Source organism: Proteus sp. fly-1013 (assembly GCF_040140245.1).
Taxonomy (GTDB): domain Bacteria; phylum Pseudomonadota; class Gammaproteobacteria; order Enterobacterales; family Enterobacteriaceae; genus Proteus; species Proteus mirabilis_B.
Genome location: NZ_JBEEWD010000001.1, coordinates 578,333 through 678,182, shown reverse-complemented (window position 1 = coordinate 678,182; position 99,850 = coordinate 578,333). Strand labels below are relative to the sequence as shown.

Sequence of the window (99,850 nt, the reverse complement as noted above, 5' to 3'; positions counted from 1 at the left end):
TCCATAGCTCAGTTGGTTAGAGCACCACCTTGACATGGTGGGGGTCGGTGGTTCGAGTCCACTTGGACGCACCATTTATTTTTCGATAACATCTCAATACAGTGCGTCCATAGCTCAGTTGGTTAGAGCACCACCTTGACATGGTGGGGGTCGGTGGTTCGAGTCCACTTGGACGCACCATTTCTCTTTCTCTATTTTCTTATTTTTATTCTTCTTACCTACCCTACAAAATAATTAATCTAGCTTGCAATATTTTATTGCGCAACAAAGTGTTTAAAAAACAAGCAGTCAGCTCCGTATTTTGATCACATCACTTAAATTTACCTTTTTTCGATTTTCTTCATAGAAATTAACCTCTATAATACGAAACATAATTTTGTTGAAAGGTTTCAGCGTATTGATTTACGGGCATCTTTAGAAAACAGAACAAATGAATCGTGATAGACTATAATGTAAGATGTCTGCCAACCTTTGATACAAAATAGTGACAAGATTTTTATGATGTTGCTGAACCATTAACATGTTGCGCAACTTATCTATGAGAGATGAGTTTGTACACCCTGTTTTGCACCGTTGATACTGTTAATAGAAAACGGCGACATTAATCCTTATTCATCCATTACAATACAACCATTAAATAGACTGCCATGAAAAAGACAAAAATTGTTTGCACCATCGGACCAAAAACCGAATCTGAAGAAAAACTGAATCAATTACTGGACGCAGGCATGAACGTTATGCGTCTAAACTTCTCTCACGGTGACTATGAAGAGCATGGCAACCGTATCAAAAATCTGCGTAATGTTTGCGCTAAAACAGGCAAAAAAGCCGCTATCTTATTAGATACTAAAGGCCCAGAAATCCGTACCATCAAATTAGAAGGTGGTAATGATGTCGCTTTAGTTGCTGGTCAAACATTCACTTTCACTACAGACAAAACTGTTGTGGGTAACAAAGACCGCGTTGCTGTAACTTACGAAGGTTTCGCTAAAGACTTAACTGTTGGTAACACCGTTTTAGTTGATGATGGTCTTATCGGCATGAAAGTCACTGCTGTAACTGATAAAGAAGTTGTTTGTGAAGTTTTAAACAACGGTGACTTAGGTGAAAACAAAGGTGTTAACTTACCTGGCGTTTCTATCGGTTTACCTGCATTAGCTGAAAAAGATAAACAAGATCTTATCTTTGGTTGTGAGCAAGGCGTTGATTTCGTTGCTGCATCATTTATTCGTAAACGTTCTGACGTTGAGGAAATGCGTGCTCACTTAAATGCGCACGGCGGCGAAAACATCATGATCATCTCAAAAATTGAAAACCAAGAAGGTTTAAACAATTTTGATGAGATCTTAGAAGCATCTGACGGTATCATGGTTGCTCGTGGCGACTTAGGTGTTGAGATCCCAGTTGAAGAAGTTATCTTCGCACAAAAAATGATGATCGAAAAATGTAACGCTGCGCGTAAAGTGGTTATCACTGCAACGCAAATGTTAGATTCAATGATCAAAAACCCACGCCCTACTCGTGCTGAAGCGGGTGACGTTGCGAATGCTATCTTAGATGGTACTGATGCTGTTATGTTGTCAGGCGAAAGTGCAAAAGGTAAATACCCAGTAGAAGCTGTGACTATCATGGCAACTATCTGTGATCGTACAGACCGTATCATGCAATCTCGTCTTGATTACAAACAAACAGCTGCAAAATTACGCGTAACTGAAGCAGTTTGTCGCGGTGCGGTTGAAATGGCTGAAAACTTAGATGCACCTCTGATTGTTGTTGCAACTTTCGGTGGTAAATCAGCTCGTTCTATCCGTAAATATTTCCCAACAGCACCAATCTTAGCATTAACAAACAACGAAGAAACAGCTCGTCAGTTACTGTTAGTTAAAGGTGTAACCACTCAATTAGTTAAAGAAATCTCTTCTACTGATGACTTCTACCGTATCGGTAAAGAAGCAGCATTAGCAAGTGGTTTAGCGCATGCTGGTGAACGTGTTGTTATGGTTACCGGTGCACTGGTTGATAGCGGTACAACAAATACTTCATCTGTTCACGTTCTGTAATTTTATACAACGCGAATACGTCAAACGCCACTCATTGAGTGGCGTTTTCTTTATGTGTTTCCAAAAAATTTTCTCTTTCCCATTTTTCACTATTCCTTTTTAGATTAATTTCTTTTCCTGTTTCTATCTCTTTTTTTATCTATTTATGTCTATTTATCAATCAGGTTGCGAGTAAATCACCAATGTCAATTTGTGTGATTTTTAGTCATTAAATCACTTTTTAATGATTAGGATTTTTACTAATAATGAACTTTTGTGAGAAAACACGCATTTATTGTGCTGAAAATTTACAATATAAGTGTTATTTTTCCTATTGTTATAGGAAACGCAAGATACACTTATTACGAATAAATCCAGCATTTTCCTATATGTGTGCCATACTTATTAATGGTTTCATATAAATGCTACTTGTTCCTTTACACAAACTAATAATAGAGGTTGTAACTATGAAAGCGAAACTTGTACTAGGTGCGGTAATTCTGGCTTCAGGCTTATTAGCAGGTTGTTCTTCTAGTAATAATGCACAATTAGATCAAATCTCTTCTGATGTAAGCCGCCTGAATACTCAAGTTCAGCAACTAAGTGGTGATGTACAATCTGCTCGCGCTGAAGCTAAATCAGCTTACGACGAAGCAGCTCGTGCAAATCAGCGTTTAGATAACCAAGTCACTACTTATAAAAAGTAATTTGACTCACCAATAAGCTGAAAACAGCTTTAGGTAAGCATTAATCACAAAGCCCTAACATTGTTAGGGCTTTGTTTTTTTAGCTCATTATATTTTATAAAGATTAATATGCTGTCACATCAACAGGTATACCCGAACGTCGAATCAGCTCTGCATCTGCTTTATCTTTATTAACCTTGCCACTTTCATACCAAGCATTAAATTGCTTTGTAAATGTAAGAGGCATCGTTTGCGGATCGTCATCTTCGTTACGTGATAGTGGTTGATGAACTTCAATAAACTGTCTGCCGTCTGCAGTTTCAGTAAATTTAATCGGTTTATTGATAACCTGAACTCGGCTACCTTTAGGCACCACGTTGAATAAGGTCTCAATATCATTTGGGCGTAAACGAATACAACCTGAACTCACTCTTAAGCCAATACCAAAATCAGCATTAGTACCATGAATAAGGTATTCACCTCGACTATGTGCCAATCTTAAGGCATATGCCCCCATTGGGTTTTCAGGACCAGCAGGAACGACAGCTGGTAGCGTGATCCCTTTAGCCGCATAATTTTTGCGAATATTCGCCGTTGGTGTCCAAGTGGGATCTTTAATTAATTGAGAAATCGATGTCACCATCTCTGGTGTTTCTCGCCCTAATTGACCAATACCAATCGGGTAAACATCAACAGTTCCTCCCTCTTTTGGATAATAATAAAGGCGTAATTCAGCAAGGTTGATAACAATACCTTTATGTAGAGTATCAGGCAAAATCATCTGCAATGGGATTGTTAAAGTTTTACCTGCATCAGGCAAAAGAGGATCAATACCAGGATTCGCTTCCATCATATTGAGCAATCCCACTTGGTATTCGGACGCAATAGCCTCTAATGAGCGTTTATCATCGGGAACTATATATGAAAAATTTTCACCAATAATACGCTGGCCATCAGCAGGTAGTAGATATTCTGTCGCGTAAGATAAGTGACTACTCATCCCTAACAGCGATACCCCTAAGAGAGTTAACCATTTTTTCATCGTTTATCCCGTGTGTTAGAAATAAAATAAACTGACTATTATGATGATAACATTATCATTGTTATGCTTTCATATAATAAGTCAGTTTAGAACATTAATGCGGGATCAGGTAACATTTATGCTACAGCGTATTCTGAAAAACGCTTAATAAGTGTCGTAACCATCGCATGCAAACCTTGCGTGCGAGAAGGTGTTAAGTGGCTTTCTAGTGCTAATGATAAAAAGTAATGTTTGATATCTGTCTCTAATGCTTGTTCGATAGTTTTACCTTGAAATAAGATAATCACTAAGGCAACGAGGCCTTTTACAATACCTGCATCACTATCTCCAGCCAGCACTAACTGTTTATTCTCATTAAGAGAAACAGCTATCCAAACTTGGCTTTGGCAACCTTCAATAAAGTTAGCTGAAATACGTTGTTCATCTGTTAAAGGAGGAAGACGCTCACCTAACTCCATCATGTAAAGGTAACGTTGCTCCCAATCCTGACAACGAGAAAAATTGCGTAATAATTTTGCTTCATCTGGCAAATTAGCAACTGCCATGAATAACCTCTTTATTTTAATCTTTAACCTAATAGCATTTCGACACGCAATAGCGCATTAACCAGTGCATCTATATCGTTTTTATTGGTATACAACCCAAGAGATGCGCGACACATCGCAGGAACTTGATAATAATCCATAATTGGCATCGCACAATGATGCCCTGTACGAATAGCAATACCATAATTATCAAGAAATGCCCCAACATCATAAGCATGGTGTTTGCCTAAATTAAACGCTATCACTCCTTGGCGAGAATCATTGCCATACAGCCTTAATGATTTTACTTTTTGTAGCTGCTCTTGTGCGTACTTCATTATACTATTTTCATATTCCGCAATATTATTCATGCCTAAATTTGAAAGATAATCTAATGCCGCGCCTAAGCCAATCATCCCCATAATATTGGGTGTCCCTGCTTCAAAACGCCAAGGCGCATCAGCGTAAGTAATATCACCATTTATATGAACATGCTTTATCATTGCACCACCGCCTTCCCACGGCGGTAATTCATCTAATATTGCTTTCTTGCCATACAACACGCCAATACCAGTAGGTCCATAAAGTTTATGCCCACTACAAACAAAAAAATCGCAATCAAGTTGTGAAACATTAATTGTTTGATGCATTGCACTTTGAGCACCATCAACCAATATATGTAATTCACCACCTTGTTCAATAGCATATTGACGAGCATCACCAATAATTTGAGCGACTGGATTCACTGTGCCCAATACATTTGATTGATGAGTGAGACTGAGTAATTTAGTTCGTTCATCGATTAAATGGGGTAATTGAGACAAATCGAGTGTACCGTCTTGTAATAGCGGTAACACACGAACATTAAAGCCATACTGTTTTGCCAACATATACCATGGAACAATATTTGCGTGATGCTCCATTTCAGTGATGATGATATTGTCACCATCATTTAAAAATCGTTGGCTATAAACGTTCGCTATAAGGTTGATCCCTTCGGTTGTTCCTTTAACAAAAATTATCTCTTCTTCGCTATTGGCACCTAAAAAATCACAGGCTTTTTTACGGACATTTTCAACTAACGTTGTCGCATTTGCACTTAATGTATGAATGCCGCGATGAACCGCGGCATATTGTGTTAAGGCAAATTGTTTTTCATGTTCAATGACGCAAGCCGGTTTCTGAGCACTTGCGGCACTGTCGAGATAAACCAGTGGTTTTCCTTTCACTTGCTGTGAAAGAATTGGAAAATCATCTCGCGCTTTTTCAATGGAATGCGTCATAATGCCTTATTTTATACCTCTAATAAGCGCTGATTAATTCTTTCTAATACCTGCGCTTTGATCACACTATTTTCTAGCGATTCAGTTAATTCAGCCGCAAATGCATGGATGATCATTTTACGTGCGTCACTTAAGGAAATACCTCGTGAACGCAGATAAAATAGCTGCTCATCATCAATTCGTCCCACAGTAGCACCATGACTACATTTCACATCATCGGCATAGATTTCAAGTTGTGGTTTGGTATCGATTTGCGCTTTTTCACCCAGCAACAGATTGTTATTAGTCATTTGACCATCTGTTTTTAATGCTTGAGGTGTCACCGTGATCATACCGTTAAATACGGCTTTCCCTGCATCCATCGCAATACTTTTATGCAGTTGACGACTCTGGCAATTTTTCTCACCATGAACTAGCCATGTACGAGTATCTGCAATCTCTCCAGCTTTAGGTAATACAACGCTATTCATTGAAAGCTCTGTATTTTCACCCTTTAGTGCAGAACTCGTGTGATGACGACTAAGTTTAGCGCCTAATAAGAAAGCGTAACTGTTGACACGAGCATCGCGGCCTATCGTCAGATCGTTATGGGCAAAATGCTGGCTTACTCCATTTTCAAAACTTAATTTGATATGGTTAAAAGAGGCATTATCGCCAATCGTTGCGGTTAATCTTGCACCTGTAAAATGACGGTTTTCACTATCACTGCTGATATAGTGTTCTACCACTTGCATCTGAGTATTCGCACCGACATCAAGGTGAAAACGATAATTTGCACTATTTACCTCTGTGCTTTGATCACCTTGAGTAATATTGAGGATATAGAGTGGCTTATCCGCAATAACACCGTTTTTCAGGGTAATAAGCAATGGATGTGGCGCTAAACTTTCAACTAAATGCAGGAAGATTTCACCATTTACCGCTTTAGGTAATTCACTTTGATTATCAAGTAAAGTGACTTGATAAGGACCAAAATCTTTACTACTTTCTATCGGTGAAAATGTGCCATTCACCATAACAATACGGTAGCAATCAAAAGATAATGCATGTTTAGCCATTAAACTTTGTACATCAAAAGGTGGCAACTGTTGATAGCACTGGCTTAGCGTTTCTTCTAAAGGCGTATAATGCCAATCTTCATGGCGGTAAGCAGGGAAACCTACTTTCTCAACTTGCAACCAATGATTGCGAGCGTTGAGATTATCGTCACCTTTACGTTGATGATATAACGCTGAAAACATTTTTAATGCTTGTTGATTACGCAGTTCAACTTGGCGCTGTTTTTCACGCTTTTCATTGAGGGTCAATAAGCCAGCCATAACCTTGTTCCTCCAATTTTTGCGCCAATGAAAAATCACCTGATTTAATGATTTTCCCCTGATAAAGCACATGCACAAAATCAGGTTTAATATAATCAAGAATACGTTGGTAGTGTGTTACAACGATGAAGGCACGTTTACCATCACGTAAACTATTAACACCATTAGAAACGATTTTTAATGCGTCGATATCAAGACCCGAGTCTGTTTCATCTAAAATACATAATTCAGGCTCTAACGCAGCCATTTGCAAAATGTCGTTACGTTTTTTCTCACCACCAGAAAATCCCACGTTGACAGAGCGTGTTAACAAATCTTGTGGCATATCCAGTAATTTGATTTTATCTTCAATAAAATCTTCAAAATCAAAGCGATCTAACGGCTCTTGACCACGATATTCTCTCACTGCATTTACAGAAGATTGTAAGAAAAACTGATTGCTGACACCGGGTATTTCAACAGGATATTGAAATGCCATAAAGATGCCTTCACCTGCGCGATCTTCCGGTTCTAATTCCAATAAATCTTTATTTTTAAAGGTAATCGAACCTTCATCAACTTCATATTCATCACGACCAGCAAGCGTTGCAGATAGCGTACTTTTACCTGAGCCATTTGGTCCCATAATTGCGTGAACTTCACCTGCACGAACCTGCAAATCTAATCCTTTGAGGATCTCGTTGCCTTCAACACTGACATGTAAATTTTTAATATCTAACATAATATATGCCTTCGGTATCTTTATACTCAGAATTTGGTTAATCGTTAACCGACGCTATGCTCTAAGCTGATTGCTAATAATTTTTGTGCTTCCACAGCAAATTCCAGCGGTAATTCTGAGAACACATCTTTACAAAATCCGTTTACAATCATTGAGATTGCATCATCTTCACTTAATCCACGCTGGCGACAATAGAACAACTGATCTTCACCAATACGTGACGTTGTCGCTTCGTGCTCAAGCTGTGCTGAGTTATTCATTACCTCAACATAAGGGAAAGTATGCGCACCGCACTGTGTACCAATTAACATGGAGTCACACTGGGTAAAGTTACGAGCATTTTGTGCACCAGGAAGTACTTTTACGAGCCCACGGTAACTGTTTTGACTTTTACCCGCAGAAATACCTTTAGAGATAATGGTTGATTTGGTATTTTTGCCGATATGGATCATCTTAGTCCCCGTATCTGCTTGTTGGTTGCCATTCGTTAAAGCAACCGAGAAGAATTCAGCGGTGGAATTATCCCCTTTTAAAATCACACTTGGGTATTTCCATGTGATTGCAGATCCTGTCTCTGATTGCGTCCATGACATTTTTGCGTTTTCGCCTTCACAAATAGCGCGCTTAGTCACAAAGTTAAGGATACCGCCTTCACTGTCACCACCAGAGAACCAGTTTTGCACAGTAGAATATTTTACTTCAGCATCTTTATGGATAATGACTTCAACCACAGCAGCATGAAGCTGATAGCTATCACGAACAGGTGCTGAACAACCTTCGATATAACTGACATAACTGCCTTCATCAGCAACCAGAATTGTTCGTTCGAATTGACCTGTTTGAGCCGCATTAATACGGAAATAAGTCGATAACTCCATTGGGCAACGAACCCCTTTGGGAATATAGACAAAGGTACCATCAGATGCGACCGCAGCATTCAGCGCAGCAAAGTAATTATCATGGCTTGAGACAACGGTGCCTAAATATTGGCGCACTAAATCAGGGTATTCTTGAATAGCCTCGCTAAATGAACAGAAAATAATGCCATGTTCAGCAAGCTCTTCACGATATGTTGTTGAAACAGAAACAGAGTCAAAAATGGCATCAACAGCAACAGCTTGCCCTTCTCTTACAGGCACTCCGAGTTGGTTAAAAGCATCTTCAACTTCTTTGGTTAAATAATCCTGCGCAGCTTGTTTATCGCTCGTAACAGCTTCATTTGTGCCACCAGCACAACTACCGTTAGCACAACATGAACTACAAGATGGTGCTGAGTAATAGCTATAATCTTGATAATTAAGCGATGGATAATCTGCTTTTAGCCAATGTGGCTCTTCCATTTCTAACCAATGGCGATAAGCATCTAAACGAAATTCCAGCATCCACTCTGGTTCGTTTCTTTTTGCCGATATTGCACGTACAACCGCTTCATTTAATCCTTTTTCTAAGGTGTCGGTTGAGATATCGGTATAAAAACCTTCTTTATAGTGGTGATCGCTTAGCCATCCCTGAACTTCATCACCAATTTCAACATTGCTCTGAGACATAATCTGACTTCACTATGTTATACCCCGAAGCTCTCACCACATCCGCAGACGTTTTGAGCTTTAGGATTATTAAATTTAAACATTTGATTAAGTCCTTCACGAACATAATCAACAACCAACCCATCGATAAATGGCATTGCTTTTAATGAAACAAAGAGTTTTGCGCCATTATGTTCATAAACAAGATCATCATCATTTGGGGCAGTAGCGAGTTCAATAACATAACCATACCCTGTACAACCGGAGGGTTTGATACTTAAGGAAAGCCCTTGTTTTTCAGGGTTTTTCTCAACCAAATGACAGATATGCTTTGCCGCATTATCCGTTAATACAATGCCTTGCCAAGCTGTGTCATTAAGAGAAAAAGTTTCAACGTTGTTTGTCATTTCTGACCTCATTTCGAAAGGAGATTGATATCTTTCCTGACACTAATGGTAATGATAACCCTTATCACTTCAACCATGTCTTTTGAAAGGATATTCCGTAAATGTGTATTTTTTGTTCTTTTTTTTGCACTCATTTTGTTAACAACACATGTTAACGCAATGTAATATAACACTTTTATATTTTTTAATTCTAAAAAATAAAACTTTTAATTTTTCTTATATTTCGCACAATACGCACATAAGTTGCAAAATAAATACACTTTATATGTTATCACTGAAATTTAGAGAAAAAAGCATAAAAATGTGCTTTTACATCTCGCTTATTGAGCCTATTCACATTCATTTTTATGCTTTGATGAGGAATAAGATAGCACCACTGATATGATGACCTCTTATTGGTTTGTGTGCTCTTTGATGTTATTTATTAATAGTGATGGTTTGAATATATTTGTTTGTACATTCAAGAATTTGACTGTTTTTTTGTTTGTCCGATTGGCTATTGAAGTTGCTAATCAGTTGCAATTGCCATACTCGATTCGTTTTAAGATCAGCCGCTAAAATACCTTCATAACTCACGTTCTCTTTTGCATATTTCCCTTCAAAAAAGACATGTCGACTTTCCACATTTGGAATAGTTAATGGTTTTATCGATGTAGATATTTCATTCATACCATCTATGATGGCGATATTATCTACAATACCTTGCGCTCCTGCATCTACATCGTAACTCATTGCATCGATCATTTTAAAATAAACCAGACGAACTTCTGTCAAATCACAAATGGGTTCTGATTTATAAACCATCATTTCCGTTGTGACATCCTGAATATTATCTGGTAATGATTTAAAATAATTTTCAGTATCTTCTCTGCTCATGGAAAACGAAGTGGGATAAGCCATATTAAAACCAGAAACAGTTTGTACCGAAATATTACTTATATCATTACTCGTTTCAGAGGTAGAATTATTATCGCACCCACTGATTAATAAACCTGCAATTAATAATACTGTGGTGTTAAATTTAGAAATAGTAAACATTATTGATCGTCTTATCTTTTATTATGAAGATAATGATTATCATTAAAAATAAAATCTAAATAAAGAAGTAATTCTATTTTCTCTCTCTATTTTTATTTTTTGACATTATCTATAAACACAAAAAACGCACAAAGCGAGTATTTCACTCTGTGCGTTTGTCTATTTTATTCTTTAAGAAATAACAGATGTCGTTAATCTAGAAATACACACTTGACGATCTTCATCATCAAAGATTTCTATTGACCAGACTTGGTGTGAACGTCCTAAATGAATCGGTTTGCATACACCTCTTACCTTGCCTTCTCTCGCTGAACGAATATGATTCGCATTGATTTCTAGCCCGACAATTTTTTGTTCACCTTCAGTACAAAGATAACCCGCAACAGAGCCCAATGTTTCAGCTAAAACAACAGAAGCACCACCATGTAAAAGCCCTAAAGGTTGCTTAGTGCGGTGATCAACTGGCATTGTTCCTTCAAGATAATCATCCCCGAGGCACGTTAATTCAATACCTAAATGGCTCATCATATTGTTTTGGCCAATATGATTAAGATGCTCGATTGTCGTTTCACGTTTCCATATCATGGCATAATCTCCAAAAGTGCCTGTAGTGGGTGTTTTAGCTCAATATTATCAATACGTTTTACTTGACTACGACACGAATATCCTGTGCTTAAGCAACGCATTGTTGGTAATGTTTTTAGTGCATTACCCCATGAGAGTTGGTAAATGCCCAACGAGTTTTCATAATTGTTCAGTTCATGTCCATAAGTACCTGCCATTCCACAACATCCAGTGCTCACAAATTCGAGTTGCTGCCCATAACGTTGGAAAATAGACTGCCACTGTTTCATACTTTGTGGTAGCGCCGTCACTTCTGTACAGTGCCCGAAAAGATACCATTTTTCAGCATCATCGCGAACTGCTATTGGCTCAGATACTAATTTACTTAGCCATTCATGAACAAGTTGAACATTAAAATCCCCACGCTTATCACCCAGTATTTCACGATATTCATCGCGATAACAAAGCACTAATGCAGGATCAACTCCAACCATTGGAATATCTAATTTTGCAACACGATTAAGCATGGTTGACGTTTTTTGTGCCGTTTTACTAAATTGCTGTAAAAAACCTTTAATATGCTGCGCTTTCCCATTAGGCGAAAATGGCAGCAAAACAGGTTTAAATCCAATTTTTTCAATTAGTTTGATAAAATCGGCAACCACTTTTGCATCGTAATAACTGGTAAACGGATCTTGCACCACCAGCACATGATGACTTCGTTGCTTTTCAGATAAACGCTCTAAGTCTTCTAGCGTCATATCTAACGCTTTGTGCCCAGCCAATTGCTGTCTTAATGTAGGTGATGACAACAAAGGTAAATCAACCATTCCTATCGTGTGTTTACTTAATGATTGCACCAACGGTTGCTTCATAAAAAAGTTAAAGAATCCCGGTGCTTTCGCCATAATCGGCGTTGTTAATTCAACATTCGCGACAATATGATCTTTTAACGGGCGCAAATAACGCTGGTGATAAAGTTCAGTAAACTTAGAACGAAACGATGGCACATCAATTTTAATCGGGCATTGCGTTGAACAGGCTTTACAAGCCAAGCAACCATTCATAGCCGCTTTCACTTCATGAGAAAAGTCATATTCGCCACGTTTGGCTTTCCATGTATTACGTGTTTTCTCAATTAAACCTCTTAAACTAGGTTTATTATTTTCAAGGCTAGATTGAAGCTGTTTTGGGCTAACGCCTTGCTCTGTTAATAAGCGTAACCACTCTCTTACAAGTGCGGCTCGTCCTTTAGGTGAATGAATGCGTTGCCCGCTGATTTTCATTGAAGGACACATTGGACTTTTGGCATCAAAGTTAAAGCAAAGCCCATTACCATTACAATCCAGTGCGCCTTTGAAATCTTGACGCACAGACAAAGGGATTGTGCGATCAAAAGTGCCTCGTTTGATGGTATCAACTTGCTTCATGGGTTCATCGACCTCTAATGGAGGACATATTTTCCCAGGATTCAATCTATTTCGAGGATCGAACACCGTTTTGATTTGACGCAGTTCATGATAGAGCGTTTCACCGAAAAATTCAGGGCTGTATTGCGCTCTAAAGCCTTTTCCATGTTCACCCCAGAGTAACCCACCATATTTGGCTGTTAACGTGACAATGTCGTCTGAGATAGATTTCATCAATAATTCTTGTTGTGGATCGCACATATCAAGAGCAGGTCTTACGTGCAACACACCGGCATCAACATGTCCAAACATGCCATAATTGAGCTGATGACTATCAAGTAATGCTCTAAATTCGGTAATATAATCAGCAAGATGTTCTGGTGGCACACAGGTATCTTCTACAAAAGGAATTGGCTTTGCTTGTCCTTTGGCGTTTCCTAATAAACCAACCGCTTTTTTACGCATGGCATAAATACGGTTAATGTCCGCCAAATCTTCACAGACTTGATAACCGATAACACCGCCCTGACCCTCTTTCATTAATAAATCTAAGCGCTGGCATAATGATGCAACTTGTGAAGCAATAAGGTTTTCATCATCACCCGCAAATTCAACAATATTAAGTCCTTGCATATCTTTATCGGGTATATCTGTAATCAGCTCTTTCACGGAGTGCCACACGATATCTTCACGGGCGAGATTTAATACTTTTGAATCAACCGTTTCAACAGAAAGTGCATTCGCTTTAACTAAAAAAGGCGCATTGCGTAATGCTGAGTCAAACGAATCGTATTTTACATTGACTAAACTGCGCTGTTTGGGAATTGGCGTGATATCCAGTGTCGCTTCAGTAATAAAAGCGAGTGTTCCTTCAGAGCCAGTTAAAATTCTCGTTAAATCAAATCGTTTCATGTCATCACTAAAGACATGACGCAAATCATACCCTGTTAAAAAGCGATTTAACTTAGGGAATTTTTCAAGAATAAGCTTTCGTTGTTCTTTGCAACGAGATAAAACGGTACGATAAACTTTGCCCATTGTAGAGCTTTCTTGGGCAATGTTTTCGGCTAGTGCTGTATCCATAGCGCGCGTTTCAAGTAGTTCACCACCTAGCAAAACTGCTCTAACACCAAGAACGTGATCAGAGGTTTTACCATAAACCATTGAACCTTGCCCTGAGGCATCAGTGTTAATCATTCCACCTAATGTAGCGCGATTACTGGTAGATAGCTCTGGTGCGAAAAAAAAGCCATAAGGTTTTAAAAAGAGGTTTAACTCATCTTTTATTACCCCTGCTTCCACTTTTACCCAACGCTCCTGCGGGTTTATCTCGATAATACGCTTCATATAACGAGATAAATCAACCACAATACCATCCGTTAACGCTTGACCATTAGTGCCTGTACCGCCCCCTCTTGGAGTCAGAGAGAGTGAATGAAATCGAGGTTCATCAACTAAGCGAGCAATAATAGTTACATCAGCTGTTGAGCGAGGAAAAACAACAGCCTGTGGCAATAACTGGTAAATACTATTATCTGTTGCCATAGTGAGTCTGTCAGCGTAACTGCTGGAGATATCACCGGTGAAACCGTTTTTTAGAAGAGTATCAAGAAATTCTGTTGTGAGTTCACTGACTTGCGGTGCTTGCGATATACGTGGGATCATTTGTTATAGCTCTTTAATCTAATAGTCCACATTGCTTAATTTTAGATGTTGAAATGTATGCTAAGAGGTACTTTGCCTCATTTTGTACTTTCAGACCGATACCTGTTCACCTTATCATACAATTCTGGCAAATTGCGTAGTGATATAAACAACGTGATATTTGCAATGTTTATTCATCTGCTTCTAGCATTTTTATTCGTGTAGGGATTTAAAACCATGGAAAAACCGCAGATCCATACAGATATACCCAAAGTTTTATTCACAGTTCTTTTTATTTCTTTTTTTATTATCGCCAGTTTTTGGATCCTAAATCCCTTTATTGTGGGTTTCATTTGGGCTGGAATGATTGTTGTTGCAACGTGGCCTTTACTTCTTATTATTGAAAAGCGGGTAAAATATCGTTGGCTATCAACCATGATAATGATGATTTTGATATTACTGATCTTCGTTATCCCTATTATCTTATTAATTAGTAGTGTTATTGATAATAGTGCGCCTTTAATAGAATTAGCAAAATCACCTTCGAATATTCAGCCACCTCAACTATTATGGCTTAACGATATCCCAATGATAGGGAGCAAGCTTTATGATACATGGCACTCTATCCTTGTCTCTGGCGGTAACGCGTTAATCTCAAAAATCCAACCTTATGTCGGACAAGCTGCAAACTGGTTTTTTGCTCAAGCATTAAATATTGGTCGATTTGCCTTACATTTGGGTGTGATGTTGTTATTTTCTGGCTTACTGTTTTTACAAGGCGAAAATGTCGTATCTTGGTTACGCCATTTTGCCATTCGTTTAGCTGGTCAGCGTGGTGATGCCGCAATCTTACTTGCATCCATGTCTATTCGCGCTGTCGCATTAGGCGTGGTTTTAACCGCCTTAATTCAAGCGATTGTTGGTGGTATCGGTCTCGCAGTATCTGGCGTACCTTATGCTACGGTATTAACCGTTATTATGTTTATTTGCTGCCTTGCTCAAATAGGTCCTTTATTAGTATTGATCCCTTCCATTTTATGGCTATTTTGGACAGGTGATACCACTTGGGGCATTGTTATGGTGATTTGGGGTGGCGCGGTTGCGACAATGGATGGTGTATTACGACCTTATTTAATCAAGATGGGCGCTGATTTGCCTATGGTATTAATTCTTACCGGTGTTATTGGTGGGATTTTAACATTAGGTATGATTGGGTTATTTATTGGTCCGGTTGTTCTTGCTGTTGCACATAGCTTATTAAATGCATGGATTAATGAAGTACCAAAACCTAATCCTGATTTAACTAAAACAGTAGAATTTATGAATAAAAACTTTATCGAAAAAGAATAAATAATAATGGAGCATGTAAGTGTAGCTACTTACATGCTCTAAAAATAACAGAGTAAGGTTTAATAAAGATTATCAATTTAGGAATAAACCATTATATTTTTATATTAAAACTTACAATTTGAAACAAATTACATTTTTTTAAACCTGTTTGTTACCAGCAAGTTATATTCACTTTCAAATAAGCCTATATTCTTTTTATTGAGATAATTCTTAGAGCATAATTAACGCATTTCTCTTAATATAAATATCAACGAAACAAATGTTTCATCGAATTAATAATTTCGCCTTTCATATTAATAGATTAATTGGCGAGATTAAAGAATATAAAATATTGCTGTGTGTAGTCTTTGCCTGTCAGCCCATGATAGGCTTTTTTTTTGCCTATTATTTAATAATTGTATAAAAAAAGCTCACATTATATTGTGAGCTTTTATTTATAGCGATGGTATTAATTCTATTGTGCTAATTTTACCCAAGTTTTAATTACAGTATCTGGGTTTAAAGATAAACTATCAATTCCCTCTTCCATTAGCCATTGTGCGAAATCTTCATGATCAGAAGGTCCCTGACCACAAATACCCACATATTTTCCATTACGTTTAGCGGCTTGGATCGCCATTGATAACAATGCTTTCACTGCATCATTGCGTTCATCAAACAGTGCAGAAACCACACCTGAATCTCGGTCAAGACCTAATGTTAATTGGGTCATATCGTTAGAGCCGATAGAGAAACCATCAAAGTGTTCTAAGAATTTATCTGCTAATAAGGCATTTGATGGAATTTCACACATCATAATGACTTTTAAGCCATTCTCACCACGTTTCAAACCATTTGCCGCTAATTCGTCAATAACTTCTTCAGCTTGGCGTACAGTACGAACAAATGGGATCATAACTTCAACGTTTTCTAAGCCCATATCATTACGAACACGTTTTACCGCCTCACACTCAAGCGAGAAACAGCGACGAAAATCGTCAGAAACATAACGGCCCGCACCACGGAATCCTAACATTGGGTTTTCTTCATCAGGCTCATAACGATCGCCACCTACTAAATTGGCATATTCGTTAGATTTAAAGTCAGATAAACGAACAATAACGCGTTTAGGCCAGAATGCCGCTGCTAATGTTGCAATCCCTTCCGTTAATTTACTAATGTAATACTCAACTGGAGATTCATAGCCTGCCATCATTTCATTGATTTCAGCTTTCAGTGCTTCAGTTTGGTCGTCATACTCTAGTAATGCGCGAGGATGCACACCAATCATGCGGTTAATAATAAATTCCAAACGCGCAAGACCGACACCATCATTTGGTAAGCCTGCAAAATCAAATGCACGATCAGGATTGCCGACGTTCATCATGATTTTGAGCCCTAATTCAGGCATATTATCGATTGCGGAGCTCTGAATAGAGAAATCCAGTTTTCCATCGTAAACAAATCCTGTATCACCTTCAGCACAAGAAACAGTTACAACTTGCCCTTCAGCAATACATTCTGTTGCATCACCACAACCTACAACAGCTGGAATACCTAATTCACGAGCAATAATAGCTGCGTGACAAGTTCTACCACCACGATTAGTTACAATCGCAGAAGCTTTCTTCATGATAGGTTCCCAATCTGGGTCTGTCATGTCAGTGACCAACACATCACCCGCTTCAATTCTATCCATTTCACTTAAGTTATGGATAACTTTGACGGCACCCGTACCAATACGATGACCAATAGCACGGCCTTCAATAATAACAGAGCCACTTTCATTTAATTGATAGCGCTCCATAACTTGTTGGTTAGAACGAACTGTTTCTGGGCGAGCCTGAACGATGTATAAACGACCATTATGTCCATCTTTAGCCCATTCGATATCCATTGGACGACCATAGTGACGTTCAATCAATACAGCTTGTTTAGCCAACTCTTGAACTTCATGATCAGTCAAAGAGAAACGATTGCGCAGTGACTCTGGCGTATCTTCGATACGGACTTGTTTACCATGTTCAACGCTGTCTGCGTAAACCATTTGGATCTTTTTAGAGCCAAGATTACGACGAACAATAGAAGGTAGACCTTTTGCTAAAGTTGGCTTGTGTACATAAAACTCATCTGGGTTAACAGCACCCTGTACAACCATTTCACCTAAACCATAAGCTGATGTAATAAAGACAACTTGATCAAAGCCAGATTCAGTATCGATGGTAAACATCACACCTGAAGAAGCAAGATCAGAACGTACCATACGTTGAACACCCGCAGATAATGCAACACCACGGTGATCATAACCTTGGTGAACACGATAAGAGATTGCGCGATCGTTAAATAACGAGGCAAATACGTGTTTGATTGCAACGAGTATGGCATCAATACCTTGAACGTTTAAAAACGTCTCTTGTTGACCGGCAAAAGAAGCATCAGGCATATCTTCTGCAGTTGCAGATGAACGAACGGCAAATGAAGCTTCAGATTCACCTTCACTTAATGTGAGATAAGCATCGCGAATATCTTTTTCAAACTGAGGCGTAAAAGGTGTATCAATTACCCACTGGCGAATTTGATTACCTGCTTGAGCCAGTTGATTAACATCATCAACATCAACGCTATCAAGTAATTCATAAATACGCTGATTGATACCGCTCTGTTCCAGAAAATCATTAAACGCTTGCGCTGTGGTAGCAAACCCATTAGGAACAGAAACACCCAGTTCCGCTAGGTTTGTGATCATTTCACCGAGGGAAGCATTTTTCCCACCAACACGATCAACGTCATTCATACCTAATTGGTTATACCAAAGCACATTGCACGGGGTGAGGCTATTGCTGGACATTGAGAACAATCCTTTTTTAAACAATTATGAGAGAGAGAAAAAAAGAAAAACCCGCTGTCAAAACGACAACGTAAATAAGCGTATCACAATGTGATGCTGAATATAGAAAGGTGAATCGATCAACCAGAAAACTTTATTTTTTTATCCTTTATAATCACTAAAAATGCTTTAGATAATATTGTTTGATTTGCTAATTCAGCTAAAAAAAGGTGAGCGTTATGATATTAAGCTTGAATTCTATTAATTGTGATAATAATGAACCCATTGATAGAACAGTCTTTTTTATCTCTGATGGTACAGCGATTACAGCAGAAGTATTAGGCCATGCGGTACTTTCTCAATTTCCATTAAAAATGAAAAGTTATACATTACCTTTTGTTTCTACTGTGGAAAGAGCTGAAGAAATAAAACAGAAAATCTCCGAAATTTATAAAAAGAGTGGTGCTAAGCCTCTTGTCTTTTATTCTATTATCAGCCCTGAAGTTAAACAGATAATAAATAGCAGTGAAGGTTTTTGTCAGGATATTGTGCAATCCCTCGTAATACCACTTGAAAAAGAAGTGGGCATTCAAGCATCGCCAAAATTAAACAAAACGCATGGATTAACCGAAAAAAACCTTAGTAAATACGATGCTCGTATTGCTGCAATCGAATACACCCTTTCCCATGATGATGGCATATCATTACGGAATCTCGACCAAGCTCAAGTGATCTTAATTGGTGTTTCTCGTTGTGGAAAAACGCCCACCAGCCTCTATTTGGCAATGCAATTTGGTATTCAAGCCGCCAACTATCCTTTTACTGCGGATGATATGGATTTCTTAAAACTTCCCGCTGAATTAAAAGAGTATCAACATAAATTATTTGGCTTAACCATTGCGCCAGAACGTCTTGCTGCTATTCGAGGTGAACGTCGCGAAAATAGCCGTTATGCCTCGATTCGCCAATGCAGAATTGAATTAGCTGAAGTGGAAGCCCTTTTTAGAAAAAACAATATTCCTTATCTCAACACCACGAATTATTCTGTTGAAGAAATTTCAACCAAGGTAATTGATTCTATGGGATTAGCGAGAAGAATGTTTTAACTCTTTCTGGCGACTTTTTTATTCGTTTTTCTCTGTGAACGCTGTTGAAATTAGCTGAATTTCGTTTATTGTGATCTTAATCACTGGGTAGATTTACCCTGTATATTTATTGAGATGAATTATGTTAAAGACAGACGAACTACGGACTAAGGTGCTAGACAGTCTGGTAACACCAGAAACCTTAGCAAAAGAGTTCCCCATTTCTGATGAGATAATCCAAAATATCACATCAGCACGTAAACGAATTGAAGCGATCCTTACTGGCGAAGACAAACGACTATTAGTGATTGTAGGGCCTTGCTCTATTCATGATCCTAAAGCCGCCAAAGAGTACGCGACTAAGCTTAATCAGCTAAAAGAACGTTATCATGAGCGCTTAGAAATTGTCATGAGAACCTACTTTGAAAAGCCACGTACAGTCATTGGCTGGAAAGGCTTAATCTCTGATCCTTTCCTTGATAACTCATGCAATGTCAACGAAGGTATTCGCCTTGCGAGAAAGCTACTAATTGAAATAAATGCGTTAGGTTTGCCCACTGCAACTGAATTTCTCGATATGGTCACAGGCCAATATATTGCTGATTTAATTAGTTGGGGGGCTATTGGTGCAAGAACAACTGAAAGCCAAGTTCATCGTGAAATGGCTTCAGCACTCTCTTGCCCTGTGGGTTTTAAAAATGGCACTGATGGTAATACTCGTATTGCCATTGATGCTATTCGCGCTTCTCGTGTAGGTCATACTTTCTTATCACCTGATAAAAATGGCCGTATGACGATTTACCAAACCAGTGGTAATCCTTATGGTCATATTATTATGCGTGGAGGTAAAAAGCCGAATTATCACGCAAGCGATATCGCTGATGCGGTTGATGCACTAAAGCAAGTGGATTTACCAGAGTATCTTATTATCGATTTTAGTCATGGTAACTGTGAAAAAATTCATCGTCGCCAATTAGAAGTAGCCAGAAATGTTGGTCAGCAAATTAAAGATGGCTCACAAGCGATTGTAGGTGTGATGGCTGAGAGCTTTTTACAAGAAGGCTCACAAAAAGTCGTACAAAATAAACCGCTTAATTATGGACAATCGATCACTGATCCTTGTTTAAGTTGGAATGATACAGAACAACTTCTTGAATTATTAGCACAAGCCGTTGAAAGTCGATTTCAATAAGCTTATTTATTAAGGGGTAATTTTTACCCCTTTTATTCTTTCTTCTACTTTCATCTAAACTCCCCCCTATTGGCGTTATATTTTGAGAAAAATATAAGTCTCTTTTATTCCATTGTTTTAATTTTCATCGTATAGCGTTTAGTTATTCACAATATGACTTAAATTTATCTGTTTACGTTAAAAAAAGCTTGTCTAAACACTTTTGTTAACGATAATGATTATCATAATGATAACGCTTATTACTCTTAGTATATTATGAATAAAAAAGCTAATAATTTGGATAGTTCTTTAACTAAACAGAATTCTCATTCTTCAATAATTCAATCAATCAATAGCATTGAGTTATTGGGTAAAGATGGCGTGGTTTACATTCAACATAACGGAGAGTTGTATCAACTGCGCCAAACAAAGGCGGGAAAATTAATCCTGACTAAATAATTATTTTTGACAATAACTTGCAAGCCACCTACCTCCTCAGCTAGGCAGCCAGCTAAATAACTCCATATACAAGGATTTTTTATGGACATTTATGGTATGTGTATGCTGAAAAAACATTTCAAATATTCAGGTATAGCGACAGCTCTTTGTTTGCTGTACACCCCTATTGCCTCTGCACAATCAGACAATACAGAGATGGACTCTCTTACGGTTGTCGGTCATTCCATTGATAAAACAAATCACGATTTTCATTCCATTCTTGATAGTTCGACACCTCAAGCACAAACCGCATCAACTACTGGTGAAATGCTAAATAAAGTGGCTGGTGCAACCCTATCAGGAACAGGTGTTACGAATGGCGCGAACATCCTTATGCGTGGCTACGACCAAAAAGGCGTTAAGATCTTAGTCGATGGTATCGAGCAACCTTTAGAAAATACTATCAACAACTTAGGTGGTATTTTTCTTGATCCTTCATTAGTGAAACGCATTGATATAAAACATGGTTCATCCCCTGTATTACACGGTAATGGGGCAATGGGCGGTGTTGTTTCGTTTCAAACGCTTGATCCTCGCAGCTTATTGAAAATAGATGAAAAACTCAGTGCTAAATTATTTACCTCGCTTTCATCCGCAGATAAGCACTTCACTTATGGGGGGATTATTGCAGGGCGACACGATATTGCCGAAGGTTTATTTGCTTACAGTCAGCGCCAACGAGGTCCTATTCGCTTAGCGAATGGTGATAAACTCGAAAACCACGAACATATTAACAACTTTTTTGCTAAAGCTTATCTCTACCCAACTGAAAACCAAACTTTCATTTTTTCAGCACGACATTATGAGAATAAAGGTACTCAGCGAGAAGTTTTACATCGCATGGGTGGATTTGGTAAGAATGAAAGTAACCAAGTTGAACGCAAATCTGAACAGAAAAATTATTCTGTCACTTATCATTACGAGCCTGAAACACAAAGTTGGGTTAATTTAACCAGTCACTTGTATTATTCACAATTCAATATTAATCAAATATTTCTAACCGATACTTCCCTTTCTGATTATCAACGTAGAAAAAACCAACAAGGGAAAATAGGTAGAAATGAAGATCGGACACAATTAACTTATGGGCTAAAATTTGAGAATAGCTCTCAATTTTCCTATTCAGATAAATTAAATCAAAAAATCATTTTAGGTTCAGAAGCTTATCAACAAAAAATGGTTTCTAATCAAGCGGCAAAAAACTTTCCTCTCGCAAAAATGGTTTATGTTGCTGGTTGGATAGAAAGCCAGCTATCAACACCACATTTACCTTTAGCATTAACAACAGGTTTACGTTATCACTATTATAAAAATAAACCTCAAAGTGATCTAAATTCGCTTTTAGAGGATTTTAAACAACATAAACCCGATTTTCATCAAACAAGTGAAAGCGATATTAGTAAAAATATTGCACTAACCTTTACACCAACACAATGGTTACAGCTCTATACCTCATATTCAACCAATATGAGAGTACCAACGCTAAATGAAATGTTTAACGACTCTCTTCATTTTGAAATACCCGCTATTTTTGGTCGTACTGCAAAAGGATTTTGGATCCCTAATCCTAATCTTAGCCCTGAAAAAAATCGTACTTGGGAATATGGTGGAAAACTGACTTTTTCACATCTATTAGCATCTGATGATGAATTTTCTCTGAATGCAGCTTATTTTGATACGAAAGCGATAGACTATATTACGTATGATATTTGGGATGCTCGTGTATTAACGAAAAAACTTCATCTGCAAGCCATTAATATTCCTCAAGCACTTATCGACGGTGTTGATCTCGGCTTACGCTATTCACATCCATTAATTTCTATTGGGTTCGGTTATAACCGCACTCAAACCCTTGAATTAACTACGAATGAAACTATTTCGCCTGTTCGCCCTGAAGTATTCACAACCTTCATTCAACTTCCTATTGCTAAAACGCCTCTCTCCTTAGGATGGTCAGGAAAATTTGCCAGTGCAACAGAAAATAAAGGCACACATAAAGGAAGAGCACCTCACGTAAAAGGTAAAACAACAAATCGAATGCAAGAGCTTATTGCTCAATATCCGGGCTATGGCATTCACGATTTCTCAATCAGTTATCAATCTCAAAAAAATAAAGATATTCAAGCTGCATTGGTACTCACTAATGCCTTTAATCGAGAATATTTCTCGGCATTAGGTGTGCCACAAGAAGGTAGAAATATCAAAATGTCCGTCAGTTATCGCTGGTAGATGAGGAGCAATGATTTACATAACAAAGGGCTGTTTAACAGCCCATTAAATAACGGAGATCCATCTGCATGTCTCAGTCATCTTTATTGATTAAATTTAGTTTGCTAGCTGTTGCTGTCTCTTCTGCTTGTGTGTCTGCACAAGAGAAAACACAAACTAATGAGGGAAGAAAATCAGAGGTACTTACTGTTTATGCGACAGGTAATGAACGCGATAGCTTTACATTACCCATGATGTCAACGGTTATAAAAAATAACAATGCGTTGTCAGAAACCGCAGGAAGTGCTTCTGAATTACTTCGTCATGTACCCGGAATTTCTATTTCGGGTGCAGGTCGTACTAATGGTGAAACCATCAGTATGCGTGGATACAGTAAAAATGGAATACTGACACTTGTAGATGGCGTGCGCCAAGGAACAGATACCGGTCATATCGACAGTATTTTTGTCGATCCTTTACTTATAAAACAAGTTGAAGTTATCCGTGGGCCTTCAGCTCTTTTATATGGTAGTGGAGCTCTTGGCGGTGTTATCGCTTACGATACTGTTGATGCAAGCGATCTGCTTTCAAAAAACGAACAAGGTGGCGTACGTGTTACTGGCCTTGGTAATACCGCTCAACATAGCCAAGGTTTAGGTGTTACTGCTTTTGGTAGACACGATAACCTTGATGGACTTGTTGCATTATCAGCTCGCGACAAAGGCGATACCCGCTATGGTGGCGGATATCGTGCTCAAAATGACGAAACCATTATTAATCTTCTTTCTAAAGGCCGCTGGTTAATTGATGATAGCAACACGTTAAGTGGACAATTCCGCTATTATCATAACAATACAAATCAACCCAAAAATCCCCAAGTTCCCTCAAATCCTACACTTGCAAATGTAGAAACTGATCGCACCACAACACAAAAAGATGTTGAGTTAACCTATCAATTTGATCCTTCAGATTCACAATGGATTAATTTGAAAACACAGGCTTATTACAGTGAAGTTGATATCAATGCCAAAACGATACAAAAAGGATTTGAAGGTCGAGAACAAAAAACCTATGGCGTAAAACTCGAAAACCGCTCACAAGTAGGAACATACAGCTTTGCATCACATGGATTAACTTATGGTGGCGAGGTTTATAAACAAAAACAGTCACCAAGCCAAAATGCAGAAAGCTTCCCACAAGCTGATATCCGCTTTATGTCAGGTTGGGTACAAGATGAAGTCACTTTACGTGATTTACCTGTCTCCTTAATTTTAGGAACGCGTTTTGACAAATATAAAAGCCAAAACGATCGTTATGATGATATTACTGCGGATAAATGGTCATCAAAAGGAGCAATCAGTATCACACCAACTGATTGGTCAATGCTTTATACCTCTTACTCACAAGCGTTTAGAGCACCAACTTTAGGTGAGATGTATAACGATGCAAAACATTTTGATGCGCCTTTCCCCGGCGCGCCAACAAACTATTGGCGCCCAAATCCTAATTTAAAGCCCGAAACCAATTCAACAACTGAATACGGATTCGGTTTTCAATTCGACGACTTATTATCTAATAATGATAATCTGAAAATTAAAGCTGCCCATTTCAATACTCGCGCAAAAGATTATATTGATGCAGATGTCGCTATTTTTCAGGGATATACACAATCAACAAATATTTCAAGAGCAACTATTTGGGGATGGGATGTATCTATGAGTTACCAATCAAAATTCTTTAATTGGGATTTAGCCTACAACCATACCAAAGGAAAAGATAATGCGACTAATGCCTCAATTACCTCAATTGAGCCAGATACATTAACCAGCCGCTTTGATGTTCCTGTACCAAGTACTGATTTTTCTGTGGGTTGGGTTGGCCAATTCACCAAAAAAACGGACTTCACCAACCATGACCGTTTTAATCGCCCAACTAATCGCCAACAAGCGGGTTATGGCGTTAATGATTTTTACCTTCGTTATGAAGGTGATGCCTCACTTAAGGGGCTAACAACCTCATTTGTACTGAGTAACGCATTTGATAAAACTTATTATTCTTCTGCAGGTATTCCTCAAGAAGGCCGAAATGCAAAAGTACTTGTGAGCTATCAATGGTAATTAACAATAAAATCAACGATATAATAGGAGTTTCTGTGAATAAACCTCTTTATGAGAGCTACCTGCAAGCTAAAGCGGACAAAAAAGCGTCATATGCGCGTGATCTCGCTTCTTACTTAAATGTCAGTGAAGCTGAACTCACTCACGCTCGTGTAGGGCATGATGCAAAACGCCTACGCAATGATGTACAAGAATTATTAAAAGCATTAAGTAAAGTAGGTGAAGTCAAAGCAATTACTCGTAATGATATTGCTGTTCATGAACATCTTGGTGAATATACAAATGCCCGTTTTAGCGATCACGCTGGTTTAATTTTAAATCCACGTGCAATGGATTTACGTTTTTTCTTTGCTTATTGGTCAAGCATTTTTGCACTTACCGAAGAGACATCAAAAGGGACTCGTTATAGCATTCAATTCTTTGATATGCATGGTGATGCATTACATAAAGTCTATGCGACAGATAACACGAATATGGATGAGTGGGATGCACTTATTCAATCATTCTTATTGGAAGAAAACCCAATTCTCAATATCACACCTGTTGAACCCTACTCAAGCACGCCTGTTAGTAATGAATTAGCGGAACAACTTGAACAACAATGGCGTTCAATGACTGATGTTCACCAATTCTTCAAATTACTAAAAGAAAATAACTTAAGTCGTCAACAAGCATTCAAAGCTGTTCCTGACGATCTTGCTTATCAAGTCGATAATAACGCACTGAAAACCTTGTTAGAACTCGCAAAAGAAGCACAAAACGAGATCATGATATTTGTCGGTAGCCGTGGCTGTGTACAAATTTTCACAGGCAAAATTGACCGCCTAGTTCCTCATCAATTTGAAAATAGCGAGCAAGTTTGGATCAACGTTTTCAATCCTGCTTTTACACTTCATTTAATTGAAAGTGAAATTACAGAAAGTTGGGTAACACGCAAACCAACTCAAGATGGGTTTGTTACTAGCCTTGAGATCTTTGATAGCAAGGGGCAGCAAATTGCTCAACTCTATGGACAACGTACTGAAGGTACTGCCGAGCAACTACAATGGCGTGAACAAGTGAATACTCTCACTAAAATCGCCTAATCGGAGAATGATTTAATGAAAAAATGGCTTCTTTTGATCCTGTGTAGCGTAATGTCTTTCATCACTTCAGCCAATGAACGCATCGTTACTATTGGTGGTGATATTACAGAAATTGTTTTCGCATTAGGTGCAGGTGAGCAGATTATTGCAAGAGACAGTACCAGCTTAGTTCCTGAACAAGTGAAAACACTTCCTGATGTAGGTTATATGCGCATGCTAAATCCTGAAGGGATCTTATCTGTCAAACCAACATTGATCATTACCAGCGAATTAGCTCGCCCTTCTTTGGCATTACGCCGTATTAAAGAAGCCGGAGTCGCTGTGAAAACAATTACAGGTACACATTCATTAGAAGCCATTAATGAAAAAATAGACACCATTGCGACTGTGTTAAATAAAGAACAAGAAGGCAATCAACTAAAAGAGAAACTCGCTCTCTCTATCAAGCAAATTTCAACCACTCCTATCGATAAGAAAATCATTTATATCATGAGTCATGGCGGTGTTATTCCAATGGCCGCTGGTCAAGATACTGCCGCAGATACCATTATTTCACTGGTTGGTGGTAAAAATGCCATGCAAGGATTTACAAGCTATCGCCCACTTTCTCAAGAAGGTGTTATTGCAAGCCAACCTGATATTTTGCTTGTAACCAAAGAAGGTATTAAAGGCATTGGTGGAATTGAAAAGCTATGGGAATTACCCGGTATAAAATACACACCTGCGGGTAAAAATAAGCATTATGTTGTTGTTGATGATATGGGTTTATTAGGCTTTACCCTTTCAACACCAGAAGTCATGCATCAAATTCGTCAAGCGTTGGAGCAATAATGTCTCGTTTTCGTTCACCGTGGGTGAGTATTCTAGTCTTACTCTTTTTGCTCACTACTGTTACATTAATTTCTGTGAATAGCGGTGCATTGGCCCTTTCGTTTCATACATTATGGAATAGCTCTTTTGATGATATGGAATGGCAAATTTGGCTAGATATCCGTTTACCTCGCGTATTATTAGCCATTCTTGTTGGAGGCGCTTTAGCAATATCCGGCGCAATAATGCAGGGGTTATTTAGAAATTCATTAGCTGATCCCGGTTTACTGGGTATTAGTAGCGGTGCAGCACTAATGGTTGCTATCGTTATTATTCTACCGTTCTCTTTTTCGCCAGCCTTTGCATTCTACAGCCACATTGTCGCCGCCTTTGTTGGTGGTTTAATTGTGGCTATGATTATTTTCTCATTACATCAATTGAGTGATGGTAATTTAGCGCGGTTATTGCTTGCTGGTATCGCTATCAATGCACTTTGTATGTCCTTTATTGGTGTATTAAGTTACATCAGCACTGACCAACAATTACGTCAATTTTCTCTTTGGATGATGGGTTCATTAAGCCAGATTGACTGGAAAACCTTATCTATTGCTACCCTTGTGATCATTCCTGTCAGCATTTTGGCATGTTGGCAAAGCCATAAATTAAATCTATTACAACTTGGTGATGAAGAAGCGCATTACTTAGGACTAAATGTAAGAAGAACTAAGTTTATTTTGTTACTTCTTAGCGCCATCTTAATTGGTTGTGCTGTTGCACTGAGTGGTGTTATTGGATTTATTGGGCTTGTCGTTCCACACCTTATTCGTATGCGTATTGGTAGTAATCATGTATGGCTATTACCTGCCACCATTTTAGGTGGTGCAACACTGTTACTCGCTGCTGACACATTATCACGAACGCTGGTATCTCCAGCTGAAATCCCTGTGGGGCTCATTACTGGATTAATTGGTGGCCCTTATTTCCTTTGGCTGATCTTACGACAACCCGCAGGAAGAATGTCATGATTGAAAAACAAAATACGCCATTGCTCTATGGAAATAATTTAACATACCAAATTGGCAACAAAACCATTATTGATGATGTGTCACTTTCACTTAATGCTGGGGAATTGGTAACCATTATTGGTCCTAATGGTGCAGGTAAATCATCACTATTGCGCTTATTAACAGGCTATACAACACCAACGCAAGGTCAGTGTTATTTTAAACAAAAATCGTATTCACAATGGAATAGCCAACAATTAGCACAAAACCGCGCTGTTATGCGACAAAACAGTCAGCTTTCATTTTCATTTTCAGTAGAAGAAGTGGTCGCTATGGGAAGAACTCCCCATGGACAGCAACATAAGAAAATTGCGATTGAGACTGCACTGCTTCAAACGGACTGTTTAAAATTTAAGGATAGAGACTATCGCCAATTATCGGGCGGTGAGCAACAGCGAGTACAGCTTGCTAGAGTTCTAGCGCAATTATGGCACCCTATGCCACAAGAAGCTGTCTTATTCCTTGATGAGCCGACCTCCGCACTTGATCTTTACCACCAGCAACATAGCTTACGTTTATTAAAGCAATTAGCAAAAACACAAAATCTTATGGTGTGTTGTGTTTTGCATGATCTTAATTTGGCGTCTCTTTATGCTGATAGAATTTTATTACTGCATCAAGGAAAGTTAGTTTGTGAAGGTACACCACACAATGTACTAACAACGGAGAATATTCAAAAATGGTATGGCGCGGATGTGAGTGTTAATGCTCATCCAGAACATTTATATCCTCAAGTTTTTCTACGTCCTTAAAAAATGTTCACCATGGTTATTTTTACTAAATCACCTCTTAGCTTTATTTTTAAGGGGTGAATTAGTAAATTTATTCTCAATAAACTGATCAATTGAAAATAAAATAATGAAGATAACCCCACACTAATTGATTAATAAATCTTATTTTACTTTTTCAACACTTAGTCAAATAAATTGACTTTAAAATACATCTTAATCAATGATTAGCTTTTATTTCGCACAAAAAAACATAACAAAGCTAAAAATAAAAGGTATAACAGAGCTATTAAGTTGAAAAAATAAATCAATAAATTCAACAAAGTAAAAGTCATACAAAATAACATTTTTAATCATAAAGATTCAATAAACTGAAGCTTACTTGAGCTATATAAGCTTCACCTATCGTTGTGATAATGATTATCAATCACGAAAAGCACTTTTTGCCTACCTGTTATTCTCCCCATGCTTAAAATAGATTATAAATAACATACGTTACTATTCTATTTACTTGGGCACTGTGTCCCCACCATTTTTGTGGGAGGTTTTATGGCTGAAAATGTCGTTAATGATATTCTGAAATGGTTAGAAACCCAGTTACAACGTAACGAAGGTATAAAAATCGATACGATTGCAAACAAAAGCGGCTACTCGAAGTGGCACTTGCAACGCATTTTTAAAGATTTTAAAGGTTGTACATTAGGCGAATATGTTCGTAAACGTCGCTTATTAGAAGCGGCTAAATCATTACAAGAAAAAGATATGTCTATTTTAGATATCGCTTTAATGTATGGCTTTAGCTCTCAAGCAACATTTACACGTATCTTTAAAAAGCATTTCAATACTACACCCGCTAAATTTAGAGAAAATGGCAAAATGCCAGACACTCATTGCTTTATGTCATGTGAAAATCACTAATCAATTTCACATCACATTATTCTTCATGAAAAAAACCAGCTCTTTTAGCTGGTTTTTGTTTTTTATTATTCTCTAGTATTGATAAAAATTACGCTATCGCTGCAACAAGCCATTCTTGAAGCTCATTAAGCTCTATTTTATTATTAGGATAAAGCACAATAAGTTGCTCAATAAGCCCTTTTAGAGACTCAGGTGTATAACGCTGCCCTACCAACATCTCGGATAATGCTTCTAATGGTGCGGGATCTAAACTGTCTGTATATATTTGGCTTCTAATAACATTGCCACGCTCAATATCAAAATGCAGCTCAACACCACCCCATTTAAAACGGTTATCTAAAAGATGTGAAAATGCAGGAGCTTGCCCAAAATTCCATTCCCAACTACTTTGCTTAGCGAATGTTTCCTCAAAACCAGGTAAATCAGGTAGTTTTTGTGGTGATATAATCTCCGCTTCTACTCGCTCACCATAGTATTCAAAAAAGCTTTCAGTGATAGTTTCACAGAGTTTTTCGTGGGTAATATCCGGTTTGAGCTCGACTAAATTAGCTACTCGGGAGCGTACAGAAGTGATCCCTTTAGCTTGAAGTTTTTTCGGATCTGGATTGAGATAATTAGCTAATCTAGATAAGTTAGCATTTATTAATAATGTACCATGATGGAAACCACGATCTTTAGTCTCTTTATAGGCTGAACCTGAAACCTTTCTTTCACCATCATCTTGGGGAACCACTAAATCATTACGCCCTGACGCCGTAGCGTTAATGCCTGCCTTTAATAATCCATCAAGAATAATTTGTGTTGATATCGTTTTATTATACTCTGGCTTTCCCGCCATAAAGGTAAAACAGGTATTACCAAGATCATGAAAAACTGCACCACCACCACTTGAGCGACGGGCTAATTTCACACCATCTTCATCCATTTTACGAGTATTACACTCTTTCCACGGATTTTGTGCTCGACCAATAACCACCGTATTATCGTTACGCCAAAGGAAAAGCACACGTTGATCAGCGGGCATTTGTCTAAAAATACACTCTTCAACAGCAAGGTTAAACCAAGGATCATAAGACTCGGAAATTAACAGACGCAATTTGCCTGACATAAGGAATACCTATATGAAGAAAATAAGGTATAAGATAGCATAACTCTCAATATATTAGGCTGTTAAATGGCACGAAACTACAATCGGCGAGCTTGCCAGAATGTTTTTTTCCAATAGACATTATCAAGGGATGAACGAGTTACCCCTTTGCTAGTTGATGCGTGGATAAATGTATTATCAGTATCATAAATACCGACATGAAGCCCATTCTCACCACCGCCAGTTTTGAAGAAAACCAAATCACCCGGCATTAAATCACTTTTACTAATTTGTGTACCATATTTGGTTTGATCAATGGTCATTCGTGGAAGTTTTATATCAAAACGATCACTGTAGGTTTTATACACAAAACCTGAGCAATCAATGCCAGAAGGTGTCATTCCACCATAGCTATATGGCGTGCCATACCATTGCTCAAGTTGCGACTTCAATTGCACTATCACCATGATAGGATCGGAAAGTTGTGTCTTTAAGGGAGGTGCTGGTGGAATACGCTTCGACGGGCTAGATGAACACCCAGCCAGCAGAATAATACAGAGTAAGAAAGGATAGAAAACAGACTTTCTCATTATATCCACCATTATTGTTACCATAGATTTTAAAATCTATCTGCTTTTTTAAGCAAAAACAAGTTATTGAAGATGAATGAGTGATGATTAGTAGAATAAATCGCACAATTAACAACAAGGATCAGAAAATAAATTTTATAATCATTAAGTTAGTGTGATTGTGTCTCTTTCGTTTTTTGGCTTATTAACCAAACACCGACCATGATAAACGCCACACCTGCTGTTTTTGTCCATGATGGTGTTTCTTGAAACCAAGGTAACATCACCGCAAGAATATAAACAAACACATAGCTCAAACTGATCAGGGGATAGGCTTTATTTAGAGGAATGGTGCGCAAAGTGAATAGCCAGCAAACCATAGAAAGGACATAGCCTACAAGACCAGCAAACACGATAGCAAGTGGCGTTATATTCGCCCATAACCATGTGAAATCAAACCATTGTTTTTCTAGCTGTAGCTCTGGTAGTTCAGACATGCCAAACTTTAACAACAATTGAGCGACTGTCACTAATAGCGCGCTTCCAATTGCCCATAAATAGCCTTTCATGCTTGCATACTCATTAATACAATGCCGACCATAATTGACGCGATACCAATCCAATGTTTCACATTAACAGGCTCTTTATAAACAAACTGACCAATTAATGTCACCACAATAAAATTGATGCTTAACATAGGATAAGCAATACTTAGCGGAAGAATTTGTAATAACCGTAACCAAAAAAGCATCCCCAAACCAAGCATTGCAATGGCAACAAAAAGCCAGAAAATTGTTTTTCTGGCTTTTGTTAATGAGTCACTTTGCCAACTAACCACCGCTTGTTTTTGACACACCTGTCCTATGCAGGTCAAAAAACTCACGATTAGCAATAAAACAAATGACATTAATTACGCTTCTCATAAGTTAAAATAGCAACTCGATGGTTTGTCACCAGCTCTTCAGGTCTTGGCAATTGTGCTAATTTCTTAGGATCTTTAAACGTAATAATAACTGAAACACGACCTTCTTTTCTTGCTTCTTCTAACCACTGAGCAAAATTATCAGGTTTAATTAATTTATGCTGAGAATCTGGATACTCTTCAACACCATAAGTTAATTCGCCAGTTCTTTCATAAAGATAGATATCGCTACGTTGTAATTCCCACGCTAATCCCGCGCCAATACCTACACTATTACTCACAATGTATTTGCTTGTGTTTAACGTCTCTATATTTTGGCGAATAAACTCTTGAGGTAATTTGCTATCTACGCTGCTATTCGGTATTGCTTGGCCGATACATAAGCTTACGCCTAATGAACAAGATGCCGCCCATAACCAGTGTTTTCCATTAAGTGTAGAGCAAAGATAACCAATAATGCCCCATAATGAGAATGCCACTATAGCTAATACCCATTTAGACCATTCATATGGCATATAAATAGGTTTTGAAGAAGCGAGTTGGATAACTAAAATAGCGATAACAACAGCAACACCAATAAAGATATTAATATAACCGTTAATACGTAGCGCTTTCATTCTAAATTTACGGGCGCAATCTACGCCATATTTCGCCATTAACATTGCTAGTGGTGCCATAAATGGCAACATATAAGTCGGTAACTTACCTTTCGCAATACTAAAAAATAAGAACGGAACGACAAACCAGCATAATAAGAAGAATAATTCCGGACGTTTACGTCTTTTCTTCCAAGCTCCCATTAATGCGCCTGGGAGTAGTCCAAGCCAAGGGATCACACCTAATAAAACAACGGGGATATAGTACCAAAATGGAGAACTATGCTGAGCATCTTCACCCGAAAAACGCTGAATATGTTCAACCCAGAAGAAGTAATGCCAATAATCAGGTTCTGCTTTTGCCACAGCTAATGCCCATGGCAAACTGATTAATGCTGCACTAAATACGGCAAGTAAGCCATAGAGCAACATTTGCGTAAATTGTTTTTGATACAGTGTGATAGGTATCATGACAATGACCGGAATAGCTAATGCTAAAAATCCTTTGGTCATAAATGCCATACCACAGGCAAGCCCTAATGTTATCCACGCCAATATTCGTGTTTTGACTGTGGTGGCTTTAAGTGCCCAAAAACAGCAAACCATACTGGCGGTAACCCAAAGTGCCAACATAGGATCTAATACACTGTAAGTGCCTACGCTAAACACTAAGAACATGGACAAATAGATTAAACTAGAAACAAAAGCGACTTGGCGGTTACGCCACATCATTCTTGCCAATAAATAGACAAGTAATGTGCTTAAGAGAATAGAAATAACAGAGCCAAAACGCACAGCAAAGTTGGTATGACCAAAAATTAATTGGCTAACATTATTGATCCAATAACCTGCTACGGGTTTCTCAAAATAGCGAATATCGAGCATATGAGGAACAATCCAGTTCCCGCTCACCACCATTTCACGGCTAATTTCCGCATAACGGGTTTCATCTGGTTGCCATAATAACCGGCTGTTCAATGGAAATAAGTAGGTAAGAACAAAAAAAAGAGCCAAGAGGATGGCCCCGATTTTACTCGCCCGGTTATTCAACATAGTTTCGTTAGACCTCTTGTTGGCACCCTAACCAGCCTTCTCGACCTGGAAAGTCAGATCGAACAACTTTACCCATCGGAAGCGTTTCTTTATCTTGTGGTAATAAATCGCTTAACGGACAGAATTCGATGCCTTCATTTGCAATCATTGCCAGTAACTGCTCAAATTGAGCGGCTTTTGACATTCCTTCAACTTCGGTGTGGATAGTATAAACAGGTATTCCACTGTCTTTTTTGATTTCATCAATAATAAATTGATTAAAATCTTCATCCTTTACCTTTGTACCAACCACTTCATCATAAGTTGGTAATGTTACTGGAATTTGCACCGTACCGATAGAACCATTTTCTAAAATAGGTCTAAAAGGATGCGTTCCTCGACAATCGCTATTGTAATCGAATTGAAAAGTTTCTTTAACTGTTAATACGCGTTCATCTGCTCGCCATCCAGCAACTGCCGAACATTTTACAGGGTTTTCAAGTGCTTTTTCCAGTGCTTCAACACCTAAACGAACTTGTTGCATTAATTCTTCTGTTGACCAACGCCCGACTTTTGCCTGCCAACCTTGATGATCCCATGAATGCAAGCCAACTTCATGTCCCGCATCTTGGGCTTCTTTCATCAAATAACCTAAATTTTTAGCAATTTTTTTGCCCGGCCATGCTGTTCCTGCTAATAAAATATCTAAGCCATAAAGTGATGCAGCATTCGATCTCAGCATTTTCCATAAAAATTTTGGCTTTAAAAGGCGCCATAAATGGCGCCCCATATTATCTGGACCAACACTAAAGAAGAAGCTGGCATGAATGTTATGTCTGGCAAATACATCCAGCAGTTGTGGAATACCTTGTTTCGTTCCTTGATAAGTATCCACATCAACTCTCAAACCAACTTTCTTCATTATTTATTCCTATTTAGTGCCTAATTCTTCAACTGCACCACGTAAGAAGAAATCTAATGTTTCTTCTACTGTTTGGCGAGTTTCAATACTTGGTTTCCAATCCAATAAACGCTCTGCATTTTTAATGCTTGGCTTACGGTGTTCAACATCTTGGTAGCCTTTACCATAGTAACTGCTACTTTCAATTTTCTTGAAGCCTGCAAATGGAGGGAAATGACCACGTAACTCATGTTTTTCGAAGCAATCTAACAGCATTTCTGCTAATTCGCGAATGCTTGCTTCGTTAGTTGGGTTACCGATATTAATAATTTGACCATCACATTTGTTATCACGGTTTTCAATAATACGGAATAAAGCTTCAATACCGTCATTGATATCAGTGAAACAACGTTTTTGCTCACCACCATCAACCAATTTAATTGGTGAACCTTCAACTAAGTTCAGAATTAATTGTGTGATTGCACGAGAGCTACCGATACGTGCTGAATTTAAGTTATCTAAACGAGGGCCCATCCAGTTAAATGGACGGAACAATGTAAATTTCAGACCTTCTTTGGCACCATAAGCCCAAATAACTCGGTCTAATAACTGTTTAGATACAGAGTAAATCCAACGTTGTTTATTGATTGGACCAACAATCAGACGTGAATTATCTTCGTCAAATTCTTTATCATCACACATGCCATAAACTTCTGATGTGGATGGGAAAATAATACGTTTATTATATTTAACACAATAACGTACAATTTTTAAGTTTTCTTCAAAGTCTAATTCAAATACACGTAATGGATTACGGGTATATTCAATTGGTGTTGCAATAGCAACTAATGGCAGAATAACGTCACATTTTTTAATATGGTATTCAATCCATTCTGTATGAATACTCACGTCACCTTCAATAAAGTGGAAACGTGGATTTCCAATAAAGCGTTCAATTGCAGAAGAACCGATATCCATACCATAGATATCATAGTTATCATCTTTTAATAGACGTTCTGTTAGATGGTTACCAATAAAGCCATTCACACCTAAAATCAGAACACGTTTGCGACGTTTAACTTGTGCAGTTGCTTTTGGTCCAACGAGAACATCAGTCACAATACCCATTTCAGCCGCTAAACGACTTCCTTGAACATAAAGACCATTTTCACTTTGACCAGTAACAACTTCAATTGCACCTTTCGCACACGCAATCACTAAAGGCTCTGTTGAAATAACAGTACCCGGACGTTTACCTTGATTATCAGCAACAGCGCGTGAACGCCAGATAATCATTTTACGTTCACCTAAGAAAGTAAATGCACCTGGGTATGGTTCTGTAACAGCACGCACTAAGTTGTGGACTGTTTTTGCATCTGCATTCCAATCGATTAAACCATCATCAGCGCAACGACGGCCAAAATACGTTGCTTGGCTTTCATCTTGTGCAGTTGTTGAATAATCACCTGATGCAATATGTGGTAATGCGCTAGAAAGTAACTTATCAGCGGCTTCTCTTACTTTTTCATGTAAAATCAGAGAGGTATCATTATCTGCAATAATAACTTTTTCTTGGGCTACGATATCACCCGCATCAGCTTTCGCTGTCATTTTATGCAGAGTAACACCCGTTTCTGTTTCACCATTCACAATCGCCCAGTTAATTGGTGCGCGACCACGGTATTTTGGTAATAAAGAGCCGTGTAAATTAAATGCGCCTTTAGGTGCCAAATTCAGGATCTCATCACTTAACATGTGACGATAATAGAAAGAAAAAATGACATCAGGTTTCATTTCACGAATACGTTCAATCCACAATGGGTGATTGACATTTTCAGGTGCAAATACTGTCAATCCCATTTCTGCACTCACGCGAGCAACAGATGAGAAGAAATGATTTTCATTAGGATCGTCAGTGTGGGTAAATACAGCCTGAATATCATAACCTGCTTTTTCAAGTGCTTTTAAACCAACACAGCCAATATCGTGATAGGCAAATACTATTGCTTTCATTAGTCTTTTTCCTGATCTTCGTTGGGTTTATTAACGCCAACCACTTTTTGGATAAAATACCGAGGACGCGCTCTTACATCATTATAAATCCGGCCTATATATTCACCTAATAAGCCCATTGCAACGAACTGCGCACCGATAAACATAAATAAGATTGCGAAAAGTGTGAATACACCTTCAGCGGCCCACATTGCACCGAAAATAATACGCAAAACGATAAGAAGTAATGCTAAAACAAAGCCAGAAACAGCGATAACACTGCCGACAATGCTTAATAAACGTAATGGCGCTGTGGTAAGACAAGTTAATAGGTCGTACATTAAATTAATAAGCTTTAAAAAGCTGTATTTTGAATCGCCATATTCACGCTCTGCGTGAGCAACATCGATTTCAATAGTACGACGAGCGAATGTGTTCGCAAGAATGGGAATAAACGTACTTCTTTCGTGACACTGTAACATCGCTTCAACAATGTGGCGACGATAAGCACGTAACATGCAACCGTAGTCTCCCATAGAGCGACCCGTTGCTTTAGTGATCATTGAGTTGATCATTTTTGAAGCCGTTTTGCGAAACCATGAATCTTGACGATTACGGCGGCGAGTCCCGACAACGTCATACCCTTCTTCAGCCGTCGTGACAAGTCTTGGGATCTCTTCAGGTGGGTTTTGTAAATCAGCATCCAATGTGATCACTAAATCACCATCAGCCTGATTAAAACCCGCCATAATTGCGGAGTGTTGACCGTAATTACGGTTTAAAATAATTGCAATAACGTGATTTTCTTCAATTGCAGCCGCTTCTTCTAACATCTTAGCTGAATTGTCACTACTACCATCATCAACAAGGATCAGTTCATATTCTTGTTTTAATTGTTTACAGCTCTTAATTGTACGTTCTAAAAGCTGAGGAAGGCTCTCTTCCTCGTTATAAACGGGGATTACAACCGATACTTTCTTGATTTCATCAAATGTTGACACTTAAATATGCTCCGAAAGAATTTCATTGATCGCATCTACAACGCGAATAACATCTTCATTACTCATATCAGGAAACAGCGGCAGCGAGCATAACGTTGCAGAGTTCCATTCTGATTGAGGAAGGGATAAAGCAGGATAGCGCTCACGATAATATTTTTGTGTGTGCGCAGCACGGAAATGAAGCCCTGTACCAATGTCTTTTTGCTTCAATTTCTCCATAAAGGCATCACGATCGATGCCACAGGCATTTTTATCGACTCTCACCATAAATAGGTGATTTGCATGCAAATGTGAATATTCAGGGACACTCAACATTTCTAATGGAGAATCTTTGAGCTTTTCACGATACAGTGCAACTAACTCAGCACGTTTAGCATTCATTTCATCTAAACGCCCTAATTGCACCACAGCAATCGCTGCATGAATATCAGATAAGTTGTATTTGTAGCCAGGTTCAACAACTTCTGCTTGAGGCTTACGACCTTGAATTTGTCTATCAAAGGCATCAACCCCTAAACCATGGAATTTTAAGCAACGTACTCTATTAGCTAATTCGTCATTATCAGTAACAACCAATCCGCCCTCTGCACAAGTTACGTTCTTAATTGCGTGGAAAGAGAAAATAGAGGTTCCTTTTTCACCAATCCATTCATTTTTATAGCGAGTACCAATAGCATGTGCAGCATCTTCAATCAGAGGAATTCCCGCCTCTTCTGCAACCTTTCTTAAGGCATCAAGATCGCAAGGCGCACCGGCATAATGAACCGGAATAATTGCTTTTGTTCTAGGTGTAATCGCTTTTTTGACATCTTCTGCACTCACCATCAAAGTATCACGGTCAACATCAATCATTACAGGCTCTGCACCAAGTAACGTAATGATATTCATCGTTGAAACCCAAGTTTGTGATGGTGTGATAACTTCATCACCAGCGCCAATTCCCATCGCCATTAAAACAACATGCATACCCGCAGTGGCAGAGCAGATTGCGATAGCGTGTTTGCTACCAAATTTTTCACAAAAATCTTGCTCTAATTGATGGTTTTGAGGACCTGTTGTAATCCAACCTGAACGCAGTACATCCTCAACGGCTTTGATTTCTTCATCGCCAATCGCAGGGCGAGAGAAAGGAAGGAAGTGACTCATAAAAATGTAGCCTAATTAATGAATGAATAAAAACAATTATATACAAACTATTGTTCACCGACATCCGTCTTATTAAGAAAACATTAAAAAAACCTTAATAATTACTTGGGGATAAGCTTAACAACAGTCATATTATTGCAAAACCAGCCAATCAATATGATCAACATCATTGATGCACTTGATATTTGTATTAAATGTAGTTGATAATAATTTTTCGTCCAATAAGAGTGCAGATGCGCCAGAATTAACCAAATATCCATTTTTTATGAGCCAAACTCTGTCTGCTTTTTGATAGGAATGATTCAAATTATGCGTACTCATAATAACGGCGCCACCTTGTTGGCAAAACTTATCAACCCACTTGTCCAAAATCGCCAACTGTACGACATCTAAATTATTAGTTGGTTCATCAAGTAACATTAATTTCCCTTTTAAATCATAACTTGACCATAATTGGATAAATGCGCCAACAATTCTGACCCTCTGCCATTCGCCTCCCGATAAATGATGAATATTTTTTGACAATAACTTGTCAATTTTAAAATCACTTAACAGCATATTTAACTGCTGAATATCCATTTTCGACAATTTATGATATAGCGAGAGATAATGAAAAACAGGCATAAATGACAAAGCTTCCAATTGTTGTATAACAATGCTCTGCATTCTAGAAAGATCATCATATTTATAATGTCTTATTGAAGTTTCGTTTAGAATGATTTCTCCTCTAAACGAAAACTCTCCTGCTATCGCCATTAAAAGCGTACTTTTTCCTGCGCCATTAGCACCAATTAAATGGATACGCTCGCCATAACTTACTTGCTCTGTAAATGCGTTAAGTCGATCATCAACACTTAAATTATTAAGTTTAAGTAACGCCATATTACAAACGCCCCATCTCTTTGGTTGCCAATAACCAAATAAATAAAGGTGCACCAAGCGTTGCTGTAATCACACCTATCGGAACTTCTGCACCATTTAAAATCAAGCGAGATAGCAGATCAGCAAGCAATAACAATACGCCACCAGCAAGCGCACACGCGGGTAGTAACGTTTTATAATGGGTTAGCCCAGATAATCTTAATAAATGCGGTACAACAAGCCCTACAAAACTGATAGCCCCCGCTAAAGCAACGCTCAGCCCTATCAATAACCCAACGGCTAAAATAAACCAATTTCGCCATTGATTAACGGATATGCCTAATTGTTTTGCTCTAAATGAACCTAAAGATAAATAATTAAGAACATCAGCTTGTAGAATAAGGATCAAGAGAATAGGCATAAGAGCCCAAAATAAGATTTGATGACGCCAATCAATACCGCTAAAACTCCCCATCAGCCAATACATTAATTGCCTTAAATCCAAAGCTGAGCTGAAGTAAACCAACCAAGTCATTATTGCACTCGCCATAACGCCTAATGCCACACCAATTAATAATAACTGAGCATTAGACAGCTTTTTAATTCGAGTAAAAAACATTAATAAAATAGTAATTCCTAATGCACCAAATATCGCCGCACTACTTATTAACCAAGCGCTTAAGCCTATTTGTAAAACAATAAGTAATACAACACACACTCCCGCACCACTGCTTACTCCTAATAACCCGGGCTCTGCAAGTGGATTTTGGAACAGAGCCTGCATAATAGCGCCCGCAATTGCCAAACTTGCACCAACAGTCACGACAGCAAGTATTCTGGGTAAACGGATCTGCCAAACAAATAAATAGGCTTCATCTGTTAACCATTGATGTGGGAATAACGAAATCTCGCCGACAGAGAGGGAAAAAATAAATAAGAAACATAATACTAGTGCCATTAGAAACAGTTTTTTTCTGTCGCCAATGCGTTGTCTCTTGGTAAATTTAATCAGAGGATTAACTTCTTTATTCATTTCGTTCCCTATCCATGCAACAACGGTTTTTACTATTTTTATTTATAAAGTCATTTTTTAGCAACATAACATGTTCACACTCAATGATGAAAAACTAAATTGAGAACATGCAAGTTTGTCTCTAATAATGAAGAAAAAAACTAGGATTAACTATCACAGTATTGATGCAAATAAGAGATAAAAAGGAAGAGTCAAAATAAGAAATGAGAATAAAAAGGAAAGATAATTAGAAAATAAAAATATACCGTCCAAATAGAAATATCTATTCAGACTATATTGATAAATATAAACATCCCAATACGACTATCATCAAAATCAGATACAAATAAAAGCGATAAAAAAACGGCTTTCAAAGAAAGCCGTTTTGGATGTTTTTAAATCTTATTCTTTTGGTGTTGCGCTTTCAACCCGGCTTTTTAACTTTTGTCCTGGGCGGAAAGTAACAACACGGCGAGCTGTAATAGGAATGTCTTCCCCAGTTTTCGGATTACGACCTGGGCGCTGATTTTTATCACGTAGGTCAAAGTTTCCGAATCCAGACAGCTTCACCTGTTCCCCATTTTCAAGAGAACGACGCACTTCCTCAAAAAAGGATTCTACAAGGTCTTTTGCATCGCGTTTGCTAACACCAAGTTTTTCAAACAGATTTTCTGCCATTTCAGCTTTTGTAAGCGCCATAGGTCTAGTCCCTCAAGGATGCTTGGAATCGCTGTTTCAATGCTGCTACACAGTTACTCACTGTTGCAGCAATCTCATCTTCTTCCAGTGTATGCTCGATATCCTGCAAGATTATGCTAATAGCGAGGCTTTTATAGCCCTCTGCTACTCCCTTACCACAATACACGTCAAATAAGTTTATGCCAACTATTTGATTTCCGCCAACTTTCTTACATTCGGCTAAAATATCTTCTGCAGCAACATCATTCGGAACAACTACAGCGATATCTCTACGATTCGAAGGGTAACGAGAAATTGCTTTTGCTTGTGGTAAACTGCGATTTGCAATTGCATTCCAACGTATTTCGAATACTACCGTACGACCGTTTAAGTCAAGTTTACGTTCAAGCTCTGGATGAACAACGCCAATACAGCCAATATATTCATTTCTCAGATAAATCCCAGCACTTTGTCCCGGATGAAGTGCTGAATGACTAGCTGGTTTAAATGTAATTTCATCTAGCTGGCCTGTCAATTCCAGAATTGATTCAATATTACCTTTCAAATCAAAGAAATCAACAGTTTGCTTATCTAAACTCCAATGTTCTTCATAACGGTTGCCCGCGATCACACCAGCTAACATAAGTTCCTGACGTATTCCATATTCTGCTTGATTATCAGGAACAAAACGCAGACCTGCTTCAAATAACCTAACTCTAGATTGTTGACGGTTCTGATTATATACAGTTGTAGTCAATAATCCGGTTAATAGAGACAGTCTCATTGCTGACATATCCGCTGAAATTGGATTAGGCAGAATTAATGCTTCTTCATTTGGATGTAATAAAGATTGGATCTTAGGATCAACAAAACTATAAGTAATTGCTTCTTGGAAGCCATTGTCTACTAGCATTGTTTTAACGCGTTTTAATGATAAGTTTGCTTCGCGATGATTGGTCATCACTAAATCAGCGCGTAATGGTACATCTGGAATATTGTTGTAGCCATAAATGCGTGCAACTTCTTCAATTAGATCTTCTTCGATTTGAACATCGAAACGCCATGAAGGAACTGTTGCTAACCAACCGTCATTTTCAACAGAAACTTTGAAACCTAGGCGGGTTAATGAGTCCAGAACTTGTGCATCATCAATCACGTGACCTAATAAACGGTCTAATTTTTTACGTGTTAGTTTGACTGGTGCAATATTTGGTAAATGTGCTTTATTGGTTACATCAATCACTTCACCAACTTCACCACCGCAAATTTCTAGCAGTAATTTAGTTGCACGCTCAATTGCGTTGTATTGCAGCTCAGAATCAACGCCACGCTCAAAACGATGAGAAGCATCAGTATGTAAGCCATAACGACGTGCGCGGCCTGTGATGGATAATGGAGAGAAGAATGCACACTCTAAGAAGACATTTTTCGTATCTTCATTAACACCTGATGATTCACCACCGAAAATACCTGCCATACCCAATGCTTGTTTTTCGTCAGCAATAACTAATACATCATCTTTTAATGTGATTTCATTGCCATCAAGTAAAGTCAGTTTCTCACCATCTTTACCCATACGAACAACAACAGCACCTTCAACGCGATCAAGATCGAATGCGTGTAGCGGTTGACCCATTTCAAGTAGAATTAAGTTGGTAATATCAACAATTGGGTCAATAGAACGAATGCCACCACGGCGTAACTTTTCTTGCATCCATAAAGGTGTTTTTGCTTTCACATTCATATTGGTGAAAACACGACCTAGATAACGTGGACATGCTTCTGGTGCTTCAACACGTACAGGGAATGTTGCTGATGAAGTTGCCGCAACAGGCGACATATCAGGTACTTGGCATTCCATTTTGTTGATAACAGCGATATCACGAGCAACACCTAAAATACCTAAGCAATCTGCACGGTTTGGTGTAATGCTAATTTCAATCGCATTATCATTTAATTTTAAGTATTCACGAATATCCATGCCAATAGGTGCATCAGCAGGTAATTCAATAATACCTTCATGATTTTCTGAAATAGCTAATTCAGAAAATGAGCACAGCATACCTTCGGACGGTTCGCCACGCAGTTTTGCTGCTTTAATTTTGAAATCGCCTGGTAATACAGCACCAACTGTTGCGACCGCAACTTTTAGACCTTGACGGCAGTTAGGTGCACCACAAACGATATCGAGTAATCTATCACCGCCTACGTTAACTTTCGTTACACGTAATTTATCGGCATTAGGGTGTTGCCCACACTCAACAACTTCACCTACAAACACACCGTGAAAATCGCCGGCAACAGCTTCAACACCGTCAACTTCAAGGCCAGCCATTGTCAGTTGTTCAGAAAGCGCTTCGCTACTAATCGCTGGGTTTACCCACTCACGTAACCAAAGTTCACTGAATTTCATGAGATAATCCCACCTTATTTAAACTGTTTGAGGAAACGAAGATCGTTTTCGAAGAATGAACGCAAATCAGTGACACCGTAACGTAACATAGTCAGACGTTCCATACCCATACCGAACGCAAAACCTGAATAAACTTCAGGATCGATACCTACATTACGCAATACATTTGGGTGAACCATACCGCAACCCAACACTTCTAACCATTTACCATTCTTACCCATTACATCGACTTCTGCTGAAGGCTCTGTGAATGGGAAATAAGAAGGACGGAAACGAATTTCCATATCTTCTTCAAAAAAGTTTTTCAGGAAATCGTGTAGTGTTCCTTTTAAATTGGTAAAGCTAATGTCTTTATCAACAATTAAGCCTTCAATTTGGTGGAACATTGGTGTGTGAGTCTGATCGTAGTCATTACGATATACGCGACCTGGTGCGATGATGCGAATAGGTGGCTGTTTATCTTGCATGGTACGAATTTGCACACCTGATGTTTGTGTACGCAGTAAACGTTTTGCATCAAACCAGAAAGTATCGTGGTCAGCTCTTGCTGGGTGATGTGCAGGAATATTCAACGCATCAAAGTTGTGATAATCATCTTCAATTTCAGGGCCAGATTCTACAGAAAACCCTAATTCGCCAAAGAAAGTTTCAATACGTTCAATTGTACGAGTTACTGGGTGTAGACCACCGTTTTCAATACGGCGACCAGGCAAAGATACATCGATTTTCTCAGCAGATAAACGTTCGTTTAATAATGCTGATTCAAGATAATCTTTACGAGTATTCAGCGCTTGCTGAACCTCTTGTTTAGCCTGATTAATGACAGCCCCTGCAGCTGGACGATCTTCCGCGGGTAAGTCGCGCAGCGTGGACATCTGAAGCGTTAAATGACCTTTTTTCCCCAAGTATTCAACACGAACCGAATCCAGCGCAGCAACATCCTGTGCCTCTTCGATAGCTGCTTTAGCTTGAGCAACGAGTTCAGCGAGATGTGGCATCGTTTCCTCTTCCTTTGACCTGATGAGGTCTATTAGTTGTTATCAATGATGACGAATAAAATTGCCCTTTTTGGTTTCTAACCCAGTATTGGGATCTGAAAACAAAAAAGCCTCCATATTGGAGGCTCAGGCGCTACTTTTCGTTTCTTTTCTTACGCGCAAAAGCCCCCTAGAATTAGGCGCTAAAGTAAAAAAAGAAACGGAAAAAAGCGATATTTAACATTAATAATGTCTCTTAAAATATTAACTTATTGAATTTATATCATTAAGCCACAAATTTAGACAAAATAAAAGAGGGAGAAAACTCCCTCTTCCATTGCTTAATAAATAATTAAGCCAGAGCACCTTTCGCTTTTTCAACTAAAGCAGCGAATGCTACTTTGTCGAATACAGCGATGTCAGCCAGAATCTTACGGTCGATTTCAATGGATGCTTTTTTCAGACCATTGATGAAACGGCTATAAGACATACCGTTCTGACGAGCTGCTGCGTTGATACGCGCGATCCACAGCTGACGGAACTGACGTTTTTTCTGACGACGGTCACGGTACGCATATTGACCAGCTTTGATTACAGCCTGGAAAGCTACACGATATACACGTGAACGTGCACCGTAATAACCTTTAGCTTGCTTTAAAATTTTCTTGTGACGAGCACGGGCGATAACACCACGTTTAGCACGAGCCATATTAAACTCCTAAATGTCTATATTCTGTTAAAAAAGTGATACTTATGCGTATGGTAAGCAAGCTACGACCAGACCTAAATCTCCTTTAGAGACCATGCCTTTTGGACGTAAATGACGTTTACGCTTAGTTGATTTTTTAGTCAGAATGTGACGGAGGTTAGCATGCTTGCGCTTGAAGCCACCACCAGCAGTTTTTTTAAAGCGCTTAGCTGCGCCGCGTACTGTTTTAATCTTTGGCATTTCTATAATCCACTTCGCATTGTTAATAACATAAAATAATAAGGCGAATAGCAATCAGCCTCTAAAGGCTGACGCTATTACTTGAATTGCCCGACTATTTCTTCTTCGGCGCTAACACCATGATCATCTGACGCCCTTCAATCTTATTAGGGAAAGATTCAACAGCAGCCAGTTCATCCAAATCTTCACGGATACGGTTAAGCATTTCCATACCGATTTGTTGGTGTGCCATTTCACGACCACGGAAACGCAGTGTGACTTTGGCTTTATCGCCATCTTCAAGAAAACGAATCAGGTTGCGTAGTTTGACCTGATAGTCGCCTTCATCTGTACCAGGACGGAATTTAACTTCCTTAACCTGAATAACTTTTTGTTTCTTTTTCTGTTCTTTGAGAGTCTTACTTTTCTCATAGAGGAATTTGCCGTAGTCCATAATACGACAAACCGGCGGCTCGGCATTAGGACTAATTTCTACTAAATCAGCACCTGCTTCCTCGGCTTTCTCAAGAGCCTCTTTCAGACTAACAACTCCAATCTGTTCGCCATCTAAACCTGTTAAACGAACTTCATGAGCGCGAATCTCACCATTGATGCGATTCTGACGCGTTGATTGAATTCTTTTTCCGCCTTTAATACCTTATTCCTCCAACTGATGAAGACTTCTGCTTCTAATTTCTTGCAGAAGCTTTTCTTTAAATTCGTTAACGTCGATACTGCCAAGGTCTTTTCCTCGACGAGTACGAACCGCCACTTTGCCTGATTCAACTTCTTTATCGCCACAGACAAGCATGTACGGAACACGACGTAAAGTATGTTCACGAATTTTAAAGCCAATCTTCTCATTTCTCAAGTCTGCTTTTGCACGAATTCCGGCATCTTGCAATTCTTTGACGAGTTTTTGTACATAATCAGCCTGTCCATCCGTGATATTCATCACGACAACCTGCTGTGGTGCTAACCAAGTTGGGAAGAATCCTGCGTATTCTTCTGTCAGAATACCAATAAAACGTTCTAAGGATCCTAGCACTGCTCGGTGTAACATAACAGGTACTTTACGCTCGTTGTTTTCGGCAACATAAGATGCGCCTAAACGACCTGGTAGTGAGAAGTCTAATTGTACTGTACCACACTGCCATGCACGATCTAAACAATCGTAAAGTGTAAATTCAATTTTAGGGCCATAAAACGCCCCTTCGCCTGGCTGATATTCAAATTCAATATTGTTATCAGTTAAGGCTTTTGCTAAGTCTGCTTCAGCAATATCCCATAATGCATCTTCACCGATACGTTTTTCTGGGCGAGTAGACAGCTTAACAACGATTTTTTCAAATCCGAAAGTAGAATATACATCATAAATCAATTTGATGCAGTCATTTACTTCACTTAAAATTTGTTCTTCAGTACAGAAGATATGCGCATCGTCTTGTGTAAAGCCACGAACACGCATTAAACCATGCAATGCACCTGATGGTTCATTACGATGGCAACTACCGAATTCAGCCATACGTAATGGCAAATCACGGTAAGAACGTAAACCTTGTTTGAAGATTTGTACGTGACCTGGACAGTTCATTGGTTTAATACAATATTCACGATTCTCTGAAGATGTTGTGAACATGTTTTCTTTGTAGTTTTCCCAGTGACCTGTTTTTTCCCAAAGAACACGATCCATCATAAATGGACCTTTTACTTCTTGGTAATCATATTCTTTTAATTTACAACGTACAAATGTTTCTAACTCACGGAAAATAGTCCAGCCATCATTATGCCAGAAAGCCATACCCGGCGCTTCTTCTTGCATATGATATAAATCAAGCTGTTTACCAATTTTACGGTGGTCACGTTTAGCTGCTTCTTCTAAGCGATCTAAGTAAGCTTTTAACTGTTTCTTATCAGCCCAAGCTGTACCATAAATGCGTTGTAGCATTTTATTATCGCTGTTACCGCGCCAATATGCACCTGCGATTTTCTGTAATTTAAAGTTATGACAGAAACGCATGTTTGGAACGTGTGGCCCACGGCACATATCAACATATTCTTGGTGATGATAAAGACCTGGTTGAGAGTCTTGGCTAATGTTTTCGTCAAGAATAGCAACTTTATAGTCTTCACCACGAGAAACAAATGTTTCACGAGCTTCAGCCCAGCTTACGCGTTTTTTAATAACGTCATAATCTGTTTTCGCCAACTCTAGCATGCGTTTTTCTAGAGTGTCTAAATCTTCCTGTGTTAGAGAGTGGTCTAAATCCACATCGTAGTAGAATCCATTTTCAATAACAGGACCAATCGCCATTTTGGTGTGTGGCCATAATTGTTTAATTGCATGTCCCAGTAAGTGGGCACAAGAGTGACGAATAATCTCAAGACCTTCATCATCTTTTGCGGTGATAATCGCCAGATTCGCATCATGTTCGATTAATTCACAAGCATCCACCAGCTCACCATTAACACGGCCTGCAATACATGCTTTCGCAAGTCCAGGACCGATATCTGCAGCGACATCCATGACAGAAACTGCATTTTCAAATTGACGTTGGCTTCCGTCAGGAAGAGTAATAATTGGCATTTAAAATCCTTATTTACAGTGGTGACCCTCACGCAAGATCACTTGTAAGCTTTTTATTTCATCTATATTCAGTACGTTACGACAAGTTCTCACTTTACCTCGCGAGGTTTGCACACAGTCATGTACACATATTCATTTTATAAATATCCATAGCATCACTGAGCCTTATCGCAACTCAGGGGGGATATTATCACAGACAGTAAAGATTTATACATTTATCTGCCTATATTTCCCCAAGAAAACACGAAATAGAAACGACAAAAAAATCTCACTCATCACATTGTATTAATTGACTCAATACTCTTTTCTCTATCTCTTTTTTATCATCTTTATTTTTGATGGCATGATTATATTCAAGATGTCGGAGTAAATAGCTAAAGCAGGTTTTTTCTTTGCTACGTTCATCAGCCAAATAATTATATCCATTGCATTTATAATTACTTGTATTTACTAGTTTATTATCCAGTAGCGCTAGAATTAAGTTCTTACTTCCATTACTAAAAATAAAGGTATTTATATCAAAAGGCATAACCCCTTCATCACAACCAGATGCAGATAATGTTGATGTATCCATAAGAATTTGAGTAAAGAGTTCAGGGTTTTTCTTTCCTTCATCAACAACATATTTAATGTCATCTTCAATGATTGCAAAACCTAATTTAATAAAAGGATCATTCTTATCGAGATATTCTTTAAGATATTGAGCATAATTTAATCGGTGATTTCTTAGTGCGTATATAAACTCTTTTCGATCAAAATGAATATAGTTTTTAAATTCAGGACGCTGTTGAAGAATATAATCAATCTTTTTCGTATAATCATCAAAGGTGCCTGTATACATTAATCCTTCTTGAAAAGTTTGTATTATGGTATTACCAAGTTCCTTTTTCTCTTCTTCTGGAAGAGTGCTATAAAATTTTTTATCGATAAATAAATCGACAACATTTTCATTCCATTCTGCTATTGAAAACTCTCTATCAAACAGCGGATAGTTAGTCGGTCTATAATATAAATAAAGAGATTCTGTCTTCTTATTTTGTTTTACACACTCAGTTAAAAACCAGAGTGATTTTTTATCAAATGTTTTTATCAAATCTGTGTTATAAAAAAATTCCACTTCAATGCTATAAGGATCAGGACAACTTCCTTTCCAAACTTTATCCAATGCTTCTAAATCACCTCTTTGTAACAGCTGAATAACTCTCTCTTTTTTATCTCCCATCATTTTTTGTGGAAAATAATATGAGTTATAAGCTAAGAATGACAATGTGAAGGCTATCCAATAGCCCACTATTTTAGGGTCTCTTTTTCTGACGATATGAAGATAAATAAATGGGAGACAGAAAAATAATAGACCTAGAAAAATAAATTGAGGATCATTGTTCTTAATAAGAACAAGCTCTCCCTTTGAAACTAAAGTGGCATTAAAATAAAAAAATATATTAATTAATATTAAAATCAAAGAGAACAAGATGGATTTTTTTAGTGGAGGCTGGATATATTTTAATGCTGATATAACAACAAAAAAATAATAAACGGGGGCTAAATATAAAATGGCCATTGCAATAAAAAAGACAGCCATTATGAAAACAGCAATTTCACCACTCATAAGCATCCTTATTTTATATTAAGTAAATACACCTACACAATATATTCACTATTTTCCTATCTGCCCATCATTTGTATAATCACATTATAGTGTGAGTTTTTCATTATTCTATGTTCTTCTTCATACTTTCTATCATAGATAATATTCATTATTTTAGCCGTAGTCGTAGATGTGCCAAGCATCAAAAATATACTTATCACTTTGCAATTCATAACTAATTTCATTACCATCAGTCCCAATCAAGCGGAAACCGTGGCTTTAAAAATAACATTCTCTGGGGCGGGCCAGAACTTTCATTATTAACATAAAGGTGTATAACGTGTTTTATCTAAAGCCCCGCCCTCGTAAGTTGGTTTATGCTATTACCTTCGAAACTCTCGCCATTTTATTAAGCACTGTTTTACTGGCAATATTAAGCCAAAACCAATCACATAATTCACTTCCCGTTGCAATCGCTGTTTCTGTTATTGCTCTGATTTGGAATTATATTTTTAATTCTTTCTTTGAATTAATTGAGTCAAAATTAGGGATCAAAAAACGCACAGTCATGGTACGACTTACTCATGCAATAAGTTTTGAATTAGGTCTATTCTTCTTTACCATTCCACTTTATATGTGGTGGTATAATGTAGGTTTTATCAAAGCGATAAGTATGGAAGTCACTATATTAGTGTTCTTCTTTATCTATACCTATTTATTTACGCTCGTTTTCGATAAATTATGTCCTCGTGTTTATTCGACAGAAAATAAAGTGGTGTAATGGCTTAATCCTGCCGATACTCAGTAGGACTTTTATTAAAGTATTGGCGAAATGCCTGACTAAATGCAGAGTGCGAGTCATACCCAACTGCTAGGGCAATATTTTCAATATTTACTGATGTGTATTTTAATAATTCAGCGGCTTTGCTAAGTCGCTGTTGAGTGACATATTGCATCACAGACACTCCCACTTCTGCTTTCATTTTTCGCTGTAATGTACTCGCTGATGTATTAAAAGCTAAAGCAATATCATGTGTTGTTAATGGTGTATGTAATTTATTCACTAGCCAAGCATCCAAACTATCGCGCCAACCTTTTTGTATTTCCATTTGAGCGAGTAATAAGCGCGTGATCGTGGAGTATTGATCTGGGGGTTGAGGATATTGATGTAGCCATTCTAATAACCCAATCGCTGCCGGTGACAATGCAAATTGCCCACCTTTCTCACTTAATTGCCATTGCGAGGTTGCAGGAAGTTCTAGAATAAGATTTTTATTATCTATATTGCCTGAAAAGGCATGATGAATAGTTGGAGGGATAATCAAGCAGTTTTGATTAGAAATCAGAAAGTCTTCTCGATTGAAATTGACTTCCATCGAACCCGAAAGCCCAAAAATAATCTGCCATAAATTATCATGCTGATGAGATACCGTCTCTTGTGTATAACATCGCAAATGCAATTGAGGTAATAACAAAAGACACTCCTTTATATCTATCCTGCTATTGAATAATTACTATATCAAAACTCAGCAGAACATCACTATTTAAGAGTGTCTTATCAAGATACTTATTTAGGCCAGACGAGAACCATTTGGTAAAGGTAAGTTAAACTCAGCCAATACAATTGCTCCCGTTTCATCAGGTGCCCCTGTAATTAAAACTTCAGATTTTATACCTGCAATGCGTTTAACTGGGAAATTACATACACATAAAATACGACGACCGACAAGTTCTTCGGGTGTATAATTTACCGTAATTTGAGCACTTGAACGCTTTATACCTAATTCGCCCAAATCGACTTCCATAACATAAGCAGGTTTATTAGCTTTCTTATTTATTTCTGCGCTAATAATCGTTCCTACTCTCATTTCTACACGTAGAAAATCGTCCCATTCAATTAAATCTGTCATCTTTTTACCAATCTATTGTGTTTTCTGTTATATCACTATTACTGGATTATAGATTAACACGCATTATGCTTGCTCACCTGTGGTAAGGCGGTCATTCTCTGTTGAGAAAGAATCACTCACATTCTTTTCTCTATTTTCATCATTCTGAATTTTACCTACTTTTTAATAACCGTTTAAATAACCATATCAATTCATAAATTTGTTATGTATAAAAAGTATTCTTAAGAAACGCATTGTTATTAACAACCCCAGAGAATATTTATTATGAAAAAGATAACAGAGTGGACAACACTGGAAGGAAAACTTGTACGTTTAGTACCTCTTAGCATGGAACATTATTCCGAACTTTATGAACTAATTGAAAAAGATAGACCCGATGAACTTTGGTATACCACCGTTCCTTCAGTAACAGAATTACAACGCGATATTGAGCATAAGCTTCAGTTACAACAAAAAGGGCTAATGTTGCCTTTTTCCATTATTTCTAAAGCTAATAACCGTGTGGTCGGCATAACAACCTTTATGAATATTGATAATCAAACACCAAGATTAGAAATTGGTTCAACATGGTATGCCAAAGAAGTACAAAGAACCGGAATAAACACAGAAGCTAAATATCTTTTACTTAAATATGCCTTAGAAGACTTGCAATGTATTGCTGTTGAATTTCGCACTCATATATTAAATCAGACTAGCCGTAGAGCGATTGAGCGACTTGGTGCAAAGCTGGATGGTATTTTGCGTAATCATAGATTAACAACAGATGGTCAAAAAAGAGATACTTGCGTTTATAGTATTACTGATTATGACTGGGGGGCAGTAAAAGTGCACTTAGAATGGCTTATGAAAAAATACTAATACACATTAAGAATATTATGAGGAAAATAACTTTTATCTCGTTTAATTTGTTATCATAATTACTCCTTAATTACCTGTTATTGGGAGCTTTTATATTCCATGCACTCTGTTTACCAGTTTTTTCAGGCTATCGGTCTTGGTCTTATTTTGCTTTTGCCTTTAACTAATCCATTAACGACTGTTGCTCTTTGGCTTGGCCTTTCAGGCAATATGACAAAGGAACAACGTAATCAGCAATCGTTAATGGCGTGTGTATATATTTTCCTCATTATGACCATCGCGTTCTATGCGGGACGGATCATAATGACAACCTTTGGTATTTCTATCCCCGGTCTTCGTATTGCAGGCGGAATGATAGTTGCCTTTATTGGCTTTAGTATGTTGTTTCCAAACACACCTAATGTCGATGATCCTATTTCAGACGATAACAATCCACATCGTAATCCCAAAGAGCCTAATATTGCCTTTGTTCCTTTAGCAATGCCAAGTACAGCAGGTCCCGGAACGATTGCAATGATAATCAGTACAGCAGCGTCAATCCCATCACGTACTGATATTGCACAATGGGTATTATATATCGCCCCTGTGACAACCTTCTTTTTAATTAGCGTTATCGTTTGGGTATCACTTCGTGGCTCCACCAGCATTATGAAGTATTTAGGCCACAGTGGTATTGACGCTATTTCTCGCGTAATGGGATTTTTATTAATCTGTATGGGCGTTCAGTTTATGATCAACGGTGTTCTTGAAATTATTGCTGATTTGCCTGCTTTATTAAAACAGGCTCAAGCAGCCGCTAATTTGCCAGATTAATTATCGCCCGCATGGTAAGCCGCTCTCACTTTTGCTAAATAGCGCGGCGCTTGAGAAGCCGGATGATTTTTTTCGACATAACGATAAAAATCATCCGCACTCATTGAATTAATTTTAGCGATAGCATTATTTCTATCTTTATCAAATGTTCTTAATAAAGCACCAGCGCCATTCACATAAGCAAGGATAGTGGCGTAATAAAGTGTTTCAGGATCAGCAATACCAACAAGGTGGCGTTCTCTTAATAATTGAATATAAGCTGTACCTAAATCGATATTAATAGCGGGATCTTTTAATTGAGCTGTTGTTGGTTGCCCTGCCTTACCCCTATTTTGGTAAACATCTCTTCCCGCAGTTGATGCTTTAATTTGCATTAATCCAACTGCATTTGATTTGCTAATAACTTCAGGTCTAAAGTTTGACTCAACTTGGATAATCGCCTTAATTAATGTTTCATCGACATCGTAACGGTTTGATGCTTGCTGTATATGATTATCAAAAGGTGTTGATTTCCATTGTGCCGTTGAGATTGAAGCATTATTAACGCGGTTATTCACTGGTTTTTGGCTTAAAAAGCGTGATGTTTCTTTTTGAATAGGTTGACGAGCATGATCAGCACAACCAGCAAGAAGCAAAATTGCCAAAGAAAAGATGATTTTTACTTTCACGTTTTATCCTTTTGCATAAAGGGTTGTACAAGACATATTTATATATCAATGGGTTGTGGATATATTATTCTATTTTCACATAAAAATGCATGCTAAAATATGGCAAAGCGCGAGAAATAAATCAATCTATTACTACTTCTAGTGTGTGCGTTTTATCTCAAATCTACCCTATCCCCCCAAAATCTCTCAATTAGAATCGGAATATCTGCAGTAAATTTGGTGATATCTTCTCAAACAATGAATACGCATAATAACAATGTAAGGGCGACGTTTATCAATAACGATAAAAAACACAGAAGCATAATAAATACCAAGTTAATGAGAAAAATGAGCATTTATTAATAATAAAAATAATCTCTCGCACAAATAGTTACGAACTATTGTTAATTTTTGTGACAAAAACCGACAATCTACTTAACATTTCTTGGAATACATGTTGTTATCTTATTTCTAGTCGTTATCAAATGAAGCTTTTTACACAGAGATAACTTGACTTTTTTGAAATGATATTGATAATCATTATCAATTGAGAAAATAACTCTGCAACTATAAGGCAATAATAATATGGATATATTTCGCTCTGTACACAAACTTTCACTTACGGCTTTATGCCTTATGGCATCCGTATTTTTAACAACACCTGCACAAGCAAAAGATAAACTAAAAGTTGTCACTACATTTACTATTATTCAAGATATCGCTCAAAATGTAGCTGGAGATGCTGCGATTGTTGAATCAATCACAAAACCCGGCGCTGAAATTCACGATTACCAACCCACTCCTAAAGATATTGTAAAAGCTCAAAAAGCAGATCTTATCTTATGGAATGGTTTAAACCTTGAACGTTGGTTTGAACGCTTTTTTAATGAATTACGTAACGTACCTGCTGTTGTTGTCACTGAAGGCATCACACCAATGGCAATCAGTGAAGGCGCTTACAAAAACAATCCTAATCCACACGCATGGATGTCACCGAATAATGCATTAATCTATATTGAAAATATTCGCAAAGCGCTTGTTGAGCATGATCCCGATAATGCAGCTATTTATAATCAAAATGCGGCAAATTACGCAGAAAAAATTAAACAACTTGATGCACCATTAAGAGAAAGATTATCTCGTATCCCACAAGAAGAGCGTTGGTTAGTAACCAGTGAAGGTGCATTTAGCTATTTAACCAATGACTATGGCTTTAAAGAAGTTTATTTATGGCCAATTAATGCCGAAGAACAAGGCACGCCACAACAAGTTAAATATGTGATTGATACTGTTAGAGAACACAAGATCCCTGTTGTCTTTAGCGAAAGTACAATTTCAGATAAACCCGCAAAACAAGTCAGCAAAGAGACTAGCGCAAAATACGGTGGTGTTCTTTATGTTGACTCACTTTCCGCTGAAGGTGGTGAGGTTCCTACTTATATTGATTTAATTACTATTACAGTAGATACAATTGCGAAAGGATTTGGGCAATGAGCAATATAAAAGCTAATCCTACATTAACTGTTGATAATGCCACGGTTACTTACAATAACGGTCATACGGCTATTTTTGATGCAAGCTTTTCTATCACTGGCGGCACTATTTGTGCCCTAGTGGGCATCAATGGCAGTGGTAAATCCACACTATTTAAAACCATTATGGGGCTGGTAAAGCCCTCTAAAGGTAAAGTGACATTAAACGATAGCCCGATCCAACAGGCATTAAAACAAAATATGATCGCCTATGTTCCGCAAACAGAAGAAGTTGACTGGAATTTTCCCGTCCTCGTTTCTGATGTTGTGATGATGGGACGTTATGGAAAAATGGGCTTTTTTCGTATTCCTTCAAAACGCGATCATGAAGTTGTTGCAGCATCATTAGAACGCGTTGGCTTGTCAGGTTTAGGACATCGCCAAATTGGTGAGCTTTCAGGTGGTCAGAAAAAACGTGTTTTCTTAGCACGAGCAATGGCTCAAGAAGGTACTGTTTTATTACTTGATGAACCGTTTACTGGTGTCGATGTTAAAACAGAAAATGCCATCATCGAGCTTTTACGCAATTTACGCGAAGAAGGCCACTTAGTTTTAGTCTCAACGCATAACTTGGGTAGTGTTCCTGAGTTTTGTGACCACGTTATTTTGATCAATAGAACCGTGTTAGACAGTGGTCCAACTGAAACAACATTTACACAGAAAAACTTAGAACACGCATTCGGTGGTGTATTACGCCACATCAGCCTATCGGGTTCTGATCTTCATGATGATGACGATCCACGCTCACTCACTGTCATTACTGATGATGAACGTGCTGCCGTCTTCTATGGTCATCAAGAAGAGCACACTCCAGCGCACCAAAGCCAGCGCAAACAGGGAGATTAGCCATGCTAGATTTACTCCTACAACCTTTTGAATATAACTATATGGTGAAAGCGATTTGGGTAAGTGCCTTAGTGGGTGCTGTCTGCGCTTTTCTTTCATCCTATCTAATTTTGAAAGGTTGGTCGTTAATGGGAGATGCCCTTTCCCACTCAGTTGTTCCCGGTGTTGCAGGGGCTTATATATTAGGTTTGCCTTATGCAGTCGGTGCCTTTTTTACGGGTTTGCTCGCTGCATTATCAATGACATTTATTCGTCATATCACACGCCTTCGTGAAGATGCCGTTATCGGCTTTATTTTCTCCACTTTTTTTGCCTTTGGTCTGTTGCTGGTTTCGCTTAAACCGACAGCCGTCAACGTTCAGACCATCATTCTCGGAAATATTTTAGGTATTGCTGATGAAGATGTATGGCAAGTTGTGATTATTACAGGTGTCTCTTTCTTAGTTTTATTTTGTATCTGGAAAGACTTGCTGGTGGTTTTCTTTGATGAAGTTCATGCAAAATCAATCGGCTTATCACCACTAAAATTAAAAATTATCTTTTTTACTCTTTTGAGCGCATGTACTGTTGCAGCTCTTCAAACTGTTGGTGCCATTCTTGTTATTGCTATGGTAGTAACACCCGGAGCAACAGCTTATTTACTCACAGACCAATTTAAACGACTTGCAATTATTGCTATCTGTATTGGCACAATAACAAGTGCAGTAGGTGCTTATCTTAGCTATTTCTTTAATGGTGCAACAGGTGGCGTGATTGTCACAATGCAAACATCACTCTTTTTGTTGGCTTTCTTATTTGCGCCTAAACACGGCATGTTAGCAGCTCGCCGTCGTGCTCGTCAGAGTTCACAACAGTTGATCACACAATCTCATCAACATAAAGGATCAACAAAACAAGAAGAGGTGAAACTATGAATGAGTTGATGGAGTTTTTCATTGAACCTTTTCAATATCCTTTTATGCAACGCGCTATTGTTGCAGCCATTATTATAGGTATCGCCTGCGCTATTTTATCTTGTTATATGGTATTAAAAGGTTGGTCTTTAATGGGGGATGCTATCTCTCACGCCGTGTTACCTGGAGTCGTTCTTGCTTACGTCACCGCAATCCCATTAACCGTAGGTGCATTTCTTTCTGGACTATTTTGTTCTTTTGCCACGGGTTATTTAAAGGATCACAGTCGTATTAAAGAAGACACCGTGATGGGAATTGTATTCTCTGGCATGTTTGCAGTAGGTTTGGTCATTTTTGCCAGTGTCGATACCGACCAACATTTAATGCATATTTTATTTGGTAATATTTTAGGCATTACACCGGATGTATTAACTCAAATTAGTATTATCTGTGCAATCACCATCACTATTATGCTGGTTAAGCAAAAAGATTTTATGCTTTATTGCTTCGATCCAAACCAAGCAAGAATTGTTGGTTTACCCGTCACATTGTTACACTATGGATTACTGTCTATTTTGGCATTAACCATCGTTGCCTCAATGCAAGCTGTTGGGATTATTTTGGTTGTCGCCATGCTTATTTCACCGGGGATCACCGCGTATTTATTAACACGCAGTTTTTCACGCATGATTATGTTAGCAATTGTATTTTCTGTTGCCTCTAGCGTTATAGGAACATTTATTAGTTTCCATATTGATGGAGCAACAGGCCCATGTATTGTGCTAACGCAAGCTGTGTTCTTTATTATTGCGCTACTCTGTAATCAGATTAAATTGGCAAAAATAAAGCGACAAACAAAACCCGCTAACGCCTGATAATATTCTTTATCTTAGCAAAAACGGGATAATCATCCCGTTTTTTAGCTTTATACTTTATTGATTTAATTAAAGTGTTATTGTCATAGTATAAACATCGCTCGTTATTATTTTATTTGGGTCTACTAAGTAAACAACTTTGCGAGGTGTAAGTATGTGGCAGAATATAGGTCGTTTACTGGAATCAAACTTAGGATTTTCAGCAAAGATAAACGAAAAAATTCACCTTTCTAGTGGCGATATTCATCACACATGGAAAATTTATTATGGTGATACGCCTGTTTTTGTGAAATCCAACTTGCGTGAATTTCTGCCTAATTTTAAAAATGAGGCAGAACAACTCGAAATGTTGGCAAAAAGCCAAACAATTCGAACTCCTCGGGTTCTTGGTATCGGTAATAGTAAAGATGCCAGCTTCCTGCTTCTTGAGTTTTTGCCTGTTCAACCATTTACACCTCATAGCGCCTACTGTTTTGGACAACAACTAGCAAGACTACATCAGTGGGAAGAGCAACCTAGCTATGGCTTTGATTTCGATACCCAAATCGATACAACACCTCAACTCAATAGCTGGGAAAAACGCTGGAATCACTTTTATTCGGAAAAACGTATTGGCTTTCAGCTACAACTGGCTTCTGAGAAAGGCATGATTTTTGGAGATATTGATGAGGTCACTCAAATCATCAATCATCGCCTTGCTGATCATAATCCACAACCCTCCCTGCTTCACGGCAACTTATGGCCTAAAAACTGCGCTGCAATTGGTCAATCAGAAGGTACGGTGTTCGATCCTGCTTGTTATTGGGGAGATCGAGAGTGTGATATCGCGATGTTACCGCTTTGCACAGCAGTACCTGCAAATATTTTCGATGGCTATCAAAGTGTTTGGCCACTATCAGATAAGTTTTTATCACGTCAGCCTATTTACCAACTCTATTTCTTCCTTAACCGTTGCAATCTATTTGGAGGAGAAGAAAATTATTTAGAAGTCAGAAAAATAATTGATGACCTATTAGCAAAACCTTAATAGGAAACGAGTGAAGTCGTGCTGGGATAAAATACATAAACTAAAAATATAACCTCGCCTGATTCAGTTGTGCGAGGTTTATTTTTCCCTTTAGTTAATATAAATGAACCGTCCTCGTTCACTTTAAAGCAGTGTTACCATCCTAAGAATTTTATCAAGAAATAGCCTATTGCAATGACAATTAGAGGTGATAGATAAAGCACCATAATTTGCGTAAAGATAGTATGTCGAGGCAATTTGATATTTTGTTGCAATTCCTCAGCCGTCACACCACTTTTCATTGCGCGCTCGATAATCAGCTGATCTTGTATATTTTCTTTCAAATATTTCACTTGGCGATAAATTCGTAATCCTGATGCACTAAATGCTAAGCCAATAAACATAAAAAGAAAGATAACAAAAAAAGTGATATTTTCTTGGCTAAATCCCATTTGTGTATTGGGGATAGGTGAATTTCGCCAGAAAAAATCTAAGAAAGGTGTATTAAATTGCACCATTTCCGCTAATACACGAAAAAAATCATTAATTACGGCATTTACACCATCACCACTTGGGCGTTGTATTGCAGCCAATCCTGTCAATGATACGGCTGTCGAAATAAAGGCAGGAATAAAAATAAGCCAACCAAGTACACGCTTTAAAATGGCATACAATCCTGCATATTGATAACTCATCACATCCTCACTAGTAGAATTCGTCAATATTTATCTGTTTATCGTAGTCTAATTAACGGCTAATACGACAATAAATTAATAGTAGCTATTCTCTCTATTTATTTTACACAATAAATAAGAAACTGATTAAAAAGATTTTCTTTGTAACTCTTGCTACAATCGCCACTCGACAACATAGACCTTATTTATGGAGAGTAACATGTCTTTTAAATTCCCTATTGAAGCTGCAATATTTGATATGGATGGTTTATTAATCGACTCTGAACCATTTTGGCAGCAAGCAGAACATGAGGTCTTTGCTGAATTAGGCGTCGATTTATCCCTTGCATCGGCAATGCCCGATATGGTTGGGTTAAGAATAAACGAAGTCATTGATTTATGGTATAGAGCATCACCTTGGCAAGGCCTTTCAAAACAAGAAGCAAAACAAAAAATGGTTTCTCGTGTTGTCAAATTGGTCGAAGAAACAAAGCCACTATTACCGGGTGTCGAGCATGCTTTAGAGCTTTGCAAATCATCAGGATTAAAAATTGCACTGGCATCCGCATCTCCTGACTTTATGCTTGAGCGTGTACTTGAGTTATTTAATATTCGTCATTACTTCTCTGCCGTCGTATCTGCTGATGAATTGCCACACAGCAAACCTCACCCAGAAGTTTATCTAAACGCAGCTAAAGCTCTTAATCTTGATCCTATCCACTGTGTTTCATTAGAAGATTCTCGCAATGGTATGATTGCTTGTAAAGGTGCAAGAATGCGCTCTATCGTTGTGCCAGCAACAGAACAATTTAATGATAAACAATGGGGCTTAGCTGATGTGAAAATTGCGTCACTCAACGAACTAACGCAACTGCATTTATTGGGCTAATTTCCATAAATGAAAAGGATATCCTGCTTTGTAAGATATCCTTTTTATTCTATTTTTAATGTTCACAGCTCTCCTCACTCTTTTTATCTTTAAGGCATCCACTTGTACATTTCGTTTAATGCCCACTTGCCTTTATCTGACTTTTCAGTTTTTTATCCTAAATTCGATCATTTTTAAATCAATCAAATAAAATATTCCTGTTATTCCTTAATATTTAAGGCAATTTTTATCTTTTTTGTCTGTTAGTTATCGTCAAAACCTTTTATACTTCATTACTGTATAAATGAACAGCAAACGAACAGACATGGAATGACAGCAGAAGGACATCTACTTTTTTCTGTAGCAACACTTGTGTTAGCGCAGAAACTTGAAATAACGCCAGCTCTTGCTCATGGTGATTGGTTTCACATGATCCCTGCTGTCTTATTAGGCTCACTCCTACCTGACTTAGATCACCCTGGTTCTATTCTTGGGCGATTATTCCGTATTATCTCTCTACCTCTATCAAAACTCTGTGGTCATAGAGGCTTTACACATAGCTTGCTTGCATTTTGTGGTTTAGCTATTTTGTGGGAAACCCAAGTTTCATCACGTTGGGATATTTCTGCTGATATCTTCCATGCCCTTTTATTGGGCTATCTTAGCCATCTCATTGCCGATATGTTAACTCCCGCTGGCGTTCCTTTCTTGTGGCCTTTAAAAATGCGTTTTACATTACCTATTTTAGGCAAAAAGAATAATAAAAAAGGCGAGAGATTTATCTCTGTTTTGATCCTTGTTGGTGCGCTTTTTTTACCTCCTCACCTTACTGTTACCCTACCTTCGCAAGTCAACAACTGGTTACAGATGTACCACGATAAGCGTACTAATTTTTAACACCCCCTGACAAAACCCTACGTTTCTCTATCTATTTATAAATTCTTACATCTTTTTGTGCCTACTTTCCTTGTCTTTATAACCAAACGATTATATAAAATAATAATTAATTATAAAAAATTATTAACAATCCTGTTACCATATAACGAATTGGTGCTGTTATATCCTTTCTTATTACCTAAGAACTCATATCGCATACAATCGTCGAAATTATATAAATAAAGATCTCGTTGGAGAGTTAAGATGAATTTTCCGTTAATCATTAACGTACTCGTCTTTGTTGTGCTATTACTCATCTTGGCTAAATTAAGTCAACGTCAGTGGAGCCTTTCAAAGAAAGTTCTTGTTGGTTTAGTTTTTGGTGTTGCTTTTGGACTAGCACTGCACGCATTCTATGACTCACACGATCCTATTATTAAAGAATCTATTCTTTGGTTTAATATCGTGGGTAATGGCTATGTACAACTGTTACAAATGATCATTATGCCATTAGTCTTTGCCTCTATTCTTAGTGCCGTAGCTCGTTTGCATCAAGCATCATCACTAGGAAAAATTAGTGGTCTCACTATTGGCACACTATTATTCACCACAGCTATTTCTGCCTTAATCGGTATTGTTATTGCTAATTTATTTGGCTTAACAGCAGAAGGCTTAGTGCAAGGTGAACAAGAGGCACAGCGTCTGATTGCGCTTGAACAAAATTATATGGGCAAAGTTTCTGACTTAACGATGCCACAACTTATTTTGTCATTTATTCCTAAAAATCCATTTGCTGATTTAACTGGTGCAAGCTCAACATCGATTATTAGTGTTGTTATCTTTGCGACTTTCTTAGGTATGGCAGCACTAAAATTACTCAAAGAAGATCAGCCTCGTGGTGAGAAAGTTTTAGTCGCGATTGATTGCTTACAATCATGGATCATGAAGCTAGTTCGTATTGTTATGATGTTAACACCTTACGGTGTAATGGCTCTGATGACCAAAGTTGTTGCAAGCTCAAATATGCACGACATCATTCAATTAGGAAGCTTTGTTGTCGCCTCTTATGTTGCTATTGGCTTAATGTTTGTTGTTCATGGTTTACTGGTCAGCTTTACAGGTTTAAACCCGATTAAATTCTTCAAAAAAGCGGGACCTTTATTAGCATTTGCATTTACAAGCCGTTCAAGCGCTGCAAGTATTCCGCTAAATATTGAAACACAAATTAAGCGTGTTGGTGTGCCAGAATCTATCGCGAGTTTCTCATCATCTTTTGGTACAACAATTGGTCAAAATGGTTGTGCGGGTATTTACCCTGCGATGTTAGCCGTTATGGTTGCACCTACTGTGGGCATTAACCCATTAGATCCAATGTGGATCGCAACTTTAGTTGCTATCGTGACTGTTAGCTCTGCCGGTGTTGCTGGTGTGGGTGGTGGTGCAACATTTGCAGCTCTTATCGTTTTACCTGCAATGGGCTTACCTGTGACATTAGTTGCTCTGTTAATCTCTGTAGAGCCGTTAATCGATATGGGACGTACAGCATTAAACGTTAGTGGCTCAATGACAGCAGGTACAATCACCAGCCAGATTATGGGACAAACGGACAAAGCGGTCTTCAACCAAGATGAAGAAATTGAACTTACAGTAAAATAAACTTTATCTACCTCTATTGATAAAGCCAGTTCATTTTGAACTGGCTTTTTTTTGTATCTATATTAAGTTACATATCTTCTATTAATATCATTCACCAATATCAATAAAAAATCTACAAACATAACAAGGTAAAGATCGTGCAAAAAATTATGCGCGTTTTGCGTAAACTCTATAAATATGAAAACAGTCAATATGATCCTGAACGCCAAGTCTCACTGTATCAGCTTGATATTCTTTCAGACAAAGAACGAAACTTGTTATCTGACGCCAATTGGCAACCTAATATTATAGAAAGATTTGCTGATCACGCTGATGTTATTACAAAACTAAATAGCTTAAAGGATAATCCATTCCTCACCCAAGAACGTTGCTTGAATGCTTTTATTGCGGGTGTCGGTGGCAGTTATCTCAGAGGTCGTTCTGTTTTAGGGGCTTTTCATAAATTACAAAATTTGCCATTACACGATTATGAAGAGAAGCCTCAATATGCCTGCTGTTGGGTTTGTAGTGATGGTGATCAGCAAAAACATATTAATGACAGCTATTTTCAATATTGCCTCTATTACGGTAATTCTTATACAGGCAATCCCTCTTATGCTTACTTGAATTTAAAACATCTACTCACCGTCACGCCTGTTAACCCAACACAAGCAGATAAAGAGATCTTCAAGCAATTACTCCAATTATTACGCAATGCACCTGAAGATGAGACACCGGGTAGATTTGAAAAGCGGTTAAATGAGGCTAAATTAATTTCTGGTGATAGATATACCAAACGAGGCGTTTTGCACTCACTTGCCTTAATTGGTGTTATTCCTAATGCCTATATTCCATTATCTTTGGATCATTGGGCTAATTTCGGCGATATTACCATTGCAGAAAATCAACTTAATAACACAAAAGGCCGCTCTGATATGGAAATGCCGTGGGCGGGCTGGAAAGGTAATCTGAAAATTGATGAAGAAAAAGTGGCGATATACTTTGGCGAATATTTAGATTAAACACCCTGCTCTTTACAAATAGAAAGCGCCCAATACTTTCATATCGAGCGCTTTAATTTGAGAGTTCGCGATTAAACTTTCAACCTTATTTCAGATACTCACCGTTACGTAGTGCTTCAATACGCTTATCTAATGGTGGGTGAGATAAAAATAGCTCGCTGAATGACTTATTACGGCCATTAATACAGAAAGCCATCATGCTACTTTCTTCTTGTGGCTCGTAACTTGTTTTCAAACGTTGCAATGCAGCTATCATTTTCTCACGACCGACAAGCTTTGCAGAGCCTGCATCTGCATGGAATTCACGATAACGTGAGAACCACATTGTAATAATGCTGGCAAGAATACCGAATACAATTTCCAGAACCATTGAAACACCCATATATACCCACGGGTTTCCATTACTATTTTCGCTCTCTTCATCATTAGAGATAAAGTTGGCAACGAATTGGGCAATGATACGAGAAATAAAGATAACGAAAGTATTCACAACACCTTGTAGCAAGGTCATGGTTATCATATCACCATTAGCAACGTGGCTAATTTCGTGAGCAATAACCGCTTCCGCTTCATCACGGCTCATACTGGCTAACAAACCGGTACTCACTGCCACCAGCGATGCATCACGACGAGCACCTGTTGCAAATGCATTAATATCAGGCGCATCATAAATTGCCACTTGTGGCATTTTAATACCGACTTGTTCAGATTGGCGTCTTACTGTATCTAATAACCAGCGCTCTACTTCTGAAGTTGGGTTTTCAATAACTTGACCACCCACTGAACGTAATGCCATCCATTTTGACATTAATAGTGAAATAAATGCACCACCAAAGCCAAATAAGCCCGCCATGATCATCAAGCCTTGAACACTACGACCTTGTATACCTGTTAAAGATAAGATGATCCCAAAAACAAACATAACGGCTAAGTTTGTTAACAGGAATAAAGCAATTCTCATCATATTGATACTGTTCCTATTTTATCTAATTATCACATTGCAAAAACTGTCTTATAAATAAGGCTTTTTTAGATTTTATCAAGCCTTTTAACTTATTTAATATTAAAAACGATATAACTTTACATTTTGATAAAAAAAATAGCCAGTGAACACCTTATATTAGGCATCATTTAAAACTTAAGTATAAAGTAGGATTGATAATAGATGATGTGATTTTTCTGTTTTGTAAAACTGAAGGGATTACTCAGGAATGGTTTGTATCGTTTAATATAGTGGCAATGGGTTTATCATAAAAAATCATAACTCACGCGACGCGAACACCGGTAGAGTAACTGCCTCTGTATTTTTATGCACGACTTACAACGTATGCAAGTCGTGCATCTGATATAAGCAATAAGCTCAGTTAACGCTATAAATTACATTTTGAAACGATATGTAGTTGTCATAGAGCCTGATAATGAGTGAGCTCGTTGTGAGTGACCATCATAAAGTTTTGGTGTGGTGTAGTCGTTTTCTTGCTGGTGGTGCCAGCCGATACCACCGCTTAAGGAAACAGAAAGATTTTTGGTTGGCTTCCAATAACTAAATAAACCAAACTGTCCTTGTTTTAATCTTTCACCAGAATAGCTGAATTCACTATAGTTAGTACGCGCACCAACAGACAATTCCTCGTTAACTTTATATGCTGCTTCTAATGCACCCATAACCTCACCATCACGTACATAGTCAATATCTGCGTAAGCTGGTGAGTTAAAGCGTCCACGGGTATTACCAATTGGGTTACGAGCGAATTGACCAACACCATTCGCTTTTTCAGCATCGGTATAAGTCACACCTGTACGAATTGTCCATGGAGACTCTGGAATGCGCCATTCCATAGTACCTGCAAAGTGCCATGCGTCATTATCAAAGTTACGTTTGCCTTTATTGGCATCACTTAATGTACGTTTACCATCACTACCGTAATCGTGATAATAAACAACACCACCAATAGTCACATCTGAGGTTAATTTATATTTTGCTTCTAAACCGTGCTGACGGAATACATCATCCGCTTGACCATAGAAATAAAATACTTTTAACGGTTTAGAGTTGTAGTTAATACCACCAGTAAGGACATGGTCGATATTATGTCTAACGCCATTACCATCACTGAAATACATTCTGTCGATATTTGGGCTATCACGACGCATTACTTTACCGTCAAGGAACAGTAAATCTAAGTTCCAATCGCCCAGTGCTGTATTGGTTGCATAACCATTGTAGCTGTTTAATGACAGACGCTGTGAGTTAGTAAAAATACCCGTATTTTTCAGAGTAAACCAACCTGCTTTACCATTAATCATTACAGGATCTAAATCGAATTTAACTTTTGCAAAACGCTGACCAATTTTGTTATAGCCTTTTGCTTCGCCATCATCATTAAATAAAATTGCACGAGAGGCGAAGTCTTTACTTGCGCCTAATTTGATACCACCATAATAAGAGACATCAAATCCTAGAATGCCACCTAAATAACCTGATTTGAAATCAGCTTGGAAGTTTTGACCCCAAGCATTAGCAACTTGTTTTCTGTAACGCTGCTCATTTTTATCAAAGCGGTTTTCAGTTTTTAAGTATTTCCACATATTAATTGTAGAGAGCTCAAGTTCTGAATCTGAAATAAATGCGCTTTCTTTAATTGAGTTTTCCCAATTCGCAGCATTAGCAGCGCCTACCGCTAAAAAACAAGGAGACAGCATAAACAATACTAATTTTTTTACTTTCATCTTAATGCAACCTGGTTAATAAATATTTGAATTAAGTTATGCTGATTTATACTCAGCAAGTTTAATAAAGCACCATTTCTTTATTTAGCTAAAAAATAACCTTTGATTAAATTTATAGTTGCACCAATTTCAAGCAATAGAGTCATTTTTTGGCATAAAAAATCCAATATGGATATCTCACCATATTTATATTTACTTATTTTTTCGTAATAAAATCCTATAAGCAAATTGTAGATTATTTGCCTTTAGTCATTATCCCTTACGTAGAGAACCTTACTCTGAAAATATAATATTTCAGTTATGACATGTTGCTCTAAAAATACATTTTGAACTCATAGAATAAAGATAACTCATCATTTAGGTAAGATTTTAGCTAACGCGTCAATAATCAAAAATGACGCAAATATTTCATAATCTGTATACTATAGTAATTTTATGTCAGTTTAAGAGATCATTGTCACAACATGTTACATTTATTGCAATAGACATGCCATCAAATGAGATCTTAATCACAATAAAAAACCGCTTTATCTTTTTATTCCACTTATATGAAAAGAAGTTTATTTCTTATCTAAAAATCAACTTAGTATTCTCTCTTATAGCTTACAAAGTTATTCAAGATATATTTCGAATTAAAAATTAAGTTACATAAAGTAAAATTTAAATATCCATTTATTAAAAATTATTTATATTACTGGTAACTTAATATACTAAATAACTAAAAATATGAATGATCCCACCCCAAAAGATATTATTGGCTCTCTTAAAAGTTTTTTGATGGAATGCCTGATAAACATTGATTAGCAATGATAATTTTATATCTCGATTAATATAAATATAAAAACCCCCCAGCAATTGGTTATCCAACTATTGGGGGGTTGCTTTAAGTATCTGTTGTTATAACTGATAACTTAATTTAATAATTTCTTAGGCTTAAGCACTTTTGAGAGATCCACTGCAATTTTAGCAGTTTCATCTAAATAAGGATCTGGACCTTCATAATCCTTAGGCAAATCATCGAGTGATTTCAACGCAGGCTTACCCTCTAATTTAAAACGCTCATTTATGCGGTTTAATTTAATGGCTTCTAGCTCTTTGTTTTCTTTCTCTCTTTCAGCAAAGTTTAGGATAACAAATTTATCTTCACCTTTTGCTTTAGCATCGTTATAACGCTGAATATCAGCAAAGATGTATGAAAACTCTCGGTCATTTGCAATGCGCTTAGCATGCTGTTCAGTTAATGGTGCGAACGCCGCTTTCAGTTTGTCTGAATACTCAGATAGCTGATAGCTTGCAGGGGAAATACTATCCCAAGGCAATGCGTTATCTTCAAAACTTTCACCCATTTCAGCACTATCAAAGCTTGGTAACAATAAATCAGGTGTTACCCCTTTAAGCTGAGTACTACCACCATTAATTCGATAGAATTTTTGAATGGTGTATTGCACTGAACCTAAACCAGGCCAATCAGGACTTAGCATTTGATCGTAAACACGGGTTAATGGGCGATATTGTTGAACCGTTCCTTTACCGAATGTTTGCTCACCTACAATTAATGCTCGTCCGTAGTCTTGCATTGCAGCAGCAAAAATTTCAGAGGCAGAAGCACTAAAGCGATTTACGATAACAACTAGCGGCCCTTTATAATAAACGACATCATCTTTATCGAAATCTTGTCGTACACGACCATTGTTATCTCTGACTTGCACAACAGGACCACTTGGAATAAATAATCCTGAAAGTGAAATCGCCTCTGTTAATGCTCCACCGCCGTTACCACGTAAATCAATAACTAAAGATGAAACGTTATCTTTCGCCACTTTTTGTAACTGTGTTTTCACATCATTGGTTAAACCAACATAAAAGCTTGGAATATCCAAAATTGCAACTTTATCACCATTAATGACTTTTTCAGTCAGCTTAACAGCTCTGTCTTCTAAACGGATTTGCTCTCTGACTAAAGTGATTGTTCTTGGTTTAGCGCCTTTCTCATCAGAAATAACCTCTAATTTTACTTGGCTACCTTTTGGCCCTTTAATCAACGCAACAATATCATCAAGTCGCCAGCCGACAACATCAACCATTGGCTTATTTTGTTGCCCTACTGCAATAATTTTATCGCCAACTTTCAACTCTTTGCTTTTTGCAGCCGGACCACCGGTTACCATAGAGTTGATCATTGGGTAATCATCATCCATCTGTAATACAGCGCCAATACCTTCTAAAGAAAGACTCATTTCAGAGTCAAAGGCTTCTGTATTTCTTGGTGATAGATAACTTGTATGAGGGTCAATTTCGCGGGCAAATGCCGACATAATGACTTGGAAAACATCTTCGCTTTGGCTTTGCGTTTGACGACGTAACGCAGCTTTATAACGCTTAGTTAGTGTCTCTTTAACTTCACTATCTGTTTTTTCAGATAGCTTCAGCGTTAACCAATCATATTTTACTTTTTCATCCCAAAGTTTATCTAGCTCAGCTTGAGTTTGAGGCCATGGCGCTTTTGTTCTGTCTAACTCAAACTTATCTTGGCCAGTTAAATCCATGGGTTTATCTAGGCGGTTTAAAGCATATTGAAAACGTTCAAAACGTCTTTTTTGCGCTAAATTAAAGAGATCATAAAGGGGCTGAAGCTCACCTTTTTTCAGATACTCACCTACTTTGGTTTTTTCTTTATCAAACTGGGCAATATCTGATGCTAGCAACACATTGTGGCTATAATCTAATAAATTAAGATAGCGATTAAAAATCTTTTCAGAAAAGCTCGCATCTAGCGAGAACTGACGATAATGAGAGCGTTCAAAACGAGAGGTTACTCGCTCGCTCACAGTAGAATGTTGTGGCTCTTGCTTTAATTCGGGTAACTGATCAATGGTTACCATTGCTGGAGTGGCTGGTTTCTCAGCCATCACAACAGAAGTGCCTGTTAACGTTAATCCGATTGCAAAAGCCACATTTAAAAGTTTGTTCATGCTCTGGTTGGCCTCCGTATCAGAACTTTAAATGTTCCGTGCGTACATTCATTGCCAAACCGTTAGGCAATTGTACACGTACACCCTCTTTCGCTATCTCTAGCACTGTCGCATCCATCACGCTGCTACCAACGTTAACTTTCAGCGATTGACCAACAGTAAGAACTGAGGTGTCTTTCACTGGAATTAACTTTTCGGTATTTTGACGTGGTGGTGCTTTACGAGGTGCTTGAGTCGCTTTTTGAGGACGAGGCTGCCGTTTTTCACCATCTTTAGGTGGCTGACGACGCGTATTATTTGGCTTTTTCGCTGCCGGACGTTTGCTGGTCTCCTTATCACCTTCAGCTTCGCGCTTCTTAGCACGTTGTTCTGCTCTCTGAGCTTGAACGCGCGCCTTAGCTTCTGCTAATTGTGTACGAGCATGTTCAATATGCTCAGCTTCCAGTTCGCCGCAGTCATTACCATTCAAATCGACACGTTTTGCCCCTTCTTTAACTCCATAAAGGTAGCGCCAACTTGAGGTATACAAGCGTAATGCCGAACGTAACTGTGTTTTGCTCAGTTGAGTTTCATCTTTTAGATCTTCAACAAGATCTTGAAAAATGCCAACTTTCAAAGGGCGAGCTTCACCCTCAGCGATAAAACACTTAGGGAAACGTTCAGCTAAAAAAGCGATGATTTCTTTACTACTATTCAACTTAGGTTGATTTTCCATGAAATTTCCTGATTACAACGGTTTTGCCAACCAGCGCAGGCATGAACAAGCGACATTATAATAGTGTTGCCAACAATTTCTATGGCAAACGCCTGTTAACTTACACAAAATTCACAATATTTTGCTGTATGACAAGTTTTTAAATGCTCGCAGAGCACGTCACACAACGCTTTAAGCCCATTTTCATCTTTTTTATCAAAACGATCAAAAATAGGACTATCAATATCGAGAACGCCGATAATTTGTCCATTTACTTCTAAAGGTAGAACAATTTCAGACTGACTTGCACTGTCACAAGCAATATGACCACTAAATTGGTGAACGTCACTTACTCTTAAAATTCTGTTTTCAGAGTATGCAGTTCCGCAAACTCCTTTCCCAAAACCTATTCTGACACAAGCAATTTTGCCTTGAAATGGGCCAAGGACTAATGAATCACCATCATTAAGATAAAACCCAACCCAATTTATCGTATCTAACTTCTCGTAAAGAAGAGCGCTGGTATTAGCAAGTGATGCGATAAGATCATTTTCACCAGACAACAAGGCTGACAAATTATCAGTGAGTTCCTGATAAAAAAGCGATTTTGGCATCATTAAACCCTATTTGCGTAACTAAAATAGATAACATACTCGTAATTTAGCCTATTTTATCTTGAGGTTGAATACTCCATTTTCAAGAATTGGGTAAAAAAACGATAATATTCCCTTAACACCCACAAAAAAAATCAGACACTTAGTATTGTAAAATGAAAGGCATAAATATAATAAAAATGATAACTTGTGAACCATTGAGTATAGGTACTTTTTTTTAGCTTAATCAAACGATAACTCTTAAGAAAACCAACTTAGGCGAATTAACGAGCAACATAGTGAACAATATCGCAACAAAGGAAAAAAAATCAATACGCTGTCAGGAGTGTGATCACCTCGTGACACTCCCTCTCGCATTAAAACGTGGAGAGGATGCTTATTGCCCTCGTTGCCAAGCAAAACTTGCCTCTTATCGATATTGGTCATTAACTCGTCTACTTATTCTCTCTATTACAATGCTTATTTTGGCATCGATAGCATTTACTCAACCACTAATTAAAATTCATCTATTAGGCACAATGATAACGGCGAATGTACTTGACGGGATTCGCATGATGTCGGAGCAAGGCTCTCCTCTTACAGCAACGATGGTAGCCTTTTGTGCTATTGCAGCACCGCTTAGCCTCCCCATCGCTATTTTATATCTCCATTTAGGATCTCGCTTGCGCCTTAATCTTCGCCCGGTCTTATTGATGTTAGGGAAATTAAAAGAATGGGTAATGCTAGATGTCTATTTGATTGGACTTGGTGTTGCAACAATAAAATTAGGCGATTATGCAACTGTCTATATTGGCAATGGCTTAATTGCTTTTATTTCTTTAATGATACTCAGCTTATTAATGCTAATTAACATTAATATGGACCAACTTTGGCAACGCTTTTACCCACAAAAAGAGATAGAAAAAAGTCCTGCAACTTGCCATGCTTGTCATTATCATTTTAAAAAAACACCATCAACACACTGTCCACGTTGTAAATCTTGTTATACCCCAAGACAGCCAATGAGTTTACAAAAAACATGGGCGGCATTAATTTCAGCAATAATTTTACTAATACCTGCAAATTTATTGCCTATTTCTATCTTCTATTTAAATGGTCAACGCAGTGAAGACACTATTTTTTCAGGCGTACTTTCCTTAGTGAATTCAGGCAATACACCAATTGCGATTATCGTTTTTATTGCCAGTGTTTTTGTGCCTTTTTTCAAAATTATTATTATGTTGGGCTTATTATTAAGCATTCATTTTAATTCTCGTATTGACCCTCTACTACGAATGAAACTATACCGTTTTGTCTCTTGGATAGGACGATGGTCAATGCTTGATCTCTTTGTGATTGGGCTGATGATGTCATTGATTAATCGAGATCAACTGATGACTTTCACAATGGGCCCAGCGGCTTTTTATTTTGGTACTGCGGTTATTCTTACTATCCTTGCCGTTGAATGGTTGGATAGTCGTTTACTATGGGATACTTATGCAACAAGAAGAAAACGACGTTCAGGACACACAAGCCCAAATACGCCGCAAGCGTAAAATTTCGACATTTTGGCTACTCCCTGTTATCGCCATTTTTATTGCTAGTTGGTTGCTTTTCCAACATTGGCAAGATAAAGGCGTACAAATCACGATTGATTTTCAATCCGCATCAGGAATTGTCTCTGGCAGAACACCTATTCGCTATCAAGGCGTTGATGTGGGTCTTGTTAAAGATGTCACTTTAAGCGATGACTTACGTCGAGTTATTGTTACGGCTGATATCCGCAAAGATCTCGCGACCGCATTGCGCAAAAACACACAATTTTGGCTAGTTACACCTAAAGCCAGCCTTTCTGGTGTATCAGGGCTAGATGCTTTAGTGGGTGGTAACTATATCAGCATGTTACCCGGTGACGGCGAAAAGCAGTTTAAATTTATTGCTCAAGAAGTTCGTCCTCAAGCTAATATCGATAAAAATCAGCAATTAATCACTTTGACGGCAGATAAACTGGGATCGCTCAATGTTGACTCGCAAGTTTATTATCGCCAAGTTCCTGTTGGTAAAGTGTATAGCTATGCGATTCGCCCTGATAATCAGGGTATTTTTATTGAACTTAGTATCGATAAACAGTATGCCCACTTAATACGTCAAGATAGCCATTTCTGGAACGTCTCTGGCTTTCAAGGTAATTTCAATTTAAAAAGTGGCGTATCTGTAAAAATGGAAAGCGTTTCTGCTTTAATCAATGGCGCAATTGCTTTTGATTCACCAGAAAATAGCCCTCCAGCACAAGAAAACCAGCAATTTGTTTTGCAATCAGCCACCTCTGTCGATGCGGGCAAAGCAATATATGGTGAAGATGGATTAATTATTTCTCTAACCAGTGAAGAAAGCTGGGGAGTCGATGCGGGGCAACCTATTCTTTTCAGAGGAATTACTATTGGGCAAATCATTCAGCGTAATATGAGTGATGATGGCGTTATCTTTGATGCAATTATTGCCCCTGAATATAAGCATTATATTTATGAAAATAGTAAATTTGTTGCCAATAGCCGAATCAACGTCAATATGGGTCTAAATGGTATTGAAGTTCAAGGTGCGACACCTCAAGAGTGGCTTGAAGGAGGTATTCACCTTATTCAAGGTACTAAAGGGGCACCTAAAGAACAGTATCGCCTTTACCGTAATGACTTTTTTGCGAAAGCCAGTATTAATGGTAATGAATTACCGGTGACACTGACTTTAAAAGCCTCAAGCCTTCCGGGTATCCAAAAAGGTTCAGTGGTTCTTTATCATCAATTTCAAGTCGGCGAAATTACTGATGTTCGGCCTTTAATGAATGATTTTGATATTGATGTTTATATTTCTAAACAATATCGTCATCTACTCACAGAAAAGAGTGTCTTCTGGACTGAAGGCGCCGCTAAAGTCTCCGTTAATGGCTCAGGATTAACTGTTGAAGCGACACCATTAAATCGCGCATTAAAAGGTGCAATCAGTTTTGATAACTTCGAAAATATCAATAATAACGTTTCACGTTACAAACTCTATCCATCAGAAACTAGTGCCCGAGCTATAGGCGCACAAATTACGCTAAAAACATACGATGCAAGTAAACTCTCTGAAGGAATGCCTATTCGCTATTTAGGAATTGATATTGGACAAGTCGAATCATTAATCCTTTCGCCAGATAGAAAAGCGGTAACTGTATCAGCCGTTCTCTACCCTGATTATGTCAAAACCTTTGCAAAATCTGGCAGCCGCTTTGCAGTTGTTACTCCTGAATTAACAGCATCAGGATTAGATAACTTGGATTCACTGATTCAACCTTATATTAAAGCAGAGCCCGGCAATGGTGGCGTATATCGTCAATTTGAATTGCAAACATCCAACATTACAGACTCACGCTATCTCGATGGATTAAATCTTGTGTTAAATGCCACGGAGGCAGGTTCAGTACAAATTGGTACGCCAATTTACTATCGCGGTCTTGAGGTCGGTGCAGTGACAGGTCTTGAACTAGGAAACATGTCTGACAGAGTATTAATTCACATCCGTATTAGTAAAAAATACCAATACCTTGTTCGAAATAATACAGAGTTTTGGCTTTCATCAGGATATAACTTCTCGTTTGGTTTAACTGGCGGAGTTATTCGTAGTGGTACATTCAAGCAATTTATACGTGGTGGGATCACTTTTGCAACACCACCTTCCACACCATTACAAGCGAAAGCCAAACAGGAACAGAATTTCATTTTAAATGACAAGGAACCCAAAGATTGGGATGAATGGGGAACAGCAATACCTAAGCCTTAAAAATTAGATAATTCTGCCCTATTTCAGATAATTTATTTAAAGCGGATCACAAAAAATGATCCGTTTTTTTTATTTCAAAAAAATATTTTGGAAATAGATTCCATTTATACTATGCTTAATTTTGTTTGGTCAAAAAGCATTCTTTAAAATAAATGCCACCAACAAAACACAACGGAACACAACACGACATCGCTTAAACCGGAGCTTTATTATGAAAAAGACAACGTTAAAAATTGCTTGCTATGAAATTGAAGATATTACTTTAAAACACTCTTCCGATAATCAATTAACTTATATTCATATTCCATGTGATTATGACAAAGAGTTTTGCATGCAATTAGATGGATGGGATGAAAACACAAGTATTCCAGCTCAATTGAAAGATAAAAATATTCTGCTTTATCGTCATGCTTATGATAAAGATAGCCACCACTGGATCTTAAAAGTGGCGTAACGAGATGCTAAAGCGAAATAAAAAAAGCCAGATAAATCATTTATCTGGCTTAGGGAAATGGCTCATTGCGAGCCGTGCGCTAAAAAGTAATTGCTGATTACTGCATAAACAAAAATCGAGGATTAACTCAGACTTTTCTATCTCACAACCTACTGTTAAATATTAGCTAACAATATGTAAAGATCCAGTAAACAACCTAGTAGCACACCATTTTCTATTCAAAAAATCTTCGCTTATAATTTTTATCATTTAAATCAATGCGATAAAAATAAAAAATTATTAGTTATATTATTAATCACTTGATTAATTGCTCTCACAGAGTGACTTAATCGCATTCTGTATCACTTCTACTGATTTTTTCTTTTCAGGTGTATTCGGATCTGGCAGTAAAATAACATCAATTAACTGTGCTTTTACTTTTCCACTTTCCATCTGTTTCATTGCAATCTCATTAAGTGGATACTGCATCAGTGTTGCTGGATTAATCACAAACCAAGCGCCATCAGCACGACAATTAAGCATCACCTCTTCTCGTGTAAATGGCCAATCGTCACCAAATTGAAGCTTGCTGACCGTTGAAATAGGTGCTGCCGAGAATGCTTGAAAAGAAAACAACATTAACATTCCCGCTAATAAAAAACGTTTCATGTGGATATCTCACTTAAGAAATTAGGTTTTTTCGATTATATAACAATCTATACAGGTGAGTTAATCGCAAAGATGGCGACAGTAAAAATAACCATTGTCCCAAGTAATAGTTCAAGCCAACTATTCACTAGCAACCATTGAAAATTATTTTTCTTACGGATATGAGGTACTAAAACATAACGATTGATTACGGCTAAACCAAGCATTAACACCACTAAGCTAATCTTAAGCCATAACATACTTTGATATTCAGATGATAATTGTACTGCTGGCCATCCCGGGATTAACATAACGGCACTGATAATACCGGTAATAGTAACCAATAAAACAGCAATATGACCAAAAAGTGAAAATCGCTTCATTGTGCCAATGATAGGTTTGATCATCCCATCTGCAAGCTCGTCTTTATTACGTAAAAACTGCAAACAAGCGACAAATGGCCATAAACCACCAAACCAATATGCGGCACTAATAAGATGAATACTTTGGTTAACTTTATAAAATATCGCTTCTGATCCTGTAAACATTGCACCATGACCAATAAATGCATGTAAGATCAACATAATTGAAGCAACAATTAATAGAGAGAAGTTACGAATATAACGTTGGTGTATAAATAAAACAGCTAACGCAATGGTTGCCAAAACTAATTGCCATTGCCAAACTTGACCAAACGAAGTACCTAATACCGCTTTCCATATTTCAAATGACCAAGCATCCTCCCATCCATCACCCATAATACCGGATTGTACAACCATCCATAGATAAGTCGTAATAAAGACAGTGACAGTACTAATGGCTAATGCAGGACGCAAACGAACTTGAATAAGAGGAATGAATTTATCTTTTGCAAGAATGGCAGCCGAGAAGCTCAGTCCGAACATAAACATGACTGCCACGAAATGGAAAAAACGGCATAAAATATAAACGTCTTCAGGTGTCATTATTTTACACTAAATTGATAAGAACCTTTTGTCTTGTGCCCATCAACAGAAACAACGTTCCAATTAACTAAATAGTTGCCTTCTGCTAAATCATTTTCTAAAGGCAATAATAATTTAGTATTGTTAACAGGGTCTAAACTCAATTTTCCTACGGTAATTTCTTTACCATCACTATTAGTGACTTTGATTTTGCTAAAGGCTAATTCAATACCTTCAGAGAAGTCTAGCGTAATAACCTTAGGCGCTTGAGATTGTTCAATAGCTGCACCTTCAGCAGGTAACTGTGATTTTAAGTGTGCGTGTGCTAATGCTTGTTGGTATGACATACCAAGGAATAAAACAGCGATAGCCGATAATTTACCCCAAGATGTCTTAAGTGTATTTAATGACATAATAACCTCTTAAATTACAGGTGATTTTTTTATTTATGGAAATATTTTATAGCAAATTTACGTCAAGATCTTCGCTTCTTGATATTAGAAATAAAAGGTTGTGAACTAGCACTCAAAATATATGTTATTTAGACCAGTTTCTGTTTCAAATATCACCCATTTTTACACTTCGAAAAAATATAATACCCATATTGACAGTCTAAACAGTTCAATACATAACCGAATACAACTAAAAGTAAAATAAACACCCTGCATAAATAACAGTCAAAAAGAATTTTTAGGATAAAAAACGAGCAAACAAAAGTGAAGAAGAGATAAAAAATAGAAATAAGAATGGAGGCAATACAGAAGAATAAAAAACGCCCTGCTATTCAGTCACAGCAGAGCGCAATAATTCATTTATTAACTTAAGCAATCTAACGCTTTATTAATAATTAAACATGTGCAGATGTTGATAATGTGTTCAGATCTTTATCTAACAAGAATAAAGCCTTACCACTGTCACCAACCATTGCTAATTTATCTAGGATTGATTTAAATAATTTCTCTTCTTCATGCTGTTCTGCAACATACCATTGTAAGAAATTAAACGTTGAATAATCCTGAGTTGTCATTGCAACATGTGCTAATTTATTAATCTCAGATGTAATGTGTTTTTCATGCTCATAAGTTTTATCGAATAACTCAGATAATGATGAGAACTCAGCTGGTGGAGCTTCAATCGCACCAAGTAAAGGCATAGCACCTGTATCACTTAAGTAATCAAATAAACGGTGCATATGTTCCATTTCTTCACGTGAGTGAGCTTTTAAAAACTTAGCTGCACCATCGAATCCTTTATCGTCGCACCAAGCACTCATTTGCAAATAAAGATTTGCTGAATAAAACTCTAAATTTAACTGTTCATTCAATTTATTGATCATATCTTGATGTAACATATTTTACGTCCTTTGCGATGAAAATTAACATTACGGATATTATGCACACTTAAAAATAAAAATATAGTTATTTAAATATAGTTTTTGTTTATTTTTTCAATCAATTAACTGTAATAAAAATAAAAACCAATCTCATTTGTAATATGCCATCTCTCTATTTTAATGTTAAATAGTACTTATTATCATTAAGAATGAGAATATATTTAATCATTATAATAAAAACAACATAACACATTGAAAAGTAACAATATAATATTTAAAACTTAAATTTTTATTTTAGTTTTTATAATTATTAATTTTTTCTTTAGAGTCCGGAACTTCTGATTAACATTGAATAAAAATTATATTTAATCCATTAAAGAATATTCAAAAATAAGCTTTACCATATATCAATAAATATATAAAAAGTGATATCTATGATGATCATTATTATAAAAAAGTATCCTTTCTATTACTTCTTATCACTTCTCATTTTTTATAACTTCTATTTGATATTGCTACACATTTATTGACTCAGACAGCAGTTTTTTTCACTTTTTTTCATATAAAAAAATACATAACTCTCAAAAAATAAAAATAATCTCAATTTTTGTGCAGTTTTTCATTTTGACTGATAAGATTAGTAGGTAACTCATATTTGTATGCACAAAAAATTAATATTAAAGCCCTAATCATAATAAAAGGTTAATTAGGAGCCACTATGACAAAAACAGTGTTAGTACCCGTTGATTTTACAGAGCTTGGTTTATTGGACAAGGTTGTGTCTCATCTAAAAGCATTGTCTGTCGCTGACAAATTGAATATTCATTTTTTATCAGTCATTCCAAGTTATGAGTCTTTTGTCGGATTTGCATTCGCAGGCCAAGATAGACTAGCAAGTGACAAACAACGTATTGAAATTGCATTATCTACGCTAAAAGAAAATTTATCGCACATTGATATTCCCAATAGTACAACTCAATTTTATGTGTCTATAGGTAATCCTCGCGATAAAATTTTAGAAACCGCAAAAAAAATTCAAGCAGAACTGATTGTCATTGGTTCTCGTAATCCTGGTATGAAAACTTATCTTCTAGGTTCTACTGCATCTTCCGTGGTCAGTTACGCAGAATCATCTGTATTAGTCGTGCGTTAATCACCTGCCTCCATAAGAAATCTGGTATTCGTCATAAACCAGATTTCTTATTCTTTTCACCATAAAATTCATTCAAAATAATATTTTATTTTATCGCCCTTATTTTTAAGAGTAGTAATTAAAAATATATTCTGAAGCAATAAGATAATTATTAAAAAATGATTAAAAACATATTTACTTTAATGCTTTTTATATAATCTTCTATATTAATCCTCCCTTAATAAATTTATATTGTTCATAATGTTAAATTATGTAAAGATGCTTTTCCTATTAAGACTAAATTTAATCAACAGGGTAAAAGGAATTAAAATGAATAAAGAAATTTCCGAAAAATGGCAAGAGCGTTTTTCATTTTTTGATCAATATGGCTCACCTAAAACACCAGAATATAAAGCTGCTTATAAAGCACTTTCCTTTGGTAAGCGTATTCTTATCGGAATGAATATCTGGGCATTTTTCTTTGGTTTTATTTACTTTCTTATTTTAGGGTTATGGCGCAAGGCATTAACATTATTTGCTATTAACATTGCTATTTTTACTATTATTGGCTTTTTACCTGTCAATAATGGTGTTATCAATGCTGTAGGTATCGCAATTAACGTTTTATGGGCTATAACAGCCAACTATGCGTATTACTTGAAAGAAACCAAAAATGATCAAAGCTGGAACCCGTTTGAAGGTGTTCTGTAAAAATAAAAGGGGCAATGCCCCTTTTATTTTCTCTTATTCCTTCTTTTATTAATAACACTATATCCCCCTCTCTTTATTTCATAGTCATTCTATCCATTACTCTATTTAAATATTTCTATATAATCCTTCATCATCATTTTTTAAAATAGAAAATAATGAAATAACACTAAACGTTCGTTTTTACCTCAGAAGGATACTTTACTAATGCTATAATGCATTAACGCTAAATTAGGGAAAACGTATGTCTGATCACTTTCAAGGTAAATTTGAAGCCGAACTGAAATATCACCTTCAAAATCCACAAGAATTTGTTAACGAACTAAAAAAATCAGGCGCCACATTATTTACGCCAGAGAATCAAGAAACAGATTGGTACATGGAGCATAATAATACTAAATTTTCAGCTCCTACTATCAGTTTATGTGTAAGAAGAATGCTCCCCGCAGGAATAAACCTTCTTATCGTTAAAGGTCCTGATTTATCACAATGTGAAGCTGTTCGTATTGAAGATGCAGAAAAAACAGTCTCTATGTTTACCACACTTGGCTACCACTGTATTCTCAATTACACAAAATCAAGAGAAATCTATTTTCTAGATGAGTTTCATATCACTATCGATAAATTAGATAAACTAGGCTCATTTGCTGAATTTGCTATCATGACGGACGACCAAAGCAAACTCTCGCTCTACGCTGACCAATTAAAGCACTTAGCCGCAAAATTTGGCTTTACAGAAAAAGATCTTGAGAAAAATAATTATAAAACACTAATGTTAAATAACCTCAAGTCATAAACAATTTTACTCAGTAGATCTTTTCATAGAAATTATCAAAATTCTCTAATCGGAGCACCAATATTCTATCAATAGATATTGGTGCTTTGTTATTTCTAGCATTGTTTTACCTTATCCACTAAAAAGTAAAAAATGACGAATTGAATAAAAAATTCATTTGAATGCCATATTTATTATATTTATCTGAGAATTTTATTTTCCTTATCTCAAATAAAGCACTTTCTTAGTCAAAAAATGTCATTTAGATCTAATTTTAAAGATATTTTTGTAATACCACTTATATTAATGCACTGTTTTTACTAGAATTAGTAAAAAAACATATTAATAGGAGGGGTTATGCTTGAAAATTACCTTAATATCTTTATTAAGGCAACTTTTGTTGAGAATATGGCATTAAGTTTCTTTTTAGGAATGTGTACTTTTCTTGCTGTCTCTAAAGAAGTAAAAACCTCATTAAAACTAGGTCTTACTGTTACTGCCTTACTTATTATTGCTACGCCTATCAATAATTTAATCTATCATTTCATTCTAAAGAAAGACGCGGTAGTCGAAGGTATTGATCTTAGCTTTCTTAGATATATCACTTTTATTGGCGTTTTAGCCGCATTAGTTCAAATTTTAGAAATGTTTTTAGATAAATTTATCCCTTCACTTTATCATTCATTAGGGATCTTTTTGCCTTTATTGACTATTCATTGCGCTATCTTTGGTGCCACCATTTTTATGGTTGAACGTGACTACACATTTACTGAATCAGTGATATATGGTGCTGGGTGTGGCATAGGTTGGCTACTTGCGATTATCGCGCTCTCTGGTTTACGTGAAAAAATGAAATATTCAGATATCCCCAAAGGATTGAGAGGGTTAGGGATCACATTCATCACGGTAGGATTAATGTCTCTTGGTTTTATGTCGTTCTCAGGAATTTCGCTTTAAAAGCTTATTTTTATTCTTAACCTTATGTGAGATTTTCACACATCATTAGGATCATCATTGATGTAAGCTTTATTTATAAACGGGAGGGTAATATACCTTCCGTTTATAGTGATTTCGTCTGTTTTCTTACTTTTTCTCTTCTGTGATCTTTTTATTCCCCTCCCTTTTTAACGTTAGATTCTCTTATTTATTCTTTTAAACTAACAAAAAATAATTTAATTTATTGCTGTTTTAATCATTATTACCTTTTTATTTTATAAATAGAAACACTTACACTATTTAAATCTAATTGTTTAAAAATAAGCTAACTAGTCACATAAAAATAATAATAAATCAACAAGTTAAAACTTATTTATTGAGATGATATCTTTTATCTCATTTTTATTATTTATCGTTAACTTTTAATATTTAAGATAAATTAATTGAAAATCAAAGCGTTACAAGACCAATTGATACATTTAATAAATTTATTAATTAGAGTAATAAATAAGCATAAAGAATATTTATAAAATGCCGATACTATTTTTTAGTATTTGAAAAAATCAAAAGGATATATGGCATTAAATCAAAGAGTGACCTAAAAAAATATTTTTATTTTTTTCTTAATTCTTTGTCTATACCAATTACAGGAAGTAAAAATAAAACTTAAAAATCAATAAATTACACAGTTATATTTTTATGAAAAAGGAAATAACATTACATGTTTAAGAACTTCAAACAACGTTATTTGCCAAACGTCTCTTTGACTATGTCGAGTTTAAAAACAACCACTTTAGTTTGGCTTATTACAGGCTCTTTAATCTTACTTCTTGGTCTAGCTTGTGTTTTATTCCTCTCTTCAGTCAATGATTACAAGAGAAACTTAAACACACTAAACAATATCTACCATGAACAATCGCTATTAAATAATACTTGGGAAAATCTCTTACAAACACGTAATACTCTAAATAGAGCCAGTTCTCGCCACTTATTAATTATTAATAAAATGGCTACCGCAAATACAGATATCTCTTCATTATTACAACAAGCTAAAGAAAAACTTCAACTCGTTGAAAACGGGTGGAAAAGTTTCAATAGTTTTCCCCATAATGTTGAAAATCAAACTTATATACAACAATTAGAGCAGAAATATACTGAGCTTAATGCAGCATTAATTGAATTCTTAGCCTTTCTAGAACAAGGCAAAACATACGAATACTTAAATCAACCAACACAAACCTATCAAGACAATTTTGAGCAAGCCTATACCAACTACCATCAACAGCTAGAAAATTACTACACGGCTTCATTGGGCGAAGGTGAGTTACTGTACGATAAAATTATTTATAGCTTAATCGTCATTTCAATTTTGATTGTTATTTTCTCCTTCTTAGTTCAAGTCATATTACGAAAAAACTTTATTTCACCGTTAAATGCGATAATGAAAAATATCGAGGATATTAGTAATGGAGAATTGGCGACCGATGTCACCACAAAAGGTCTATTTGAAATAAATATTCTCACTACCAATATTCAAAAAATGCGAGACCAGATAAAACGGATCGTCAATAACATCAATCACAGCTCCGGTCTTATTAATTCCGAACTAAGTGATATTGCTGTTATGAACAATAATCTTGCCATTCGTGTTGAACAACAATCAGCAGCTGTACTCGAAACTTCAGCAGGAATACGACAATTAAGTGTGACATCAAAACAACATGCAGAAAATACACAAACATCATGTGAGCTAGTAACAAAAACAGATACGATGATCCATCAAAGTAATGAAATGCTCGCTAACGTTGTTGAAAATATGCATGAAGTTGTCACGTTCTCTGAACAAATTAACGATATTACCTCTACGATTGACAATATCGCTTTCCAAACAAACCTGTTGGCTTTAAATGCTGCCGTAGAAGCGGCAAGAGTGGGTGAACACGGAAAAGGCTTTGCTGTTGTTGCTAAAGAAGTAAGAGAATTATCCATTAGCTGTAACTTAGCATCAAAAGAGATAAAAATACTTGTCGCTAATTCAAGTAAAAAAATAAATCAGTGTTTTCAGCTTGCTGCTGACGCAAACGATAATATGGTAGATATTTCTAAGCATACTGAAAATATTAATGAAATGATCCACGATATTTCTATTTCTACAAATGAACAAAGTAATGGTATTGCCCAAATTGAAGATGCAATAAATCAATTAGATCAAACAACACAAGCTAACTCAACAATGACACGGGAATTAGTCAGTTCATTGGATTCTTTGCAAACACAATCTGATAGATTAAAACAAGAATTAACTGTTTTTCATCAGTAAGTATTAAGTTTACCCACAGCATAAAAGCTATCTTATTTTAGGATAGCTTTCTTATTGCTGATTTAGACCAATATTAAAAATGGCTAAATTCAGGGATCTCTTTTTTACCGTGTGATTTTAAAAAATCTAATACCCTTCTTGGGGTTACATTCAGTATACGCTCATGCGGAAAGTCTATTTGGGCTAATACTTCTAATACTCGATCAAAATTTCCTAGTGAAGAAGCTATGTGTGAGTCAGAACCCAATGCAATTAACCCTCCTGCATCACGCACTGCTTTCGCTATTTCTATGCAGTTTTTCTCACTTCCAACTCGAGAATGAATAAATGATGAGTTATTCATTTCTAAAGCAACATTGTAAGTGGCGGCTGCTTTTGCAACTTCAGCAATATCAATGGGATATTTAGGATTACCTGGATGTGTGATCATTTGAATACAGCCACTTGCTATTGTTGCAATTAACGCTTTTGTATTATCAACAAGGCCTAATGAGCTCATTACAGGATCATGAAAACCAGCAAGCACAATATCTAATTTCTTGCTCATTTTCTCACTGCAATCTGTTTCACCTTTAATATTTTTAATATTCGCTTCTATACCATAAAGAATACCAACACCATCAATAATACGAGGGATCACCGGTAAATTAGAAAAATGCCATTCATGAGGTGCATCATCCATATCTGGGCCATGGTCAGTAATTGCAAATAATTGAATTCCCTGCTTTTTAGCTTGTTGGAAATATTCACTAACTGTACTGTAAGCATGTGTACTAGCAATAGTATGAGCATGTAAATCAACGGGATACATAAACAACTCCTTTCTAAAAATACCTAACAACTAACAAGCGATATACTATCTACTTCACTTTTTCTCACATTAGCAAGAAATGAAGATAATTTTTGATAAATATGCTTTAATCTTTAACATACTATTTAATATCAAATAGATAAATAAAGTTTCACTTTAGTACTATACACAAGAATTTTGAAAACACATTATATTGTGTAATTTCATTTTAAATATGGTTTTCAACTTTATAAAAGGTTATTTATGTTCAGCTATCCAGCAGTCGCTCATTTTGATGAAGAAAGTGAAACTTACGAAATCACCTACCGTGATTTTGATAATATACACGCTGTTGCTTATACAGAAGACGATATTGAACTAGAAGCCTCTGATATTTTGCATGTAGGTCTTGAGGAGTTTGTTGCGAGTAAATTGCCTATTCCGACACCATCCAAAGCACAAGTTGGTGATTTTATTGTCTACTTACCTCTTATTAGCTGTTTAAAAATTGCGTTACATAATGCGATGTTAGAAACAAAGACAAAAAAATCCGATCTTGCAAGAAAGATGAATTTAACCAGTTCACAAATAGAGCGTTTACTCGAAATTAATCAAACTTCAAAAGTGGATAATCTAGAGCAAGCTCTATATTTATTAGGCTATTCTATTTCTATCAGTGTTAATAAAGATATTAACCAGCAATAATTAAAACAAAAATGGCTCTAAATTAATTAGAGCCATTCATTCTAGATTATTTCACAACAAGTATGCAGACTAATTACAGCTTTTTACTTGCTAAGAAATTCGCATGGTTGGTATAAATAGCTACAATATCTTCACCACGCCCTACTAGACCTGCAACCTGGTTTACCATGTCCAGATGATCTTCAGCATAATCATCTTTAATTAGTTTACCTAATCGCATACTTGTACGACCCACCAAACCGTCATTTTCACGTTCAGTAAAGAATGCACTTAATACACGCATTGCAGCATGAGTAGGGTCCAATAAATTGCCTTTTTCGCCGGCAATCAGACCTTGGATATAACTACCAAATGAATAGTAATGAACACCATTTACGACTTCTTTACCTTCACCACCACGAATGGCTGGCAGCCCTTGTGGATACTTTTTATTAAATTCCATCACATTTTCAGTTGTTAATGCTTCTAATGCAGCAATGGCATCTTGTGGATTACCACGATTACCTGAAAATGTAGAAATAATAGTACCAATAGCTTTCATAACTGCATCAGCAATATATTCAGGCACACTATCTTTGCGCATAATACGTCGCACTAGATCCGCAATCTCTGATCCGTGGTTTACACCATTAACAGAGGTAACAGAAGCGATGTTTTTAGCATGTTTTGCAGCAACATAACGACAAGCTAATGGACCTTGGCTATGACCGATTAAATTTACTTTTTTTGCTTTCGTTTCTTTGAGAACTTTTTGTACAAATTCCCAAAGTTGTTCACCACGAACTTCGTTAGAGTTAAATGCAGAAAGAGATGCGGTGAAAACTTTATGACCATCTTTTTCTAATGCGTCAGCGATACCATAAAAATAAGGATAACCGACAATATCATCAAAACCAGATAAACCATGAACTAAAACAATTGGATATGTAGTTGACATATTTTCCACTCCTTGGATTTAAATTAATTTACTAAACATCCTATTAGCAATACTTAAAGCAATAGATGGAATACAATATTTAAAATACAATCTTTGAAGTGCAAAAATTATAGTAAACATCGCATTTTGACACCTTATTTGTTCTAAGTATTATTAGCATAATCTCTATTTTACGATCGTAAAGCATTATTTTAATCAGTTTTAATTTTTTATTGATAGCCTTAATTAAGCACAGAGAAAACCAGCATACCTTCAATCATACCTTCTGCTTTTTTCAGTTTTTTTCCAATATACGTATCCGAACATTGATCATATTTTGCAAGCTGAATAAATGTTTTACCAAAAACATAATAATTAATAAGTAACTGATAATCTTCTTTATTGTGCATCATCAATCTTTTCATTAAATCATTGATAATATTTGCATTATGATGAGTGCATTTTCTTCTCAGTTTTATACGCTCTGGAATAACTTCTTTTTTATTGTGATTCAATAAATTAATAGCATCTTGATCATTGGCAATCCATGATCCCCACGCTTCTAAAGTTCTTGAAATATCTTCCATATTAACATCCTTATTTTTATAGGGTAATAATCGCATCCTGCAATCATTTAATGATGACTCGTTAAACACTTAATGAGTATCAATATTAATATAGTGTTCAAAGTATAATTTACAACTCAGATTTATAAAACTATTGAGCTTAGGACTTAATTTATTGATATAAATAAAAATAAAAATAAAAATAAAAATAAAGGATATTAAGTAGCCACTTTAATTAAAAATTCAATTTTTTTAGATTATAAAAAACATTTTTTCTTAAAATGGCTATAAATATAAGACAGTAGCAATTATGGTAATACTTCTTCCGGACGTAAAGTGAGTACTTCATACCCTGTTGCTGTGACTAAAATAGTATGCTCTGATTGAGCAGATAACTTTTTATCTCTTGTCACAACAGTCCAACCATCTTTTTTGGTTTTTATTTTAGCGCCACCTTGATTTATCATTGGTTCAATCGTAAAAGTCATACCTTCTTTTAATTCAACGCCTTGCCCTCTAATACCATAATGTAGTACTTGTGGCGCCTCATGCATTTCTCTTCCTATTCCATGCCCACAGTATTCTCTCACTACGCTATATCCATGACTTTGTGCAAAGCTTTGAATAGCATGACCAATATCACCTAATGTCGCGCCTGGTTTTACTTCTTTAATACCTTCCCACATTGCTTGATACGTTGTTTTTGCTAATTTTCGTGCAATAGGAGACGCCTCTGGCATAATATACATTTTACTAGAGTCAGCAATAAATCCATTTTTTTCTAGTGTAATATCAACATTAATAATATCTTTACTTTTTAAGCGCTCATCTGATTTTGGTACACCATGGCAAACAACTTCATTAATAGATGTATTTAACACATATTCATAGCCATATTGGCCTTTACTTGCTGGCCTAGATTGAAGTTCATTAACAATAAAATCATCAACCTTATCGTTAATTTCCAGTGTAGAAACACCGGGTACAATAAAATCATCAAGCATTGTAAAAACTTTTGCTAATAAACGCCCTGATTCACGCATTAATTCAATTTCATCAGCTGTCTTAATCGTTATTTTATCCATTCTTCTTTCCTCTTATTCTACTTCTTGCTTGATGGCTTCTTTTTCCAGCATTTCATTAATAATCATTGGAAACGTTTTTTCTGGGTTTAATTCTGCTTGAATGCCAATTTTTATCCAAAATTCTGCTTGAGCATTGACAGAGCGTGACATCACATTGCTTGCTTTTCGCAAGTACTCATGTAATTCATCAGAAATTTTTACAATACCCACGATAATCCTTATATACAAATCATAATAAAACATATACGTTCTATAATAGAATCAAACTCTTCTTCTTTCAATTGCTATTCAATACTGCCATTGGCATAAAATGCTTAAATAAGAAAATAAGAGGAAAAATAGTACTCAAAATAAAGAGATCCTATTTTTGCTTTTCATACACTTCATTTCGCTCATCTATAAATTCATAATATTTGACTTCAAACTATCCTAAATTGTGACTATTTACCTTTAAATATTACTACCCTAAGAATTAGCTGAGAGACAAATTAAAACGTAAACGCTAATTTAATATTAATAAAATTTAGAAACGAATTTCGTATAAATACTAAGGAAAGCAAAAATATGAATTTATTCAAAACCATCGCATCATTTTCGTTGCTGAGTAGTATTTTAATACTAACCTCAGGCTGTACAACAATTGAGAGAAACTATCCCACTAGCCTAAGTGTTGCTAATGAGCAAACTGAAAATAGAGCTCTTTCAACAAAATGGGGAGAAAGTTTACCTTCTGTTACTGAAAGTGTTGAAGCATATCGATTATCAGAAACGCCTTCACAGGTAACATCTATATTTTATCAAAGTGGTGTTCCATCCAACTCTTACTCAAAAATTACACGGGTTAGCAAAAGTCCATTACAGATATCAGTTTTAACTGAAAACAGAAATATAATGCCATTATACTTTACGCAAAATGATCAATATTTATTGTATGGAAAACAGAATGAGCGATATATTATTTTCTTACATAACACTAGCCATAAAATAATATACGAAGCTGTTATTACTGTTGATGGCTTAGATGTTATCAGTGGAACTGCTGGCTCTTATCAAAATAGAGGTTATTTATTAAGACCTGGAGATACTTTATTTGTTGAAGGTTTTAGAAAAAATCAGCAACAAGTTGCCGCTTTTCGCTTTGGCGCACCTGAAGAAGGATATGTAAATTATAATGCTCAAGGTGACAAAAGAAATACAGGTGTAATTGGTGTTGCACTTTTTGAATCAAAAGAAGGCGCACAAGAAACAATCAAAAAATGTAGTTATTTACCTAAAGCTTTCCCAAGCAGTACCTATGCACCAGAACCTTGTATCCCGTAATATTTAGCCATTAAGTTTCCTCTTCTAAAAATAGCGTAATTTATTACGCTATTTTCTTGATCTTTCATAAAATAAAAGCAGTTAAGATTTATATTAACATTTAATGCTAATGCACTTTTTCAAGTTCTATTTTTTAGGTATATTTAATCTCTAATAATTCTCGTGTTAACTCTCCCCTACCTACATATCATCTTTATTCTCTTTTTCTTTGTTAATTATATAAAATCATAGGGAACATCATGCCTGAAAAAGCACATCGTATTATATTAACCGGAGGTCCTGGCTCTGGGAAAACCACACTAATAAACGAACTTAAAAATAGAGGCTATCCCTGCTCTTTAGAAGCAGGAAGAGCCATTATTCAAGACCAGAGTATTATTGAAGGAAATGCATTACCGTGGGTAGATCCTAGCGCTTTCGCACAAGCAATGCTAATTTGGGAATTACGCTCATGGCATGAAGCGAGCAATAATAAAATGCCCTATTTCTATGATAGAGGTATCCCTGATATTGCTGGATATTTACTCCTATGTGGTTTAGCTATTCCCAAACACCTCGATAAAGCAATTACTTTATTTCATTATTCAACGAACGTGTTTATTGCGCCACCTTGGGCTGAAATCTATGCTCAAGATCAAGAAAGAAAACAAACAGAAAAAGAAGCTAAAGAAACCTATTTAGCTATGATAGCTGTTTATAAAAAATATAATTATAATTTAATAGAGTTACCTAAAATAGAAATAACTAATAGAGCTAATTTTATTATTAATAAAATCTAAAAAATTATTATCAGCCAGTAGTCATTACTGGCATAGATAATAGTATTAATTTTTAATAAGAAGCCATAATCTGTAAATCAGGTTTTTCCCCTCGCATAATAGCTCGCTGTTGTTCATGAACAGCCTCATTAATTGCTTTTTGTTCTCCTGGTGTTCGAGTATTCTTACCACAAACTAATGTTGAACACACTGGAGTGCCTATTCTATGACTTCCTGAATTACCCGTACTAAAAGTAACGTTATCAGTACTACAACCAAGTAATAGAAAAGATAATAATAAAGTGCTTGCTATGCGCATAATTTTTCCATAAAAAATTAAATTTTAAATTGCTATTGAAGTATTAGTAGGCATCAAAAGTATAATGTGGTTTTTGTTTCCATTTGAATTCAACTGTTTGTTTTTTTTCATTCCAGATAGGCTCAGGAACTGGCATGGTAAAGCTTATTTTTTGAATAGGTTTTAATGTTGAATTATTATTGTTTAAATATTGATTGTTTAAATACTGATTGTTTATTGATGGTTTCTTTTCATTTAAACCAACTTTAAAAACTTCTCCAAGCCTTTGTTTTTCTTCTTGCACTTCCATTTCAAAGCGAGATTGCTTTCCCAACATAAAAGCTAAGTTATTATTTACCTCGTGACTATCAGGAATGAGATTATCAGTATGTGTCTCAATTAATTTAGCTTGAGTTGTTTTATTAGTAGTACACCCAGAAGTTACAAATACAGAAAGTAATAAAAATAAAAAGTAATACATAAATTAAATATCAATAAGAAATAGGAGTAAACGATTATTCCACAAAATCGATTCATCAACAAAATAATTTTAACCATTCATATAAAAATAGAAAAATCAGCTCATAAAATGATGATATTGAATGATTTTAGCTATGATTTAGTTAAAAGAACAGAGAAAATAAAGGACTTAACCAAAATAAAAAGAATTAGAAAAAAACACTCATATTCACGAATAATATAAATAAACGAAAATAATACCTAATGTAAATATATAGTAACCAACCATATTAAATTATTTTCATATAGAAATAAAAAAAGCACCAATAAGATGCTCGTTGAATAAAGTAAGTAAGTAAGTTTTAATTAATTTTTTTATAATGTGATTTAACAAAAGAATCTAAATATATTTCTGTTCTATGATGAGTAAACTCTATTCTTTTATCATTTGGTATAAATAACGGTATACCCTCACCTAATAGAATAGGTATTCTAGTTATTATGAGCTCATCAACAAAACCTTCATTAATAAATCCTTGTACTGTTTTTCCACCGTCAATATATACTCTATTATAGCCATTGCTTTTAAGTTTTTTTATTATCTCAGTGACATTTCCTGATAAAATACTTACATTATCCGGCAATGAAACTGGTAATTCTTTAATCGTATTACTTAGTATAAAAACTGGTTGCTCATAAGGCCATTCAATATCAAACCCCATTATTGTTTCAAAGGTTGTCCTTCCCATAACAATCGCATCAATACCACTAAGAAAGTCAGCAAAACCAAAGTCTAAATTTTCAGGATTTTCAATACTAGTAAGCCAATCAATATTACCTTTTTTATCAGCAATATAACCATCTAAACTTGTTGCAATATAGACTACAATATTCATTATTAATACTCTTTCTTAGAGAAGGAATTTTAAATTAACACTAAATAAATAAAAATTAAAGTAAGAAGAATAAATAAAAACAGAAAGAAAATAAAAATTAAGCAGGTCTTAATTTTGAATTAGAAAACAATATAATATAGGGAATATTTTTATTTTTTACTCAAGAAAAAAGCCTTAAAACAATTAAAGTTATAAGGCTTTTTGATAGCAACAGAATAAAGTTTATTGACCTGCTGACATTTTTTTCATTTGCTCTAAAGAATCTAAAGCTTGTTTACAAGTACTTTCTTGAACATCTTTAGGCAATGCTGCAAATTGTTCTTTAGCTTGAGCATATTGCGCTTTCATCGCTTCTGCTTGAGCTTTAGTTGCATCGTTTTTTGCCATTAACTCAACATAAGAGTCAGTTTCTTTAAAATAATCTTCACATGCTTTAGATAAATCAGCAGAAACAGCGATAGAAGAAATTGATAATAGACCCAATGCTAGAATAAGCTTTTTCATAAATATCCTTTAAGTATTTTTAACAGTTAGAAAGTAACTTCCATTATTTTCCTTAAGTCAGCATTATCTCAAATAAAAACAAAAGAGGGATAAGTATTATCTTAATTAAAAAATAAAATATCATCTAATAATGATTAAAATAACAAACAAAATCAAAATATGATAATTGAAATTAGCCTGCTATTTTCAGAATTATTTAACATATTGATTTATTATTCTTAAATAAATATATTATTCTTACTTACTAGTAATTTGATTTTTATAGTAATACTACTATTTATATATCGATAACATACGCTATAATCAAATGTCCTTTATTGATTAATATAGGTAGAAAATGGCAATTGATAGAATCGACTGGCACGCTTATGGTGATTTTCCTGATGACCTACCACCTGAAAATGGAGGTATACATATAGGATTCTATTTGACTTGGATTATTGAAAACAATTTAGAAAGTGAAGATCTACAAGAAGATGCAATTGATGAGTTAGAAATGATACGTAAAAGAGAAATGGATGGTCTTGCATTTCTTATCCAAGTTTGCGACGAAAAATTTATTAGCGATGACTTGGGCGATGAAGGATACGCTTTCACACAACATTATTACGAATCAGAAAATAATAACTATTTCGAAGATTTCGAGCGTGTTCTAGCTCAGGGGCTCTCATCTTCATATTACGTTGAAAACTCATGGGATAATTATGACAAAATTGCACCAATAATTACAAATGCATATAAAAAATGGAAAAAAGAGATAAATAATTAAATTAACCGACTTATAAAAGTCAACTTCCATCCTTCATTATTAGCAATAAGTTATTTAAATAATAATTAACTTATTGCTAATTAAATTAACACTCTTAAATTGTAAAACTTAATATTATTTATTTTATTAATTTTGACGTGATCTATATAAAAGAATCATACGTTATTCTTATATATAGTTGCCCCGTACTTAATAGGTTCTATTAGTCAGGGGGACTCCCCCATCAACGGAGGCATTTAATGTCTATAAAATGGGTTTTAATTCTATCTGGATTTGTTATTGGTGCTATTGCGTTACTTCTCGGCATTAACGGAAACCCACCTAATATGGGTGTGTGTGTAGCTTGTTTTATTCGCGATAGCGCAGGAGGTATGGGCTTACATCACACCGAAACAGTTCAATATCTTCGCCCTGAAATATTCGGTTTTATTCTTGGCTCTTTTGTTGCAGCTCTTATCTTCAAAGAATTTCAATCAAAAGCAGGCTCTGCACCTATTATTCGTTTTACACTAGGCTTTCTAATGATGGCTGGCTGTTTAGTGTTTTTAGGGTGTCCATTAAGAATGGTGCTTCGTATCGGTGCCGGTGATTTAAATGCTGTAATAGGATTAGTTGGATTAATAATAGGGATCGGCATAGGTAGCTTATTTGTTAAAAAAGGATTTTCTCTCCCAAGAAATTATCGCCAATCCCCTATAGAAGGTTTTATTCTACCTATTATATGTATATTCCTATTTGCTTTATTCTTATGGAACAGCGATATATTCAACGCCAGTGTAAAAGGTCCTGGAGCAAGTCATGCGCCAGTGTGGATGTCTATTATCGCAGGACTTATTATTGGTTTTATTATTCAGCGCACAAGATTCTGCTTTATTGGAATGGCAAAGCATGTATTTTTATCGCGTAACTATAATATGGCGTTTGGTGTAATCGCATTAACACTTGTTGTTTTTTTAGGTAATCTTTATTTAGGCAAGTTTAACCTTGGTTTTGAAAATCAACCTATAGCCCACAGCGATGGACTATGGAATTTTCTCTCTATGGTACTTGTAGGCTTATGTGGTGTTCTCATTACGGGTTGCCCATTACGACAACTAGCTAATGCTGGTCAAGGTAACTCAGACGCTGCTGTAAGCGTCATGGGTATGTTAGTAGGAGCCGCTTTTGCCCATAACTTCTCTTATGCCTCAAGTCCTGCTGGTGTTACGGATAATGGTAAACTAGTTGTTGTTATTGGTTTATTGTTTGCTGTCATTGTTGCTGCTATTTATACCTATGCTGTAAATAAAGCAAAAGATAATGGAATTAGCAAAAATGATGCATAACTACTTATTTCTTTTTCATGAACAATATGCTGTAAAAAAACTTCAGCAACAACTCCAACAAGATAATTTGTCCTCAAAAATTATTGATGCACCACGAAAAATATCATCAGAATGTGAGTTAGCTGTGTCTACTTATTTTTCTGACGAAAATATTTATAAACATTATATTAATGATAATGTTAGAGCTGTTTATAAAATAAACTCACATCATTTTGATGTGCTTTGGAAAGACGAGTTTTGACATAATACATAACTAAATTATCATTATTATTTTTAGAACCTAGACAGTTAAAAGGCTACAATGTAGCCTTTTTTATAAATAAAACCATTTGGTTTATATAATTTTTTATTCAAAAATAAACTGTTTTTCTAAAAACGAAAAACCATCCCTTTTTAGTTGGATGGTTTCTGCATCTTTATGTATTTATAGAGTAATTATTTTTTATTACTCACTCTTCTTCCGGTGGATTTTTGAGGATTTGATGAATTTCCTCTTTCAGTTTTAATTTTTGTTTTTTTAGCTCAACAACTTCTTCACCATATCCTCTTCTATCTTTATGCTCTAATCTAACAATTTTATGGTCAAGTTCGTTATGTTGTTCAAAAAGAGCACGAAAATGAGGATCAGTTTGGCGAAGTTTTGAAATTAAATCACGATATTCTGGAAACATAAATAGCTACCTTCCTTATTAATTGTGAGTTAAATGCTCTTATGATATTTACCCAATCCGGCCAGTCTGTCATTGTCTTTATGTTAAAAACAAGACCAATATCAATTAATATTTTTAATTTTTAAAATAACTTAACATTTTTATATTAGTGTACTCTTAACATAGTTATAAATTTCAATGCATAAGAATATATATAAAATGTAAATCTACTTAATCTAAAAATTATAAAATAATGATAAATACTTATTTAATTTGTCTCTTCAAACCAAACATCTTCATATCCTTCTCTATCAATAATAAAATTATACCCTTCTGGTAAATAAAGGTAATTTATTACTTCAGGTAGCAGTTCTTCCAAATGTTCTGTATGTAATGGTTGATAAAAATCATTTCTTGCACAATATTTCTCACAATAAAAAAACCAACTTATAGTATCGCCTTCTGATTGTTTTATACGAGTTCCATAAATAGGATTACCACTTAACTTATCTAGAGCAATCGCGACCATTTCTTCAGGTTCTTGAGGTGAAACATCATATTTTTCACACATTATTTTTTGTTGTTCTGTAATAAATAATTTATTGTTTTTATTCATGTTGCATCTTCAATTTTACAAGGAATAAGGAATACTCGATAAAAGAGTTTATTAATTCTTGATTATAATCAGCTTATCGTTATCTACCAAGTATTGATAAAGAGAACATCGCCCATCTATTCACATAGCAAAAAGTAAAAAAACAAGTGGATCTACAAAAGCCTGATTGACAAAAGAGAATGAAAAAAACGTCAATTTGTCTTAAAACTGGACGACATAAGGTACAAAAGCACTTTTTACTAAAAAAAAAGCATTTATTGTTAATTTATAAAATGAAAATTCACTACATTTATAGTGATCTCTAATAGTTTTTTTATACCCATCTATTCGAGTCACTAAGCCCAATGCCGCCACATTGGGCTTTTTTATTAACAATCATTATTGATATCATTTTTCATTACAACAGATCCAAGTCTCTTTAACTCTATTTAACTGTTTTTTAAGACTAAAATTATTTAATCCCATGTCACTTAATCAGTTTCAACGAGTACATATATCAGACTGTTATTAATCAATAGCTGTTTTTTTGTTCACATCTATCTCAACTTGTTTCATTAAGCTAATATCATTTAAATAATAATGGTGAAGCAAGTAGCCCTACAACTATAGAAACTAAGCCATGCAGTATTAAGGCTATTTTAACTCTCACTATATTAACGTATTCATTTTTACGATTATCTAACCATTCATTTAATGCAATAAAAAAACAGATAAAACAATAGAACCCAGCACCCAAAATAATAAAAGCCGCTGTTATGGCTCTGGATAAGCTTGACCAACCACCTGAATTAGAATGTGAGCTTAGTTCATTGTAGATAAGTAATCCTGCAACAACCAATCCTCCCACCCAAAATGCCATTAATATTCCCTTTCCTACCACTTTATTTTCAGTTTTATTAGTATCCATACTTATTACCTTAAAATTTAACATGCATAAACTATAATCTATTATTACTGTTACTATTCTATTTTATAGTATAAATAATAAAATAATGATGCCGACTAAATTCCTTTTGTCGGCATTAGTAACTATTTATTAGATGAATTACCTTGCTCTTGTAATTTGGAAAGTGCTAATTCTTTCATCCAATCTGCAAGTAATGGTGCTGTTTTTATTGAATCCAATAATGCACGCTCTTTTTTTGTTAAACGAATAACAATAACTTCTGTTTTCATTGTAGACATAATAATTCCCCATTTGTAAAAGAGAAAATATTGGCATAAAACAGTAACAGAACGGTCTGACTTACATGGTTTTACAAAATCATCATTTAAAGATGAGTAGCTGCACGCTATTGATAGGATATTTGCGATATAGTTCGTTGTTTATTTCTAGGAAAAACATTAACATATTCATGATGACTAAAAAATAGATAGGTATCATTCATGTTTCTAAACCCTAAAAGAACCGTAAAAGCCGATGTAAGAAAAAGAAACTCAATTTTTCCTGGTTTAGGAACTACATACAGAGTTAGTCTTTCTGAAGATGGACCGTCACCACAAGAAATTCAAAAAATAGAGTTTAATAAATTTGTAGATAAAGCTGTTGATGAAGTTTCTACAATGATTGGTTGTTTTGAAAGATCAGAGAAAAAAAATAAAAGCCCTAACTCTGACAAACCACTACATTTTGAGAAATTAAACGGTGAATTTCTTAGGCTTACCGTATCATTTTTTCAAATTATTCAAGAAATTAAATATTCTGGTGACACCAGTCAGCATGCAAAGAATAGAATTACTACCTCACTATTTGGTATAACTCGCTGGTTAGATAATAAATATCCATCATGGAATAGTGAAAGAGCTGAAGTAGAAAGAAATGGTAAAGAAATTGAAAAAAGAGTTAAAAAAGAATTCAAAGCAAAAAGGTTTTATAAAACGAAATTTGCCATTTTAGCCGTTGCCACTTTGTGGGTCCCTTTTGTTTTTTGCTGGTTTTCTCTACAAAAAAAATATCCTAAATGGTTTAAAGTCATCAGTTTCTTATGGGCTATATTTACTGCTATCTTAGTATACAAAGCACCTAAAATATAATAGCTAGCTATTATATTACTCTCTTATCTTTATCTTATGGTGTTTCTTTTAAAATAAAAAACACCATAAGTCAAATAGCCCACCTAAGATATATTATTATATATATTAAATAATTATATTTTTCTTTAATAGAGTTCACCTTAAGAAAGATTATATTCTAAATATATTTTTTTAAGGTTATTTAAATTGATAAATAAAGCAAACAATATGATCATTAAGAATAATTTAATAGTTATTACACAATAAAAAAATAAAAAAGGTCATTTTTTATGCTACTGAATAAAAATTTTAGTAAAAATATTATTACTATAAGTATATTATCTTTCTTAACTGGTTCGGTTTATGCCAAAGATAATAGTATAAATGGCGTTCGTCTCTCTAATGATGAAATTACATCTAATTCAACTTATAGTAATAAAACAAATCTTTATATAGATACAAACCACAAAATTCAAAATATTACTCTTGAAAATGAAGCAATATTACAAATGTATGGTGATAGTCTAGCAATAGGTACAATTGTTAAAGATGATGCCAATATTAGTATGTATGCTAATGGTATAATAGATGTGGGTATTCCCACGATTAAAGATACTATAGTAACAGGTACGAGTAATATTGATATGAACGCAAGTTCATCATCTATAGGCAAATTATTTATAGATAAAAATGCCGAATTATATATTGATAACATTGATACTGAAACTACTGATGTATCCAAAAATGATCCTGTTCCTTCAGCTAAAATATTTATAGAAAATTTAACACTAGCAGGTAAAACGTATATTGTACCTTCATGGGACGAAAATTATGGTGATGATGGTGATGCCCCGAGGCCAGAAAAACCAGGCCCAGAATTAATCACTCATATTAACAATTTAAAGATGCAAGCTGGTAGCCAACTCGAAATGGAACATTATGCTTCTGGCATGCAATTTAATCAACTTGAATTAAAAACACTCACAGGTGAAGGTACTTTTATTTTAAGTAGCCACTTAGCCGATGGTTTAAGCGATAATATTTATATTTCAGATCATGCAACTGGACATTTTGGATTAAAAATAAATGATAGTGGAGAAGAGATCTCTGATCCTAAAAATGTTCAATTAGTTTATGTAAATAGTGGTGATGCTGATTTTAATTTATTAAATAAAGGCGGTAATGTCGAAGTTGGTGTTTGGAAATATAAGCTAAATAGTAAAACTAATGATGGTCATACAGAGTGGTATCTTGTAGGTGGAAAAGATGGTGAATCGGATATCTCTAAACAGCCTGATACCTCTAAACAGCCTGATACTTCTAAACAGCCTGATACTTCTAAACAGCCTGATACTTCTA

Annotated in this window: 98 protein-coding genes, 1 tRNA gene and 1 other annotated feature; of the genes, 42 read left to right on the top strand and 57 right to left on the bottom strand. The window is 36.2% G+C overall.

Translation table 11 applies throughout. The annotated features are described in order from the left end of the window. The first annotated feature begins 103 nt into the window (after window positions 1–103). The 3 genes from ABN236_RS03305 (at window position 104) to ABN236_RS03295 (ending at window position 2,746) form a co-directional block, all read left to right on the top strand. A tRNA-Val gene (locus ABN236_RS03305) sits at window positions 104–180 on the top strand. 467 nt (window positions 181–647) lie between these two features. Next, window positions 648–2,060 (top strand): pyruvate kinase PykF, encoded by a 1,413-nt coding sequence (gene pykF, locus ABN236_RS03300; RefSeq protein WP_194952369.1) that lies wholly within the window; start codon window positions 648–650, stop codon window positions 2,058–2,060. A gap of 446 nt (window positions 2,061–2,506) precedes the next feature. After that, complete coding sequence (locus ABN236_RS03295; RefSeq protein ID WP_036913221.1) at window positions 2,507–2,746, top strand: Lpp/OprI family alanine-zipper lipoprotein; 240 nt, start codon at window positions 2,507–2,509, stop codon at window positions 2,744–2,746. 103 nt (window positions 2,747–2,849) lie between these two features. Here ABN236_RS03295 and ABN236_RS03290 read toward each other — a convergent pair whose 3' ends face one another. From ABN236_RS03290 to ydiJ, 10 genes are all read right to left on the bottom strand, one after another. Further along, window positions 2,850–3,767, bottom strand: a complete 918-nt coding sequence (locus tag ABN236_RS03290; protein ID WP_088495757.1) for a L,D-transpeptidase family protein — start codon at window positions 3,765–3,767, stop codon at window positions 2,850–2,852. A gap of 116 nt (window positions 3,768–3,883) precedes the next feature. Then, on the bottom strand, window positions 3,884–4,312 hold the full coding sequence (gene sufE, locus ABN236_RS03285; RefSeq protein WP_349473369.1) for a cysteine desulfuration protein SufE: 429 nt from the start codon (window positions 4,310–4,312) through the stop codon (window positions 3,884–3,886). Window positions 4,313–4,335: 23 nt separating this feature from the next. Further along, window positions 4,336–5,574, bottom strand: a complete 1,239-nt coding sequence (gene sufS, locus ABN236_RS03280) for a cysteine desulfurase SufS (RefSeq protein ID WP_349473368.1) — start codon at window positions 5,572–5,574, stop codon at window positions 4,336–4,338. A gap of 11 nt (window positions 5,575–5,585) precedes the next feature. Further along, entirely contained in the window at window positions 5,586–6,893 is a 1,308-nt protein-coding gene (gene sufD, locus ABN236_RS03275; protein ID WP_349473367.1) for a Fe-S cluster assembly protein SufD, read from the bottom strand. Further along, window positions 6,868–7,614, bottom strand: coding sequence for a Fe-S cluster assembly ATPase SufC (sufC, locus tag ABN236_RS03270; protein WP_088495761.1), 747 nt, complete (start codon window positions 7,612–7,614; stop codon window positions 6,868–6,870). Before sufC ends, sufD begins: the two co-directional genes overlap by 26 nt. 44 nt (window positions 7,615–7,658) lie before the next feature. Further along, a complete protein-coding gene (gene sufB, locus ABN236_RS03265; protein ID WP_075673222.1) occupies window positions 7,659–9,161 on the bottom strand; it encodes a Fe-S cluster assembly protein SufB in 1,503 nt (500 codons plus the stop codon). Window positions 9,162–9,178: 17 nt separating this feature from the next. Beyond that, a complete protein-coding gene (gene sufA, locus ABN236_RS03260) occupies window positions 9,179–9,547 on the bottom strand; it encodes a Fe-S cluster assembly scaffold SufA (RefSeq protein WP_036913225.1) in 369 nt (122 codons plus the stop codon). A 417-nt stretch (window positions 9,548–9,964) separates the two neighbouring features. Beyond that, the gene (locus tag ABN236_RS03255; protein WP_194952367.1) at window positions 9,965–10,585 is read right to left on the bottom strand and encodes a hypothetical protein; all 621 of its coding nucleotides are present in this window, start codon (window positions 10,583–10,585) and stop codon (window positions 9,965–9,967) included. A gap of 171 nt (window positions 10,586–10,756) precedes the next feature. Then, window positions 10,757–11,170, bottom strand: coding sequence for a 1,4-dihydroxy-2-naphthoyl-CoA hydrolase (gene menI / locus ABN236_RS03250; protein ID WP_072070326.1), 414 nt, complete (start codon window positions 11,168–11,170; stop codon window positions 10,757–10,759). Next, entirely contained in the window at window positions 11,167–14,223 is a 3,057-nt protein-coding gene (gene ydiJ / locus ABN236_RS03245) for a D-2-hydroxyglutarate dehydrogenase YdiJ (protein ID WP_349473366.1), read from the bottom strand. The genes menI and ydiJ overlap by 4 nt, the downstream gene beginning before the upstream one ends. 216 nt (window positions 14,224–14,439) lie before the next feature. Between ydiJ and ydiK the strand changes: the two genes are divergently transcribed. Further along, window positions 14,440–15,552, top strand: coding sequence for an AI-2E family transporter YdiK (ydiK, locus tag ABN236_RS03240; RefSeq protein ID WP_349473365.1), 1,113 nt, complete (start codon window positions 14,440–14,442; stop codon window positions 15,550–15,552). 454 nt (window positions 15,553–16,006) lie between these two features. On the opposite strand, the gene ppsA is transcribed toward ydiK, so the two are convergent. After that, window positions 16,007–18,379 carry a phosphoenolpyruvate synthase gene (gene ppsA, locus ABN236_RS03235; RefSeq protein WP_088495766.1) on the bottom strand — a complete coding sequence of 791 codons (2,373 nt, stop codon included), beginning with the start codon at window positions 18,377–18,379 and terminating at the stop codon, window positions 16,007–16,009. A 218-nt stretch (window positions 18,380–18,597) separates the two neighbouring features. Between ppsA and ppsR the strand changes: the two genes are divergently transcribed. The 10 genes from ppsR to ABN236_RS03185 all read left to right on the top strand — a co-directional run bounded on the left by ppsR (window position 18,598) and on the right by ABN236_RS03185 (window position 30,042). Then, on the top strand, window positions 18,598–19,464 hold the full coding sequence (gene ppsR, locus ABN236_RS03230; protein WP_088495767.1) for a posphoenolpyruvate synthetase regulatory kinase/phosphorylase PpsR: 867 nt from the start codon (window positions 18,598–18,600) through the stop codon (window positions 19,462–19,464). 121 nt (window positions 19,465–19,585) lie between these two features. Beyond that, window positions 19,586–20,635 carry a 3-deoxy-7-phosphoheptulonate synthase gene (locus ABN236_RS03225; protein ID WP_088495768.1) on the top strand — a complete coding sequence of 350 codons (1,050 nt, stop codon included), beginning with the start codon at window positions 19,586–19,588 and terminating at the stop codon, window positions 20,633–20,635. Between the two features lie 255 nt (window positions 20,636–20,890). Beyond that, window positions 20,891–21,073, top strand: coding sequence for a hemin uptake protein HemP (gene hemP, locus ABN236_RS03220; protein ID WP_088495769.1), 183 nt, complete (start codon window positions 20,891–20,893; stop codon window positions 21,071–21,073). Between the two features lie 81 nt (window positions 21,074–21,154). After that, complete coding sequence (locus ABN236_RS03215) at window positions 21,155–23,341, top strand: TonB-dependent receptor domain-containing protein (RefSeq protein WP_349473364.1); 2,187 nt, start codon at window positions 21,155–21,157, stop codon at window positions 23,339–23,341. A 68-nt stretch (window positions 23,342–23,409) separates the two neighbouring features. Further along, window positions 23,410–25,437, top strand: coding sequence for a TonB-dependent hemoglobin/transferrin/lactoferrin family receptor (locus tag ABN236_RS03210; protein WP_349473363.1), 2,028 nt, complete (start codon window positions 23,410–23,412; stop codon window positions 25,435–25,437). A 35-nt stretch (window positions 25,438–25,472) separates the two neighbouring features. Continuing rightward, window positions 25,473–26,522 (top strand): hemin-degrading factor, encoded by a 1,050-nt coding sequence (locus tag ABN236_RS03205; protein WP_349473362.1) that lies wholly within the window; start codon window positions 25,473–25,475, stop codon window positions 26,520–26,522. Between the two features lie 15 nt (window positions 26,523–26,537). Continuing rightward, window positions 26,538–27,353 (top strand): heme/hemin ABC transporter substrate-binding protein, encoded by an 816-nt coding sequence (locus tag ABN236_RS03200; protein WP_075673209.1) that lies wholly within the window; start codon window positions 26,538–26,540, stop codon window positions 27,351–27,353. Beyond that, entirely contained in the window at window positions 27,353–28,357 is a 1,005-nt protein-coding gene (locus tag ABN236_RS03195) for a FecCD family ABC transporter permease (RefSeq protein ID WP_088495774.1), read from the top strand. Before ABN236_RS03200 ends, ABN236_RS03195 begins: the two co-directional genes overlap by 1 nt. Further along, window positions 28,354–29,148, top strand: a complete 795-nt coding sequence (locus ABN236_RS03190) for a heme ABC transporter ATP-binding protein (RefSeq protein WP_349473361.1) — start codon at window positions 28,354–28,356, stop codon at window positions 29,146–29,148. Before ABN236_RS03195 ends, ABN236_RS03190 begins: the two co-directional genes overlap by 4 nt. A 525-nt stretch (window positions 29,149–29,673) precedes the next feature. Further along, complete coding sequence (locus tag ABN236_RS03185) at window positions 29,674–30,042, top strand: helix-turn-helix domain-containing protein (protein WP_069369334.1); 369 nt, start codon at window positions 29,674–29,676, stop codon at window positions 30,040–30,042. A gap of 88 nt (window positions 30,043–30,130) precedes the next feature. On the opposite strand, the gene lplA is transcribed toward ABN236_RS03185, so the two are convergent. The 20 genes from lplA to ABN236_RS03090 all read right to left on the bottom strand — a co-directional run bounded on the left by lplA (window position 30,131) and on the right by ABN236_RS03090 (window position 50,353). Next, window positions 30,131–31,150 carry a lipoate--protein ligase gene (gene lplA / locus ABN236_RS03180; protein ID WP_270753045.1) on the bottom strand — a complete coding sequence of 340 codons (1,020 nt, stop codon included), beginning with the start codon at window positions 31,148–31,150 and terminating at the stop codon, window positions 30,131–30,133. A gap of 77 nt (window positions 31,151–31,227) precedes the next feature. After that, a complete protein-coding gene (locus ABN236_RS03175; RefSeq protein ID WP_036937364.1) occupies window positions 31,228–31,719 on the bottom strand; it encodes a C40 family peptidase in 492 nt (163 codons plus the stop codon). A gap of 149 nt (window positions 31,720–31,868) precedes the next feature. After that, entirely contained in the window at window positions 31,869–32,267 is a 399-nt protein-coding gene (gene arnF, locus ABN236_RS03170; protein WP_270753044.1) for a 4-amino-4-deoxy-L-arabinose-phosphoundecaprenol flippase subunit ArnF, read from the bottom strand. Then, window positions 32,264–32,605, bottom strand: a complete 342-nt coding sequence (gene arnE / locus ABN236_RS03165; RefSeq protein WP_088495778.1) for a 4-amino-4-deoxy-L-arabinose-phosphoundecaprenol flippase subunit ArnE — start codon at window positions 32,603–32,605, stop codon at window positions 32,264–32,266. The genes arnF and arnE overlap by 4 nt, the downstream gene beginning before the upstream one ends. Beyond that, window positions 32,605–34,269, bottom strand: a complete 1,665-nt coding sequence (arnT, locus tag ABN236_RS03160) for a lipid IV(A) 4-amino-4-deoxy-L-arabinosyltransferase (protein WP_349473360.1) — start codon at window positions 34,267–34,269, stop codon at window positions 32,605–32,607. The genes arnE and arnT overlap by 1 nt, the downstream gene beginning before the upstream one ends. 7 nt (window positions 34,270–34,276) lie before the next feature. Further along, window positions 34,277–35,170 carry a 4-deoxy-4-formamido-L-arabinose-phosphoundecaprenol deformylase gene (arnD, locus tag ABN236_RS03155; RefSeq protein ID WP_088495780.1) on the bottom strand — a complete coding sequence of 298 codons (894 nt, stop codon included), beginning with the start codon at window positions 35,168–35,170 and terminating at the stop codon, window positions 34,277–34,279. Window positions 35,171–35,179: 9 nt separating this feature from the next. Continuing rightward, a complete protein-coding gene (gene arnA, locus ABN236_RS03150) occupies window positions 35,180–37,162 on the bottom strand; it encodes a bifunctional UDP-4-amino-4-deoxy-L-arabinose formyltransferase/UDP-glucuronic acid oxidase ArnA (RefSeq protein WP_088495781.1) in 1,983 nt (660 codons plus the stop codon). Continuing rightward, window positions 37,162–38,142, bottom strand: coding sequence for an undecaprenyl-phosphate 4-deoxy-4-formamido-L-arabinose transferase (gene arnC / locus ABN236_RS03145; protein ID WP_349473359.1), 981 nt, complete (start codon window positions 38,140–38,142; stop codon window positions 37,162–37,164). The genes arnA and arnC overlap by 1 nt, the downstream gene beginning before the upstream one ends. After that, window positions 38,143–39,288 carry a UDP-4-amino-4-deoxy-L-arabinose aminotransferase gene (gene arnB, locus ABN236_RS03140; protein WP_270753040.1) on the bottom strand — a complete coding sequence of 382 codons (1,146 nt, stop codon included), beginning with the start codon at window positions 39,286–39,288 and terminating at the stop codon, window positions 38,143–38,145. It lies immediately after the preceding gene. A 132-nt stretch (window positions 39,289–39,420) separates the two neighbouring features. Then, complete coding sequence (locus ABN236_RS03135) at window positions 39,421–40,170, bottom strand: vitamin B12 ABC transporter ATP-binding protein BtuD (RefSeq protein ID WP_349473358.1); 750 nt, start codon at window positions 40,168–40,170, stop codon at window positions 39,421–39,423. Between the two features lies 1 nt (window position 40,171). Next, window positions 40,172–41,182, bottom strand: a complete 1,011-nt coding sequence (gene btuC / locus ABN236_RS03130) for a vitamin B12 ABC transporter permease BtuC (RefSeq protein WP_349473357.1) — start codon at window positions 41,180–41,182, stop codon at window positions 40,172–40,174. Window positions 41,183–41,563: 381 nt separating this feature from the next. Continuing rightward, window positions 41,564–41,860 carry an integration host factor subunit alpha gene (gene ihfA / locus ABN236_RS03125; protein ID WP_023582381.1) on the bottom strand — a complete coding sequence of 99 codons (297 nt, stop codon included), beginning with the start codon at window positions 41,858–41,860 and terminating at the stop codon, window positions 41,564–41,566. Between the two features lie 4 nt (window positions 41,861–41,864). Next, entirely contained in the window at window positions 41,865–44,252 is a 2,388-nt protein-coding gene (gene pheT, locus ABN236_RS03120) for a phenylalanine--tRNA ligase subunit beta (RefSeq protein WP_349473356.1), read from the bottom strand. Between the two features lie 14 nt (window positions 44,253–44,266). After that, the gene (gene pheS, locus ABN236_RS03115) at window positions 44,267–45,250 is read right to left on the bottom strand and encodes a phenylalanine--tRNA ligase subunit alpha (protein ID WP_023582383.1); all 984 of its coding nucleotides are present in this window, start codon (window positions 45,248–45,250) and stop codon (window positions 44,267–44,269) included. Between the two features lie 100 nt (window positions 45,251–45,350). After that, window positions 45,351–45,474 (bottom strand) — a sequence feature (Phe leader region). Next, on the bottom strand, window positions 45,426–45,473 hold the full coding sequence (gene pheM, locus ABN236_RS19320; RefSeq protein ID WP_120655563.1) for a pheST operon leader peptide PheM: 48 nt from the start codon (window positions 45,471–45,473) through the stop codon (window positions 45,426–45,428). It overlaps the preceding feature by 48 nt. Window positions 45,475–45,581: 107 nt before the next feature. Further along, on the bottom strand, window positions 45,582–45,938 hold the full coding sequence (gene rplT, locus ABN236_RS03110) for a 50S ribosomal protein L20 (protein ID WP_006537111.1): 357 nt from the start codon (window positions 45,936–45,938) through the stop codon (window positions 45,582–45,584). A gap of 42 nt (window positions 45,939–45,980) precedes the next feature. Continuing rightward, a complete protein-coding gene (gene rpmI, locus ABN236_RS03105; RefSeq protein ID WP_004263702.1) occupies window positions 45,981–46,178 on the bottom strand; it encodes a 50S ribosomal protein L35 in 198 nt (65 codons plus the stop codon). A gap of 94 nt (window positions 46,179–46,272) precedes the next feature. Beyond that, window positions 46,273–46,812, bottom strand: coding sequence for a translation initiation factor IF-3 (gene infC, locus ABN236_RS03100; RefSeq protein WP_036937410.1), 540 nt, complete (start codon window positions 46,810–46,812; stop codon window positions 46,273–46,275). 3 nt (window positions 46,813–46,815) lie between these two features. Continuing rightward, on the bottom strand, window positions 46,816–48,744 hold the full coding sequence (thrS, locus tag ABN236_RS03095) for a threonine--tRNA ligase (protein WP_349473355.1): 1,929 nt from the start codon (window positions 48,742–48,744) through the stop codon (window positions 46,816–46,818). 268 nt (window positions 48,745–49,012) lie between these two features. After that, window positions 49,013–50,353: a hypothetical protein gene (locus ABN236_RS03090; RefSeq protein ID WP_349473354.1), complete on the bottom strand. Its 1,341-nt coding sequence runs from the start codon at window positions 50,351–50,353 to the stop codon at window positions 49,013–49,015. Between the two features lie 319 nt (window positions 50,354–50,672). On the opposite strand from ABN236_RS03090, the gene ABN236_RS03085 reads away from it, so the two are divergent. Continuing rightward, on the top strand, window positions 50,673–51,113 hold the full coding sequence (locus tag ABN236_RS03085) for a PACE efflux transporter (RefSeq protein WP_349473353.1): 441 nt from the start codon (window positions 50,673–50,675) through the stop codon (window positions 51,111–51,113). A 4-nt stretch (window positions 51,114–51,117) separates the two neighbouring features. Here the strand turns inward: ABN236_RS03085 and ABN236_RS03080 are convergent, their stop codons facing one another. Continuing rightward, window positions 51,118–51,807: an AraC family transcriptional regulator gene (locus tag ABN236_RS03080; protein ID WP_088495789.1), complete on the bottom strand. Its 690-nt coding sequence runs from the start codon at window positions 51,805–51,807 to the stop codon at window positions 51,118–51,120. 96 nt (window positions 51,808–51,903) lie between these two features. After that, window positions 51,904–52,242, bottom strand: a complete 339-nt coding sequence (locus ABN236_RS03075) for a tRNA-binding protein (RefSeq protein ID WP_088495790.1) — start codon at window positions 52,240–52,242, stop codon at window positions 51,904–51,906. Between the two features lie 264 nt (window positions 52,243–52,506). On the opposite strand from ABN236_RS03075, the gene ABN236_RS03070 reads away from it, so the two are divergent. Both ABN236_RS03070 and ABN236_RS03065 read left to right on the top strand, forming a co-directional pair. Next, window positions 52,507–53,100, top strand: a complete 594-nt coding sequence (locus ABN236_RS03070; protein ID WP_349473352.1) for a GNAT family N-acetyltransferase — start codon at window positions 52,507–52,509, stop codon at window positions 53,098–53,100. Between the two features lie 99 nt (window positions 53,101–53,199). Further along, window positions 53,200–53,913, top strand: coding sequence for a MarC family NAAT transporter (locus ABN236_RS03065; protein WP_088495792.1), 714 nt, complete (start codon window positions 53,200–53,202; stop codon window positions 53,911–53,913). Here ABN236_RS03065 and ABN236_RS03060 read toward each other — a convergent pair. Continuing rightward, complete coding sequence (locus ABN236_RS03060) at window positions 53,910–54,581, bottom strand: transglycosylase SLT domain-containing protein (protein WP_088495793.1); 672 nt, start codon at window positions 54,579–54,581, stop codon at window positions 53,910–53,912. The two genes, ABN236_RS03065 and ABN236_RS03060, sit on opposite strands and share 4 nt — an antisense overlap. A gap of 615 nt (window positions 54,582–55,196) precedes the next feature. Here ABN236_RS03060 and ABN236_RS03055 point away from each other — a divergent pair. The 5 genes from ABN236_RS03055 (at window position 55,197) to ABN236_RS03035 (ending at window position 59,733) form a co-directional block, all read left to right on the top strand. Beyond that, window positions 55,197–56,054: a metal ABC transporter substrate-binding protein gene (locus tag ABN236_RS03055; RefSeq protein ID WP_349473416.1), complete on the top strand. Its 858-nt coding sequence runs from the start codon at window positions 55,197–55,199 to the stop codon at window positions 56,052–56,054. Further along, the gene (locus tag ABN236_RS03050) at window positions 56,051–56,938 is read left to right on the top strand and encodes a manganese/iron ABC transporter ATP-binding protein (protein WP_270753034.1); all 888 of its coding nucleotides are present in this window, start codon (window positions 56,051–56,053) and stop codon (window positions 56,936–56,938) included. Before ABN236_RS03055 ends, ABN236_RS03050 begins: the two co-directional genes overlap by 4 nt. A gap of 2 nt (window positions 56,939–56,940) precedes the next feature. After that, window positions 56,941–57,852: a metal ABC transporter permease gene (locus ABN236_RS03045; protein ID WP_194952342.1), complete on the top strand. Its 912-nt coding sequence runs from the start codon at window positions 56,941–56,943 to the stop codon at window positions 57,850–57,852. After that, window positions 57,849–58,706: a metal ABC transporter permease gene (locus ABN236_RS03040; protein WP_088495797.1), complete on the top strand. Its 858-nt coding sequence runs from the start codon at window positions 57,849–57,851 to the stop codon at window positions 58,704–58,706. The genes ABN236_RS03045 and ABN236_RS03040 overlap by 4 nt, the downstream gene beginning before the upstream one ends. 154 nt (window positions 58,707–58,860) lie before the next feature. Continuing rightward, on the top strand, window positions 58,861–59,733 hold the full coding sequence (locus ABN236_RS03035; RefSeq protein WP_349473351.1) for a fructosamine kinase family protein: 873 nt from the start codon (window positions 58,861–58,863) through the stop codon (window positions 59,731–59,733). A gap of 134 nt (window positions 59,734–59,867) precedes the next feature. On the opposite strand, the gene ABN236_RS03030 is transcribed toward ABN236_RS03035, so the two are convergent. Next, the gene (locus tag ABN236_RS03030; RefSeq protein WP_349473350.1) at window positions 59,868–60,407 is read right to left on the bottom strand and encodes a YniB family protein; all 540 of its coding nucleotides are present in this window, start codon (window positions 60,405–60,407) and stop codon (window positions 59,868–59,870) included. 199 nt (window positions 60,408–60,606) lie between these two features. Here ABN236_RS03030 and hxpB point away from each other — a divergent pair, with 199 nt between their 5' ends. The 4 genes from hxpB (at window position 60,607) to ABN236_RS03010 (ending at window position 64,787) form a co-directional block, all read left to right on the top strand. After that, window positions 60,607–61,275 (top strand): hexitol phosphatase HxpB, encoded by a 669-nt coding sequence (hxpB, locus tag ABN236_RS03025; protein WP_349473349.1) that lies wholly within the window; start codon window positions 60,607–60,609, stop codon window positions 61,273–61,275. Window positions 61,276–61,584: 309 nt separating this feature from the next. Continuing rightward, complete coding sequence (locus ABN236_RS03020; protein ID WP_349473348.1) at window positions 61,585–62,151, top strand: metal-dependent hydrolase; 567 nt, start codon at window positions 61,585–61,587, stop codon at window positions 62,149–62,151. 243 nt (window positions 62,152–62,394) lie between these two features. Beyond that, window positions 62,395–63,786, top strand: a complete 1,392-nt coding sequence (locus ABN236_RS03015) for an L-cystine transporter (protein WP_349473347.1) — start codon at window positions 62,395–62,397, stop codon at window positions 63,784–63,786. A gap of 137 nt (window positions 63,787–63,923) precedes the next feature. Next, window positions 63,924–64,787 carry a hypothetical protein gene (locus ABN236_RS03010; protein WP_349473346.1) on the top strand — a complete coding sequence of 288 codons (864 nt, stop codon included), beginning with the start codon at window positions 63,924–63,926 and terminating at the stop codon, window positions 64,785–64,787. A gap of 85 nt (window positions 64,788–64,872) precedes the next feature. Here the strand turns inward: ABN236_RS03010 and htpX are convergent, their stop codons facing one another. The 5 genes from htpX to msrC form a co-directional block, all read right to left on the bottom strand. After that, window positions 64,873–65,751 carry a protease HtpX gene (gene htpX, locus ABN236_RS03005; RefSeq protein WP_088495802.1) on the bottom strand — a complete coding sequence of 293 codons (879 nt, stop codon included), beginning with the start codon at window positions 65,749–65,751 and terminating at the stop codon, window positions 64,873–64,875. 413 nt (window positions 65,752–66,164) lie between these two features. Next, complete coding sequence (locus ABN236_RS03000; protein ID WP_194952336.1) at window positions 66,165–67,517, bottom strand: OprD family outer membrane porin; 1,353 nt, start codon at window positions 67,515–67,517, stop codon at window positions 66,165–66,167. A 911-nt stretch (window positions 67,518–68,428) separates the two neighbouring features. After that, a complete protein-coding gene (prc, locus tag ABN236_RS02995) occupies window positions 68,429–70,489 on the bottom strand; it encodes a carboxy terminal-processing peptidase (RefSeq protein WP_088495804.1) in 2,061 nt (686 codons plus the stop codon). 19 nt (window positions 70,490–70,508) lie between these two features. Beyond that, window positions 70,509–71,204: an RNA chaperone ProQ gene (proQ, locus tag ABN236_RS02990; RefSeq protein WP_088495805.1), complete on the bottom strand. Its 696-nt coding sequence runs from the start codon at window positions 71,202–71,204 to the stop codon at window positions 70,509–70,511. 95 nt (window positions 71,205–71,299) lie between these two features. Then, complete coding sequence (gene msrC, locus ABN236_RS02985; protein ID WP_088495806.1) at window positions 71,300–71,797, bottom strand: free L-methionine (R)-S-oxide reductase MsrC; 498 nt, start codon at window positions 71,795–71,797, stop codon at window positions 71,300–71,302. Window positions 71,798–72,030: 233 nt separating this feature from the next. Between msrC and yebS the strand changes: the two genes are divergently transcribed. From yebS to ABN236_RS02970, 3 genes are all read left to right on the top strand, one after another. Further along, a complete protein-coding gene (yebS, locus tag ABN236_RS02980; RefSeq protein ID WP_370992864.1) occupies window positions 72,031–73,332 on the top strand; it encodes a membrane integrity lipid transport subunit YebS in 1,302 nt (433 codons plus the stop codon). Continuing rightward, window positions 73,274–75,592, top strand: coding sequence for a PqiB family protein (locus ABN236_RS02975; protein WP_349473345.1), 2,319 nt, complete (start codon window positions 73,274–73,276; stop codon window positions 75,590–75,592). Before yebS ends, ABN236_RS02975 begins: the two co-directional genes overlap by 59 nt. A gap of 211 nt (window positions 75,593–75,803) precedes the next feature. Next, entirely contained in the window at window positions 75,804–76,046 is a 243-nt protein-coding gene (locus ABN236_RS02970) for a DUF1480 family protein (RefSeq protein ID WP_075673379.1), read from the top strand. Window positions 76,047–76,349: 303 nt separating this feature from the next. On the opposite strand, the gene ABN236_RS02965 is transcribed toward ABN236_RS02970, so the two are convergent. The 4 genes from ABN236_RS02965 to ftnA form a co-directional block, all read right to left on the bottom strand. Beyond that, window positions 76,350–76,694: a YebY family protein gene (locus ABN236_RS02965; RefSeq protein ID WP_088495809.1), complete on the bottom strand. Its 345-nt coding sequence runs from the start codon at window positions 76,692–76,694 to the stop codon at window positions 76,350–76,352. A 47-nt stretch (window positions 76,695–76,741) separates the two neighbouring features. After that, a complete protein-coding gene (gene copD, locus ABN236_RS02960) occupies window positions 76,742–77,638 on the bottom strand; it encodes a copper homeostasis membrane protein CopD (RefSeq protein ID WP_088495810.1) in 897 nt (298 codons plus the stop codon). After that, on the bottom strand, window positions 77,638–78,030 hold the full coding sequence (gene copC, locus ABN236_RS02955) for a copper homeostasis periplasmic binding protein CopC (RefSeq protein WP_349473344.1): 393 nt from the start codon (window positions 78,028–78,030) through the stop codon (window positions 77,638–77,640). Before copC ends, copD begins: the two co-directional genes overlap by 1 nt. Window positions 78,031–78,464: 434 nt before the next feature. Further along, window positions 78,465–78,968 carry a non-heme ferritin gene (ftnA, locus tag ABN236_RS02950; RefSeq protein WP_075673382.1) on the bottom strand — a complete coding sequence of 168 codons (504 nt, stop codon included), beginning with the start codon at window positions 78,966–78,968 and terminating at the stop codon, window positions 78,465–78,467. Between the two features lie 700 nt (window positions 78,969–79,668). On the opposite strand from ftnA, the gene ABN236_RS02945 reads away from it, so the two are divergent. The 5 genes from ABN236_RS02945 (at window position 79,669) to ABN236_RS02925 (ending at window position 84,821) form a co-directional block, all read left to right on the top strand. Next, window positions 79,669–80,103: a universal stress protein gene (locus ABN236_RS02945; RefSeq protein ID WP_072062602.1), complete on the top strand. Its 435-nt coding sequence runs from the start codon at window positions 79,669–79,671 to the stop codon at window positions 80,101–80,103. Window positions 80,104–80,412: 309 nt separating this feature from the next. Next, complete coding sequence (locus tag ABN236_RS02940) at window positions 80,413–80,793, top strand: DUF2628 domain-containing protein (RefSeq protein WP_194952330.1); 381 nt, start codon at window positions 80,413–80,415, stop codon at window positions 80,791–80,793. 241 nt (window positions 80,794–81,034) lie between these two features. Beyond that, entirely contained in the window at window positions 81,035–81,586 is a 552-nt protein-coding gene (gene cyaB, locus ABN236_RS02935) for a class IV adenylate cyclase (protein ID WP_349473343.1), read from the top strand. Between the two features lie 336 nt (window positions 81,587–81,922). Then, on the top strand, window positions 81,923–82,522 hold the full coding sequence (gene nqrE, locus ABN236_RS02930; RefSeq protein ID WP_099659653.1) for an NADH:ubiquinone reductase (Na(+)-transporting) subunit E: 600 nt from the start codon (window positions 81,923–81,925) through the stop codon (window positions 82,520–82,522). 700 nt (window positions 82,523–83,222) lie between these two features. Then, the gene (locus ABN236_RS02925; RefSeq protein WP_349473342.1) at window positions 83,223–84,821 is read left to right on the top strand and encodes a methyl-accepting chemotaxis protein; all 1,599 of its coding nucleotides are present in this window, start codon (window positions 83,223–83,225) and stop codon (window positions 84,819–84,821) included. A gap of 73 nt (window positions 84,822–84,894) precedes the next feature. On the opposite strand, the gene ABN236_RS02920 is transcribed toward ABN236_RS02925, so the two are convergent. Next, window positions 84,895–85,632, bottom strand: a complete 738-nt coding sequence (locus ABN236_RS02920) for a phosphatase (protein WP_088495815.1) — start codon at window positions 85,630–85,632, stop codon at window positions 84,895–84,897. A 243-nt stretch (window positions 85,633–85,875) separates the two neighbouring features. On the opposite strand from ABN236_RS02920, the gene ABN236_RS02915 reads away from it, so the two are divergent. Next, a complete protein-coding gene (locus ABN236_RS02915) occupies window positions 85,876–86,316 on the top strand; it encodes a type II toxin-antitoxin system HicB family antitoxin (RefSeq protein ID WP_349473341.1) in 441 nt (146 codons plus the stop codon). A 73-nt stretch (window positions 86,317–86,389) separates the two neighbouring features. Here ABN236_RS02915 and ABN236_RS02910 read toward each other — a convergent pair whose 3' ends face one another. The 4 genes from ABN236_RS02910 to ABN236_RS02895 all read right to left on the bottom strand — a co-directional run bounded on the left by ABN236_RS02910 (window position 86,390) and on the right by ABN236_RS02895 (window position 89,093). Next, the gene (locus tag ABN236_RS02910) at window positions 86,390–87,253 is read right to left on the bottom strand and encodes a lipase family alpha/beta hydrolase (RefSeq protein ID WP_088495817.1); all 864 of its coding nucleotides are present in this window, start codon (window positions 87,251–87,253) and stop codon (window positions 86,390–86,392) included. 221 nt (window positions 87,254–87,474) lie between these two features. Further along, window positions 87,475–87,819 (bottom strand): antiterminator Q family protein, encoded by a 345-nt coding sequence (locus tag ABN236_RS02905; protein WP_349473340.1) that lies wholly within the window; start codon window positions 87,817–87,819, stop codon window positions 87,475–87,477. Window positions 87,820–88,106: 287 nt separating this feature from the next. Continuing rightward, window positions 88,107–88,883 carry a type I methionyl aminopeptidase gene (gene map / locus ABN236_RS02900; RefSeq protein WP_194952323.1) on the bottom strand — a complete coding sequence of 259 codons (777 nt, stop codon included), beginning with the start codon at window positions 88,881–88,883 and terminating at the stop codon, window positions 88,107–88,109. A 12-nt stretch (window positions 88,884–88,895) separates the two neighbouring features. Further along, the gene (locus ABN236_RS02895; RefSeq protein ID WP_088495820.1) at window positions 88,896–89,093 is read right to left on the bottom strand and encodes a ParD-like family protein; all 198 of its coding nucleotides are present in this window, start codon (window positions 89,091–89,093) and stop codon (window positions 88,896–88,898) included. Between the two features lie 354 nt (window positions 89,094–89,447). Between ABN236_RS02895 and ABN236_RS02890 the strand changes: the two genes are divergently transcribed. Both ABN236_RS02890 and ABN236_RS02885 read left to right on the top strand, forming a co-directional pair. After that, a complete protein-coding gene (locus ABN236_RS02890; protein WP_194952322.1) occupies window positions 89,448–90,203 on the top strand; it encodes a hypothetical protein in 756 nt (251 codons plus the stop codon). A gap of 239 nt (window positions 90,204–90,442) precedes the next feature. Next, window positions 90,443–90,982, top strand: coding sequence for an AAA family ATPase (locus ABN236_RS02885; protein WP_088495822.1), 540 nt, complete (start codon window positions 90,443–90,445; stop codon window positions 90,980–90,982). Window positions 90,983–91,034: 52 nt separating this feature from the next. Here ABN236_RS02885 and ABN236_RS02880 read toward each other — a convergent pair whose 3' ends face one another. From ABN236_RS02880 to ABN236_RS02865, 4 genes are all read right to left on the bottom strand, one after another. Next, complete coding sequence (locus ABN236_RS02880) at window positions 91,035–91,280, bottom strand: hypothetical protein (RefSeq protein ID WP_349473339.1); 246 nt, start codon at window positions 91,278–91,280, stop codon at window positions 91,035–91,037. A gap of 43 nt (window positions 91,281–91,323) precedes the next feature. Beyond that, on the bottom strand, window positions 91,324–91,740 hold the full coding sequence (locus tag ABN236_RS02875) for a hypothetical protein (protein ID WP_349473338.1): 417 nt from the start codon (window positions 91,738–91,740) through the stop codon (window positions 91,324–91,326). A gap of 340 nt (window positions 91,741–92,080) precedes the next feature. Beyond that, window positions 92,081–92,614 carry a dihydrofolate reductase family protein gene (locus ABN236_RS02870; protein WP_349473337.1) on the bottom strand — a complete coding sequence of 178 codons (534 nt, stop codon included), beginning with the start codon at window positions 92,612–92,614 and terminating at the stop codon, window positions 92,081–92,083. Window positions 92,615–92,836: 222 nt separating this feature from the next. Further along, window positions 92,837–93,118 carry a DUF5339 domain-containing protein gene (locus tag ABN236_RS02865; protein ID WP_023582428.1) on the bottom strand — a complete coding sequence of 94 codons (282 nt, stop codon included), beginning with the start codon at window positions 93,116–93,118 and terminating at the stop codon, window positions 92,837–92,839. Between the two features lie 337 nt (window positions 93,119–93,455). On the opposite strand from ABN236_RS02865, the gene ABN236_RS02860 reads away from it, so the two are divergent. From ABN236_RS02860 to ABN236_RS02850, 3 genes are all read left to right on the top strand, one after another. Continuing rightward, a complete protein-coding gene (locus ABN236_RS02860) occupies window positions 93,456–93,887 on the top strand; it encodes a DUF7832 domain-containing protein (RefSeq protein WP_349473336.1) in 432 nt (143 codons plus the stop codon). A gap of 239 nt (window positions 93,888–94,126) precedes the next feature. Next, on the top strand, window positions 94,127–95,212 hold the full coding sequence (gene yedE, locus ABN236_RS02855; RefSeq protein WP_088495828.1) for a YedE family putative selenium transporter: 1,086 nt from the start codon (window positions 94,127–94,129) through the stop codon (window positions 95,210–95,212). Further along, window positions 95,187–95,453 (top strand): putative Se/S carrier-like protein, encoded by a 267-nt coding sequence (locus tag ABN236_RS02850; protein ID WP_088495829.1) that lies wholly within the window; start codon window positions 95,187–95,189, stop codon window positions 95,451–95,453. Before yedE ends, ABN236_RS02850 begins: the two co-directional genes overlap by 26 nt. A 208-nt stretch (window positions 95,454–95,661) precedes the next feature. Here the strand turns inward: ABN236_RS02850 and ABN236_RS02845 are convergent, their stop codons facing one another. The 4 genes from ABN236_RS02845 to ABN236_RS02830 form a co-directional block, all read right to left on the bottom strand. Then, complete coding sequence (locus ABN236_RS02845) at window positions 95,662–95,883, bottom strand: DUF465 domain-containing protein (RefSeq protein ID WP_075672624.1); 222 nt, start codon at window positions 95,881–95,883, stop codon at window positions 95,662–95,664. A 247-nt stretch (window positions 95,884–96,130) separates the two neighbouring features. Further along, the gene (locus tag ABN236_RS02840; RefSeq protein WP_349473335.1) at window positions 96,131–96,478 is read right to left on the bottom strand and encodes an immunity protein Imm33 domain-containing protein; all 348 of its coding nucleotides are present in this window, start codon (window positions 96,476–96,478) and stop codon (window positions 96,131–96,133) included. 565 nt (window positions 96,479–97,043) lie between these two features. Further along, on the bottom strand, window positions 97,044–97,385 hold the full coding sequence (locus tag ABN236_RS02835; RefSeq protein ID WP_194952314.1) for a hypothetical protein: 342 nt from the start codon (window positions 97,383–97,385) through the stop codon (window positions 97,044–97,046). A gap of 122 nt (window positions 97,386–97,507) precedes the next feature. Continuing rightward, a complete protein-coding gene (locus ABN236_RS02830) occupies window positions 97,508–97,663 on the bottom strand; it encodes a hypothetical protein (protein WP_193775172.1) in 156 nt (51 codons plus the stop codon). Between the two features lie 201 nt (window positions 97,664–97,864). On the opposite strand from ABN236_RS02830, the gene ABN236_RS02825 reads away from it, so the two are divergent. Both ABN236_RS02825 and ABN236_RS02820 read left to right on the top strand, forming a co-directional pair. Next, window positions 97,865–98,512, top strand: coding sequence for a hypothetical protein (locus tag ABN236_RS02825; protein ID WP_349473334.1), 648 nt, complete (start codon window positions 97,865–97,867; stop codon window positions 98,510–98,512). Window positions 98,513–98,781: 269 nt separating this feature from the next. Further along, the coding region (locus ABN236_RS02820) for a pertactin-like passenger domain-containing protein (protein ID WP_349473333.1) at window positions 98,782–99,850 on the top strand (1,069 nt) is incomplete at its 3' end.

Excerpts from the sequence above, each read along its gene's own strand:
- pykF (WP_194952369.1), top strand. The coding sequence starts at position 648 with ATGAAAAAGACAAAAATTGTTTGCACCATCGGACCAAAAACCGAATCT.
- ABN236_RS03295 (WP_036913221.1), top strand. The coding sequence starts at position 2,507 with ATGAAAGCGAAACTTGTACTAGGTGCGGTAATTCTGGCTTCAGGCTTA.
- ABN236_RS03290 (WP_088495757.1), bottom strand. The coding sequence starts at position 3,767 with ATGAAAAAATGGTTAACTCTCTTAGGGGTATCGCTGTTAGGGATGAGT.
- sufE (WP_349473369.1), bottom strand. The coding sequence starts at position 4,312 with ATGGCAGTTGCTAATTTGCCAGATGAAGCAAAATTATTACGCAATTTT.
- sufS (WP_349473368.1), bottom strand. The coding sequence starts at position 5,574 with ATGACGCATTCCATTGAAAAAGCGCGAGATGATTTTCCAATTCTTTCA.
- sufD (WP_349473367.1), bottom strand. The coding sequence starts at position 6,893 with ATGGCTGGCTTATTGACCCTCAATGAAAAGCGTGAAAAACAGCGCCAA.
- sufC (WP_088495761.1), bottom strand. The coding sequence starts at position 7,614 with ATGTTAGATATTAAAAATTTACATGTCAGTGTTGAAGGCAACGAGATC.
- sufB (WP_075673222.1), bottom strand. The coding sequence starts at position 9,161 with ATGTCTCAGAGCAATGTTGAAATTGGTGATGAAGTTCAGGGATGGCTA.
- sufA (WP_036913225.1), bottom strand. The coding sequence starts at position 9,547 with ATGACAAACAACGTTGAAACTTTTTCTCTTAATGACACAGCTTGGCAA.
- ABN236_RS03255 (WP_194952367.1), bottom strand. The coding sequence starts at position 10,585 with ATGTTTACTATTTCTAAATTTAACACCACAGTATTATTAATTGCAGGT.
- menI (WP_072070326.1), bottom strand. The coding sequence starts at position 11,170 with ATGATATGGAAACGTGAAACGACAATCGAGCATCTTAATCATATTGGC.
- ydiJ (WP_349473366.1), bottom strand. The coding sequence starts at position 14,223 with ATGATCCCACGTATATCGCAAGCACCGCAAGTCAGTGAACTCACAACA.
- ydiK (WP_349473365.1), top strand. The coding sequence starts at position 14,440 with ATGGAAAAACCGCAGATCCATACAGATATACCCAAAGTTTTATTCACA.
- ppsA (WP_088495766.1), bottom strand. The coding sequence starts at position 18,379 with ATGTCCAGCAATAGCCTCACCCCGTGCAATGTGCTTTGGTATAACCAA.
- ppsR (WP_088495767.1), top strand. The coding sequence starts at position 18,598 with ATGATATTAAGCTTGAATTCTATTAATTGTGATAATAATGAACCCATT.
- ABN236_RS03225 (WP_088495768.1), top strand. The coding sequence starts at position 19,586 with ATGTTAAAGACAGACGAACTACGGACTAAGGTGCTAGACAGTCTGGTA.
- hemP (WP_088495769.1), top strand. The coding sequence starts at position 20,891 with ATGAATAAAAAAGCTAATAATTTGGATAGTTCTTTAACTAAACAGAAT.
- ABN236_RS03215 (WP_349473364.1), top strand. The coding sequence starts at position 21,155 with ATGGACATTTATGGTATGTGTATGCTGAAAAAACATTTCAAATATTCA.
- ABN236_RS03210 (WP_349473363.1), top strand. The coding sequence starts at position 23,410 with ATGTCTCAGTCATCTTTATTGATTAAATTTAGTTTGCTAGCTGTTGCT.
- ABN236_RS03200 (WP_075673209.1), top strand. The coding sequence starts at position 26,538 with ATGAAAAAATGGCTTCTTTTGATCCTGTGTAGCGTAATGTCTTTCATC.
- ABN236_RS03195 (WP_088495774.1), top strand. The coding sequence starts at position 27,353 with ATGTCTCGTTTTCGTTCACCGTGGGTGAGTATTCTAGTCTTACTCTTT.
- ABN236_RS03190 (WP_349473361.1), top strand. The coding sequence starts at position 28,354 with ATGATTGAAAAACAAAATACGCCATTGCTCTATGGAAATAATTTAACA.
- ABN236_RS03185 (WP_069369334.1), top strand. The coding sequence starts at position 29,674 with ATGGCTGAAAATGTCGTTAATGATATTCTGAAATGGTTAGAAACCCAG.
- lplA (WP_270753045.1), bottom strand. The coding sequence starts at position 31,150 with ATGTCAGGCAAATTGCGTCTGTTAATTTCCGAGTCTTATGATCCTTGG.
- ABN236_RS03175 (WP_036937364.1), bottom strand. The coding sequence starts at position 31,719 with ATGAGAAAGTCTGTTTTCTATCCTTTCTTACTCTGTATTATTCTGCTG.
- arnF (WP_270753044.1), bottom strand. The coding sequence starts at position 32,267 with ATGAAAGGCTATTTATGGGCAATTGGAAGCGCGCTATTAGTGACAGTC.
- arnE (WP_088495778.1), bottom strand. The coding sequence starts at position 32,605 with ATGTCATTTGTTTTATTGCTAATCGTGAGTTTTTTGACCTGCATAGGA.
- arnT (WP_349473360.1), bottom strand. The coding sequence starts at position 34,269 with ATGTTGAATAACCGGGCGAGTAAAATCGGGGCCATCCTCTTGGCTCTT.
- arnD (WP_088495780.1), bottom strand. The coding sequence starts at position 35,170 with ATGAAGAAAGTTGGTTTGAGAGTTGATGTGGATACTTATCAAGGAACG.
- arnA (WP_088495781.1), bottom strand. The coding sequence starts at position 37,162 with ATGAAAGCAATAGTATTTGCCTATCACGATATTGGCTGTGTTGGTTTA.
- arnB (WP_270753040.1), bottom strand. The coding sequence starts at position 39,288 with ATGAGTCACTTCCTTCCTTTCTCTCGCCCTGCGATTGGCGATGAAGAA.
- ABN236_RS03135 (WP_349473358.1), bottom strand. The coding sequence starts at position 40,170 with ATGGCGTTACTTAAACTTAATAATTTAAGTGTTGATGATCGACTTAAC.
- btuC (WP_349473357.1), bottom strand. The coding sequence starts at position 41,182 with ATGAATAAAGAAGTTAATCCTCTGATTAAATTTACCAAGAGACAACGC.
- ihfA (WP_023582381.1), bottom strand. The coding sequence starts at position 41,860 with ATGGCGCTTACAAAAGCTGAAATGGCAGAAAATCTGTTTGAAAAACTT.
- pheT (WP_349473356.1), bottom strand. The coding sequence starts at position 44,252 with ATGAAATTCAGTGAACTTTGGTTACGTGAGTGGGTAAACCCAGCGATT.
- pheS (WP_023582383.1), bottom strand. The coding sequence starts at position 45,250 with ATGCCACATCTCGCTGAACTCGTTGCTCAAGCTAAAGCAGCTATCGAA.
- rplT (WP_006537111.1), bottom strand. The coding sequence starts at position 45,938 with ATGGCTCGTGCTAAACGTGGTGTTATCGCCCGTGCTCGTCACAAGAAA.
- rpmI (WP_004263702.1), bottom strand. The coding sequence starts at position 46,178 with ATGCCAAAGATTAAAACAGTACGCGGCGCAGCTAAGCGCTTTAAAAAA.
- thrS (WP_349473355.1), bottom strand. The coding sequence starts at position 48,744 with ATGCCAATTATTACTCTTCCTGACGGAAGCCAACGTCAATTTGAAAAT.
- ABN236_RS03090 (WP_349473354.1), bottom strand. The coding sequence starts at position 50,353 with ATGAGTGGTGAAATTGCTGTTTTCATAATGGCTGTCTTTTTTATTGCA.
- ABN236_RS03075 (WP_088495790.1), bottom strand. The coding sequence starts at position 52,242 with ATGACAGATTTAATTGAATGGGACGATTTTCTACGTGTAGAAATGAGA.
- ABN236_RS03070 (WP_349473352.1), top strand. The coding sequence starts at position 52,507 with ATGAAAAAGATAACAGAGTGGACAACACTGGAAGGAAAACTTGTACGT.
- ABN236_RS03065 (WP_088495792.1), top strand. The coding sequence starts at position 53,200 with ATGCACTCTGTTTACCAGTTTTTTCAGGCTATCGGTCTTGGTCTTATT.
- ABN236_RS03055 (WP_349473416.1), top strand. The coding sequence starts at position 55,197 with ATGGCATCCGTATTTTTAACAACACCTGCACAAGCAAAAGATAAACTA.
- ABN236_RS03050 (WP_270753034.1), top strand. The coding sequence starts at position 56,051 with ATGAGCAATATAAAAGCTAATCCTACATTAACTGTTGATAATGCCACG.
- ABN236_RS03045 (WP_194952342.1), top strand. The coding sequence starts at position 56,941 with ATGCTAGATTTACTCCTACAACCTTTTGAATATAACTATATGGTGAAA.
- ABN236_RS03040 (WP_088495797.1), top strand. The coding sequence starts at position 57,849 with ATGAATGAGTTGATGGAGTTTTTCATTGAACCTTTTCAATATCCTTTT.
- ABN236_RS03035 (WP_349473351.1), top strand. The coding sequence starts at position 58,861 with ATGTGGCAGAATATAGGTCGTTTACTGGAATCAAACTTAGGATTTTCA.
- ABN236_RS03030 (WP_349473350.1), bottom strand. The coding sequence starts at position 60,407 with ATGAGTTATCAATATGCAGGATTGTATGCCATTTTAAAGCGTGTACTT.
- hxpB (WP_349473349.1), top strand. The coding sequence starts at position 60,607 with ATGTCTTTTAAATTCCCTATTGAAGCTGCAATATTTGATATGGATGGT.
- ABN236_RS03020 (WP_349473348.1), top strand. The coding sequence starts at position 61,585 with ATGACAGCAGAAGGACATCTACTTTTTTCTGTAGCAACACTTGTGTTA.
- ABN236_RS03015 (WP_349473347.1), top strand. The coding sequence starts at position 62,395 with ATGAATTTTCCGTTAATCATTAACGTACTCGTCTTTGTTGTGCTATTA.
- htpX (WP_088495802.1), bottom strand. The coding sequence starts at position 65,751 with ATGATGAGAATTGCTTTATTCCTGTTAACAAACTTAGCCGTTATGTTT.
- ABN236_RS03000 (WP_194952336.1), bottom strand. The coding sequence starts at position 67,517 with ATGAAAGTAAAAAAATTAGTATTGTTTATGCTGTCTCCTTGTTTTTTA.
- prc (WP_088495804.1), bottom strand. The coding sequence starts at position 70,489 with ATGAACAAACTTTTAAATGTGGCTTTTGCAATCGGATTAACGTTAACA.
- proQ (WP_088495805.1), bottom strand. The coding sequence starts at position 71,204 with ATGGAAAATCAACCTAAGTTGAATAGTAGTAAAGAAATCATCGCTTTT.
- msrC (WP_088495806.1), bottom strand. The coding sequence starts at position 71,797 with ATGCCAAAATCGCTTTTTTATCAGGAACTCACTGATAATTTGTCAGCC.
- ABN236_RS02975 (WP_349473345.1), top strand. The coding sequence starts at position 73,274 with ATGCAACAAGAAGAAAACGACGTTCAGGACACACAAGCCCAAATACGC.
- ABN236_RS02970 (WP_075673379.1), top strand. The coding sequence starts at position 75,804 with ATGAAAAAGACAACGTTAAAAATTGCTTGCTATGAAATTGAAGATATT.
- ABN236_RS02965 (WP_088495809.1), bottom strand. The coding sequence starts at position 76,694 with ATGAAACGTTTTTTATTAGCGGGAATGTTAATGTTGTTTTCTTTTCAA.
- copD (WP_088495810.1), bottom strand. The coding sequence starts at position 77,638 with ATGACACCTGAAGACGTTTATATTTTATGCCGTTTTTTCCATTTCGTG.
- copC (WP_349473344.1), bottom strand. The coding sequence starts at position 78,030 with ATGTCATTAAATACACTTAAGACATCTTGGGGTAAATTATCGGCTATC.
- ftnA (WP_075673382.1), bottom strand. The coding sequence starts at position 78,968 with ATGTTACATCAAGATATGATCAATAAATTGAATGAACAGTTAAATTTA.
- ABN236_RS02945 (WP_072062602.1), top strand. The coding sequence starts at position 79,669 with ATGACAAAAACAGTGTTAGTACCCGTTGATTTTACAGAGCTTGGTTTA.
- ABN236_RS02940 (WP_194952330.1), top strand. The coding sequence starts at position 80,413 with ATGAATAAAGAAATTTCCGAAAAATGGCAAGAGCGTTTTTCATTTTTT.
- cyaB (WP_349473343.1), top strand. The coding sequence starts at position 81,035 with ATGTCTGATCACTTTCAAGGTAAATTTGAAGCCGAACTGAAATATCAC.
- nqrE (WP_099659653.1), top strand. The coding sequence starts at position 81,923 with ATGCTTGAAAATTACCTTAATATCTTTATTAAGGCAACTTTTGTTGAG.
- ABN236_RS02925 (WP_349473342.1), top strand. The coding sequence starts at position 83,223 with ATGTTTAAGAACTTCAAACAACGTTATTTGCCAAACGTCTCTTTGACT.
- ABN236_RS02920 (WP_088495815.1), bottom strand. The coding sequence starts at position 85,632 with ATGTATCCCGTTGATTTACATGCTCATACTATTGCTAGTACACATGCT.
- ABN236_RS02915 (WP_349473341.1), top strand. The coding sequence starts at position 85,876 with ATGTTCAGCTATCCAGCAGTCGCTCATTTTGATGAAGAAAGTGAAACT.
- ABN236_RS02910 (WP_088495817.1), bottom strand. The coding sequence starts at position 87,253 with ATGTCAACTACATATCCAATTGTTTTAGTTCATGGTTTATCTGGTTTT.
- ABN236_RS02905 (WP_349473340.1), bottom strand. The coding sequence starts at position 87,819 with ATGGAAGATATTTCAAGAACTTTAGAAGCGTGGGGATCATGGATTGCC.
- map (WP_194952323.1), bottom strand. The coding sequence starts at position 88,883 with ATGGATAAAATAACGATTAAGACAGCTGATGAAATTGAATTAATGCGT.
- ABN236_RS02890 (WP_194952322.1), top strand. The coding sequence starts at position 89,448 with ATGAATTTATTCAAAACCATCGCATCATTTTCGTTGCTGAGTAGTATT.
- ABN236_RS02885 (WP_088495822.1), top strand. The coding sequence starts at position 90,443 with ATGCCTGAAAAAGCACATCGTATTATATTAACCGGAGGTCCTGGCTCT.
- ABN236_RS02880 (WP_349473339.1), bottom strand. The coding sequence starts at position 91,280 with ATGCGCATAGCAAGCACTTTATTATTATCTTTTCTATTACTTGGTTGT.
- ABN236_RS02875 (WP_349473338.1), bottom strand. The coding sequence starts at position 91,740 with ATGTATTACTTTTTATTTTTATTACTTTCTGTATTTGTAACTTCTGGG.
- ABN236_RS02870 (WP_349473337.1), bottom strand. The coding sequence starts at position 92,614 with ATGAATATTGTAGTCTATATTGCAACAAGTTTAGATGGTTATATTGCT.
- ABN236_RS02865 (WP_023582428.1), bottom strand. The coding sequence starts at position 93,118 with ATGAAAAAGCTTATTCTAGCATTGGGTCTATTATCAATTTCTTCTATC.
- ABN236_RS02860 (WP_349473336.1), top strand. The coding sequence starts at position 93,456 with ATGGCAATTGATAGAATCGACTGGCACGCTTATGGTGATTTTCCTGAT.
- yedE (WP_088495828.1), top strand. The coding sequence starts at position 94,127 with ATGTCTATAAAATGGGTTTTAATTCTATCTGGATTTGTTATTGGTGCT.
- ABN236_RS02850 (WP_088495829.1), top strand. The coding sequence starts at position 95,187 with ATGGAATTAGCAAAAATGATGCATAACTACTTATTTCTTTTTCATGAA.
- ABN236_RS02845 (WP_075672624.1), bottom strand. The coding sequence starts at position 95,883 with ATGTTTCCAGAATATCGTGATTTAATTTCAAAACTTCGCCAAACTGAT.
- ABN236_RS02840 (WP_349473335.1), bottom strand. The coding sequence starts at position 96,478 with ATGAATAAAAACAATAAATTATTTATTACAGAACAACAAAAAATAATG.
- ABN236_RS02835 (WP_194952314.1), bottom strand. The coding sequence starts at position 97,385 with ATGGATACTAATAAAACTGAAAATAAAGTGGTAGGAAAGGGAATATTA.
- ABN236_RS02830 (WP_193775172.1), bottom strand. The coding sequence starts at position 97,663 with ATGTCTACAATGAAAACAGAAGTTATTGTTATTCGTTTAACAAAAAAA.
- ABN236_RS02825 (WP_349473334.1), top strand. The coding sequence starts at position 97,865 with ATGTTTCTAAACCCTAAAAGAACCGTAAAAGCCGATGTAAGAAAAAGA.